102 protein-coding genes, 3 tRNA genes, 1 other RNA gene and 2 pseudogenes (2 of these 108 running past the window's edge) are annotated in these 115343 nt (G+C 69.6%); 35 read left to right on the top strand and 73 right to left on the bottom strand.

What is annotated here, in order from left to right; translation table 11 throughout:
* Positions 1–614, top strand: partial view of a DUF1206 domain-containing protein gene (locus tag CT688_RS06135; protein ID WP_017835590.1) — the 3' portion only. 196 nt of this gene lie to the left of the window's left edge; only the last 614 of its 810 coding nucleotides appear in the window; the start codon falls outside the window, past its left edge; its stop codon occupies positions 612–614.
* Positions 615–626: 12 nt separating this feature from the next.
* On the opposite strand, the gene CT688_RS06130 is transcribed toward CT688_RS06135, so the two are convergent.
* From CT688_RS06130 to glnA, 5 genes are all read right to left on the bottom strand, one after another.
* Positions 627–1154 (bottom strand): DUF732 domain-containing protein, encoded by a 528-nt coding sequence (locus CT688_RS06130; RefSeq protein ID WP_231750523.1) that lies wholly within the window; start codon positions 1152–1154, stop codon positions 627–629.
* Between the two features lie 15 nt (positions 1155–1169).
* On the bottom strand, positions 1170–2132 hold the full coding sequence (locus CT688_RS06125; RefSeq protein WP_231750522.1) for an endonuclease/exonuclease/phosphatase family protein: 963 nt from the start codon (positions 2130–2132) through the stop codon (positions 1170–1172).
* Positions 2129–2488, bottom strand: a complete 360-nt coding sequence (locus CT688_RS06120) for a hypothetical protein (RefSeq protein ID WP_231750521.1) — start codon at positions 2486–2488, stop codon at positions 2129–2131. The genes CT688_RS06125 and CT688_RS06120 overlap by 4 nt, the downstream gene beginning before the upstream one ends.
* Before the next feature lie 69 nt (positions 2489–2557).
* Positions 2558–5635: a bifunctional [glutamine synthetase] adenylyltransferase/[glutamine synthetase]-adenylyl-L-tyrosine phosphorylase gene (locus tag CT688_RS06115; protein WP_107756168.1), complete on the bottom strand. Its 3078-nt coding sequence runs from the start codon at positions 5633–5635 to the stop codon at positions 2558–2560.
* A 37-nt stretch (positions 5636–5672) separates the two neighbouring features.
* Entirely contained in the window at positions 5673–7013 is a 1341-nt protein-coding gene (gene glnA / locus CT688_RS06110; protein ID WP_107756167.1) for a type I glutamate--ammonia ligase, read from the bottom strand.
* A gap of 220 nt (positions 7014–7233) precedes the next feature.
* On the opposite strand from glnA, the gene panB reads away from it, so the two are divergent.
* Positions 7234–8097: a 3-methyl-2-oxobutanoate hydroxymethyltransferase gene (panB, locus tag CT688_RS06105; protein WP_107756166.1), complete on the top strand. Its 864-nt coding sequence runs from the start codon at positions 7234–7236 to the stop codon at positions 8095–8097.
* 17 nt (positions 8098–8114) lie between these two features.
* A complete protein-coding gene (pip, locus tag CT688_RS06100; RefSeq protein ID WP_107756165.1) occupies positions 8115–9110 on the top strand; it encodes a prolyl aminopeptidase in 996 nt (331 codons plus the stop codon).
* Positions 9111–9144: 34 nt separating this feature from the next.
* Here the strand turns inward: pip and CT688_RS06095 are convergent, their stop codons facing one another.
* Together CT688_RS06095 and CT688_RS06090 are read right to left on the bottom strand one after the other, a co-directional pair.
* On the bottom strand, positions 9145–9963 hold the full coding sequence (locus CT688_RS06095) for an SDR family oxidoreductase (RefSeq protein ID WP_107758043.1): 819 nt from the start codon (positions 9961–9963) through the stop codon (positions 9145–9147).
* A gap of 65 nt (positions 9964–10028) precedes the next feature.
* The gene (locus CT688_RS06090; RefSeq protein ID WP_107756164.1) at positions 10029–11537 is read right to left on the bottom strand and encodes an NAD(P)/FAD-dependent oxidoreductase; all 1509 of its coding nucleotides are present in this window, start codon (positions 11535–11537) and stop codon (positions 10029–10031) included.
* A gap of 152 nt (positions 11538–11689) precedes the next feature.
* Between CT688_RS06090 and CT688_RS06085 the strand changes: the two genes are divergently transcribed.
* Positions 11690–13363, top strand: a complete 1674-nt coding sequence (locus tag CT688_RS06085) for a CYTH and CHAD domain-containing protein (RefSeq protein WP_107756163.1) — start codon at positions 11690–11692, stop codon at positions 13361–13363.
* An 11-nt stretch (positions 13364–13374) separates the two neighbouring features.
* On the opposite strand, the gene CT688_RS17310 is transcribed toward CT688_RS06085, so the two are convergent.
* From CT688_RS17310 to cobC, 6 genes and pseudogenes are all read right to left on the bottom strand, one after another.
* Positions 13375–13548, bottom strand: a complete 174-nt coding sequence (locus CT688_RS17310; RefSeq protein WP_156607149.1) for an SPOR domain-containing protein — start codon at positions 13546–13548, stop codon at positions 13375–13377.
* A 204-nt stretch (positions 13549–13752) separates the two neighbouring features.
* An RNA gene (rnpB, locus tag CT688_RS06080) (RNase P RNA component class A) lies at positions 13753–14181 on the bottom strand.
* Between the two features lie 15 nt (positions 14182–14196).
* A pseudogene (locus tag CT688_RS06075) lies at positions 14197–14832 on the bottom strand (histidine phosphatase family protein); the annotation flags it as partial.
* An 8-nt stretch (positions 14833–14840) separates the two neighbouring features.
* On the bottom strand, positions 14841–15572 hold the full coding sequence (locus tag CT688_RS06070; RefSeq protein ID WP_107756161.1) for a zinc ribbon domain-containing protein: 732 nt from the start codon (positions 15570–15572) through the stop codon (positions 14841–14843).
* Between the two features lie 11 nt (positions 15573–15583).
* Positions 15584–16741, bottom strand: coding sequence for a Nif3-like dinuclear metal center hexameric protein (locus tag CT688_RS06065; RefSeq protein ID WP_107756160.1), 1158 nt, complete (start codon positions 16739–16741; stop codon positions 15584–15586).
* Positions 16738–17886 carry an Rv2231c family pyridoxal phosphate-dependent protein CobC gene (gene cobC, locus CT688_RS06060; RefSeq protein WP_231750520.1) on the bottom strand — a complete coding sequence of 383 codons (1149 nt, stop codon included), beginning with the start codon at positions 17884–17886 and terminating at the stop codon, positions 16738–16740. Before cobC ends, CT688_RS06065 begins: the two co-directional genes overlap by 4 nt.
* A gap of 78 nt (positions 17887–17964) precedes the next feature.
* Between cobC and CT688_RS06055 the strand changes: the two genes are divergently transcribed.
* Genes CT688_RS06055 through CT688_RS06045 form a run of 3 tightly spaced genes read left to right on the top strand, consistent with a single transcriptional unit; the run spans position 17965 to position 20072 of the window.
* Positions 17965–18633: an HAD hydrolase-like protein gene (locus tag CT688_RS06055; RefSeq protein WP_107756159.1), complete on the top strand. Its 669-nt coding sequence runs from the start codon at positions 17965–17967 to the stop codon at positions 18631–18633.
* Positions 18623–19099, top strand: a complete 477-nt coding sequence (locus CT688_RS06050) for a low molecular weight protein-tyrosine-phosphatase (protein ID WP_107756158.1) — start codon at positions 18623–18625, stop codon at positions 19097–19099. The genes CT688_RS06055 and CT688_RS06050 overlap by 11 nt, the downstream gene beginning before the upstream one ends.
* Positions 19100–19130: 31 nt before the next feature.
* Entirely contained in the window at positions 19131–20072 is a 942-nt protein-coding gene (locus CT688_RS06045) for an SURF1 family protein (RefSeq protein ID WP_107756157.1), read from the top strand.
* Here CT688_RS06045 and CT688_RS06040 read toward each other — a convergent pair whose 3' ends face one another.
* Positions 20073–21071, bottom strand: coding sequence for a cobalamin biosynthesis protein (locus CT688_RS06040; RefSeq protein WP_107756156.1), 999 nt, complete (start codon positions 21069–21071; stop codon positions 20073–20075).
* 3 nt (positions 21072–21074) lie between these two features.
* Positions 21075–21147: transfer RNA gene (locus CT688_RS06035), tRNA-Val, on the bottom strand.
* A gap of 179 nt (positions 21148–21326) precedes the next feature.
* On the opposite strand from CT688_RS06035, the gene CT688_RS06030 reads away from it, so the two are divergent.
* Both CT688_RS06030 and CT688_RS06025 read left to right on the top strand, forming a co-directional pair.
* Complete coding sequence (locus CT688_RS06030) at positions 21327–22499, top strand: RCC1 repeat domain-containing protein (protein ID WP_159077992.1); 1173 nt, start codon at positions 21327–21329, stop codon at positions 22497–22499.
* Positions 22500–22661: 162 nt separating this feature from the next.
* Entirely contained in the window at positions 22662–23834 is a 1173-nt protein-coding gene (locus CT688_RS06025) for an RCC1 repeat domain-containing protein (RefSeq protein WP_107756154.1), read from the top strand.
* 109 nt (positions 23835–23943) lie between these two features.
* Here CT688_RS06025 and CT688_RS06020 read toward each other — a convergent pair whose 3' ends face one another.
* A complete protein-coding gene (locus tag CT688_RS06020) occupies positions 23944–24378 on the bottom strand; it encodes a DUF3052 domain-containing protein (protein ID WP_107756153.1) in 435 nt (144 codons plus the stop codon).
* Between the two features lie 310 nt (positions 24379–24688).
* Here CT688_RS06020 and aceE point away from each other — a divergent pair, with 310 nt between their 5' ends.
* The 5 genes from aceE to CT688_RS05995 all read left to right on the top strand — a co-directional run bounded on the left by aceE (position 24689) and on the right by CT688_RS05995 (position 31918).
* Positions 24689–27484, top strand: a complete 2796-nt coding sequence (aceE, locus tag CT688_RS06015) for a pyruvate dehydrogenase (acetyl-transferring), homodimeric type (RefSeq protein ID WP_107756152.1) — start codon at positions 24689–24691, stop codon at positions 27482–27484.
* The gene (locus CT688_RS06010; protein WP_107756151.1) at positions 27481–28785 is read left to right on the top strand and encodes a CdaR family transcriptional regulator; all 1305 of its coding nucleotides are present in this window, start codon (positions 27481–27483) and stop codon (positions 28783–28785) included. The genes aceE and CT688_RS06010 overlap by 4 nt, the downstream gene beginning before the upstream one ends.
* Positions 28786–28940: 155 nt before the next feature.
* Positions 28941–29867 (top strand): ACP S-malonyltransferase, encoded by a 927-nt coding sequence (locus CT688_RS06005; protein ID WP_107756150.1) that lies wholly within the window; start codon positions 28941–28943, stop codon positions 29865–29867.
* A gap of 104 nt (positions 29868–29971) precedes the next feature.
* Entirely contained in the window at positions 29972–30223 is a 252-nt protein-coding gene (gene acpM / locus CT688_RS06000) for a meromycolate extension acyl carrier protein AcpM (RefSeq protein ID WP_095719155.1), read from the top strand.
* A 258-nt stretch (positions 30224–30481) separates the two neighbouring features.
* Positions 30482–31918, top strand: coding sequence for an acyl-CoA carboxylase subunit beta (locus tag CT688_RS05995; protein ID WP_107756149.1), 1437 nt, complete (start codon positions 30482–30484; stop codon positions 31916–31918).
* 322 nt (positions 31919–32240) lie between these two features.
* Here CT688_RS05995 and CT688_RS05990 read toward each other — a convergent pair whose 3' ends face one another.
* From CT688_RS05990 to CT688_RS05975, 4 genes are all read right to left on the bottom strand, one after another.
* Positions 32241–32750, bottom strand: a complete 510-nt coding sequence (locus CT688_RS05990; protein WP_107756148.1) for a DUF3145 domain-containing protein — start codon at positions 32748–32750, stop codon at positions 32241–32243.
* Positions 32751–32954: 204 nt separating this feature from the next.
* The gene (locus tag CT688_RS05985; protein WP_107756147.1) at positions 32955–33830 is read right to left on the bottom strand and encodes a serine hydrolase; all 876 of its coding nucleotides are present in this window, start codon (positions 33828–33830) and stop codon (positions 32955–32957) included.
* Positions 33831–33924: 94 nt separating this feature from the next.
* Positions 33925–35505, bottom strand: a complete 1581-nt coding sequence (locus CT688_RS05980) for an ABC transporter permease (protein WP_107756146.1) — start codon at positions 35503–35505, stop codon at positions 33925–33927.
* Positions 35502–36488, bottom strand: coding sequence for an ABC transporter ATP-binding protein (locus tag CT688_RS05975; RefSeq protein ID WP_107758041.1), 987 nt, complete (start codon positions 36486–36488; stop codon positions 35502–35504). The genes CT688_RS05980 and CT688_RS05975 overlap by 4 nt, the downstream gene beginning before the upstream one ends.
* 59 nt (positions 36489–36547) lie before the next feature.
* On the opposite strand from CT688_RS05975, the gene CT688_RS05970 reads away from it, so the two are divergent.
* Complete coding sequence (locus tag CT688_RS05970; RefSeq protein ID WP_107756145.1) at positions 36548–37657, top strand: alpha/beta hydrolase; 1110 nt, start codon at positions 36548–36550, stop codon at positions 37655–37657.
* 23 nt (positions 37658–37680) lie between these two features.
* Here the strand turns inward: CT688_RS05970 and rarD are convergent, their stop codons facing one another.
* The gene (rarD, locus tag CT688_RS05965; RefSeq protein ID WP_231750519.1) at positions 37681–38586 is read right to left on the bottom strand and encodes an EamA family transporter RarD; all 906 of its coding nucleotides are present in this window, start codon (positions 38584–38586) and stop codon (positions 37681–37683) included.
* A 218-nt stretch (positions 38587–38804) separates the two neighbouring features.
* Here rarD and CT688_RS05960 point away from each other — a divergent pair, with 218 nt between their 5' ends.
* From CT688_RS05960 to CT688_RS17305, 4 genes are all read left to right on the top strand, one after another.
* Positions 38805–39143, top strand: a complete 339-nt coding sequence (locus tag CT688_RS05960; RefSeq protein ID WP_231750518.1) for a helix-turn-helix domain-containing protein — start codon at positions 38805–38807, stop codon at positions 39141–39143.
* A gap of 226 nt (positions 39144–39369) precedes the next feature.
* Entirely contained in the window at positions 39370–40347 is a 978-nt protein-coding gene (locus CT688_RS05955; protein ID WP_107756143.1) for an AAA family ATPase, read from the top strand.
* Between the two features lie 65 nt (positions 40348–40412).
* Positions 40413–42860, top strand: a complete 2448-nt coding sequence (locus tag CT688_RS05950; protein WP_231750517.1) for a S8 family peptidase — start codon at positions 40413–40415, stop codon at positions 42858–42860.
* Positions 42861–43681: 821 nt separating this feature from the next.
* Positions 43682–43906 carry a hypothetical protein gene (locus CT688_RS17305; RefSeq protein ID WP_156607147.1) on the top strand — a complete coding sequence of 75 codons (225 nt, stop codon included), beginning with the start codon at positions 43682–43684 and terminating at the stop codon, positions 43904–43906.
* A 117-nt stretch (positions 43907–44023) separates the two neighbouring features.
* Here CT688_RS17305 and CT688_RS05945 read toward each other — a convergent pair whose 3' ends face one another.
* From CT688_RS05945 to CT688_RS05925, 5 genes are all read right to left on the bottom strand, one after another.
* Positions 44024–44692: a hypothetical protein gene (locus tag CT688_RS05945; RefSeq protein WP_107756141.1), complete on the bottom strand. Its 669-nt coding sequence runs from the start codon at positions 44690–44692 to the stop codon at positions 44024–44026.
* A gap of 29 nt (positions 44693–44721) precedes the next feature.
* Entirely contained in the window at positions 44722–45141 is a 420-nt protein-coding gene (locus tag CT688_RS05940; protein WP_159077991.1) for a hypothetical protein, read from the bottom strand.
* Between the two features lie 191 nt (positions 45142–45332).
* Entirely contained in the window at positions 45333–45905 is a 573-nt protein-coding gene (locus CT688_RS05935; RefSeq protein ID WP_107756139.1) for a hypothetical protein, read from the bottom strand.
* Positions 45902–46057: a hypothetical protein gene (locus CT688_RS17300; RefSeq protein ID WP_156607145.1), complete on the bottom strand. Its 156-nt coding sequence runs from the start codon at positions 46055–46057 to the stop codon at positions 45902–45904. Before CT688_RS17300 ends, CT688_RS05935 begins: the two co-directional genes overlap by 4 nt.
* Before the next feature lie 190 nt (positions 46058–46247).
* The gene (locus CT688_RS05925; RefSeq protein WP_159077990.1) at positions 46248–50699 is read right to left on the bottom strand and encodes a tape measure protein; all 4452 of its coding nucleotides are present in this window, start codon (positions 50697–50699) and stop codon (positions 46248–46250) included.
* A gap of 149 nt (positions 50700–50848) precedes the next feature.
* On the opposite strand from CT688_RS05925, the gene CT688_RS05920 reads away from it, so the two are divergent.
* Positions 50849–52162, top strand: a complete 1314-nt coding sequence (locus CT688_RS05920; RefSeq protein WP_107755580.1) for an ISL3 family transposase — start codon at positions 50849–50851, stop codon at positions 52160–52162.
* A gap of 178 nt (positions 52163–52340) precedes the next feature.
* On the opposite strand, the gene CT688_RS05915 is transcribed toward CT688_RS05920, so the two are convergent.
* The gene (locus tag CT688_RS05915) at positions 52341–52544 is read right to left on the bottom strand and encodes a hypothetical protein (RefSeq protein WP_156607143.1); all 204 of its coding nucleotides are present in this window, start codon (positions 52542–52544) and stop codon (positions 52341–52343) included.
* A 94-nt stretch (positions 52545–52638) separates the two neighbouring features.
* On the opposite strand from CT688_RS05915, the gene CT688_RS05910 reads away from it, so the two are divergent.
* Positions 52639–52953 (top strand): hypothetical protein, encoded by a 315-nt coding sequence (locus CT688_RS05910; protein WP_107756135.1) that lies wholly within the window; start codon positions 52639–52641, stop codon positions 52951–52953.
* Between the two features lie 82 nt (positions 52954–53035).
* Here CT688_RS05910 and CT688_RS05905 read toward each other — a convergent pair whose 3' ends face one another.
* From CT688_RS05905 to CT688_RS05900, 3 genes are all read right to left on the bottom strand, one after another.
* Complete coding sequence (locus CT688_RS05905) at positions 53036–54580, bottom strand: helix-turn-helix domain-containing protein (protein ID WP_159077989.1); 1545 nt, start codon at positions 54578–54580, stop codon at positions 53036–53038.
* A 110-nt stretch (positions 54581–54690) separates the two neighbouring features.
* The gene (locus CT688_RS17295; protein ID WP_156607141.1) at positions 54691–54837 is read right to left on the bottom strand and encodes a hypothetical protein; all 147 of its coding nucleotides are present in this window, start codon (positions 54835–54837) and stop codon (positions 54691–54693) included.
* A complete protein-coding gene (locus tag CT688_RS05900; RefSeq protein WP_231750516.1) occupies positions 54834–55088 on the bottom strand; it encodes a DNA-binding protein in 255 nt (84 codons plus the stop codon). Before CT688_RS05900 ends, CT688_RS17295 begins: the two co-directional genes overlap by 4 nt.
* Positions 55089–55381: 293 nt before the next feature.
* On the opposite strand from CT688_RS05900, the gene CT688_RS05895 reads away from it, so the two are divergent.
* Complete coding sequence (locus CT688_RS05895; RefSeq protein ID WP_107756133.1) at positions 55382–55813, top strand: helix-turn-helix domain-containing protein; 432 nt, start codon at positions 55382–55384, stop codon at positions 55811–55813.
* Between the two features lie 8 nt (positions 55814–55821).
* Entirely contained in the window at positions 55822–57129 is a 1308-nt protein-coding gene (locus CT688_RS05890) for a tyrosine-type recombinase/integrase (protein WP_156607139.1), read from the top strand.
* 16 nt (positions 57130–57145) lie between these two features.
* Here CT688_RS05890 and CT688_RS05885 read toward each other — a convergent pair.
* From CT688_RS05885 to dnaG, 8 genes are all read right to left on the bottom strand, one after another.
* Positions 57146–57222 (bottom strand) — tRNA-Ile (locus tag CT688_RS05885).
* Positions 57223–57277: 55 nt separating this feature from the next.
* Entirely contained in the window at positions 57278–58663 is a 1386-nt protein-coding gene (locus CT688_RS05880; protein WP_107756131.1) for a carboxylesterase/lipase family protein, read from the bottom strand.
* Positions 58664–58772: 109 nt separating this feature from the next.
* Positions 58773–58964 carry a helix-turn-helix transcriptional regulator gene (locus CT688_RS05875; RefSeq protein ID WP_197431508.1) on the bottom strand — a complete coding sequence of 64 codons (192 nt, stop codon included), beginning with the start codon at positions 58962–58964 and terminating at the stop codon, positions 58773–58775.
* Positions 58965–59000: 36 nt separating this feature from the next.
* Complete coding sequence (locus CT688_RS05870; protein ID WP_197431477.1) at positions 59001–59867, bottom strand: ABC transporter permease; 867 nt, start codon at positions 59865–59867, stop codon at positions 59001–59003.
* Positions 59864–60757, bottom strand: coding sequence for an ABC transporter ATP-binding protein (locus tag CT688_RS05865; protein WP_231750515.1), 894 nt, complete (start codon positions 60755–60757; stop codon positions 59864–59866). The genes CT688_RS05870 and CT688_RS05865 overlap by 4 nt, the downstream gene beginning before the upstream one ends.
* Positions 60758–61084: 327 nt before the next feature.
* A tRNA-Asn gene (locus CT688_RS05860) sits at positions 61085–61157 on the bottom strand.
* Between the two features lie 100 nt (positions 61158–61257).
* Positions 61258–62286 carry an Ig-like domain-containing protein gene (locus CT688_RS05855; RefSeq protein ID WP_107756129.1) on the bottom strand — a complete coding sequence of 343 codons (1029 nt, stop codon included), beginning with the start codon at positions 62284–62286 and terminating at the stop codon, positions 61258–61260.
* Positions 62287–62447: 161 nt separating this feature from the next.
* Positions 62448–64460: a DNA primase gene (gene dnaG / locus CT688_RS05850; RefSeq protein WP_107756128.1), complete on the bottom strand. Its 2013-nt coding sequence runs from the start codon at positions 64458–64460 to the stop codon at positions 62448–62450.
* A gap of 68 nt (positions 64461–64528) precedes the next feature.
* Between dnaG and CT688_RS17930 the strand changes: the two genes are divergently transcribed.
* Together CT688_RS17930 and CT688_RS05840 are read left to right on the top strand one after the other, a co-directional pair.
* Complete coding sequence (locus CT688_RS17930; RefSeq protein ID WP_107756127.1) at positions 64529–66586, top strand: YgcG family protein; 2058 nt, start codon at positions 64529–64531, stop codon at positions 66584–66586.
* Between the two features lie 5 nt (positions 66587–66591).
* On the top strand, positions 66592–67932 hold the full coding sequence (locus CT688_RS05840) for a serine hydrolase (RefSeq protein WP_107756126.1): 1341 nt from the start codon (positions 66592–66594) through the stop codon (positions 67930–67932).
* 67 nt (positions 67933–67999) lie between these two features.
* Here the strand turns inward: CT688_RS05840 and CT688_RS05835 are convergent, their stop codons facing one another.
* From CT688_RS05835 to CT688_RS05825, 3 genes are read right to left on the bottom strand one after another with little or no spacing between them, the layout of a single operon-like run.
* Entirely contained in the window at positions 68000–69262 is a 1263-nt protein-coding gene (locus CT688_RS05835; protein ID WP_107756125.1) for a deoxyguanosinetriphosphate triphosphohydrolase, read from the bottom strand.
* A 26-nt stretch (positions 69263–69288) separates the two neighbouring features.
* Positions 69289–69915, bottom strand: coding sequence for a YdcF family protein (locus tag CT688_RS05830; protein WP_194305295.1), 627 nt, complete (start codon positions 69913–69915; stop codon positions 69289–69291).
* A gap of 45 nt (positions 69916–69960) precedes the next feature.
* On the bottom strand, positions 69961–71349 hold the full coding sequence (locus tag CT688_RS05825; RefSeq protein WP_107756123.1) for a glycine--tRNA ligase: 1389 nt from the start codon (positions 71347–71349) through the stop codon (positions 69961–69963).
* Between the two features lie 179 nt (positions 71350–71528).
* Between CT688_RS05825 and CT688_RS05820 the strand changes: the two genes are divergently transcribed.
* Both CT688_RS05820 and CT688_RS05815 read left to right on the top strand, forming a co-directional pair.
* The gene (locus CT688_RS05820; RefSeq protein WP_176475081.1) at positions 71529–71900 is read left to right on the top strand and encodes a helix-turn-helix transcriptional regulator; all 372 of its coding nucleotides are present in this window, start codon (positions 71529–71531) and stop codon (positions 71898–71900) included.
* A 4-nt stretch (positions 71901–71904) separates the two neighbouring features.
* Complete coding sequence (locus CT688_RS05815; protein ID WP_107756122.1) at positions 71905–72342, top strand: Fur family transcriptional regulator; 438 nt, start codon at positions 71905–71907, stop codon at positions 72340–72342.
* Positions 72343–72407: 65 nt separating this feature from the next.
* Here the strand turns inward: CT688_RS05815 and CT688_RS05810 are convergent, their stop codons facing one another.
* Both CT688_RS05810 and recO read right to left on the bottom strand, forming a co-directional pair.
* Positions 72408–73175 carry an isoprenyl transferase gene (locus tag CT688_RS05810; RefSeq protein ID WP_107756121.1) on the bottom strand — a complete coding sequence of 256 codons (768 nt, stop codon included), beginning with the start codon at positions 73173–73175 and terminating at the stop codon, positions 72408–72410.
* A 31-nt stretch (positions 73176–73206) separates the two neighbouring features.
* Positions 73207–74085, bottom strand: a complete 879-nt coding sequence (gene recO / locus CT688_RS05805; RefSeq protein ID WP_107756120.1) for a DNA repair protein RecO — start codon at positions 74083–74085, stop codon at positions 73207–73209.
* An 88-nt stretch (positions 74086–74173) separates the two neighbouring features.
* Here recO and CT688_RS05800 point away from each other — a divergent pair, with 88 nt between their 5' ends.
* Positions 74174–75088 (top strand): alpha/beta fold hydrolase, encoded by a 915-nt coding sequence (locus tag CT688_RS05800; protein WP_107756119.1) that lies wholly within the window; start codon positions 74174–74176, stop codon positions 75086–75088.
* Positions 75089–75107: 19 nt separating this feature from the next.
* Here the strand turns inward: CT688_RS05800 and era are convergent, their stop codons facing one another.
* From era to CT688_RS05740, 12 genes and pseudogenes are all read right to left on the bottom strand, one after another.
* Positions 75108–76016 carry a GTPase Era gene (gene era, locus CT688_RS05795; protein WP_107756118.1) on the bottom strand — a complete coding sequence of 303 codons (909 nt, stop codon included), beginning with the start codon at positions 76014–76016 and terminating at the stop codon, positions 75108–75110.
* On the bottom strand, positions 76013–77338 hold the full coding sequence (locus CT688_RS05790) for a hemolysin family protein (RefSeq protein ID WP_107756117.1): 1326 nt from the start codon (positions 77336–77338) through the stop codon (positions 76013–76015). Before CT688_RS05790 ends, era begins: the two co-directional genes overlap by 4 nt.
* A gap of 3 nt (positions 77339–77341) precedes the next feature.
* Positions 77342–77836 (bottom strand): rRNA maturation RNase YbeY, encoded by a 495-nt coding sequence (gene ybeY / locus CT688_RS05785; RefSeq protein WP_107756116.1) that lies wholly within the window; start codon positions 77834–77836, stop codon positions 77342–77344.
* On the bottom strand, positions 77833–78927 hold the full coding sequence (locus CT688_RS05780) for a PhoH family protein (protein ID WP_370446334.1): 1095 nt from the start codon (positions 78925–78927) through the stop codon (positions 77833–77835). The genes ybeY and CT688_RS05780 overlap by 4 nt, the downstream gene beginning before the upstream one ends.
* Positions 78924–79721, bottom strand: coding sequence for a 16S rRNA (uracil(1498)-N(3))-methyltransferase (locus CT688_RS05775; RefSeq protein WP_107756114.1), 798 nt, complete (start codon positions 79719–79721; stop codon positions 78924–78926). The genes CT688_RS05780 and CT688_RS05775 overlap by 4 nt, the downstream gene beginning before the upstream one ends.
* 4 nt (positions 79722–79725) lie before the next feature.
* A complete protein-coding gene (gene dnaJ, locus CT688_RS05770; RefSeq protein ID WP_107756113.1) occupies positions 79726–80889 on the bottom strand; it encodes a molecular chaperone DnaJ in 1164 nt (387 codons plus the stop codon).
* A gap of 63 nt (positions 80890–80952) precedes the next feature.
* The gene (gene hrcA / locus CT688_RS05765; protein WP_107756112.1) at positions 80953–81993 is read right to left on the bottom strand and encodes a heat-inducible transcriptional repressor HrcA; all 1041 of its coding nucleotides are present in this window, start codon (positions 81991–81993) and stop codon (positions 80953–80955) included.
* 48 nt (positions 81994–82041) lie between these two features.
* Positions 82042–83259 (bottom strand): radical SAM family heme chaperone HemW, encoded by a 1218-nt coding sequence (gene hemW, locus CT688_RS05760; protein WP_107756111.1) that lies wholly within the window; start codon positions 83257–83259, stop codon positions 82042–82044.
* A gap of 817 nt (positions 83260–84076) precedes the next feature.
* Positions 84077–85396, bottom strand: a pseudogene (locus tag CT688_RS05755) (wax ester/triacylglycerol synthase family O-acyltransferase); the annotation flags it as partial.
* Positions 85397–85537: 141 nt separating this feature from the next.
* Positions 85538–85747, bottom strand: coding sequence for a hypothetical protein (locus CT688_RS05750; RefSeq protein ID WP_107756110.1), 210 nt, complete (start codon positions 85745–85747; stop codon positions 85538–85540).
* A 9-nt stretch (positions 85748–85756) separates the two neighbouring features.
* Positions 85757–87865, bottom strand: coding sequence for a M3 family metallopeptidase (locus CT688_RS05745; RefSeq protein ID WP_107756109.1), 2109 nt, complete (start codon positions 87863–87865; stop codon positions 85757–85759).
* A 34-nt stretch (positions 87866–87899) separates the two neighbouring features.
* Entirely contained in the window at positions 87900–88721 is an 822-nt protein-coding gene (locus CT688_RS05740) for a TSUP family transporter (protein WP_107756108.1), read from the bottom strand.
* 26 nt (positions 88722–88747) lie between these two features.
* Here CT688_RS05740 and CT688_RS05735 point away from each other — a divergent pair, with 26 nt between their 5' ends.
* A complete protein-coding gene (locus tag CT688_RS05735; protein WP_107756107.1) occupies positions 88748–89260 on the top strand; it encodes a CGNR zinc finger domain-containing protein in 513 nt (170 codons plus the stop codon).
* Positions 89261–89330: 70 nt separating this feature from the next.
* On the opposite strand, the gene lepA is transcribed toward CT688_RS05735, so the two are convergent.
* On the bottom strand, positions 89331–91190 hold the full coding sequence (lepA, locus tag CT688_RS05730; RefSeq protein WP_107756106.1) for a translation elongation factor 4: 1860 nt from the start codon (positions 91188–91190) through the stop codon (positions 89331–89333).
* A 57-nt stretch (positions 91191–91247) separates the two neighbouring features.
* Entirely contained in the window at positions 91248–91988 is a 741-nt protein-coding gene (locus CT688_RS05725) for an EthD domain-containing protein (protein ID WP_107756105.1), read from the bottom strand.
* A gap of 35 nt (positions 91989–92023) precedes the next feature.
* On the opposite strand from CT688_RS05725, the gene CT688_RS05720 reads away from it, so the two are divergent.
* Entirely contained in the window at positions 92024–92572 is a 549-nt protein-coding gene (locus CT688_RS05720) for a type II toxin-antitoxin system PemK/MazF family toxin (protein ID WP_107756104.1), read from the top strand.
* A 167-nt stretch (positions 92573–92739) separates the two neighbouring features.
* Positions 92740–93000 (top strand): 30S ribosomal protein S20, encoded by a 261-nt coding sequence (gene rpsT, locus CT688_RS05715; RefSeq protein WP_107756103.1) that lies wholly within the window; start codon positions 92740–92742, stop codon positions 92998–93000.
* Positions 93001–93129: 129 nt separating this feature from the next.
* Here the strand turns inward: rpsT and holA are convergent, their stop codons facing one another.
* The 12 genes from holA to CT688_RS05655 all read right to left on the bottom strand — a co-directional run bounded on the left by holA (position 93130) and on the right by CT688_RS05655 (position 105132).
* Positions 93130–94107, bottom strand: coding sequence for a DNA polymerase III subunit delta (gene holA, locus CT688_RS05710; protein WP_107756102.1), 978 nt, complete (start codon positions 94105–94107; stop codon positions 93130–93132).
* A 66-nt stretch (positions 94108–94173) separates the two neighbouring features.
* A complete protein-coding gene (locus tag CT688_RS05705) occupies positions 94174–95241 on the bottom strand; it encodes an SDR family oxidoreductase (RefSeq protein ID WP_231750514.1) in 1068 nt (355 codons plus the stop codon).
* On the bottom strand, positions 95238–96674 hold the full coding sequence (locus CT688_RS05700) for a ComEC/Rec2 family competence protein (protein ID WP_231750513.1): 1437 nt from the start codon (positions 96672–96674) through the stop codon (positions 95238–95240). The genes CT688_RS05705 and CT688_RS05700 overlap by 4 nt, the downstream gene beginning before the upstream one ends.
* Before the next feature lie 32 nt (positions 96675–96706).
* Positions 96707–97657 carry a ComEA family DNA-binding protein gene (locus tag CT688_RS05695; protein ID WP_107756100.1) on the bottom strand — a complete coding sequence of 317 codons (951 nt, stop codon included), beginning with the start codon at positions 97655–97657 and terminating at the stop codon, positions 96707–96709.
* A 50-nt stretch (positions 97658–97707) separates the two neighbouring features.
* Entirely contained in the window at positions 97708–98538 is an 831-nt protein-coding gene (locus CT688_RS05690) for a DegV family protein (protein ID WP_107758035.1), read from the bottom strand.
* Positions 98535–99236, bottom strand: coding sequence for a histidine phosphatase family protein (locus tag CT688_RS05685; protein ID WP_107756099.1), 702 nt, complete (start codon positions 99234–99236; stop codon positions 98535–98537). The genes CT688_RS05690 and CT688_RS05685 overlap by 4 nt, the downstream gene beginning before the upstream one ends.
* Positions 99237–99243: 7 nt before the next feature.
* Complete coding sequence (rsfS, locus tag CT688_RS05680; protein ID WP_107756098.1) at positions 99244–99687, bottom strand: ribosome silencing factor; 444 nt, start codon at positions 99685–99687, stop codon at positions 99244–99246.
* A complete protein-coding gene (nadD, locus tag CT688_RS05675; RefSeq protein ID WP_182612433.1) occupies positions 99684–100400 on the bottom strand; it encodes a nicotinate-nucleotide adenylyltransferase in 717 nt (238 codons plus the stop codon). Before nadD ends, rsfS begins: the two co-directional genes overlap by 4 nt.
* 56 nt (positions 100401–100456) lie before the next feature.
* Entirely contained in the window at positions 100457–101887 is a 1431-nt protein-coding gene (locus CT688_RS05670) for a VWA domain-containing protein (RefSeq protein ID WP_107756097.1), read from the bottom strand.
* Positions 101888–101914: 27 nt separating this feature from the next.
* Positions 101915–102796: a MoxR family ATPase gene (locus CT688_RS05665; RefSeq protein WP_107756096.1), complete on the bottom strand. Its 882-nt coding sequence runs from the start codon at positions 102794–102796 to the stop codon at positions 101915–101917.
* 57 nt (positions 102797–102853) lie between these two features.
* The gene (locus CT688_RS05660) at positions 102854–104182 is read right to left on the bottom strand and encodes a glutamate-5-semialdehyde dehydrogenase (RefSeq protein WP_107756095.1); all 1329 of its coding nucleotides are present in this window, start codon (positions 104180–104182) and stop codon (positions 102854–102856) included.
* 44 nt (positions 104183–104226) lie between these two features.
* Positions 104227–105132 carry an SDR family NAD(P)-dependent oxidoreductase gene (locus tag CT688_RS05655; protein ID WP_107756094.1) on the bottom strand — a complete coding sequence of 302 codons (906 nt, stop codon included), beginning with the start codon at positions 105130–105132 and terminating at the stop codon, positions 104227–104229.
* A 172-nt stretch (positions 105133–105304) separates the two neighbouring features.
* Here CT688_RS05655 and CT688_RS05650 point away from each other — a divergent pair, with 172 nt between their 5' ends.
* Positions 105305–106762, top strand: coding sequence for a glutamate decarboxylase (locus tag CT688_RS05650; RefSeq protein ID WP_107756093.1), 1458 nt, complete (start codon positions 105305–105307; stop codon positions 106760–106762).
* A 50-nt stretch (positions 106763–106812) separates the two neighbouring features.
* On the opposite strand, the gene CT688_RS05645 is transcribed toward CT688_RS05650, so the two are convergent.
* A complete protein-coding gene (locus CT688_RS05645; RefSeq protein WP_107758033.1) occupies positions 106813–107424 on the bottom strand; it encodes a class I SAM-dependent methyltransferase in 612 nt (203 codons plus the stop codon).
* A gap of 81 nt (positions 107425–107505) precedes the next feature.
* On the opposite strand from CT688_RS05645, the gene CT688_RS05640 reads away from it, so the two are divergent.
* Both CT688_RS05640 and CT688_RS05635 read left to right on the top strand, forming a co-directional pair.
* Entirely contained in the window at positions 107506–109686 is a 2181-nt protein-coding gene (locus tag CT688_RS05640; RefSeq protein ID WP_107756092.1) for an ATP-dependent DNA helicase RecQ, read from the top strand.
* A gap of 123 nt (positions 109687–109809) precedes the next feature.
* Positions 109810–110979, top strand: coding sequence for a calcium/sodium antiporter (locus tag CT688_RS05635; protein WP_107756091.1), 1170 nt, complete (start codon positions 109810–109812; stop codon positions 110977–110979).
* A 73-nt stretch (positions 110980–111052) separates the two neighbouring features.
* Here the strand turns inward: CT688_RS05635 and CT688_RS05630 are convergent, their stop codons facing one another.
* Both CT688_RS05630 and CT688_RS05625 read right to left on the bottom strand, forming a co-directional pair.
* Positions 111053–111691, bottom strand: a complete 639-nt coding sequence (locus CT688_RS05630; protein WP_107756090.1) for a TrkA family potassium uptake protein — start codon at positions 111689–111691, stop codon at positions 111053–111055.
* 19 nt (positions 111692–111710) lie between these two features.
* Positions 111711–113018 (bottom strand): TrkH family potassium uptake protein, encoded by a 1308-nt coding sequence (locus tag CT688_RS05625; protein ID WP_194305335.1) that lies wholly within the window; start codon positions 113016–113018, stop codon positions 111711–111713.
* 518 nt (positions 113019–113536) lie between these two features.
* Between CT688_RS05625 and CT688_RS05620 the strand changes: the two genes are divergently transcribed.
* Positions 113537–114706, top strand: a complete 1170-nt coding sequence (locus CT688_RS05620; protein ID WP_107756088.1) for an iron-containing alcohol dehydrogenase — start codon at positions 113537–113539, stop codon at positions 114704–114706.
* Positions 114707–114840: 134 nt separating this feature from the next.
* Here CT688_RS05620 and CT688_RS05615 read toward each other — a convergent pair whose 3' ends face one another.
* A protein-coding gene (locus CT688_RS05615; RefSeq protein ID WP_107756087.1) for a TetR/AcrR family transcriptional regulator crosses the window boundary here: on the bottom strand, positions 114841–115343 show its 3' portion. The gene runs 73 nt beyond the window's last position; the window shows 503 of its 576 coding nt (coding positions 74–576); its start codon lies off the right edge, out of view; it ends in the stop codon at positions 114841–114843.

The raw sequence follows: 115343 nt of genomic DNA, 5'->3' as shown, positions 1-115343 counted from the left end.
TCGCGTCCGCCCCGGGTGGCCAGGCGCTGCTCTGGGCCGGCGCGGTCGGCTTCCTCGCCCTGGGCCTGTGGCAGGTCGTCGAGATGATACTGGGGTCCGAGGAGGCCTCGGACAGGGCCAAAGCGGGAGCCAAGGCCGCGGTCTACCTGGCCCTCGGGGTCACGACGGCCCGGTTCGCCTCGGGAGGATCCGATTCGGACTCCGAGACCGCGTCCGGCACCACCGCCGGACTGCTGGGCTCCGGAGCGGGTAAGGTCGCGCTCGTCGTGGCGGGCCTCGTGATCATCGGCGTCGGCGCGCATCACGTCTACACGGGCGTCACCAAGAAGTTCGTCGAGGAGCTCGAACGCACCGGCGGCGGCACCGTGGGGCGGGCCATCGTCGTCTCCGGACAGCTCGGGTACATCGCCAAGGGCGCCGCGCTGGTCATCCTCGGCGGCCTGGTCATCGCGGCGGTCGCGACGGCGGACCCAGAGAAGGCGGGTGGCCTGGATGCCGCCCTGCGGACGGTCGGCGCGCAGCCGTTCGGGCAGATCCTGCTCATCACGACCGGAGTGGGGATCGCTCTCTACGGTGTCTACTCGATCGCGCGGGCCAGGTACTCCCGGATGTGAGACGCCGGGCCGTCAGCCGAGCTTGGGGAAATTCTGGGGGCAGTAGGTCCCCACGGCCGCACCCAGGAAGAAGCCCTGCTGCTCCGGCCCGAGTCGCCCGTGCTCACCCAACCAACCCGATACCTCGTCCATCTGCTGACCCCCGTCGAAGCGGCCGCATGCCTCCGTCGCGGTGGCCACCGGATCGACGCCCTCGGGCAACACCACGCCCTGCCTCTGCAGCAACGCGGCGAAGTCGCCGCCACCGGGGGCGACGGGCGCGGGCTGAGCCGCCGGGGGTTCGTCCGGTCGGGGCTCCGGTTCGGGTTCGCCCGGCAACGGTTCCGGCCGCGGCTCGGGCGGCGGCGGAGGGGTCACCGGCCCGGTGGGCTTCTCCGGTCGCTCCTCGGCGAACGGGGTGCTCGTGGCGGGCGTCGTGGTGGTCTCCGTGGCCACCTCCGGAGCCTCCCCGTCCACCGTCGCCCCGCCACACCCCGCCAGTGACACGGCGAGCACGACGGCACCGAGACCGGACGCTGCTGTCAGGATGCGTGAACTCATGGTGCGCATGGTAGGTCAACGGACCCGGTCCGCGGGCAATCGCACCGTCGCCAGCACGCCCAGGTGATCGGTCGCCCGCACCCGGACGGTGTCGGTCTCCCCCACCGCCTGCACTCCCCGCGCGAGTACGTGGTCGATGCCGATGAGGGGTGGGACACTCCTGTCGGCGGGCCAGGTGGGCACCCAACCGTCGCCGCCGCCGGAGACCGAGTCGGTGTACCCGAGCCCGCGGAGTCCGCGGAACCGGGCGTGGTCCCAGGTGGCGTTGAAATCGCCGCCCACCACAACCGGGGCCGGGCCGGGCAGCCCGCCGAGGAACCAGCGCAGTCGATCCGCCTCCTCGACCGCGGCAGGGCCGTCGAACACCGGCGCGACGGGATGGGCGACCACCACCGTGACAGGACCCCCGGGGCCGGCCATGCCGGCGCGAAGGACCCCCAGACTGAAACCGGGCACCCGCTCGGGTGGCGACAGCGGATACCGGGACCACGCCGCGACCCCGGCTGCCTGCGGCGCGGCGCCGGAGGCCTCGTACGCGAGCACCTCCTCGAGGCCCGCGGCACGGAGCCCCTCGAGCGCCTCCGGCGTGACCTCCACCGCCAGCAGCAGATCGACCCCGCCGTCGCGGACGGCGCGGACCACGTCGACGGGATCCGCTCCTCCGAACTGCAGGTTCTGCACCAGCACCCTGAGGTCGATCCCGTCGTCGTCGTACCCGCGGGCGGGTGACACCAACGGGCCGTACTGGGCCACACCCGCACCGACCAGCGCCACGGCCATCACCGTCAGCACCACCGAACGGGCACGGAGGGCCGCGAGCACAGCGACCAGGGAGAACGCCCACGCCCACAGGGCGAACGTCGCGAGAACCAGGACCGCGGGGATCTCGGAGGTCGAGTGATGCAGAGCGATCCCCGCCACGGCCACGAGCCCGGCCAGCACGGCCGTCGCGCGGGCGACCGGGCGGGGCCGCGTCACCGCAGGAACTTGCGCAGGTCCCCCAGTGCCGCGATCACCCGGTCGAGGTCGTCACCGTTGCGGACCATCGATCGGACGGTCTCCGCCACCGACGCGATCGACGGCGAGGACGACGGCCCGGGATCGGGCGCGACAGGCCCGCCGACGAGCGCGCCCGAGGCCGCGCGGGCCGCCCCCGACCGACGCACATCCGGGCCGAGCTCCACCTCGAAGCGGTCGCCCATGTCGTCGGACCCCAGACAGCGCACGCGCTCGTCAGCGGGGACCCCGGCCGCCCGGACCGCGTCGACGAACTCGTACAGCTCGCCGTAGGTGACCCCGTCGAGGGTGAGGGTGAGGTTCATCTTCACAGCCATGGCCCCAGGGTATCGGCGCGTCACCGGCCGGCGCATCGGTGACAACCCTGGTTCGATCCCTCGGACGACTCAGTTCTCACCCCAGAAGACGCGGTCCACCGCCTTGCGACCGTGGCGGGTGACCCGGCGGTACTGGTTGAGGAACTCCGCGCCGTCGGACGACTCCGAGCAGATGCTGGCGACGGCGGCGAGGACCTTGCCCTGACCGGGGAGTTGGTCCACCGCCTTGCCGCGCGCCAGCACCAGTGCGTTACGGGCACGGGCGGCCATGAGCCACGACTGGACCAGGGCGTCGCGCTCGCTCTCCGAGATCAGCTCCGCGGCGGCGGCGGCCTCCAGCGCCTCCAGGGTCGAGGTGGTGTGCAGGCCGGGCACCCGAGCAGCGTGCTGCATGGTCAGTAGCTGGGCGGACCACTCGACGTCCGCCAGTCCACCGCGTCCCAGCTTGGTGTGGGTGGCCGGGTCGGCGCCCCGAGGCAATCGCTCGGTGTCGATCCGCGCCTTCATCCGCCGGATCTCCTGCACCACCTTCGGCGGCACCCCGTCCGCCGGATAGCGGAACTCGTCGATCATGTGCAGGAAGTCAAGACCCAGGTCGCGGTCCCCGGCCGCGAACGCCGCCCTGAGCAGGGCCTGCAGTTCCCACGTCTCCGCCCACTTGGAGTAGTAGGCGCGATAGGACGCGAGGGTCCGGACCAGTGGCCCGTTGCGGCCCTCCGGGCGCAGGTCGGCGTCGAGGTCGAGTGGGGGATCCGACGACGGCGACGAGAGCAACCGTCCCACCTGCTCGGCCACCTGGACCGCCCACCGGACGGCCTCGTCCTCCGCGACGCCCTCCACCGGGTCGCACACGATCATCACGTCCGCGTCGGACCCGTAGGACAGCTCGTCCCCGCCGAGACGTCCCATCCCGATGTACGCGAGCCGGGCCGGCGGCGCCTGCCCCTCCGGGGACAGGTCCCTGATCACCGACGCCAGGGACGCCTCGAGCACCGCCCGCCACACCGCGGACAGACGCTTGCCCACCTCCGGCACGGAGATCAACCCCAGCACGTCGGCGGCCCCGATCCGGGCCAGCTCCGCTCGGCGCAGCGACCTCGCCGCGGCGATGACCTTCTCGGGGGTGCGGTGGCGGGACGCCGAGGCGGACAGCGCGGAGGCGATGTCGGAGACCTTGGACGCCACGAGCACAGGCCCCTCGGCCCCGTCGGTCAGGTCGGGGATGACCTCGGGGTTCCGCAGCAGGAGCTCGGAGACGAAGACCGAGGTGCCCAGCACCGTCACCAACCGGCGCGCCACGATGCTGTCGTCCCGCAGCACGCGCAGGAACCAGGTGATGTTCTGGTGCTCTTCGCACAGTTTCCGGTAGGCCAGGAGCCCGGCGTCCGGGTCCGGGGTGTCGGCGAGCCATTCCATGAACGCGGGCAGCAGCAGCGCCTGGATCCGGCCACGCCGGTTGTTCTGACCGGCGAGGGCCCGGAGGTGTCCGAGCGCGTGACGGGGTGCGCCGAACCCGAGTGCCGCCAGCTGCCGCTCCATCGCCTCGGAGCTCAGGGACAGTGCTTCCGCGTCGTAGGCGGCGATCGAGTCCAGCAGAGGGCGGTAGAACAGTTTGGAGTGCAGTCTGCGCACCCGGCTCCGGACCTGGCGCAGCTGCTCGAGCAACACCTCCGAGGCATCGTGCCTGCTGCTCGGCCGGATGTGGGCGGCCCTGGCGAGCCAGCGGTAGGCCTCCCGGTCGCCGTCCTCGGGGAGCAGGTGGGTGCGCTTGTAGCGCTGGAGCTGGAGCCGGTGTTCGAGCAGACGCAGGAACTCGTAGGCGGCCACGAGGTTGGAGCCGTCCTCGCGGGCGATGTACCCGCCCGCCCGGAGCGCGCCGAGCGCGTCCACCGTGCTGGTGACCCGGAGTTCCTCGTCGGTTCGACCGTGCACCAGTTGGAGGAGCTGGACGGCGAACTCGACGTCCCGCAGGCCTCCCCGGCCGAGCTTGAGTTCGCGTTCGCGGAGCGCCTCGGGGACGTTCTCCTCGACGCGTCGACGCATGGCCTGGACGTCCTGGACGAAATCGTCCCGTTCGGAGGCCGTCCACACCAGCGGGTGCACGGTCTCGTAGTACTCGGTGGCCAGGGCCAGGTCGCCGGTCATCGGGCGGGCCTTGAGCAGCGCCTGGAACTCCCACGTCTTGGCCCACCGCCTGTAGTAGGCCGCGTGGGACTCCAGGGTCCGCACCAGTTCGCCGGACTTGCCCTCCGGTCGCAGGGCGGCGTCCACCTCGAAGAAGGCCATGGATCCGATGCGCATCATCTCCCCGGCCACTCGCCCGGTCTTGGCGTCCGCTGGTTCGGAGACGAAGATGATGTCGACGTCGGAGATGTAGTTGAGCTCGCGGGCCCCTCCCTTTCCCATGGCCACCACCCCGAGCCGACCGGGCATGGGCGAGTCCGGGTACACCGTGGCGACGGCCACGGCGAGCGCGGCGGTCAACGCCGAGTCCGCGAGATCGGCCAGACGGCGGCCCACCTCGGCGAACGGCAACACCGGCTCGTCCTCGACCGTGGACGCCACGTCGTGGGCGGCCAGCAGCGCCACGTGGTCCCGGTAGGCCGACCGGAGCACGTTCACGGCCGCGCCACCGGTGACCCCGGCCCGGTAGGTACCGACACTGCGGAGGTCCACGGACTGTGACGGCGTCGGGGCGCCGTCGACGGGCTCCTCGGGGACGGCGTCGACCGCTCCCAGCATGTCCGCCAGGACGTCCTCCCGGGACGGCAGTGGCGAACGGAGCAGTGCCCAGCGGGTGGGCTGCGCGACCAGATGGTCCCCCAGTGCGCTGGACGCGCCGAGCAGTCCCAGCAGGCGTCCCCGCAACGGGAGGTCGGACCGCAGCGCCGAGTCCAACCCCGCTACGCCGGTGTCGTCGCCACCGCCCGGAGCCGGTCCCCCGCCCGACGATTCGGCCGCCAGTGCCTCCCGCAGCCGCACCAGCGTCCCCAGGGCGAGATCCGGGTCGGGTGCGCGCGAGAGCGCCCACATCAGCGGTGTGGCGTCCTCGTCGGTCCACCCCAGGTAGTGCAACCAGTCCCCGGCGCGCGCATCGAGCAGTCCCAGCCTGCCCGGGCTGGGCACCCTGGACCGCGAGGAGTCCATACTCACCGGGACCGTCCGATCAGCGCGCTGGGTGATCTCACAGCGCGAGGTAGCTACGGAGCTCGTACGGGGTCACCTCGTTGCGGTACTCCCGCCATTCCCGACGCTTGTTGCGCAGGAAGAACTCGAACACGTGCTCACCGAGTGCCTCGGCGACGAGCTCGGACTCCTCCATCGCGTCGAGGGCCTGCTCGAGGCTCCCCGGGAGGTCGGTGTACCCCATCGCCCGTCGTTCACGCCGGCTCATGGTCCACACGTCGTCCTCGGATTCCGGGGGCAGCTCGTATCCGTCCTGGACGCCCTTGATCCCGGCGGCGATCATCACGGCGTACGCGAGGTACGGGTTGCACGCCGAGTCCGGGCTGCGGACCTCGATCCGACGGGAGGACGCCTTGTTGGGCGTGTACATCGGAACGCGCACGAGCGCCGAGCGGTTGGCACGACCCCAGGTGGCGGCGGTGGGGGCCTCGCCGCCGCCGATGAGCCGCTTGTACGAGTTGACCCACTGGTTGGTGACGGCCGAGAACTCCGGGGCGTGACGCAGGATCCCGGCGACGAACGACTTCGCGGTGGTGGACAGCTGGTACTCGTCGTCCGCGTCGTGGAACGCGTTGGAGTCACCCTCGAACAGGCTCATGTGGGTGTGCATGGCCGACCCCGGGTGGTCACGGAGGGGCTTGGGCATGAACGACGCCCACACCCCGTTGTTCATGGCCACCTCCTTGACGATGTAGCGGAAGGTCATGATGTTGTCCGCCATGCTCAGCGCGTCCGCATACCGCAGGTCGATCTCCTGCTGCCCCGGCGCACCCTCGTGATGGGAGAACTCCACGGAGATGCCCATCGCCTCCAGCGCCTCGATCGCGTGCCGCCGGAAGTGCGGAGCCGAATCGTGCACCGCCTGGTCGAAGTAGCCGCCGTTGTCCGAGGGGACGGGCTCGGCCCCGTTGGTGTCAAGACTCTTGAACAGGAAGAACTCGATCTCGGGATGCACGTAGCAGGAGAAGCCGAGATCGGCCGCCTTGTTGAGCTGCCGGCGCAGGACGTGGCGCGGATCCGCCCAACTGGGGCTGCCGTCGGGGTTGAAGACGTCGCAGAAGATGCGCGCCGAGTGCTGGGCGCCGTCGGCATGCGCCCACGGCAGGACCTGGAACGTCGACGGATCCGGCTTGGCGATGGTGTCCGCCTCCGAGACCCGCGAGAACCCCTCGATGGCGGAGCCGTCGAAGCCGATCCCCTCCCCGAACGCCCCCTCGAGTTCTGCGGGTGCCACGGCCACTGACTTCAAGGTTCCGAGAACGTCGGTGAACCAGAGCCGGACGAACCGGATGTCGCGCTCTTCCAAGGTCCTGAGAACGTACTCCTGCTGGCGGTTCATGGGGTCCAACCTAGTGCCTGTCGTGTTACGGGCGTGTGACATCGGGCCCCCGACACGCCCACCGACCCCTCCCCGCGCCGTGCGGCCCCGGCCCAGGGACCCACGCCCCCGGGGTCGTGGCAGACTCATCGGCGACGGCGACGACCGTCACCGCCCCCTGTCCACCCGGGGACCGGCCCTCCTGCCGGCCTCGAGGTCACTGTAGGAAGGCCACACCGCCATGAGCGACAACCCAGACACCCCGGTCTACGGCTCCGGTGGTGCACCGGACGCGGGACCCCGGGGGCTGACGCGGGTGACCAGGATCCACCACCTCGCCGAAATGAAGACCGCGGGGGAACCCTGGCCCATGCTCACCGCCTACGACTACGTCTCCGCGCGTCTGTTCCAGGAGGCCGGGATCCCGGTCCTGCTGGTCGGGGATTCGGCGGCCAACGTGGTCTACGGGTACGACACCACGGTCCCCGTGACCGAGGACGAGATGATCCCTCTGGTCCGCGCGGTCACCCGGGGAGCCCCGAAGGCGCTCGTCGTGGCCGATCTCGTGTTCGGCAGCTACGAGACCTCCCCGGCTCAGGCGGTGTCCGCCGCCACGCGGATGATGAAGGAGGGCGGCGCCCAGGCCGTCAAACTGGAGGGCGGCGTCCGGATGGCCCCGCAGATCCGGGCGATCGTGGACGCCGGGATCCCCGTGATGGCCCACATCGGCTTCACCCCCCAGTCGGTCAACGGCCTCGGCGGCTTCCGAGTCCAGGGACGCGGGGACGCCGCTGGCGCACTGCGGGCCGACGCCCGCGCCGTGCAGGAGGCAGGAGCCTTCTCCGTCGTCATGGAGATGGTCCCCGCCGACCTCGCCAGGGAGGTCACCACCGAGTTGGACATCGCCACGGTCGGCATCGGCGCCGGGAACGGCTGCGACGCCCAGGTGCTGGTGTGGCAGGACATGGCCGGACACGGCACCGGGCGGACGGCGAAATTCGTCAAGCGTTACGCGCAGCTCGCCGACACGCTGCGCGACGCCGCCCGGGAGTACGGCGAGGAGGTCCGCGCCCGCGCGTTCCCCGGACCCGAGCACTCCTTCTGACGGCGCGGTCAGCCCCGATGACCCCACAGACCACGCTCCGCACCCCGTACCCGCGTATCGCGCCGTACGAGACCGGCATGCTCGACGTGGGCGACGGTCAGGGCCTGTACTGGGAGTGCTCGGGCAATCCCGACGGCGCCCCGGTGCTGTTCGTCCACGGCGGCCCCGGAGGCGGGACCACACCGGAGCATCGCCGGATGTTCGACCCGGAGTCCTACCGGATCATCCTGGTGGACCAGCGGGGCTGCGGACGGAGCACTCCGCACGTCGCGGACGGGGCGGACCTCGCCGTCAACACCACGTGGCATCTCACGGCCGACCTCGAACGCCTGCGTGAGGCGCTGGGGATCGACCGCTGGCTGGTGTTCGGGGGATCGTGGGGGACGACGCTGGCGCTGGCCTACGCCCAGCAGCATCCCGATCGCGTCCGCGGCCTGGTGCTCCGCGGGATCTTCCTGTGCCGACCGTCGGAGATCGACTGGTTCTACCGAGGCGGCGCCGCCCACCTGTTCCCCGACGCCTGGGAGGGCTACCTGGCGCCACTCGTCGCCGCCGAGGGCGCCGAGACGGTCCATCGGGACGGCTTCGACCACGTGGCCGCCTACCACCGCCTCCTACACTGCGGTGATCCGGCAATCGAGATCGCCGCCGCGCACGCGTGGACGACGTGGGAGACCACCACCTCCACCCTGCTCCCCCGGCCTCCCGCCGCGGACGGCGACGAGGCGGACCGGTTCGCCCTGGCCTTCGCCCGCATCGAGAACCACTACTTCGTCAACGATGCGTTCCTCGGCGGGCGGGCCATCCTGGACCGGATGGACCGGGTCGCGCATCTGCCGGCCGTGATCGTCCACGGCCGCTACGACGTGGTCTGCCCGGTCGCCAACGCCTGGGAACTGCATGCGGCCTGGCCGGGATCCGAGTTGCACATCGTCCCCGACGCCGGGCACGCGATGGCCGAGCCCGGCACCACCCATCACCTGCTCGAGGCGACCGACCGCTTCCGGCCCTGAGCCCCACGCCCGGCTCGGCGAGGGCTTTCGGGGATCAGACGACCCCGAAACGGCGCGAGGCGGCGACCGTGGCCTTCTGGTACCCCGACGGGAAGAGTCGGACCATCGCGTCGATCACGTACGCGTCGGGGCCCACCAACACACGGGCTCGGCGCCGCTCGACCGCGTCGAGGATCACCCGCGCGGCTGTCGTCGCCTCCGTCCGTGCGAACTTGGAGTCGAAGATCGCGGCGAAGGTCGCGCTGTCCAGACCCTCGGCCGCGCCGGCGCTCCTGGCGACCGCGGTCTTTATGCCACCGGGGTGGACACAGGTGACGTCCACGGGCTGGCCACCGGCGAGCATCTCCATCCGCAGCGATTCGGTGAACTGCTGCACCGCCGCCTTGGCCGCGTTGTAGGCGTTCTGTGTGGGCACCGAGAGGATCGCGAAGATGCTGGAGATGTTGACGATGTGTCCGTCCCCGGAGGCGATGAGGTGCGGCAGGAACTCCTTGGTGCCGTGGACGACCCCCCAGTAGTCCACGTCCATCACGCGGGCGATGTCCTTGTACCCGGACTGCGCGACCGACCCGGTGAACGCGATCCCGGCGTTGTTGACGACGAGGTGGACCACGCCGAACTGCTCGACCACGCGGCCCGCGTACTCGGCGACGGCGGCCTGCTCGGTGACGTCGAGCCGGTCGGAGTGCACCTCCACCGACGATTCCGCTCCGATCAGCCTCACCGTCTCGGCCAGTCCGTCGACGTCCACGTCGCTCAGGGCCAGCCGGGCCCCCCGCCGCGCCGCCTCCCGCGCGAGCTCACGGCCGATGCCGGAGCCGGCCCCGGTGATGACGACGACCTTGCCGTCCATCTGCCAGCGGGGACGGCGGGAGGTCAGGCCACCCAGGGCGCCGAGCACCCTGGTGATCGGCGCGCTCACCGGAGCGCCTCCTGCCCGGTGGGCACGGCGGCGGTTCGGTCGACCTCGGTCCGGCGGTAGGCGCTCACATCGAACTCCCTCGTCTGGTTGCGGAAGGTGAAGGTGAAATCGGGCCACACGGCCGGGGCGTTGCCCTTGGCGTCCAGGTACCAGCTCTTGCAGCCGGTCAGCCAGACCGTCTTGCCGGTGTTCTCGCGCAGCTCACGGTTGTACGCGTTCTGGACCGCCGCTCGGACGTCGACCGTCTGCAGGCCGCGGTCGCGCATGGCGCGGATCGCGTCCACGAGGTAGTTCAGTTGGGACTCGATCATGTAGATGATCGACGAGTGACCGAGGCCCGTCGCGGGACCCATGAGGACGAACATGTTGGGGTATCCGGCGACGGTGGTGCCCTTATAGGCCTCCATCCCCTCGCTCGCCCAGGTGTCCGCGAGGGTTCGTCCCGCCGAGTCGCGGACGCGCTCGAAGAACGGCGAGTCCGTGACGTGGAACCCGGTGGCCACCACCAGCACGTCCGCCGGGTGCTCCGCGCCGTCGGAGGTGACGATCCCGGTCTCTGTCACCCGGCTGATGGGCGTGGTCACCACGTCGACGTTCCGGCGACCGAGCGCCCGGTACCAGGTGTTGGACAGCAGGATCCGCTTGCACCCGATCTCGAAGTGCGGGGTCAGAGCGGCCCGCAGCTCGGGGTCGCGCACCGACATCGCGAGGTGCGCGCGCCCGAGCGCCTTGATCGGGGCGAGTGCGGCCCGGGTCCGGGTCAGTCCCACGACCTGGAGCTCACGGCTCGCGTACTGCAGGCCCCGGACCGCGCGCTGCAGACCGGGGACCCTGCGGTAGAGGGCGCGCTCGAACCCCGGGTACTTCCGGTCGATGCGGGGCAGCACCCAGGGCGCGGTGCGTTGGTAGACGTCCAGGTGCTCGACGGCCGGGGCGATGGACGGCACCACCTGGATCGCGGAGGCTCCGGTGCCGATCACCGCGACGCGCCGACCCGCCAGGGGGACCGAGTGGTCCCAGCGGGCAGTGTGGAAGACGGGGCCCGCGAAGTCGTCGATACCGTCGATCTCCGGGAGCTTGGGCTCGCACAGCGCACCGACGCCCAGGACCAGCACTCGCGCGTCGTACTCCCCCGCCGTGGTGCTCACCGTCCACCGGCCGCGGTTCTCGTCGTACTGCGCCGAGGTGACGTCGACGCCGAACCTGATCTTGTCCCGGACCCCGTGGTCGTGCGTGACGCGACGGATGTAGTCGTAGATCTCGCCCTGGGGGGAGAACGCCCGCGACCACTCCGGGTTGAGGGCGAAGGAATACGAGTACAGGTGGGATGGCACATCGCACGCCGCCCCCGGATAGGAGTTGTCGCGCCAGGTGCCACCCACGTCCTGGCCCCGCTCGACCACGATGAGGTCGTCTACCCCCTCCTCGGTGAGTCTGATGGCCGCCCCGAGTCCGGAGAATCCGGCCCCCACGACGAGGACGTCGACTCGTGTCGTCTGATCCACTTCTTCTCCCCACGGCGAGCATGTGATCGGAACCACTGCGATCTTACCCGCAAGTAAGTCCGAGCCGGCACGGGACGTCGACAAATGGTGGGTGGCGGCCCGGTCGCGACGCACCGGACCCGATGTTCACCCGGGCCTGATACAACCAGTCCATGACGATCAGCGAGACGGTGGAGATCGAGAGCAAGTTCGAGGTCGACCCCGACACCCCGATCCCCGCCGCGGACGCCTTCGCCCCCCTGCTCGCGGACGACCCCGTCGTGCACGAACTCTCGGCCACGTACTACGACACCGCCGACCTCAGCCTCACCCGCCACAAGGTCACCCTCAGACGCCGTACCGGCGGCGACGATTCCGGCTGGCACCTCAAGCTCCCCTCCGAGGCCGGACGGGTGGAGCTGCGGCTCCCGCTCGACCACGGCGACGACGTTCCGGCCGAACTCGTGGCCGCGGTGGCAGGGCTGGTCCGCCGCCGACCGCTCGCGCCCGTGGCCCGCGTGGACAACAGGAGACATGTGATGCTCCTGCGCGATCCCGACGGAGCCGCCGTCGTGGAGTTCTGCGACGACCGCGTCTCGACGCAGTCGTTCGCCACCGGGAACGCGGACGGGGACTGGCGGGAATGGGAGGTGGAACTGGTCGATCCGTCCCGGCCCGGAGCGAGGGGCCATCTCGACACCGTCGCCACCGCGTGCACCTCCGCCGGGGCCACGACCTCGTCGTCGTCGTCCAAACTCGCCCGCGCCCTCGGCCCCCTCCCCTCGCCGGACGACGCGGGCGTCTCCGCGGTGAGGGACGCCCTGCGGGAGGACCTCGACAAGGTACTCGACCACGATCCCGCCGCCCGGCGCGTCACCATGGTGGGCGTTCACCAGATGCGCGTGGCGGTCCGTGGCCTGCGCAGCACCATCAGCTCGTTCGCCGAGGAGCTCGAGGCGGAGACCGAGGGCACGGAGATCGACCTGGCCGACCTGCTCGACGAGCTCAAGGTTCTCGCCGCGGTCCTGGGTAAGGTCCGCGACATCCAGGTGGTCGACCAGCGGCTCGGAGGGCTGGCCGCCGAGTACCCGGACGACGTCGTGAGCCCGCTGACCAGGCAGCGACTGAGCGACGAGCTCGCTTCCGAGGAGCGACGTGCCGGCGCGCGGGTGACGGAGGCGTTGGGGTCCGACCGCTACCTCGCCCTGCTCGACCGGCTGCACCTGCTCGTCGACGTCGCCGGCACCGGCTCGGGTGGCCGCTCCGGCACCGACTCGGGCTCCGGATCGGGGCCCCGTTCCGGGGACACCGCGCCGACCTCGAAGAAGCGCAGGCGCGAGGCCCAGGACATGGTCCTGCGAGGAGTCGACCGACAGTTCGCCAAGTTCACCAAGGCCCGCACCCGCACCGAGCGCGACCTCGACTCGCTCGAGCTGACCCTGGCCCAACGCGAGGAACTGACCCACGTGGTCCGTAAGCGCGCCAAGGCACTGCGGCGCAACGTCGGCGCCCTCCGGGAGTCGGACGGACTGACCGTCGCGCCGCTGCGCACCGCGTGCCAGCGACTGCACACCGTGCTCGGCGACGTCCAGGACAGCGTGACCGCCCGGATGTGGATCCGGCGGATCGCCAGGCGGGCGGAGTCCGCGGGCGAGCCGACCTTCGGTTTCGGCGTGCTCTTCGAGCACGAGCGCGGCTTCTCCGAGCGCGCGCTGGCCGGGTTCGAGAGCGATGCGGCCACCGTCACCGCCGCCTACCGAGAGCTGTCGGAATCCCGGCGCGCGGCGCGGCGGAGGAAGACGACGAACAAGAAGAAGAAGAAGAAGAAGAAGGGCACCGGCACGTAGCGCCGCCCTTCTCAGTCCTTCTCGTCCTCTGCGTCCCACGCCTCGTTGCGGGCCTTCGCCTTGTCCAGCGCGGCCTCGGCCTCGCCGCGGGTGGCGTAAGGGCCCATGCGGTTGTCCCAGTTGGTCACCTTGCCCTGCAACGCCTGGCCCGTGCCGATGTCGTAGTACCACTGTTCTTCCGACATGACGGGCCTCCTGGGATCGTCCGGTGATCTGCCGACCCGTCCGACTCTACCCGGGGTTGCGACCCGGCTGGCTCCGTCTCACCGACTTGCGCGCCCACTTCGGCTCGCGCGGCGGATTCGCCCGGGGATTCCGGCGATGCGCGTGCGGAATGGACCCGAGACGCCGCGCAAGCCCAGCGAGGCGCGCACACGTCAAGATCGAGGCGAACGAGCCGGCCTGTAAGCCGGATCCTGTGCCCCTCCGCGGACGGAGAGGCGACGACCATCCATCTGGGCACACCGTCGCCGGGTACCTCGAGCGGTCCACCCGCGGACTCGGGCGAGCAGCCCTCTCGTGCATCTCTGCACTCCATCCGCGCAGCCGCACCGCGGGCGGTGCGGCCTTCGACCTTGCTCCGGGTGGGGTTTACCTAGCCGCCCCGGTCACCCGGGGCGCTGGTGCGCTCTTACCGCACCGTTTCACCCTTACCGCGCTCGCGGGCGCGGCGGTCTGTTTTCTGTGGCACTGTCCCGCGGGTCACCCCGGGTTGCTGTTAACAACCACCCTGCTCTGTGGAGTCCGGACTTTCCTCGGACCGGGGCCTGCCACCTGGTGGCGCCGGTTCCCCTGCCCGCGGCCGTCCGGCCGACTCGTTCGCCCTGGCGAGTCTAGTCGAGGTGCGAGGTGTCGTTGACCAGGTGCACCGACGTGGGACCGTCGGGATAGAACCGCACGTCGGACACCGAGGCCAGGTCCAGGTGGAGCCGGAAGAGCAGCTCGTCGCCGGCGTCGAGGGCCGCCCTGATCGCGAGCTTGATGGGCGTGACGTGACTGACCACGGCCACCACGCCGCCCGGGTTTTCGGAGACGATCCGGCGCAGTCCCCGCTCGACCCGGGCGCGGACCACGGCGAAGCTCTCGCCCCCGGGGGGCGGCACGGCGGTGTCAGACATCCAGCGTGAGTGCAGAGCGGGGTCCTGCTCCGCGGCCTCGGAGAAGGTCAGACCCTCCCAGAGTCCGAAATCCGTCTCGATGAGGTCGTCCTCGACAACCAGCGGGACTCCCGTCGCCTCGGCGGCCCGCTCGGCGGTCCCCAGGCACCGGCGCAGCGGGGAGGAGACGACCGCCGAGAGCCCGGGGAGGCGGGCCAACCGCTCTGCGGTGCGCTCGGCCTGGAGCACGCCCAGCTCTGTGAGGTCGGGGTCACCCTGTCCGGAGTACCGGCGGTCCACCGAGAGCGGGGTCTGACCGTGACGGGCCAGCACGATCCGGGTGGGTCTCCCGGCCGCGCCCGTCCAGCCGGGACCCCCGCTCACGAGTTGGCAGTGCGGACGACGATCACGCCGCACTCCGGGCAGGTCAGGACGTCGTCGGCGGGTGCCGTACGGAACGCCGACACGGTGGTGCGGTCGAGATCGATCGCGCAGGCCGAGCACCGGCCGCCGTTGAGGATCGCCGCACCCACGCCGGCCTGCTGTGCACTACGGGTATAGAGGTCGAGTAGGTCCGCGGGGAGGTCCTCCGCCTGGCGGGCCCGCTCGGCGGTCGTGGCGGTGACGGAGTCCTCGAGGTGGGCGAGTGCCGTGTCGCGGACGGTGGTGGCCATTCCGAGGCGGGCGTCCAGGTCGGTGATGATCGCGCCGGAGTGGCGGACGTCGGCGTCCACCGCCTCGTGGCGCTCGGTCAGCTCGGAGAGTTCGGCCTCCAGGTTCTCCTGACGACGGTGGAGCGATGCCAGCTCGTACTCGAGCTCGGTGGCCTGCCTGTCGGACAGGCCGCCGGCGGCCAACGCCGCGGAGTCGCTCTCGCGACGCCTCCGCACGGCGTCGAGGTCCGAGCTCAGCTTGGCGATCGCGCGATCCAGGTCCTCCACGTGTATCCGAGCCCGCGCGGCGGACTCCACGGCAGCCCGGCGCTCGGCCTCCAACGTGTCCACGGTGGCCTGCTCCGGGAGGGAGCGCCGACGGTGGTCGAGGGAGCCCAGGCGCAGGTCGAGCTCGGCGAGGTCGACGAGTCGACGCTGGAGGGTGGGATCGGCCTTCATGAGGGCCAAGACTACCGCCCGTCGCCCGCCGTCCCCGACGCCGCCGTCCAGGGGTCGGTGCGCAGGTCGCAGACGGTCGCCGCGACCCCGACCCCCTCCTCGAGCAACGCCGCGGCCTGCGCACACCACGGGTACTCGAGTGCCCAGTGCGCCGCGTCCACCAGCGCCGGGCCGCCTTCCCGCAGGTGCTCGTCGACGACGTGGTGACGCAGGTCTCCGGTGAGGTACACGTCCGCCCCGGCCGCGCGGGCCGCCCCCAGCAGCGAGTCGCCGGAGCCGCCGCACAGCGCGACCCTCCTGATCTCAGTGTCCGGATCACCGGCGGCCCGGACCCCCCACACGGTCCGGGGCAGTCTGGCGCCGACGAGCGCGGTGAACCCGGCGAGTGTCATGGGCGCGGGCAGGTCGCAGACGCGGCCGAGGCCCGTGTCCTCCGGGCCCGGGCCGGGTCCGGCGTGGTTGACAAGCACGTCCATCGCGGGTACCTCGTACGGGTGTGCGGCCGTCACCGCACGGCGCACCTCGGCCCGCAGTTCGGGGGGCGCCACGAACTCCACCCGCGTCTCGGAGACCTGTTCCGGTTCGCCCACCTGACCCCTGGCGGGGGTGGTCCCGTCGCCGGGCCGGAAGCGACCGGTGCCCCGCACGGAGAACGAACACTCGGTGTACCCGCTCATCCGGCCGGCGCCGGCGGCGAAGACGGCGTGAAGGAGGTCCTCGACGTCGTCGTCGGGCACCGTCACCACCCACCTGTCGACGGTCCCGTCACCGGTCGGGACCAGCGGTCGCCCGGGATCCAGCCCCAGCGTCTCCGCCAGGGCGTCGTTGACGCCGGGCCGCGCGGAGTCGGCGTTGGTGTGCGCGGCGTACAGGGCACAGCCACCCACGACCAGGCGGTGCAGCAGCCGACCCTTGGGGGTGTCGGCGGCGACCGAGTGCACCCCACGCAGCAGGGGCGGGTGATGGACCAGGAGCAGATCGGCGCCCACGGCGAGCGCGTGGTCGACCACCTCGTCGGTGGCGTCGACGGCCACCACGACCGTCCCGACCTGCGCGGCGGGGTCGCCCGCGACCAGCCCGACACGGTCCCAGGACTCGGCCAACCGGGGTGGGTACGCGTGCTCCAGCAGGTCGATCACGTCGGCCAGGGTGGGCCCACCGGTGGTCATCGTCGATCCCCTTCCCGCTCCGCCCGCCAGGCGCGGACGAGTGCGTCCACCATCCTGCCGTCGCGGACGGCCAGGCGCAGGTGGGTGGCGTCGAGTCCGGGGAACGTGTCACCGCGGCGGGTCGCGATCCCCCGGCGCGCCAGGCCCGCGCGGAACGCGGCGGGATCCGCGCGGGCCGGGGTGCGTACCAGGACGAACGGGGCCTCGGGGGGCACCACGACCCTGATCCCTGCGGACTCGAGAGCGGCCACCATCGCCCGACGTTCGGCCATCACCTGCCCGCGCGCGGCCTCCAGCTCGCCCTCCGCCTCCGGACCCAGGCACGCCCGGATCGCCTCGAGCTGCAGCGTTCCGAGGGGCCAGTGGGGCCGGTCCGCGGCGAGGTCGGCCAGCACCCCCAGGTCGCCCACGGCGTAACCAATGCGCAGCCCGGCGAGCGCCCACGTCTTGGTCAGCGACCGCAGCACCACCAGCCCGGGGAGGCGGGCGCCGGCCAGGGTGTGCCCGGCCTCGTCGGACACCATGTCGCAGAACGCCTCGTCCACCACGGTCACCCGGCCCGGGCGGCACAGCGCCGCGACGGTCGCGCTGGCGTGGAGGACCGAGGTGGGGTTGGTGGGATTGCCGACGACGACGAGGTCGGCCTCCTCGGGCACGAGAGCCGGGTCGAGGCCGTACGGCGGCGACAGGATCACCCTGTGGACCTGCACGCCGGCCCGCCGGAGCTCGACCTCGGGCTCGGTGAACGACGGGTGGACCACCGCGGCGCGCAGGCCCCTGCGGGCGGCGTGGTCGGCGAGCAGATGGAACCCCTCCGAGGCGCCACCCAACAACAGGACGGCCTCACGACCCACCCCGTGACGGGCGGCGACCGAGGCGACGGCCGCCTCCACGTCGTCGGGTGTGGGGTACCCGCCCAGGTCGCCGAGTCGGTCGGCCAGCCGGTCCCGCAGCCACGCTGGCGGGCCGTTTCCTCGCACGTTGACGGCGAAATCGACGCCCCCCGGGACCAGTTCGGCATCGCCGTGGTGACGCAGCGCCTCCCAGGACGGGCCCTCCGGCAGATGGCGGGGCTGGGGGCCGGGCTGCGGTACGGGTCCACGTCCGTGCTCGGGTCCGGTCGGGGTTCCGGGCGCGGCGCTCATGCACGGCAGCCTAGGCGGCGGGCCGGCGGCGGCGACGGGGCGGGACGCGTGGCGACCCGGGTCTGGGAGGATGACCACATGCCCGATCGCCCTGTCCTGCTCGTCGATCTCGACGGAACCATCACCGACTCCCTGGACGGTATCGCCAAATCCCTCCGTCACGCGCTCGACACCGTCGGCGCCCGGTGGGACGACTCCCGTGACATCCGGTCCATCGCGGGCCCGCCGATGCCCGACACCCTCGCCTCGCTGGGACTCGAGGGCGCGGATCTGCAGCGGGCGATGGGCGCGTACCGCGAGCGCTACGGCGAGGTGGGGTGGCTCGAGAACGCCGTCTACGAGGGAATGGACGAGTTGCTGAGCAGCCTGGCCGGCCAGGGCTTCCGGATGGCCGTGGCGACGAGCAAGGACCAGCGGGCCGCGCGGCGGATCCTGGAGCACTTCGGACTCGACGACCCCTTCGAGTTCATCGGCGGGGCGGACCTGCGTGTCGGCCGGTCGGCGAAGGCCGACGTGATCGCGCATTCGCTGGCCGCCGTCGGGTTGGACCCGGTCCCCGAGGCCGACGGGGGTACCGAGAGCGTCCTCATGATCGGCGACCGCGAGCACGACGTGGCCGGGGCCGCCCGTTACGGCATCCCCACGGCGATAGTGCGCTGGGGCTACGGCAGCCCCGAGGAGTGGGCCGATGCCCGCTGGTCCCCGGCGGACACGAACGAACTGGAGGGGATCATCCATGCCTGGTGAGCGGCCCGTCCACGTGGTCTTCGTCTGTACCGGCAACATCTGCCGCTCCCCCATGGCCGAGGTCATGGCCCGCCACGCGTTCGCCGGGGCCGGGTTGGGCGATAGGGTCACCGTCTCGAGCGTGGGCACCGGCGGGTGGCACGTGGGGGACCCGATGGACCCGCGGGCGGCGGCCGAACTGCGGTCCCACGGGTACGACGACACGCACGTGGCCGCGCAACTGGCCCCGGCCGACCACACCGCCGACCTGGTGGTGGCACTCGACCGCGGCCACCGCGACCACCTCCTCGACGCCGGGGTCGAGGATCACCGCATCCGCCTCCTGCGGGGTTTCGACCCCGCGGCGGACGGTCACGACGTAGCCGACCCCTACTACGGGGACGACGACGGCTTCACCCGGACCCGTCTCCAGATCACCGGGGCGCTCCCCGGGTTGGTGGCCGAGGTGCGTGCCCTCCTGGCGTAGCGGGTCCGGACCCAGCGGATACCCTGGTGCCATGCGGAGTCTGCGGCGCTTTCTGAGTCCCGGCTGGCTGATCGGTCTGCTCGCCGTGTCGCTGTTCGCCTGGGCGTGCTTCGCGTTGCTGGCCCCGTGGCAACTGGGCAAGAGCGAGGATCTCGACGCCCGCAACGCCCGCCTGGCGGAGTCCATCGAGGCCGCCCCGGCACCGTTCGGGCAGGTGGTCGACGGCCCCGAGGCGTTCGCGGAGCGCGAATGGCGGCTGGTGACGCTGGACGGTCGGTGGCAACCCGACTCCGAGGCCCTGCTGCGTCTGCGCGCGGTCGACGGCGAACCGGTCTACCAGGTGCTGACGGTGTTCGAGCCGGTTGACGGGCCGGCGATCCTGATCAACCGTGGCTATGTTCCCGTCGGCGAGAACAACACGGTGCCCGACTACGCCGCCGCGCCGGGTGGGCCCGTCGAGATCACCGCGCGACTCAGGGCCGCGGAGAGCGGTCAGGTCGAGCCGGTCCTCGTCGACGGGCTCCCTGCCGTCCGCGTCCTGGACCCCGCGGTCCTGGGCGACGCCCTCGACCACACACTCATCCCCGACGGGTATCTCCAGCTCACAGGGGACCAGCCCGGATCACTGACCCCGGTGCCCATCCCCGGAATCGAGAACGGCCCGTATCTGTCCTACGGGCTGCAGTGGCTCGCCTTCGGTGTCCTGGCGCCTCTCGCCCTGGCCTACTTCGCCTGGGCTGAGATCCGGGCGCGTCGTCGCGAAACCGAGGCGGCCGAGGCGGACGAGACGTCCACGGCACCGCCGCCCGGAGGCTCGGGCGACGGCCCGGGCGACGGCCCGCCCAACGGCCCAGTCAACGCCGACGAGGCGGCGCTCGATGCCCGCGAACGCGCCCTCAGAGCCCGCTACGGACACCGGGACGACGCCGAGCTCCGGCGCGCCCACCGTCGGGCGGACCGTCTCCGGACCTGATCACGGCCGCGCAGCGGCTGCACCGGTCACGACCGCACCGAGAACGGCTTGGGCCGCGACAGCGCAGACGGCGGCCGCCACCTGGGTGGCCCGCATGAGCCGGATCGCCCTGCGGACGTCTTCCGGCCGCGGCGCGCGCCCGCCACCCAGATGCGGGCGCATCTCGACACCGTGGGGGTACGGCGTCCTGCCGCCCAGCCGGACCCCGAGCGCTCCGGCGCACGCTGATTCGATCACCCCCGCATTCGGGCTCGGGTGCGCCCGGGCGTCCCGCCGCCACGTGCTCAGGACGGCGCGCGGCGAGCCCCCGACCACAGGAGCGAGTGCCGCGGTGAGCAGGGCCGCCAGGCGCGCGGCCGGCCAGCCGAGGGCGTCGTCGAGTCGCGCCGAGGACCGACCGAAGTCCAGGTACCTGGTCGAGCGGTGTCCGACCATCGCGTCGAGGGTGTTGGCGGCCCGGTGCGCGGCGGCACCCGCGGGGCCGGCCACCGCCGCCCAGAACATGGTCGCCACGGCGGCGTCGGAGGTGTTCTCCGCGACCGACTCCACGACGGCCCGGGCCAGGTCGTCGGCGTCGAGCAGGTCCGGATCGCGTCCGCAGAGCCACGGCAGGAGCAAGCGGCTCGCGGGAACATCGCCCCGCTCCAGCAGGTCCGCGTGCCGCTCGGCCACCCGGAGCAGCGAGGTACCGCCGAGGCAGGACCACACCGTGATCGCCGTGACGCCCACCCGCACGACCGGCCGGCCGGCGGCGAGAGCCTCGGCGGCTCCCACGACGGTCGCGGTCCCGCCCACGAGCACAACCGTGTAGGCCAACCCCCGGGCATAGGTGCCCGTCCTGGTGTCATCGCGGCCGGTGTCCGGGTGGAGCACCTGCTCCAGTGCCGAGGCGCACCGTCCGAAGCCCGCCACGGGATGCCACCGGACCGGGTCCGCGATCGCGGCGTCGGCGGCGAACCCCAACGCGGTCCCCAGGGCCCGGAGCAGATGAGTGTTCATGAGTGCGCGCGGAGGGAATCGAACCCCCGACCGCTGGTGTGTAAGACCAGAGCTCTAACCGCTGAGCTACGCGCGCGAGAACCCCGCCGCGATGGTTCGGGACGGTGTGCGACAGATTATCCCACCCCCGAGGGCGACGGCCCCCGGGGTGACCGGTCAGGAGACCCCGGCCCGTCCGGGTGACCGCGGAGCCGTCCCGGTACTGCACGGATGCAGACCCTGGACAACCGTCCGTCTCCACCGCAGAATCCGGTCATGGGGAATCTCCGTAAGACTGTCCGGTCGGCGGTCGCGCTCTCGCTGGCGCTCGCCGGTGTCGCCGGGTGCAGCGCGGCCGACCGCGCGGTCATTTCCGCGCCACCGTGCCCCGACTCGTCGGCGACACCCACCCCTGACAAGCGGGCCCCGGGACAGGCGGTACTCCTCGGCGGTCTCGCCGGGAGCACGGTCCCCCCCGGCCCGATCGCGGGATGGGAGGAGGTCGTCTCGGTCGCCGATGCCGGCCCCGCCCTCGCCGCGGTCCACCCGGATGGAACCGTCTCGGTGGTCGGGGAGGATCACCGGGGTCTCCTGGCCGGCACGGTGGCCGGGGGCATGCGGACCCAGCAGCCCCGCACGGTGCCCGGCATCCAGGACGCGACATCCGTCGCCGCCGTGGGCGGGGCGTTCCTGGCGACCCGTTCCGACGGATCCGTCATCGCGTGGGGCGACTCGTTCATCGCGAGCGGGGGCCGCCGCGGCGACGAGCGGAACCAGCCCACCCCGAGCCTGGTCCCCAAGGTCGAGAACGTGATCGAGGTGGCCTCCGGGCAACTCAACGCGCTCGCGCTGCGGTCCGACGGGAAACTCCAGGGGTGGGGCATCAATCTCACCCAGGTCATCGGTGAGCAGGACGGGCCGCTGGTGCGCACGATTCGGGACGTCCCCGGGGCCGTCAGCGTCGCCAACTCTAGCGGGGCTGCGATCATCGCCACCAGCACCGGAGAGGTCTGCGCGTGGGGTAACAACGTCCACGGACTTCTGGGCGTCGAGCCGCGGGGCGGCCAGAGTCCGCGGGCCGTCAAGGTCGACGGGCTGACCGACATCGTGCAGGTGGCCGCCGGGAGCGACTACGCGCTCGCCCGGGATACCGCCGGGCGCGTCTGGGCCTGGGGCCGGGTCGTCTCCGGGGTCTTGGGTGACGGCAGCACCGAGGACACCTCGACCGCGGAGCCCCTCCAGGTGCAGGGTGTACCCCCGATGCGGTGGATCGGCGCCGATAGCACCTCGTCCTTCGGGATCGACCAGAACGGTGAACTGTGGGCCTGGGGCGGCGGCCACCGCGTCGAGCCGTACGCCGGCCAGGATCGTCGCCCGTACCAGGTACCGCTGCCGGGACCCGCACAGGAAGTGTCAGGCGAGGTCGTCCTGCTCGAACCGGCGGGCTGACGGCCGGCGTTCGACGAGCGAACACCGGCACCCCCGAGGACGACGGCCCCCGGGGTGACCGGTCAGGAGACCCCCGGACCGTCGGGGTGACCGCGGCGCCGTCCCGGTACTGCGCGGATGAAGCCCCTGGACAACCGTCCGTCTCCACCGCAGAATCCGGTCATGGCGAACCTCCTCAGGACCGTCCGTTCGGCCGTCGCGCTCTCGTTGGCGCTCGCCGGTGTCACCGGGTGCAGCGCGGCCGATCGCGCGGTCATGACCGCGCCGCCGTGCCCGGACTCCTCGGCCTCACCCAGCCCTGAGACCCGGGCCCCGGGGCAGGCGGTACTGATGGGCAGCGTCGTCCGCGGCTCGCTCCCGCCCGGTCCGATCGAGGGATGGGAGGAGGTGATCTCGGTGGCGGACGCCCGCAACGCGATCGCCGCGGTCCACCCGGACGGGACCGTCTCGGTGGTCGGGGTGGACCATCTCGGAGTCCTGGGCGGCGTCGGGGCCGGAGCGCCGGAGGTACTCCGGCCGCAGAAGGTCCCCGGCGTCAACGATGTGACGTCCGTGGAAGCCGTGGGCTCGACGTTCCTGGCGACCCGTTCCGACGGGTCGGTGGTCGCCTGGGGTGATGGGTTCATCGCGTCCGGAGGAGAGAAGGGAGGCAGCCGAGCGCAGCCCACCCCGGCCCTTGTCCCCCGTGTGGAGAAGGTGATCGGGGTCGCCTACGGACAGCTCAACGCCCTGGCCCTCCGCTCCGACGGCAAGATCCAGGCCTGGGGAACCAACCTCACCCGGATTCTCGGAGAGCCGGACGGGACGGAGGTCCGCACCATCCGCGGTCTACCCGGTGCCGTCAGCGTGGCCAACCCCGGCGGTGCCGGGATCATCGCCACCGGCAGCGGCGACGTGTGCGCCTGGGGCAACAACGTCCACGGACTTCTCGGGGTCGAGCCACGCGGCGGACAGACCACCCGGGCCGTCAAGGTCGACGGGTTGACCGACATCGTCCAGGTGGCGGCCGGGAGCAGATACGCGCTCGCACGGGATACCGAGGGACGCGTCTGGGCCTGGGGCCGGAGCGTCTACGGGATCCTGGGCGACGGCAACACCGAGGACTTCTCCATCTCCACACCCCGCCAGGTGGTGGGTGTGCCCCCGATGCGGTGGATCGGCGCGAGCAGCGCGTCGTCCTACGGGATCGACCAGACCGGTGGTCTGTGGGCCTGGGGCAGTAACCGCCGCGTCGAGCCATATGCCAGCCAGGATCGTCTCCCGTACCGGATACCGCTGCCGGGACCCGCGCAGGAGGTGTCCGGCGAGGTTGTCCTGCTCGAACCCACGGGCTGAGGGCCGCCGCTCGACTGTCGACCTCCGGTGCCGCCGCCCGCGTTGGTCACGGCGTGGCACCCCCCGGGGGGCACCGCGCTGAACGGTGACGCCACCCCCCGGGGGGACATCACTTCCGCGGGATGCTGTTCTTCCGCAACGCCAGACGGCTTCCCGCCCAGTCCCCGAGGGCCGCGGTACGCGTCTGGAGCATCCCAGCCGTCTGGGCCGACTCGGCGATGACCGCGGGTTCCACGTGACCGGCATTCCCCGTCTTGGGGGTGAGGACCCACACCGAGCCCTCTTCTGCGAGCGGGGTCACGACGTCCATCAGCCTGTCCACCAGGTCGCCGTCCCCGTCGCGCCACCAGAGCAGCACGGCGTCGACGATCTCGTCTGTGTCCTCCTCCAACAGCTCCGACCCGACGGCGTCCTCGACGGCCTCACTGATCGACTCGTCGCAGTCGGAATCCCATCCGACCTCCTGAACGAGCATGTCCTTCGTCAGTTCGAGCTGACCAGCAATCTGATCCGCCCCGCCCTGTTGGTTCGCCGCGGCGACCACCGTGGTGTTCCTCCCTCGAATCCGAGTGTGTTCGTCTTGGTCTTTCGCTGACCAGGAACACTACCCGGGCACCCTCCCAGGGGAAACGACAACCGCCCATTTCGTCGCCGGGACCGCAGGCTCGTGTCCCGCATCACGCTTTGGGGCACAATCAGGGGGAGACATGGGCCGACGACGGCCCGTGTCCGGCCGACCACGCGATCCAACCCACACCCGCGGTACGCGCGGTCGACCGGAGACTGCACCCCGACATGTGTGGTGCCCCCACCGGGTCGCCGCTGTACGTATCGCAGAAGTGAGGACGAGACGCATGACCGAGACCGTAGGCACGAGAGATGGTTCCGCACCCACCAATGTGCCGGTCCTCCGCGAGGGGGTCGCGTCCTACCTCGCGGACTCGGACCCCGAGGAGACCCAGGAGTGGATGGACTCACTCGACGGCATGCTCGCGGAGGCAGGCCCCGAGCGGGCCCGCTACCTCATGCTGCGGCTCCTCGAGCGCGCGTCCAAGCAGCGCGTACCCCTGCCCGCCCTGACCTCGACGGACTACGTCAACACGATCCCCACCAGTCTCGAACCCGAGTTCCCGGGCGACGAGTCCGTGGAGCGCACCTACCGGCGCTGGATCCGGTGGAACGCCGCGATCATGGTGCACCGGGCCCAGCGTCCCGGCATCGGCGTGGGCGGCCACATCTCCACCTACGCGGGGGCGGCACCGCTCTACGAGGTGGGGTACAACCACTTCTTCCGCGGCAAGGACCACCCCGGCGGTGGGGACCACATCTTCTTCCAGGGGCACGCCTCGCCCGGCATGTACGCACGCGCCTACCTCGAGGGGCGCCTCCGGGAACACGACCTGGACGGTTTCCGACAGGAGAAGAGCCACCCGGGCCGGTCCCTCCCCTCCTACCCCCACCCACGCTCCCTTCCCGAGTTCTGGGAGTTCCCCACCGTGTCCATGGGCCTCGGACCCTTGAACGCCATCTATCAGGCGCGGTTCAACCGTTACCTCGCCAACAGGGGGATCAAGGACACCTCGCAACAGCACGTCTGGGCGTTCCTCGGCGACGGGGAGATGGACGAGGTCGAGTCGCGCGGAGCCCTGCAGGTGGCCGCGAACGACGCACTGGACAACCTCACCTTCGTGATCAACTGCAACCTCCAGCGCCTCGACGGCCCGGTCCGCGGAAACGGGCAGATCATCCAGGAGCTGGAATCGTATTTCAGCGGTGCCGGGTGGAACGTCATCAAGGTGGTGTGGGGACGCGAGTGGGACGCCCTGTTCGAGAAGGACACCGAGGGCGCCCTCGTCTCCCTGATGAACTCCGTCTCCGACGGCGACTACCAGACGTTCCGGGCCAACGACGGCGCCTGGATCCGCGAGCACTTCTTCGGCCGCGACCCGCGTACGGCCAAGTTGGTGGAGGACCTGTCCGACGAGGACATCTGGGCGCTGCGCCGCGGTGGCCACGACTACCGGAAGATCCACGCCGCGTACAAGGCGGCGCTCGAGCACACCGGTCGACCCACGGTGATCCTCGCGCACACCATCAAGGGGTTCGGACTCGGCCAGAACTTCGAGGGTCGCAACGCCACGCACCAGATGAAGAAGCTGACGCTGGACGACCTCAAGCAGTTCCGGGACAAGCAGCTCATCCCGATCACGGACGAAGAGCTCGAAGCCGACCCGACGTTGCCGCCCTACTACAACCCCGGGCCCAACTCCCCGGAGATCCGTTACATGCTGGAGCGGCGGATCGCGCTGGGCGGTCACGTGCCGGAGCGGCGCCAGAGCTTTACCCCGCTCTCCGTGCCGAAGATCGAGTCCTTCGCCTCGTTGCGCAAGGGGTCGGGCAAACAACCGGTGGCCACCACGATGGCCCTGGTCCGTACCTGCAAGGAGCTCCTGCGGGACGAGTCCCTGCGGGACCGGATCGTCCCCATCATCCCGGACGAGGCCCGGACCTTCGGCATGGACTCGTGGTTCCCGACCCTGAAGATCTACAACCCGCACGGGCAGAACTACACCTCGGTCGACCACGACCTGATGCTCAGTTACAAGGAGTCCACCAGCGGCCAGATCATGCACGAGGGCATCAGTGAGGCGGGGTCGGTCGCCGAGTTCACGGCGGCGGGGACCGCGTACGCGACCCACGGCGAGCCGATGATCCCGCTGTACATCTTCTATTCGATGTTCGGCTTCCAGCGCACCGGTGACAGCATCTGGGCCGCCTCGGATCAGCTCGCGCGCGGGTTCCTGCTCGGCGCGACCGCCGGCCGCACGACCCTCACCGGGGAGGGCCTGCAGCACATGGACGGCCATTCGCCGTTGCTCGCCGCGACCAACCCGGGCATCCTCTCGTACGATCCGGCGTGGGCATTCGAACTCGTCCACATCATGCGAGCGGGCATCGAGCGGATGTACGGTCCGGGCGCGGCGCACGAGACAGAGACCGATGGTGTCGACCACAACGTCTCGTACTACATCACCCTGTACAACGAGCCCGTCCCCCAGCCGCCCGAGCCCGAGAACCTGGACATCGAGGCACTGCTCCGTGGTCTCTACTGCTTCCGTAAGGCGGAGAAGGGAACGCACGAGGCGTCGATCCTCGCCTCGGGTGTCGCGATGTACGCCGCGGCCGAGGCCCAGAAAGAGCTGGCGGAGAAATGGGACGTCGCGGCGGACCTCTGGTCGGCCACATCGTGGAACGAGCTGGCCCGGGACGGTTTCGAGTGTGAGCGCCACGAACTCCGTCACCCCGACCAGCAGCCCCGCATCCCGTTCGTCACCGCCTCACTCGACTCCAGCAAGGGGCCGAAGGTGGCGGTGAGCGACTTCCAGAAGGCGGTGCCGGACCAGATCCGTGGGTGGGTCCCCGGGGACTACACCGTCCTGGGCACCGACGGATTCGGGTTCTCCGACACCCGACCGGCCGCGCGTCGATTCTTCAACACCGATGCCGAATCGATCATCGTCGCGGTTCTCGCCGGTCTGGTCCGCGAAGGCAGCATCGACAAGCGCACCCTTCTGGAGGCCGCTCGTCTCTACCGGATCGACGATGTCATGGCGGCGCCCGAGCCCACGACGGATCCCGGCGTGGCGTGACCGAGGCGACCGACGCCGCGACCGGGGGGGCCACGGAGGCGGCCACCCCGGGGGCCGAGGCAGGGGCCGGGGGCGGGGCAACGGCCGCGCCTCCGGCCCGGCGCCGGACTTCCCGGGCTCCGGATCAGCGACCGGTCTCGGATGCGCTCCTCAAGCGCATCACCCGGTACTCCGGGACGCTCTCGACGGAAGCGGTACGGTCCCTGGAGGAGGACCTGCCGTTCTTCGCGGGACTCTCGGCGGACCAGCGGGCGGAGATCCAGCTCATCATCCAGAGCGCCGTGCGTGACTTCGTCACCTGGATGCGCAACCCCGAGGCCCCGCACACCGACACGATCGCCGGGTTCAAACTGTTGCCCAAGGGCCTCGGTCAGGGCCTGTCGTTGCAGGAGACCGTGCAACTCGTCCGTTCCACCTGTGAATATTTCGAGCTGGTGATGCCGCGGATCACCCACAACGAGCGGCAACGAGGACTGATGATCGCCGCGGTGCTGAAGTTCGGGCGCGAGCTCGGCTTCACGGCCGCCTCGGTCTACGCGGCCGCCGCGGAGAACCGGGGCGCCTGGGACACCCGCATGGAGGCGATGCTGGTGGACGCCGTGGTCCGTGGGGACCGCCACGCCGATCTCGCCTCCGGGGCCTCGGCGCTCAACTGGGACCCGACCACCGCGGCGACCGTGATCGTGGGTCGACCCAGAGCAGACCTGGGGCTGGCGTCGGTGCCCGTCATGCACAAGGCCGCCGTCGCGGCGGGCCGGCACGCGCTGGCCGTGGTCCAGGGGGCACGCCTCGTCGTCATCCTCTCCGGGGAGCTGGAGTCCGCGTCCGCCGTCCCCGCCTCGGTCCTCGACGCCTTCTCCCCTGACGCACCCGTGGTCGTAGGCCACACCGTCGGTTCACTCGCCGAAGCCCCGGACAGCGCCGCCGAGGCGATCGCCGGCGCCGCGGCCGCGACCGGGTGGCCCGGTGCCCCTCGCCCGGTGGCGGCGATCGACCTGTTGCCGGAACGGGTCCTCGGCGGGGACCGCGGGGCCGCGGGCATGCTCGTGGAGCGGATCGTGTCCCCGCTGAGGGGTGCGGACCCCTCGCTGGAGGAGACCCTCCGGGCCTATCTGGACTCGGGCGGTCATGTCGAGGCGTGCGCCCGTGAGTTGTATGTCCATCCCAACACCGTGAGGTATCGGCTCAAACGAGTGAGCCAGATCACTGAGTTCGACCCGTTGGACGCGAGAGAGGCATTTGTCCTCCGTATCGCCCTCGTGCTCGGCAAGTTCTCCGAACGAAGCCCTCAGGAGAGCTAATCATTCACTCCCGTCACACCGTGTAACGAAACCGTCGCTGCGACAGATGGCGGCGCCCTCAACACGAATTTTGTGGGAACCCCACAAAATCCCGCCGTGGTTTCTGGCTGCGAGAACATCATCCGACGGAGGGCATCCCGTGTTGTCTGATACTCGTGCTTTGCCTCACCGCCCCAGGACAAGGGTCCCAGAAAGCCGGAATGCTCGCGCCGTGGCTCGAGCTCCCCGGTTCGTCGGACCGTCTCGATGAGTGGTCCGCCTCGAGTGGACTCGATCTCGAGCGCCTCGGCACCACGGCGACCCTGCAGGAGATCACCGACACCGCGGTCACCCAACCGTTGGTGGTTGCCTCCGCGCTGCTCGGCGCCGCGGAGCTCCGTCGGCGGGGCCGGGTCCCTGCGGACACCATCGTCTCCGGACACTCCATCGGCGAGGTCGCGGCGCTCGCGATCGCTGGGGTGGTCTCCGAGGCCGACGCACTCCGCCTGGCTTCGGTCCGCGGCGCCGCGATGTCGAAGGCGTGCGCCGACCGCCCCACGGGGATGATCGCCGTGCTCGGTGGGGTGGAGGCCGACGTCCTGCTGGCCCTCGAGAACGCCGGTCTGGAACCGGCGAACAGGAACGGCGCCGGGCAGATCGTCGCCGCCGGCCCTCTCGAAGCGTGCGATGCTCTCGAACAGAACCCCCCGATCCGCGCCCGCCTGCGGCGCCTCGACGTCGCCGGGGCGTTCCACACCGGTCACATGGGGTCGGCCGTGGAGGAGTTCCGCGCCCTGGCGGACACGATCGAGGTCCGCGACCCGGAGTTCACTCTGCTCTCCAACTCCGACGGCATGGTCGTCACCTCGGGCCGGGACGCCCTGAACCGCGTGATCTCCCAGATCACCCATCCCGTCCGGTGGGACCTGTGCACGCAGACCATGCTCAAGCTCGGCGTCGACGCCTTTATCGAGCTCCCGCCCTCCGGTGCGCTCGTCGGCCTGGCCAAGCGAATGATGCGCGAAGTGCCCCGCCACGGCGTGACCACGCCCGAGGACCTCGAGGACGCGCTCGACGCCGTCCCGGCTCTCAGCGGCGCCTAGACCACCCCCACGAACCCGCGGTCACCGGCCTGGTCCGGTGGCCGTGTCACGACGACCACGTCGCACCCGGCCGGGTGCGACGACACCACCAGAAAGGACACCACATGGCACGCACCGAGGCCGAGATCATCTCCGGACTTGCGGAGATCGTCGAGGAGGTCACCGGGATCGAGCCCTCCGAGGTGACGCCGGAGAAGTCCTTCGTGGACGATCTGGACATCGATTCCCTGTCCATGGTGGAGATCGCCGTGCAGACGGAGGACCGCTACGGGGTGGAGATCCCGGACGAGGATCTCGCCAAGTTGCGTACTGTGCAGGATGCGGTCGACTACATCCAGAAGATCGACCAGAGCTGACACCACGTCCCGGAGCACGGGGCGGGGGCGCGTTCAGGGCTGAAGGTGCGGTCGGTGCACCAGACGAGCCCGCGTCCCCTCCCCATATCCGGGACCCGACACACCAGAACACTCCGCGTCATGCGGGGTGACGGGCGGACGGCGCGATCAGGGACGGGGGTCCCCGATCGTTCGCCTCCCCCACACCAGCCAGTCCGGGGGTCCATCAGGAGCGCACCCTCCCACCCGGGAGGTGCGCCGCGGAAAGGACTGCATTCGATGACCATCACCAGCGCCGTGGACCAGACCACACAGATCGACCCGCGCGACCCCGTCGCACGGCTCGAGACTCTCTTCGATCCTGCATCGCTGGAGTTCCTCACGGAGCCAGACGCCTCGGGCGCACTCGCCGCCCGGGGACTGATAGACGGCGAAGCCACGATCGCCTACGCCACCGATGCCACCGTCATGGGTGGGGCGATGGGTCTGGACGGCTGCCGCCACATCGTCCACGCGATCGACACCGCCATCGACGAGCACCTGCCCGTCGTGGGTGTGTGGCACTCGGGAGGAGCGCGTCTCGCCGAGGGCGTCGAGGCGCTCCACGCGGTCGGCCTCGTCTTCGAGGCCATGGTGCGCGCGTCGGGTCACGTGCCGCAGATCTCGGTCGTGCTCGGCCCCGCCGCGGGCGGTGCCGCGTACGGCCCCGCCCTCACGGACGTCGTGATCATGGCGCCGGCGGGCAAGATCTTCGTCACCGGCCCCGACGTGGTCCGCTCCGTCACCGGGGAACAGGTCGACATGGAGGGACTCGGCGGCCAGGACGTCCACCACCGCAAGTCCGGTGTGTGCCACATCGCCGCCACCGACGAGAAGGACGCGCTGCACCGAGCACGGCGCCTGGTCACCCTGCTCGCCGCCCAGGGAGAATTCGACCTGCGCGCACTCGAGGGCGACCACACCGACCTCGCGGGACTTCTCCCGGACTCACCCAAGCGGGCCTACGACGTCCGTCCCCTCGTCCACGGCATCCTCGACTCGTCCGAGCTGGACGGGAGCTCGACCTTCGAGGAGCTCCAGGCAAAGTGGGCGCCCAGCATCGTGGTGGGCTTCGGCAGGATGTCAGGCCGCACGGTCGGGGTGATCGCCAACAACCCGCTCCGCCTGGGTGGCTGCCTTAACTCCGAGTCCGCCGAGAAGGCCTCCCGGTTCGTCCGCCTGTGCAACGCGTTCGGCGTCCCCCTGCTCGTCGTCGTCGATGTCCCGGGTTATCTGCCAGGGGTGTCACAGGAATGGGACGGCGTCGTGCGCCGTGGGGCCAAACTGCTGCACGCCTTCGCGGAGGCGTCCGTCGCCCGGGTCACGCTGGTCACCCGCAAGATCTACGGCGGCGCCTACATCGCCATGAACTCGCGCGCCCTCGGTGCCTCCGCAGTGTTCGCGTGGCCCGATGCCGAGGTCGCGGTCATGGGCGCCAAGGCAGCGGTGGGCATCCTCCACAAGCGCACGCTCGCCGCGGCGCCCGAGGACGAGCGTGAGGCCCTGCACGAGCGACTGGCCGACGAGCACGCCGCGATCGCGGGCGGCGTGGGCCGGGCGGTCTCCATCGGCGTGGTCGACGAGGTCATCGAACCCACCGACACCCGTCGCCGCCTCGCCGAGGCACTCGACTCCGCCTCTCACGTGCGGGGCCGGCACAAGAACATTCCGCTGTGACCTAGGGGTCCTCCCGCCAGCACGGCCGGGGGGCCGCGTGGCGAGCATTCCGAGGCCTGCCGCCCCTCGGGATGCTCGCGCGCCTGCGCATCGGTGCGGGCGCGCGTCCCAGGCGAAGCGCGGGCGTCAATCGCACGAGCGGATGCTCCCAGCCCGGCCCCACGCTCGAGGTGCCTGGGTCACCAGGTGTGAGGCTTTCGGCACGAGGCACGAGGCACGAGGCACGAGGCACGAGGCACGAGGCACGAAAACGCCCGCACCCCGAGAGGGTGCGGGCGTTCGTGGTACGGGCGGGAGTCAGCGCGCGAGCCGGGAGCGGCGGTCAGCCCACCCGGGAGAGCCAGGTGACCTCGGCCGCGGCGGGGTGCCCACGGAGTGGCTCGAGGGCGCGGTCCCACGCCGTCCCGAGTTCGGCGTCCACCGCGGAATGGAAGGCGGCGGGACCGGCGGCCATGAGGTGCCGGAGCCGGTTCTCGCCGATCACCACGTCACCGCTCGCGCCGGTCTGGCCGCGCCACATCCCGAGTTCGGGGGTGTGGGAGAAGCGTTCGCCGTCGACGAGGTCGCTCGGGTCCTCGGTGACCTCGAAGGCCAGCATCGACCACTTGGCCAGCGACTCGGCCAGGCGCGCACCGGTGCCGACCGGACCGATCCAGTCGACGATCGCCTTGCGGGCGCCCGGCTGGGCCGGCTGGTCCTCCCACCGCATAGCTGAGGACGCGTCGAGCGTGCTCGCGAGAGCCCACTCGACGTGAGGGCACAACGCGGTGGGCGCGGCATGGATGAACACCACACCTGTCGTCGTATCCGCGAAATGGTTCAGATCAGACATCGCTTCACTCCCGACTCACTGAGGGACGTCTTCCCCAACGACCTCGCGAAATCGTGTGAACGATGATTCGTATGTGGTTGTAGTAGACAACTGTGCCTCAAGTGATGGAATTACACCAGCGACACTTCTGCATTCTCAGCAAAGTTACAGCACCGTAATCCCGCCGGTGTGAGTCCCGGGCGGCGTGTCGGGGACACTGGGCGATCAGCCTCCGAGTGAATCCTCCGGACGACTGCGCCGGGTGGCGGCATCCACCACGCGGTCCGACAGCTCCGGCCACAGCGGCTTGGCCCAGTCCCCGAAGTCACGGTCGGTGAGCACGACCAGGGCCGTCTCGATCTCGGGCTGCACCCACAGCAGCGTGCCGGACTGCCCGAAGTGCCCGAAGGTCCCGGGAGAATTGTGCTGGCCCGTCCAATGAGGGTGCTTGGCGTCACGGAGTTCGAACCCCAGGCCCCACGGGCACGGCTTGTGCATGCCGTACCCGGGCACGACGCCGTCGAGGCCGCGGAACTGCTCGGTCACCGCCTCCTCGAGGGTCTCGGGCGCGAGGAGCGTCGGGGCGACGAGTTCGGTCGCGAAGGAGATCAGGTCGGCGAGGCTGGCCGACGCTCCGTGCCCGGCCGATCCCTCGAGAGCCGTCGACCCCATCCCGAGCGGCTGGCACACGGCCTCGGTGAGGTAGTCGGGGAACGCGATCCCGGTGGCCTCCGCGATGTGGTCGGCGAGGACCTCGAAGCCCGCGGAGGAATAGATGCGCCGCTCCCCCGGCCCGGCGCGGACCTTGTCGCGATCACTGAAGTCCAGGCCCGAGGCGTGGGCCAACAGGTGGCGTACTGTCGACCCCTCGGGCCCGGCGGCCTCGTCGAGGGAGATCGCCTCCTCCTCGACCGCGAGCAGTGCCGCGACGGCCACGATCGGCTTGGTCACCGAGGCGAGCCGATAGACGCGGGTGTCCTCGCCGCGCACGGCCAGGGCCCCCTCCGCACCGACGACCGCCGCCGAGACGTTGTCCACCGGCCAGTCCTCGACCACCGCCAACGCCGCATGCAACCGGTCTCGATCGAACTCGTCCGACATGTGATCCTCCCGGGTGATGGCAGATCGGGCCGCCGCCGGCCGGATCGTCTACAGGTGCGGGGTCAGTGTGTCAGTTCCGCCGCCCCGTCCGGGGTCACGTCCGCGGCACGTCGCGCCGACGGAACCCGACCACCCCCGCGCCCACGAGGGCCACCGCCAGAACCAGCAGCACCATCACCCCCACCGTGTCGACCGGTCCGACGGGTGCCCGACCCACCGCACCGAACGGCGACAGGCGCATCTGAGACTCGGTGAGCCGGAGGGTGGGTCCCATGAACGTGACGACGGCCGAGACGGCGAACACCGCCCAGGCCAGCGCCTGAGCGCGCGGCACCAGTCCGAACAGGGCGACCGACAGGCCGACGAACACCATCGCGGCGGGCACCTGCCAGGATCCGGCCCCGACGATCCGACCCACCGAATCCGGGTCGTCGAGGGCGACGGCAGTGGCCAGGCCGAACGCCGCGGACCCCGCCGCGACGACAACTGCGGCTCCCACGGCCACGACCGCGGTGTGCAGCGCGAGCGCCGACCACCTGGAGCGGCCGGCCGCGAGTTCGAGCTCCAGCCGCCCCGAGGTCTCCTCACCCCGCAATCCGCCGAGGGTCTGCAGGGCGAATCCGGCGCCGAGGATACCGACGAACACCACGAGCATCTGCACGAGTGAGTCGACGAGTGCCGGGGACTCGACGAGGAAGCCCGCGAGGGCGGGGTTGGACACGATCGCCTCGACGACGACGTTCATCAGGGCGCCGTACATGGTCATGAGCGCCACGACCCCGAGGGTCCACCCGATGAGTGCGCCGAGGTGCTGGTGGACCGCCACGCCGAGCTCGGATGACCGCCACCTCGAGGCCGCGGCAGGTCCCGTGCGGGCGGGGACCAACCCCTCCCCGAGATCGCGGCGTCCGGAGAGCCACAGAGCGGTGCCGGACAGCGCCACGGCCGCCACCACGGCCACGACCAGCGGGAGGGCAGAGGGATCACCGAACGGACGCACCAGACCGAGCCACCCCAGTGGTGATGTCCACCTCACCCAGTTCTCGTTGGTGTCCCCGATGCCTCGCAGGACCAACGTGAGGCCGGCCAGGGTCAGGCCGGCCGCCCAGACGGTGCGGTTGTGGGCCACCACCTGCGCGAGCACCGCCGTGGCCGCGGCGTACACCCACCCGGTGGCGACGATAGAGGCCGCATAGAACGCGGCACCGGCCCGGTCGACCGGGATGGCCAGGGTCGACGCCCAGATCCCGGCGCCGAGGAGCAGGAAGACACCGGCGACGACGACGAGAGTTGCCGTGACCGGGGCGAGCCGACCCGTCCTGGCGGACAGCAGGAGTTCCGTCCTGCCGGTCTCCTCCTCCCGGCGGGTGGACCGGGCGGTCAGGGCGATCGCCATGATCGGGATGGCGAACGAGGCGATGGACGCGTACTCGTTCATCATCACCCCGCCCAGGGTGTCGAGTCCGGCCACGCGGCCGTTGAGCATCACCATCGCCTCGCCGAGGGAGGCCGAGTAGGTGGCGAGTTTCTCCGGGGTGTCGTAAAGCGCGGCGACCGAGACGCCGGTGACCAGGTACAGCGCGACCAACCCGACGACCCACGCGGCCGCGGACCGCCACCCCGTCCGCAGGTCGATCCGCACCAGCAGGCCGGTGCCGGCCAGCGCGGAGCTCACTGTGGACCGCCAGCGGTCGTGCCCGCATCCGCGGGTCCCGTTGCGGGTCCGGCTGTGGATCCCTCACCGGCCCCCGCGCCCGAGTAGGCGCTGAGGAAGAGGTCGTCCAGGCTGGGCGGGGTGGCGGTGAGCGTGTGTATCCCGGCCGCGTGCAGGATCCCCGTCACCTCGCCGAGCCGCTGGGCGGGCACGTGGCAACGGACGTCGAAGCGCCCGTCCCCGGCTGACTCGAACCGCAGACCGTCGACCCCGTCGACGGCCTCCAGTGCGCGGGGGTCGGTGTCGGTGACGGCGTGGACCTCGGTGGTGGTGTGGCGACGCAGGTCGCCCAGGGTGCCCGAGCTGATCGTGCGGCCGTCGCGAATGATGCTCACCCGATCGGCCAGCGCTTCGACCTCGCCCATGATGTGGCTGGAGAGCAACACGGTGGAACCGCCGTCGACTGCTTCCCGGACACAGTCCTGGAACACCTGCTCCATCAGCGGGTCGAGCCCGGAGGTGGGCTCGTCGAGGACCAGCAACTCGGCTCCGGACGCCAGCGCGGCGACGAGCGAGACCTTCTGCCGATTGCCCTTGGAGTAGTCGCGGGTGCGTTTGGTCGGGTCCAGGCGGAAGCGGTCGATCAACTCCGCGCGGCGTGCCGGGTCCAGTCCCCCCAGCGCCCGACCCAGGATGTCGATGCACTGGCCCCCGGTCAGCCGCGGCCACAGCGTCACCTCCCCCGGGACGTACGCCAACCTGGAGTGAAGGTCGACCGCGTCCCTCCACGGGTCGCGCCCGAACAGCGTCGCGCGTCCGGAATCTGACCGCATGAGGCCCAGCAGGATCCTGATGGTGGTGGACTTGCCGGACCCGTTGGGTCCCAGGAAACCGTGTACCTCGCCGCGGCGCACCTGAAGATCCAGGCCGTCGAGCGCCCGCGTGGCCCCGAAGGTCTTGACCAGGCCCTCGACGTGCACCACCGGGTCCGAATCTGAACGCATGACCATTCCCTTCGTCGAATCCTCCCGACCATCCTCTCCATCCTCGGCACAATGTGGCAATGCTCTCTCCGATGTCCGGACACAGGACCTTCCGCCCTTCGATCACCGACCGCCTCACCAAGGCCGTCATGACCGCCTCGGGCTCGCTGCCCGGTCCGGTGATCCAGCTGGCCGGCGGCGCACCCCGACGAATCGATGGTCAGGTGCTGGACCCGCACTTCCAGGCCGGGGTCCGCGTGATGTCCCTGCTGTCCGAGGGCGAGTACGAGGACATGCCGCTCGAGCAGGCGCGCGAGACCGTCGAGCGGTCGGCGTACACCGTCTCGGGGAACCGGATCGAGCTCGCCGTCGTCAAGGACCTCGTCCTGCCGCTCGCCGGCACCGGCCGTCCAGGCGACGACACCGCCCGGGTCGACCTCCCGGCCCGGTTGTATTCCCCCGTCCACGGCGATGATGCTCTGCCGATGCTCGTGTACTTCCACGGTGGCGGTTGGGTGCTCGGGAGCATCGACTCCCACGATGCGACCTGCCGGTACATCGCCCGCATGGGTGGCCTCAAGGTGCTCAGCGTGGACTATCGATTGGCCCCCGAGTTCCTCTTCCCCACTGCAGCCGAGGACGCCGTGGCCTCGTTCCGCTATGTGCGGGACAACGCCGAGTCCCTCGGGGTGGACCCCACGCGAATCGCCGTGGGCGGGGACAGCGCCGGCGGCAACCTGGCGGCGGTGGTGTGTCAGCAGACCCGCGATGCGGGTGAGAAGACCCCCGACTTCCAGCTGCTGTTCGTCCCCGCGACCAACATGTCGGCGCGGACCCGCTCGTTCGAGTTGTTCGGCGAGGGGTTCTTCCTCACGGGGAAGAACATGGACTTCTACGAGAACACCTACCTGCGGTCGGACGCCGACCGTCTCGACCCCCGCGCCTCCCCCCTGCTGGCCGAGGACTTCTCCGGCTTGCCCCCGGCGCACGTCGCCACCGGCGGCTTCGATCCGCTACGCGACGAGGGCGAGGCGTATGCGCGGAAGATGGCCGACGCCGGGGTCAAGGTCTCGCTCCGGCGGCACTCCACGATGGTCCACCCGTTCGTCAACGCCGTCGGCGCGACCCCACTCGCCCGCGCCGCGCTGTCGGAGGCGGTGGGCGCGCTGCGGATGGGTCTGGCGTACTGAACCCTCGCCGAGAGTCGCCCCGGTCACGGTGATATGCCGCTCGACCGGCGGCGTCGGTCCGCACGGTAGCCCTCTGCCGCGAGCAGGGCCAGGGCGAGCCCGAGCAGGACGAAGGTGACGGTGTCGACCCCCCGGATCGTCTCCCCGAGCGCGAACGCCACGGCGACCAGCAGCACCGGTTCCAGGTACCCGAGGAGCCCGAACAGGGGAAGCGGGAGCAACCTCGACGCGGCGAGGTACGCCGCCATCGCCGCCGCCCCGGCGAGGCCGACCGAGAGAAGCGCGACGGTCCCCGCCATCGACGACGGATGCTGGGTACCGGACCAGATCAACCATCCGCTAACAGGGGTGAGCGCGGCGACCTCCCACCCGAACGCCATCGGCGTGTCCATGCCGACACGGCGGCGAACGACGAAGTAGACCGGGTACCCCGTACAGATCACGAGCGTCACCCAGGACACGCTCGGTGTCACCGCGATGTTGACGACGACGGCGACGGCGGCGATCCCCACAGCCACCCACTGCCAGGCGGACACGCGCGACCTGAGAACGACCCGGCTGCCGATCACCAGGGCCAGCGGCAGGAGCAGGAACCCGATCGACGCATCCAGGGCGTGGCCGTGCAGCGGCGCCCAGGAGAACAGCCAGAGCTGTACCCCGACCAGGGCGCAGAGCAGCCCGAACACCAGCGGAGACCACCACACTCGCGTGAGGGCCGCCCACGAGTCACGGGCCATCGCGCGCCCCGAGGGGAAGATCAACACGAGGCTGTAGCAGGCGAAGGTCACCACGATCCGCCACCCGAAGACCACCTCGGCCGAGGCGTCGATCACCCCGGAGAGGTAGAAGATCAGGCCGAACAGGCTCGACGCCACGACGACGGCACCGACCCCGCGCGCGGTATCGCCATGTGTCCCCGTCGGATTCATGGGGAAAAACATATAGTCGCGCCGCGCGTTGCGGGTGGAGGGCCATTCGGCCTCCGCTGCTGACCAGGGGGTGGGCGATCCTTCCCGTGGGCCTCCGTATGTGCTTGTCAAACCAGAGCAAGCCGCTCGGAACGCTGATTCCCCGTGTTCTCCCGGACTCGCGACCTCGTGGGCGGCGTCCCGAGCGGGTTCAGCGAGTGGACCAGTGTGGTCCGGTCGTGGAGGAAACGCGTCAGTCTCAAACCCGTTTGAGTGGCTCGAATCGGAGCGCACTGCTTGCTGCCTACGCCGCCGGGGTACCTGTTCAGGAGCTGACGGCGAGGATCGGTGTACGTCGCGGGACGGCGTGGGAGATGGCGCGCGGGACGGGCCTGGATACCCGCATACCGGTCCTGTTCGAGCAGACTCGCCAGGAAGCGTCACGTCTGTATGGGGACGTGATGACCTTGGTGCCGATCGCTGAGCGTCTCGGCATCAGCGATGAAGAGGGACGTGCCGCGGTGGTCGCGTGCTGCGGGACGATCCGTCCCCGCGGTCGCCGCTTCATCAGCGTTTGACGGTTGGGCGACATCATCACGGGCGTTGGCTAGGAGTGTCGGATACCTCCGTTATCGTTACCGGACGTGATCCAACGCCTCTGCATAGTGACACTCCGGCAGAGCAAACGGGTTGTGATGACGACGAACTGCCTTTCCGACGGCGCGGCACACGGATGGTCACCCATGGGTGCTCCGTACGATGGATCAAAGATGTCGACTGAACGAACGCAGAGGAGAGTGAGGCATGGCACGTGGAGACCTGCTCTTGGCTCTCGTGCAGTCCGGTGCCGGTGGCGATGACCTCGCCTTCCGGCGTGCGGCCGAGGCTCTCATCGCCGAGGAAGAGAACAAGAAGCACAATGTGCTCGCCTCGCAGCTGACTGACGCTCTACGCACACGTCGGTCCACCCCGACTGCCAACGTCACCTCACTCGCGCGGAATGACGCTGTTCGCGGGCTGTTCCACGAGCAGGAACCCGAGCGGCGAGTGTCGGAATTGGTTCTTCCCGTCGAGGCCCGACAAGCAGTCAGTCAGCTCATCGAAGAGCATCACCGCCGTGATCTTCTGCGCAGTCACGGTGTCGAGCCTCGTCATCGCCTCCTGTTCGTCGGGCCGCCCGGCGGCGGCAAGACCTCACTGGCTGAGGCGGTCGCGACCGAGTTGGCCGTTCCATTATTGAGCGTTCGCTACGAGGGCCTCATCGGCAGTTTTCTCGGTGAGACCGCGTCCCGTATGGAGGCGTTGTTCGACGCAGTGAGGGTCAGGCCGTGCGTGCTCTTCTTCGATGAGTTCGACGTTGTCGCTAAAGAACGTGGCGATACTCACGAGACCGGCGAGATCAAGCGGGTAGTGAGCTCATTGCTGCTGCAAGTGGACGGTCTTCCGAGTCACGTCATCGTCATCGCTGCCACCAATCATGCCGAGCTTCTGGATCGCGCGGTCTGGCGGCGCATGCAACTTCGACTCGAACTGCCGAACCCCACTCGGGCCGGAAAGGTCGAGTGGCTGCAAGCTTGGTCGGCTCGGAGCGGGGTCAGCCTGGGACTCTCTCCGCGGACGATTGCCGACCGTCTCGGCCGGGTCAGCTTCGCTGAGCTCGAAGAGTTTGCCTTGGACATGCAGCGGCGCTCCATCCTCTCCGGGCCGGAGCCTGACTCGACTGCGGTCGCGCAGCAGCTACTAAAGCAATGGTCCAGTCGCGCCCACGTTAGCGAGGAGTAATGCCCCCGGAGGATCGGGCCTCAACCGAGCGGCCCGTCATTCTGGGGCGAGTTACCTCACCGCGCATGATCCCAGGGCCGCGCGGCGGCAGTGGACGTGCCCGGTTCACCGATCCGGAGAAGCGCTCGCAGCGGATCGACGCACGTTTCGATGAGGCGATAGCCGCGATCGGCGATCAGGTCCAGATTTCGGATTCGATCCATGCTGCTGACCCTCAACTCGTGCTCGTGTTCGAAGCACTCGATGAGCAGATCGATTTGTCTGCAGTGGCCACCAACCTTGGCATCGAAGTCCTCATCGAGGCTGAGAGCACGATCACGCCCAACGATGAGTTCCAATTGATCAAGGAGAACGCAAAACCGTACATCGCCTCGTGCCTGCATGCGGTGTGCGCGAACCAGACGGCGTTCGACAATCTGTTTTCACTGTGGCGCACGTGGAGAGCCACGGACGACCTTCCGTACGGGTATTCGAAGCTTCGGGACCTCTTCGCCCACTTGAAAGACCTCCGACCCTGGGCGCCGCAGGATCGGCTGCGGGCCATCGACTGGGACGAGTACTTCGCCGGGCGCATCGATGACCGCCCACAAAGTATCGAGATCGAGTTGTGGTATCGCCGGAGTGATCAGAAGCGGCGACAAAGCCAGCAGGAGGTGACCGCCCTGGTCGAACAGGCCGGTGGTCAGGTCACTGCATCCGCGATCATTGACCAGATCGGCTATCACGGGCTCAAGTGCACCGTGCCGAATCAGTTGCTGCGCGATCTGGCGTCCGGGAACCACGATGCGGTTCGTGTCGTCCGTTCCGCGAACGTCATGTATCTGCGCGTCTCGGGGCAAGCCCTGCCTGTCGTCGGCCCGCCCACCGAAGCACAAGGACAGATAGATGGGGGCCTGCCGACGGGCGATCCGGTTCTCTGCCTTCTTGATGGAGCCCCTGCGGCGAACCACCCGCTGTTACGTGGCCGCGTGGAGGTTTACGATCCCGACGACCTGCTCCAGAAGGCGACCGTCGATGAACTGCGCCACGGCACGTGGATGTCGTCGGTGGCCGTCTGGGGAGACCGCGGCCTCGGCGAGGCGCCCGCGGTGCGACCGGTACTCGTGCGCCCGATCCTGACCCCGGCCGACGATACCGAGAACAGGATCGAGGAGCTTCCTACCGAGGAGCTCGTCCCGGATCTGATGTGGCGGGTGTTCCGGGAATTGTTCGACGGAACAGGCTCGCAGCCAGCAGCGGGCGAGACGATCGCGATCGTCAACATCTCGGTTGGCGACCCGGCCGCACCATTCGATACCATTCTGTCGTCGTGGGCACGCATTATTGACTGGCTCAGCTACCAGTACGGCGTGCTCATCATCGTGTCAGCAGGCAATCACCAGAATCTCGTTCTCAGCCCGGCATCCTCCGGCGAGATCGCTGGCCTCCAAGGCGATGACCGACGACGCGCGATCCTCGATGCGATCGCCCGTCAGCAGAACAAGCGTCGCCTCCTTGCTCCCGCCGAATCGGTGAACGCGATCAGCGTCGGCGCGATTCATGGCGACGCATCGATAGTCGATCCGCAGGGATACGCCGTCGATCCCACCGATGGACTTCCGGCCATCAGCCCTATATCCCCGACCGGCAGCGGATACCGTCGGAGCGTCAAACCAGACCTCGCAGCCAACGGTGGACGCGTGTTCTTTCGGGACGGCATCACCGCTCCGGACACGATCTCGTTCGCTGGTCTCTCGTCGCTCGGACCAGGCATCCGCGTCGCGACCCCGAGCCAGTTTCGAGAGACACACATCTCCGGCACGAGCCCGGCTGCGGCACTCGTCGCCAGAAGAGCAGCGCGCCTCCACGACGTGGTCTCCGAAATGACCGCCGAGGTGTCCATCAGCACACGACAACGAGCGTCCGCGATCAAAGCACTGCTGGCGCACGGAGCAGCATCCCCCGACCATTCGGAACATGACCCGATCCCTGGTGAGAACGCTTTTGGGAACGGCGCCGCGACACGCGACTACGCGGACGGCTGCGCCAAAAATGAAGCCGTAGTGCTCTTCATCGGATCGATCGGCGCAAACGAGGAGCAAGAACTGCTCTTCCCGCTGCCCGACGGTCTTAACGTACGCGAGGCCAAACGCATCGAAGCGACCCTCGCGTGGCTCACCCCCGTCAACTGGCGGCATCGGCAGTACCGAAAGGCGAAAATGTCCTTCGTCAAGCCGGAGGGTGCCATCCCGAAGCTCGGAACACCGACAGGACTCAGTTCAGACGCCACGACGCGCGGAGCGACAACCCTGCAACGCCAGTCGTGGGAGTTGCAGAGCACGTTCGCATCCGGGCAGGGATCGAACATGAAGGTGCGAGTCAAGTGCTATGAGCAGGCTGGCGGACTGCACGGCGAGCGGGTTGATTTCGCCGTCGCGCTCTCCCTCTGGGTTGCGCCGGCTCTCAACATCGACGTGTACAGCCAGGTGCGGGCTCAGGTTCGTGCTAGAGTCACAATCGAGCCCCAGGGGTAGGCTTGGCTGCTTCGGCCTTCACTTTGCGCGGAGCCTTACTAGGTATCAGGCGTCGATTCCGTCCGTTTTGGTCTGGCTCGCGGACGCGGATGTGGCGCTTCCTGATCGTAGCGAGGGGCTGGATCGTCCCTCTGGGACAATCCATCACAAGGGATGCCGCCCCGCCCATGCTTGATTTACCCACTAACACCCTGCGGAACGGTATCTGACTCATTCGATTCCTCTGCTTCCTCAATGCGACGCATAGCTCGCAGCTTCACCAAGTAGTCATCGCCCGCCGGAGTGAGTTTCCAATAGATCGACTTGTCGGAACCCCCGCCGGTGAAGACGGCCTCCACGTCCACCCTGGACCACCGTTCGACGTGTTCCCCAACTCGGACATCCACTCCCCCCTCCGCCGCGAACAAGTCCTGGCGGAAGGTAGGACTCAAACCGAGGACTTTGAGTGTTTGAACAACGACCTTCTGGTGGGGCCAGCGGGGCTCGAACCCGCGACCAGCGGATTATGAGAACGCTCCCAGTCGTGCCGCCTGCTCCGCACGGTTCCGCCTAGTTCGTTTTCGCAGGTGGCGGGGTGGTGGTGATTCCGCGCCGCCTCTGCCCGTTCCGTCGTTTACGGGTGCTTGGTGACCACGACGTGACCACGAACCCGTCGACTTGCCGGTGGTCAAAGGGCTTGATTCGCCCTACGGGCTGCGCTACGGTCTACTCACCGGCTGCCACCGGTACAGGAAAGGAACCCATCTCGATCCCTGATGGGTTAGGGATCGCGGCCCTCACCGAGAGTCGCTTGTAAGTTCCTCCTACCGAAAGGCAGCACGATGGCAACTCCCGTAATCCCCCAGGTTCGCAGTGTCGATCACCCCGATTGCCCTGTCGAGGCGTGGTACGAGCCCTCCACCCCGGACTATCCCGACGCTCCGCTCCCTGCGATGGTGGCGTTGCACGTGGGGTACCCCGGCAAGGACCACGACGATCCCGTCTTTATCCCCGCTTCGATCGCTCGTGAGGTTGCGCAGGCGATCCTCGACTCACTGCCTGAGTAGCCCCTGGACGCAACGAACCCCCACCGCCGCGAAGGCCGTGGGGGTTCGTCGTGTGCGGCGGTACCAATGCCGCGCCGCTGGCCGGGCCACCACACTCAGCCAGCGGAGACTATGGGGTCAGGCTGCCAGGCCTGCGACGTCCTCGCCGGCAGCGGTCACCGAGACGGTAGCCACTCCACCGGGCGTCGGATCGGAAGCATCGGGGTTGGTCACCGCCTCGCGGACGAACTTGAGCTTCTCGGCGATGACATGGCGAGTGGACTCGGCGCGGCCTGCGGTAGACGCAGCGGCGGCGTAGTCCGGGTTCCGCTCCTTGAGTGCGTGGTCGAGCATCGCCATTCCGGCCTTACCTGCCTCGCCTCCCTTGACCGTGTAGTGGTCGACGGCGCGCTCGTACAGAAGGGGAAGGTCAGCCGGGTCAGCGTTGGCGATGAGGTCGACTAGGTCGCCAGCTCCGGCGTCGAGTGCTGCGGACACGCGCTGCGACCGCCGCTGGTAGCGCATCTCTGCGAGCAACTGCTCCTCCACAGTGCCAGCCGGGGTGACCATCGCGGCCTTCAGCTCGTCACGCTGTCGGGAGGCATTGTCGATTGCGGCGGACGCGGCTGCTGCCAACTCCTCCACATTGGCGGACCAGTTGCCGTGCTTCTCGTAGCGCGTGAACGTCTCAGTGACGCCTTGCGGGGTGTAGTCGCCGCCCGACTTCAGCCGGGTCGCGGTGGCGCGGGCCTCGGTGCGGATCGCGTCCAGCTCGGTCTCGATATCGTGCAGTGTCTTCTTGGCCATGGTGCAACTCCTAGGTGGTGGTGTGGTGGTTAGGGCTTGTCGGTGTGCACCCAGATCAGCGTGGGCGGGTCTGAGGGGTGCCTGCGTCCGTCGCGGTAGTAGATCGGCCCGTCCGGCAGAGGCTTCAACTCGGTGTCTGGCGAGAGGCGTTGGTACCGCTTCCCGTTCCACTTGAAGGAAGCCTTACGGGTAGCTGTGACGGCGTACATGAACCTGCCACTGTGCTCGGGTAGGCGGCGCTTCCCGTGAGGCGACGACCAACCGGTCCACGACATGAGCTGGACGACGTTGTCGAAGAGCCTGTTCCGTACGATCACCGGCATCTCGGGGTCCGTGTCCTGTAGGTCAATCTCGCGAACGGCCTCGGCGATGAACGGGTACGAGAAGTTGCGCAGTTGCGCTCGCCCGTACGCCTCCAGGAACTCGTCATCGTCCATGCTGAAAATCAACCGGGGTTCCGCTCCTCGATGACGTGGTCGGGGTCTCGAAGACTTATTTTTCCTGCCCCGATAGGGTCCGAGTTCGCGCCGAGATCGCTCCCGAATGTCCGGACCGACAGTGACCACGCCGTGACCACATAGCAATTGACCTGCGAAGACGCGCACATTACCGGATTCGTAATCCCTTGATCGGCGTCCGATCAATCGGCGTCCCACGGCTCGATGCCGTCGGTAGCAACATGTTCGTCCCCCCACTCCTCGATGGCACCGGCGTCGGGGTGAGTTCGGTGGTATTCCTCGAAGATCCCGTAGGTGAAGTTCTCCATGAACGCGTGCGCTGATTCAAAGTCATCCTGCGGGGCCGGCAACTGTTCAGCGATTACCGCAAGCTTGTCGATAGCAATCCCCGTCGCGATGCTCACAGCCTTGAGTACGGACGGGTCGATCACGTCGGCTTGAATCTCGACCAGCATCCTGCGCGCCCCCAATTCGGCGACTTCCGAGAGCGTCGAGGCGAGGTTGAAGCGAGCAGATTCGACACGTGACGCGGTGGCCTGGGCGGTCTGGGTACCGTCAAACTTGAGCCCGAGCCGGACTGCTGCACGAGAGACGGTTCCCCCACCGACTCCGAGTGCTTCGGCGATCTGGTTGCGCCCGTACCCGGCCTCGTAGGCGCGTTTGACCGCGTCGTCGAGGGTGTTCCGACTGTGCTGCGCAGGCAGCTTTTGGGGGGTGGACCGAGACGGTTCGCCGTCGTCGGCGATGTCGATCATCCTGCTCGTCTCCGGGGGTCGTGGTCTGCGACTGCGTCTTGGAGGGCTGCGATGGCGGGGACGATTGCTTCGGGGTACTTGCGGAAGATGGCGGCGATGTCGGCCTTGAGGGCGTCGAAGCGGTCGGTGTCGGGTGTGGGGATGCGGTTCATGTGTGGTGTCCTCGTGCGTTGCGGTGGAGGGTGAGTAGGCGGGGGCAGGTGTCGTCGTGGTGGACGAGGATCAGGCACTGTCCATCGCGGAAGTAGTGGATGTCGGCGCTTGCGGTGCAGTCTTGGCAGGGCGGTTCGTCCGGGACGAGGGGCGAGTCGCCGGGCATCTGAGTGTCGATGTACTGGGTCGTCATATCATCGCCCTCGCGTAGTTCTGGCGTAGTTGCCGCTGCTGGTCGTCGGTGGCTCGCATGGCCTTGTCGACGCCTTGCTGCGCGTCGACGAGGAACCGGGTTGCCGCTGCCGCGATCTCCGCTCCGAGCCGTTCGGCGTCGGCGTTGATGGACGGTTGAACGGCGTCCTTGAATGCCCCGGTGTCGATGCCGAGGTCTCCCAGTCCGGGTCCTCCCCAGCCCGTGTCCAGTCCGTTGCCGGTGAGGACGGAGCCGGCGAGGTTGACGCCAGCTCCGAGGGAGTAGCCGAACCGTCGGGCGGTCTCTGCGAGGATCGCGGTGGACCGTGCCCGCTTGTGTGAAGCCAAGGGGATGTAGGCCTCGCCCCCGGTCTCGGGTTCGCCGAAGATCCGCATGGACCCCTGTGGCGCGATGTGGGCGCTGTGGTTTTCGAGTCCGTGGAAGCCACCGTCGGCGAATTTCTCCACCTTGACGAGGTCGCCTCGGCCCATCGCGTTGGCGATCATCCCTGCGGGTGATGCGCCTTCGATGAAGCCGTTGCCTGCGGTGTCGCCTGTGATGCTGGCTTTGATGTCCCCGCCCCCAGTTGACGCTCCCCCGGGCCAGTTGGTGACGAAGACGGGCGTGCCCGAGCCTGTGGCCGCGCCCGAGACTGTGAGGTCGATACCGGAGGCGGACGGGCTGCCGGGGTCGTTGGGCATGGACGGGTTGCCGGTGCCGAGGCGTGCCCCGATAGCCGACATGGCGTCGCCGGTGACGGCTGCGTCAATGTCCGCGAACCTGCTCATGGGGAAGTACGCGTGGTCTGTGTATTGGCTCCAGTCGGCTCCGACGGCTTGCCCGCCGTACTGGCCATTGCCCCTGGCCCCGCCCATCTCGAAGTTGACGCCGTTGGGCAGTGTGGCGCTGGTGTGCCCTCCGTAGGGGCCTCCGTTGTACCAACCGATGCGCAGGTCGCCGGGGCCTCCGCGCCCGTTGATGAACCCCCGCTCGCGGAGCGCCTGTCGTTGGTTGCCCGTGGCGAAGCGGGACCCGAATGGGGCTCGACCACTGACGTAGTTGGCCAAGCTGGATACTGCTCCGGAGCAGTCGCCGTACTGCACGCCGCCCCAAACGTAGGGTTTGCCCTCTACGCCTTTAGCGAGGTCGATTAGCCCGGACGCCATGATGCCGCCGTCGCTGAACGCTGCCAGTTTGTAGCCGAACTTGTCGGCGACCTGGGAGAGGATGCGCTCGGAGCGGCCACGTTTCGCCGGGGCGAGCGGGATGAACGCCTCACCGCCGGTCTCGGGTTCGGCCCATTGGACGATGCCGCGTGGACCCTTCGGGGATGCGATCGTGGCCTGGTCGGGGAGGCTGCCCCGGATACCGCCGTCGGCGTAATGCTGTCCGACCGTGATGCCCGCCGTAGAGGCGTCGTTGCCGCCACGGTTGACAGTGCCGATGATTACCGTGTGGCGGGACTCCGTGCGGATGTTGTTCAGGTCCGTGACGCGCTGCCTCGCCCTGTCGACGTCGGCATCGTTGATGATGACCCGGCCCGACTTGTCCTTGCGGGTTTCAATGCCGAGTGCTTCCAGGCGTGCCATGTTCTCGTCGGTGGTGTCGGTGATTTCGACGTGCCCGTCGGGGAGCTGGTCGACGGCGTCTTTCGTCAGCCCGAGGGCGATGGTGACGAAGTCTGCGTTCGAGTCGACGTTGACGTTCGGGTCCGCCGCGGCAAGGTTCGCGGCCATCGTGATTGTGCCCTGCAACTGGGCCTGCGCCTCGGACGTCTGCGCGGTAACCCGGATGTTCGGAGTGCCGGGGATGCGCTCGGCCGCCCAGCCGACCTCCTGGAGGTACAGGAGCGCTTCGTCGGTGACGTTCTTGACCTCGACTTCCGCGCCCTGCTCGACGTCCTTGAGGGACTGGGACACGATGGCGAGTTCACCCGCGACAGCTCCGGCCCCGTCGACTGACACCACGGTTTCGATGACGTCGGGGATGAACCCCATACGCTCGCCGAGTTCCCACAGTTGTTGCGTCGTCAGCCCTGTCTCAGTGGCGAGAGCCTGCATCCGCTTCTCGTTCTCGGCCATGACCTCGGACATCGGCGCGCCCGTATCCCGAACTGTGGCGATGGCATCCCGCATCTCCAGCAGCGTGGCGTGGAGGTTCCTGCCCTTGTCCGAGGTCATGTCGAAGGCAAGCCCGCCGCCTTCGAGTTCGCGGGTGAACCCCCCTGTCCCGTCGGACAACTTGTCAATCTGCCCGTCGAGCTTCGACAGGGTCTCGTAGAACTGGCCCGTGGCCTGATCGGCGGTGAGAGTGTCCCCCGCCAGCGCGTCCAGAGCAGCCTTGAGGGCGTTCGTCTTCTCCTCCGCAGTGGAGGACTCGTCGGCCATCACGCGGAAGGCATCCGACAGAAGCGTCGACGCGATCTCGGCTTCGGTCGCGGCGTTGACGATCCCCTCGATTGCCACCTGTCCGGTCTCGAGTTTTCCGGTCATCGCCTCGCCAGCGGAGCCTGTGTTGGCGAGGGCACCGCGCAGCATGTCCCAGCGTGCCCCGCCATCGGCGACGATGGAGTTCACATCTTCGAGAGTGAATCCCGTTTCCGATAGAGCGTCTTCGAGTGCCTGATATTCGAGCCGCGACATGTTCGCCGCGATAAGCCCTTGGTTGGCGGTGTCCGCGTAGTTGTCGACCGCCCCGGCAAGCGCGTCGTAGTTGTTGCGCATCCGGTGCATCGGGCCGTCAACAATGCTGAACGCCCCGGTGGCGGACTCAGCAGCCTTACGGGTGCCCTCAACAATCGTGTCGATCAGCTTCTCGGACGCGGCAACCGCTTGCTCGTCCATCAGACCGTTGGAACGCAGGAGTGCGTCACCGAGTTCGGTCTGTGCCGCCGCACCTGCGGATGCTGCATCGGCGAGGGCCTGGTTTGCCTCGCGAGCCCGGTTCGCGGAGTCGACCATCGCGCCGATAGTCACGCCCGCGGCTGCGATGCCTATCATCCAGGGCCCGCCGAGCATGTCCACCACAGACGACAGGCCGCTTCGCGCTGCCGCGCCCGCGCCCTTTATGCCGTGCAGCGAGGTAGCGAACAGGCCGTTTCGCCGGACCCCCTCCCCCGCGTACGAGGCGGACAACGCGACGGTGTCCCCGAAGCTCCTGAGTGCCCCCACGGCGGTCGACGCGGCCCCAGCCATGCGAGGGCCTAGCCCGGTCTGTTGCAGGGCGAACAGGGCCGCTGTGGCCCCGGTAATGGGTGCCGGGATGGCCCCTACAACAGAGGCAACGGCACTTAGCCCGGTGGCTGCGACAGAGGCGGCGGGGCCGACTACCGACGAAAGGGTGCCTGCGAACTTCTGTGCCCCTTCTGCTGCCGACATGATGTCTTCGCGGAAGGGGTCGATGGCGGATGCGCCGAGCCTGCCGAACGCGGCTCCCACGTTGGCGAGAGAACCCGTCAGGGTGCCGCCGAGTTCCTGCGCCGCGCCACCGATGTTGTTCTGGATCGCGGAGAACAGCATCTCGGATGAAATCTGGCCCGTCGAGGCGAGTTTCTTCACCTCAGACGCAGCGATACCCGCCTCATCGGCAATCCATTGGTAGATGGGGATGCCGCGGTCTGCGAGCTGCGAAAGGTCCCCCGCGTAGGCGGACTGCCCGGTCTGGACCTGGTTGAGAATGCGGCCCATCTCGCCCAGCGACACCCCGGCGATAGCGGAGGCGTCCGCCGTCATCGTTAGATATTTCGTGAGGTCTTTACCTGGCTGGATGCCTGCCGCCACGGCGTTGGCTGCGATCGTCGCCGCATCGCCGAGCCCGTACGAAGTGCCCGTCACCGAGTCAAGGGCGGAGTCCATGATGGTGGACACGCCCTGCGCCTCATGCCCCAGCCCGCGGAGCTTGCCCTGCGCGGTGTCGATCGCCGTGATCCGGTCCCAGCCCTTTGTCAGGACCGCACCGAGACCAGCAGCGCCACCAGCAGTAGCTGCCAGACCTTTCATCGTGATACCCAGGCCCTTGAACTTCGAGTCGACCTGGTCGGCCACCGATGCCGTCTCAGCAAGTTTCTGCTTCGGCTGATCCGAGACGTTGAGCGACTTGCCCGACTCCGACGCGGACTTCAGCGATACGCCGTAGTCACGGGTCGTGCTGTTCAGTTTGATCAGCTTCGACTCGGCAGTGTTAGACACGTCGAGCTTCTTGCCGGCGTCCGTGGCTTTCTTGACGCTGTCCCCGAGATTGGACGCGCTCTTCGAGGCGTCGTCCATCTTCGATTTCGGAGCGGTCGGAAAGTCGAACTTCGCGCCCTTTCCCAAGTTCGAGAGTTTCGCGTCGAGATCCGAAGCCGCGCGGGCAGCCTGTTCCATACCGGAGCGGGCTTTCGCGAGCTTTTCTTCGAAAGTTCCTTCAAGATCTATTCGGGCAACGAGGCGACCGACTTCAAGTGCCATCGAGTGGCCTCCTACTAAAGGGGCTCTTCCGGATCCGGAGTGCGTAGCGGGGATGCTGCGGTGATGCGGTGAGGCACAAGATGTAGGGGTCCTGGGGCGTGTGAAGATGCAAGTTCCTACACCAGCACTTCGCATCCCCAGGACCCGCTTTGAACGCTACCGCCAGCCTGCTCGCCGACACCATCTGCCGCACCGTCGAGCTCGGGGTGACCATCACCGACGCCGCTGTGGCTGACGAGCTCACGCACCTGTTCTGCGCCCCGGTCACACTCGACCCGATCTGCGCCGAGTGCGGGATGGCGGGCCGTTTGCGGGACCACGTCCAGCGGAAGGTCACGGATCTACCGATCGTCGGGCATCCCACCAGACTGCACGTGCGGGTACCGCGCTTCACCTGCGACAACACCGAGTGCGCTACGAGGATCTTCCAGCAGCGGATGCCGGCGTTGGCCGAGCCGCGGGCCAAGACCACCCGCCGCTGCAGCCGCTGGATCCTGCAGCGTCTGGCGATCGACCGCACCAGCGTGTCCGCCGTGGCCAAGGCCCTCGGGCTGGGGTGGGACCTGGTCAATGACCTGGCGGTCTCGGAGGTTCGCACGATGGTCTACGAGCAGCCCGGACACTTCGACGGAGTCCGCGTTCTCGGTGTCGATGAGCACAAATGGAAGCACGTGCGCGGCGACGGCAGCAGTGCGTTCGTCACCGTCCTGGTCGACCTGACCCCGGTCGTGGACGGCACCGGCCCGTCTCGCCTGTTGGACATGGTCCCGGGCCGTTCGGCGAAGGTCCTCACCGAGTGGCTGGACGCCCGTGACCAGGTGTTTCGAGACCGGGTCAAGGTTGTCACGATGGACGGGTTCGCCGGCTACCACACCGCCGCCGCCAGCGCGGTGCCCGCTGCCCGGACGGTGATGGACCCGTTCCACGTCGTGCACCTGGCCGCCGACAAGCTCACCGTGTGCCGCCAACGCATCCAGCAGGCCACCACCGGGCACCGGGGCCGCACGGGCGACCCGCTGTACGGCATCCGCCGCACCCTGCGAACCCGCGCTGAACTGCTGACCGACAAGCAGAAGATGCGCCTGTTCCAAGCGTTCACCGCCCATGACGCGCACGCGGCGGTGGAGGTCACCTACGGCGTCTACCAGCGACTCATCACTGCTTACGAAGCCTCGGGCAAGCGGGAGGGCAAGATCGCTATGTACAAGCTCCTCAAGTCGATCCGGGCCGGTGTACCCGCCGAACTCCCCGAGCTCGCGCAGCTCGGCCGTTCGCTGTGGAAGCGGCATCGGGAGATCCTGGCCTACTTCGACGTGGGCGCTTCCAACGGCCCCGTCGAAGCCATCAACGGACGCCTCGAGCACCTCCGCGGAATCGCCCTGGGCTTCCGGAACCTCAAGCACTACATCTTGCGGTCACTGATCCACTCCGGACAGCTTCAGGACCGGATCAATGCACTCTAAAACCGGAAGGGCCACTAAAGGGTGGTGGTGCTTTCCTGCGGGCTGTCGTTGTGCTTTTCCGGGGTCTTGCGGGCCTCGCTGATGGCCTCGCTTAATGCCTCTTTGCACGCGCGGCGGACGTCAGCGCCGGTGCGGGTGGTCAACTTGTCGAGAACCCGCGAATACGGAGACCGCGTGGTCACAACTCGACCAGGCGGTTAGACGAGAAAAGAGCCTCGACCTCATCAAGGTCTAAGAGGACTCGACGCTCGTCCTGAGGGGTCTTGTATAGGCGCAGCAGCCCGGCCTCGGCTCGACGGCGAAGGGTGCGGGGAGTGACGCCAGCGAGCGTGGCAGCCTCGTCGTAGGTCCCCAGCCGCACGTCAACTTGTGTCTTTGACATGCATGAATTGTCCGGTGACGCCGCGGGTCCGAGTCGCAGTCGACGCCTGCTCAATCGTTAGCCACGAGCCGCAATCCGGGCTAACATTCCGCTTATGTTGACGCGTATCGCCGCCGCTGCCCTATCCGCCACTGCAATTGCTTCGCTCACCGCTTGTGGCAGTGACCAAGAAGACGTTGCCCGCGAGCTGTGCCACGAGCGGGTCGCAGCTAATTCGGTTTACCCGGATGGTGCCGAGTTCGTTGAGACCGAGGCGCTCGACCCGGTCGAGAGCACCTACTTCTTTCACGGAATGGTCGAGTTTCCGATGTTGGGCGAGATGGTGCCGCACGCATACCGGTGCACAGTGAACCCCGAGATCGAAGGGTCGATCTTCAACGAGACCGTCGTCGAGCGAATCAACAGCTAAGCCACTGTGGAGCGATCAGCGGATTTGGTATCCAAAAACTGCAGCATCGTTGCTGTTCATCCGCGTTGTGGTCACGGCATGGTCACGCGACGTTTCGCGCTTTGCCGTAGCGGCGTGTGAGCACTTCGAGGTGCATGTCCCGGTGCTCCCGGAACCAGCGGTCCTTGTCCGACTCGCGGAACGCGTCCACCTCCGCCTTCGTCCAACCTTCAGCCTCGGCGGGCCACTCCGGCAGGAACGTGTCACCCGTCGCGTACCTCAGCGCCGTCTTGACATCGCGGTGCTCGGTGACCAGGTCTAGCCACTTCTCTACGTTCATTCCGACGTACGGCTCGAACTCGTGCGGGAGGTGTTTGTCGAAGCTGTCGTCCTTGAACCAGTCCGACAGCTTCTTGGCGTAGTTGGGGTCCTTGCCCTCATCCTCGAAGGATTCCGTGTAACGCTGCGCGGCCTTCAATACCCGATCTTCCCCATGCGCTTTTGCTGCCGCCTGCCACGCCTTGTGCGCCCCGTACCGCTGCGCGGGAGGGGTCGGCTTGGGGTAGGCGTCCAGAAACGCTGTAAAGGCGTCTGGGGCGCCATTGTCTTTGACGACGGTAAGCGCCGGAGCCGAAACATTGTCACTGACAGAATCGGGGGTGCGTGCCTCGATAGACAAGGGCTCGACCTCGACCACCTCGGCGTCGATGTAATCCTGATCGCGCGGCGCGTTGATGATGGGGAGGCCAAACGCATCGACCGAGGGAGACTCCTCTAGCCAGTCGGCCGGCGCGTAGCCCTTCCCTTCACGAACGTTTCGCAAGAGGTCCAGGCTCTTCTCTGTCGATGACTTCTTCTTTGGCCTTGAGGGAATCAGTTCGTCGTTCCAGCACTCCCCCGCCAGCCACGTCTTCGGGTCCTTGGTCAGGTCCCGGTTCGGGTCATCCGCGTAACGCTGAGCCCCAGCCACGATGGCGTCGAGGCTCGCCCTTGTCCTTGCCTCGACGAAGAATGGGTACGCCCGCTTCCGGTCGCGCCGATTCGGGTATACATCCCAGAACTTTTGAAACTCTTCATCGTCCATGTGTGGCGCGCCGGCAGGTGCGCTTGCCCCAGCCGCGCCCTGCGCTTCCACGCCGGAATGCGCAAAAGAATCTGTTCCATGAACTGTTGAGTGATTTGTTAAGTGATCTCTTTGGAGGGTCGTGAGGCCCTGGGGGTCAGGGTCGCTAGGCCCCGGGGGGGAGGGTCGTGAGGCCCTGGGGGTCAGGGTCGTAGGACCCCCCCTGTTCGAGAGGCCCCCACTGGCACTGCCGCCCTCGGGTTCGGACTCGGCTACCGATGCAGACGGGAAAGTGAGCCGCCAGGAGTTCGGGGTGTTCTTGCCCTCGAACACCCCGCCCTTGGCGACCAAAGTGATCCAGCCACTTTCTCGGAGTGTCTCGATTGCCTTCGTGACAGTGCGCTTGTCGATGCCGAGATCCTTCGCGATCGTGGAGGGGCCCGGTCGGACGTTGTATCCGCGCTCATTCGCGTAGTTGAACAGCTCGGTGCCGACGTTCTTCGTGGTCGGCTTCAAATTCCGGCCTGAACGGTTGAGCGCCTTGAGCCAATCGAACTGGTTGAACTCGGGGGAATTGCTGGTCACGTTTGATTCCCAATCCAGCCACGGCGGGGTACGCTCGTGGCAATCGTTCCGATCCCGCCCTCGGCCTGCCAGCCATTAGGGGGCGGGATTCTTTTTGCGCTATTGCGGAGTCAGACCGCCTCCGCGGCGTGCTCGTCTGCCGTCTGGCAATCGGGGCAGAGATACCCGGTGACGTCGCCGTCGCTGTAGACGATGCTCCAGCCGGTCATACGGTGGCAGCGCTTGCGGCACTCGGAGCACTTGACCACGGCGCTCATGCGGCACTGTCCAGGGACGGGGCCTCGTCGATGTCCAGCACGTCGAGCAGGCCGCGGACGGGGACGATGATGCGGTTGCCGAGGCGGAGGGTCTTGACGGGGAACTGCTCCTCGCGGACGAGCTGGTAGCCGAGCGAGTAGCTGATGCCGAGGACGCTGCACGCGGTCTTGATGTCGGTGCGCGCTCCTAGATCACGGATCGCCTCGGGTGTCCACTTCATGTTTCTCGGGCTGCGGTCGGCGGTAGCCATTGGCTTTCTCCTTCTGGTGCCGGCGGTGTGCCCAAAGCGTATGTGGGGCTAATCGGCCCGAGTCGTGACGTTGTGTGCACCCTGTACGTTTCGGCGCAGGTCATCGCCCAACCTTCGACCGACCGACACTATGCAAAGTGCGACCGATGCGCGCAACGTAGCACTCTTTGTACCCAGCCCTAGGACCGCGTGTACCGAATCGCGCACGCCGTCGTCGGTTGAGCCGGGCACAAAACCTGTCGCATTCTGTGCATCCGTTTGACCTACCTGCCGCCCTTTGGCACGCTCAACGCATGACGTTCATCGGTTACACCGTCTACGAAGCCATCGGGCTACGCGTCCGAGCCGAGCGCGAACGACTCGGCATGACCACCACCGACCTCGCCAGCCGCCTCGTGGAACTGACGGGAGATGGCTCCTGGGACCGCGCAAAAGTGTCTCGCCGCGAAACCGCGGAACGAAAGCTCCAGATCGACGAACTCGTCCTTATCTCGCGGGCCATGGGGGTCAGCGTCGACCACCTACTCATGCCAACAGGGAAGCCCACAGTGAGTGTCGACGGCGTCCCCGTCGACATGCAGACGGTCCTCTCCCGCCCCACTAGGGCCGTCGAGCGCGCATCCGGCGAAGTCGACGTGGCCCTCAGGCACCTGGCCGACACGTACGACGAGCAGAAGCGTCTCCTGGTCAATATCCAACGTTCAATGAAGGGCGGCATGTCGTGAAGGGCTCAGTGAAGAAGTACACGGTGAAGGGCGAGAAGGCGGGCGTCGAACTCGTTCGGTGGATGTACGTTGTCGACCTCGGCAAGAACCCCGTTACTGGCAAGCGTTTGCAAGAACGCCGCCGCGGCTTCACAACACAGAGAGAGGCGAACAAAGCTCTCTCGAAGCGGATCGGCGAAGTGTCCGAGAAGCGCGTCGACCTCACCGGCCGCAACCTCACCGTCGGCGAATGGCTCGACACATGGCTTGAACAGAAGGTTGCGAATGGTCTACGCCCCGGCACCGCCTCCTCCTACCAGGGCCACATCGAGCGCTACCTGAAACCTCTGCTCGGTTCGAAGAAGCTGGTGGATCTCTCCCCCGCCGATGTCGAGTGGATGCTCGTGGAGATCCGCAAGCCACGCCCCGCGCCCGTCAAGCGCACCAGGGGCCAGCACGTGAACCCAAAGCCGATGGGGCCGGCCACCGCCCGCCGCGTCCACGCCACCCTGCGGTCGGCGTTGTCGACTGCAAAGATGCGGCGCTACGTAACGTTCAACGCCGCCGCTGACATCGAGTTGCCGAAGGTCGCACGGCACCGTGTGAAGCCGTGGTCACGTGACGAACTGACCACGTTTCTCGACCACGCCAGCACCGAGGCTGACGGGCCGTTATTCGAGCTGTACGCCACTACCGGCCTGCGTCGGGGCGAGCTGCTGGGGCTGCGCTGGTCTGACATCGACCTCGACACCCGGGTCCTCACCGTGCGCCAACAGCTCACCGAGAACCCGCATAACACCACCGGGCCGAACTGCATGATCTGCGGCCAGCATCACGGGTCGGTGGCTTTCGGGGAGCCGAAGACCGAGAACGGGCACTACAGGCGCGTTCCCCTGCTCGAAGGGGTCGTGGGTGCCCTCATGGTTCACAGGCTCACACAAGGCGATCTGAGGGCCTGTCACGCCGACATCTGGGTCGATCACGACCTCGTGTTCTGTCGCGACGATGGAACGCCCTTGTTGCCGTCTACTGTGTCGGCCCGCTTCCACGAACTGTCGGACGCGGCCGGCCTACGCCGGGTGCGGCTGCACGACCTGCGGCACGGCTACGTGTCTCTGTTGCTCGAATCAGGTGTCGACATCGCGGCCATCTCGAAGATCGTCGGCCACTCGTCGATTCAGATCACGGCTGACATCTACGGGCACCTCGCCGACACTGCTGCGCAGTCCGTCGTGGACGCCGCCTTGAACGGCCTCAGCAGCGTTCGTGACCACGGCGTGACCACCGGGCCTGTTTCCGATGTTGTTACCGCGGCCAGCGAGGGTGAAACACCCTGACTAGCAGGCGTTTCGATGGTGGGGCCAGCGGGGCTCGAACCCGCGACCAGCGGATTATGAGTCCGCGGCTCTAACCAACTGAGCTATAGCCCCCCGCACGCGCCGGGAACGTCCACCGGCACGTGCGGCGCAATCGTAGCAAGATCTCTCACCGGGCCTCCGGCCACCAGACTGCGCGCACGGCCGAAAGACCGTCAGGGACCTGCGCGGGCGGATCGTTCCACGCCATCACCACACGATCGGGCGAGTCGTAGGCGTGGTGGCCCGGGTCGCCGGAGGTGACGAAGGAGACCCAGGAGTCGTGCATCGCCTCGACCAGGCTCGGCGGCGCCGGCGCACCGAGATAGCGTTCCACGTTCTCGCCGTTCGGGACGGCCCAGAAGAAGGGCAGGTCGGCGCAGTGTCTAGGTCCGTTTCCCCCGGTCCAGCAGAAGTCGTACACCCAGGTCGGGTCCCCGGCGGCGAGTCTCGTCTCGGCGGCCCGGGCGACCGTGGAGTGGATGGCGGCCGCGTCGATGACCGCGCCCACGCTACGTCGCAGCGACCGTCCGTTGGACTGCCGGGCCAACGCCCTGAGCCCCTGCCTCGGGAGTTGCTGCGACAGCGCCATGAACGCGGCCCCCGGCACCAGCGCCGGGCCCGGGAGCTTGTCCGAGACGGCCTCGAACTCCGTCGCGGTGGAGCCGATGAGCAACGGCACTCCCGTGGTGGGCCCTGCCGCGACGGCTTCCAGCGGAGGGACGGGGACCGTCTCGCCTCCGACCACGGGCCGGAACGGCAGCGTGAACTGGTTCTCCCGCCGCAGGCGCCGATGGAACTCGTCGACGGCGCCGCGCCCCCCGGCGGCGAGCCCTTCCGCAGTGACCCCCTTGGGCGGGCGGGTCGCCGGGGCCCGCAGCACTGCCGGTGACGCCGCGATCGCCCCGTGGAACAACCCCGCCGCCGGCGGAGATCCCAGCAGGCACAGCACCGCTCCCCCGCCGGCCGACTGACCGGAGACCGTCACCCGGCCGGGGTCTCCGCCGAACGCGGCGATCTCGTCCCGGACCCATTCGAGCGCGGCGATCCAGTCGAGCAGCCCCCGGTTGTCCGGGGCGTCGGGAAACGGGGTGAAGCCCTCCACGCCGAGGCGGTAGCCGACCGAGACCACCACGATTCCCCGGCGCGCGAAGGTCGACCCGTCGAACCAGGGCTGGTGGGATGACCCCGATTCCCAGCCGCCGCCGTGGATCCACACCAGCACGGGGTGTGGCCCGCCTTCCGCCGGTGCCCACACGTCCACGTGCAGGATGTCGCTCCCCGCGACGATCGGCTCGGGGATCGCCGGGTCGGGGTCGAACCTCAGCCGCTGGGCGGTGGCCGCAGGCCTGGTCGCGTCTCGGACCCCCGCCCACGGCTCCCGGCGGGCCGGGGCGGCGAAACGCAGGTCGCCGACCGGGTCCTCGGCGTAGGGGATCCCGTAGAAGCGGACGACGTCACCGAGGCCGGCACCGCGGACGCGGCCGGTCGACAGAGTGACCTCGGTGCGTGTCATGGGCGCCAGCGTAGCGGTGTCACGCGGCCGCCCGGAGGCGCCGGCGGCACGACGCCCGCATCAGATCGACCGGCGTCGACCAGTTGATTACCGGCGTCGACCAGTTGATTCAGGCCAGCCTCGGGAAGGGCTCCGTCGAGAACACCACCTCCATGGGCACCTGGAAATAGGACGCGATCCTGAGCGCGAGATACAGGCTCGGGCTGTACTCTCCCCGCTCGATGTACCCGATGGTCTGGTAGTGCACACCGAGCCCGTCAGCGAGCTCTCGGCGGGACACGTGTCGCTCGGCTCGCAACATGGCGATGCGATTGTGAACGATCTCAGCCACGAATACCTACACTCCCCACTGCTGCTGCAGTTCCTTCCGTCTCGCGGCCACGACCGAACCCGACTCGCGGCGCGCCATGCGGCTGAGCAGCTTCGGTGCCATCACCATGCTGGCCACAGCCCAGACGATCAACACCACGAAGACCCACTCGATCCGCCAAGTCTCCCCCACCTCGACGCCGGCCATCGACTCGGGCAACAGCGAAGCTCGCATCCCCAGACCGAACCAGTACAGCGGGAACACCTGGGCAATCCACTGCAGCCACACGGGCAGCGCGATCAGCGGATAGAAGATCCCGGAGATACTGATCAGCCCCATGACGGGAAGCATGACCAGACCCATGTTCTTCGGACTGTCGATCAACGCGCCCACCACGGCGCCGAGGGCCAGGGTGGCGACGAGCCCCACCAACAGCACCGCCGTGAAGAGGAGCCATCGTCCGGGACTATCGAACTCGAGGCCGTCGAAGAGGATCAGTCCCACCACCAACAGCACGAGAGTCGAGACCACGGTCACGATCGCGTTGGCGACGATCTCCCCGACCAGGTACCCCGTGGTGCCACCAGGCACGGACTTGGACCTCAGGAGAGTTCCGTTGGTCCTGTCCATCACCAGCACCCCGGCGATGCCCATGACCGCGCTGAACAGCACCCCCATTGCGAGGAGTCCGGGCAGGCTCATCGTGGCGAGCGAGACAGCGGATCCCTCGACCTCGACCCTTCGCAGGAAAATGAGGACCCCGACGAAGACAGCCAGCGGGAGCACGGTTCCGAGGACGTCAGCAGGTGTGGTGAGCATGATCCGGGACGAGACGAGCCCACGGCGCAGCCCTGCTCGATAGGCGTTCAGCGTGGGATTGATGCGTGCGGTCATCGGGCGGCCTCCGTGAAGTGTGCGGCCTCGATGGCCTGTCCGGACTCGAATTTCTCGACGATCGACAGGTAGGCGTCCTCGAGGGTGGCGCGCTGGACCGTCAGGCCGGTGATCTCCTCCCCAGCCGCACCCGCGAGGAGATGGCGGACGAAGTCTGTGGCGTTCTCGCTGGCGTGGACGTGCAGCTGCCCGTTCTGAATCCACCTCACCTCCGCGGTGCTGCCGACCTCTCGCATGAGGGCCGGTGGCGATCCGTCAGCGATGATGCGGCCGCCGGCGAGTATCACGATGCGGTCGGCCAACTTCTCCGCCTCAGCGAGATCGTGGGTCGTCAGGATGATCGTGGTTCCCTCCAGGTCCCCCAGACGGTGGACGAGGTCGTGGAACTCGCGCTTCGCCCGAGGGTCGAACCCGGTCGTCGGCTCGTCGAGGAACAGCAGGGACGGCCGTCCGATGATGCCCAGGGCCACATCGAGCCGACGCCGCTGTCCCCCGGAGAGCGTGTGGATCTTCTGCTTTGCCTGCGAGGTCAGCCCCACGAGTTCGAGCAGTTCGGCGATCGGCCAGGGGTCTACGTAGGGCCGGTAGAAGTCGGCGAGATAACTCAGCAGCTGCAGCGGTCGCCACTTACCGTGGTCAGACGAGTTCTGCAGGACCACCCCGATCTGCGACCGCCACGCGTCGTCGCCACGCGCCGGGTCCACCCCCAACACGGACACCTGACCACCTGATGGGGCGCGAAAGCCCTCGAGAATCTCGATGGTCGTGCTCTTCCCGGCACCGTTCGGACCGAGAACCGCTACGACCTCCTCCGCCTTCACCTCGAGGTCGATCCCGTCGAGGACCTGCGTGTCGCTATACCGCATCCTCAGGTCAGAAACCGAGATCACCGGCTCACCCCTCTCCGGCCCACCCCGTACCGCTCCACCGTCTGGTTGCGACATTCCCACGAACTCCATCCAATATGTGTGTTGATATGTAGCACAGATGCTACATATGAGCCCAGGAGTTGTATACGGCGTTTCTCACGCTGTGTTAGCCGATCGGCCGCGATGGGGAGACTGACCGCGCCCCGGAGAGGGAGAACCGCTCTGCCCGGGCCACGAGAGGCGACGGTGCCCCGACCCCGACACGGGGGCCGTCGTACCCGAGACCGACGGCAGGGGAGTCCCACAACGACGCCAGGCCGGGGCAGATGCCCCGGCCTGGCGTGGATGCTCCCCCATCTGGACTCGAACCAGAAACCCTTCGATTAACAGTCGAATGCTCTGCCAATTGAGCTATGGGGGATTGCTCTCGGCGGCCGACGCTCACGCCGGACACCGAGAACTCACCTTAGTGCGCGCGCGGTCGCCGAACCAAATCGCCAGCTCAACGACCTGACCATCGGTCAGCCCGCGGATCTCGGCGCTCCACAGATCGAGCCGGCCGAACTGGACGCACCGGACGACCCGGACGACCCGCGGCCCAGAGAACCCTCGCCGTCACCGTCGCACAGGACACGGACCGAATCCGGGCTCAGCGATCCGGCGCCCGGGTGCTCGTCACGGACGGAGATCGTCACCGGAGCGGCCGTGGACCCCGCGTACGGGGTGTCGAAGGTGTCGTCCTCCACGGCCTGCGGGGTGAAGGTCGCTGTGAGGACGGGGTCGCCGACCACGGTGAAGACGTACGAAAGGGTCGCGGACCCGCCGGTCACGTCCACCGGAGCACCGATCGGTTCCCCGTCGGCGAAGAACTGGACCGTGCCGGCGGCCTCGACGGGCGTCACGTGCACGGCGAGCTCGACCGGGACCCCCGGGACAGCACTCGGCGGGGCGGTGAGCGTGGTGACGGTTTCCGTCTGGCACCCGGACACGTCGGTCTCGAACAGAGCGAACTGCCCGGTGGCGGGGTCGAAACCCTTGTCCGCGGACTGGGGGCCGAGGACCACCTGGTAAGTGATGGTGTGCGTGTCGGAGGCCCGGTTGGGCAGACGGGGCTGGTCGAGCAGGTCCACCGTTCTGGTGGTGGTGATGGGGTCCCGGTTGGTCACGTAGGGGGCGGTCCCCGGCGTGAAAACCGGTGCCGCGGGAGCCGAGTTCTGCACTCCCTGACGTCCGACCACCCGGGTGATGTCGTACGGCACGCTGTTGAGGGTGAACCTGGCCCTGACGGGCGCCCCCGTCTGGCTCCACACGCCCGGGACGCCGACCAGCGACGTCGGATCCTCCCCGTCCACCGAATAGTCGACGACGTAGTAGGCGTTCGTCTCGTTGATGATCGTGAACTGGACCCGGCACTCGTCGTCCCCTGACGCGCTGAACCGGACCGGACCCCGATCCCACCCCTCAGCGGATGCGACCGGCAGAACTGTGAGGCCGATGCCGCAGGCGGTGAGAGCTGCGGGCAGGAGGAGTCGGCGGGAAGGCGTGGGCATGAGCTACCAATCTGGCGTCGTCGGGCTTCCGCGCCCGGCCGGCTCCACCAGTCGACCGCGGATCGGGAGCGACGGTACCAAACAGATAAGCATTTTGTCACAATGTGCATCCGACGGAAACGCCTGCGTACAGACCTGTTCTCGGCCGTTCTCCCTACGGCTCAGGCGATGTCGGGCGTGGCGCCCACAGCCTGGTCGAGCAGTCCTCGCCGGTACTCCTCCAGCGCGACGAGGTCACCGAACAGTGCCGAGTAGCCCTCCGGGTCCGCCGCCGGACTCATCCGCTGCACCTTCGACTTGAGGTCGGCGATCTGACCGGACACCCACACCTCCTGCAGTCGGGCGAGCACGCCGGAGACGTACCGGGGCAGCGCGTCCTCCGCCACCCGGAGCGTCTCGACCGCCATCAGGCCCACCAGCCGCCGCAGCCCGTCGTCCTCGAGCCCCCGGGACACCTCGGACACCCAGTTCGCGCCGCTCTTGCCCGAGGCACACCCCCCGGCGGCGGACACCGCGGCGGCGAGCCTGGAGTAGGCGGGATGGGTGTAGCACTCCGACGGGAGCGAGTCGAAGAGCGGCCCTGCCAGACCCGGGTACTGCAGGGCAGCCTTGAGCGCCTCGCGCTGCGGCCACAGCACCGGGTCCGCCGGTGAGGGCAGGGGTACGCCCGTCGGTTCCACGGGAGCTCGTCGTTCGTCCCGGGAAACAGCCTCGTGGTCGTCTCTCCCCCCGCCTCTTTCGGCGCGGTCCCGCAGCGGGCGCGGCCCACCCCCGGACCCTCCCGAGCCGCGACGGCCTGGCCCACGGGTGCCGGAGGCGGCCGCCCGGGCCCGACCCCTCTTGCGCGCCTCCTCCCGGACGCGGCGCAGCACCGTCGCGGGGTCGTCCCACCCCACCCACCCGGCCAACTGGCGGGCGTACTCGTCCCGCAGGGCCGAGTCGCGGATGTCGGCGACCACCGGAACCGTCCGGCGCAGCGCCTCGACCCGGCCCTCCGCGTGGTCGAGGTCGTACTCCCCGAGCATCGAGCGGATGGCGAACTCGAACATCGGCACCCGGGTGGAGATGAGGTCCCGCACTGCCGCGTCACCCTTGTTCTGCCTCAGGTCACACGGGTCCTGGCCGGCGGGCGCCACCGCGACGAAGGTGCGACCGGAGAACTGCTGGTCACCGGAGAACGCCCGCATCGCGGCCTTCTTGCCGGCCTCGTCCCCGTCGAAGGTGTAGATGATCTCGCCGCGGAAATAGTTGTCGTCCAGCATCAACCGCCGGAGCGTGGACAGGTGGTCCTCGCCGAACGCGGTGCCACACGCGGCGACGGCGGTGGTCACGCCCGCCGCGTGCATCGCCATGACATCCGTATATCCCTCCACCACCACCGCGCGGCGCTGGGAGGCGATGTCCCGCTTGGCCAGGTCCAGGCCGAACAACACCTGGGACTTCTTGTAGAGCATCGTCTCCGGAGTGTTCATGTACTTGCCCAGCGTGTCGTCCTCGAAGAGCTTGCGCGCGCCGAAGCCGATCACCTCCCCCGCGAGATTGCGGATCGGCCACAACAGGCGACGGTGGAAGCGGTCGATGAGCGTCCCCCGCGAACTGGTCTTGGACAGGCCCGCCGATTCCAGCTCCTTGGGCTCGAACCCCTGCCGCATCAGATGCTTGCTCATCGTGTCCCAGCCCGCCGGCGCGTACCCACACCCGAACGTCTCGGCGTGGGAGAGGTCGAAGCCGCGGTCGAGCAGGAACGCCCGGGCGGTCTCGGCCTCCGCGTCCTCGCGGAGACGCTCGGCGTAGAACTGCTGCGCAGCGGCGTTGGCCTGGACCAACCTCGACCGGGTCCCGCGGTCACGCTGGATCACCTGTCCGCCGCCCTCGTACGAGATGCGGTACCCGATCCTGTCCGCGAGCTGCTCCACGGCCTCGACGAAGCTGATGTGCTCCATCTTCATGAGGAAGGCGAACACGTCGCCGCCCTCACCGGTCGAGAAGCAGTGGAAGTAGCCGTGCTGGGGCCGGACGTGGAACGAGGGCGTCTTCTCGTCCTTGAACGGGGACAGTCCCTTCATGGAGTCCGCCCCGCCTGGTTTGAGCGCGACGTATTCGCCGACGATCTCCTCGATGCGAGTGCGTTCGCGGATCGCGGCGATGTCCTGCTCCGGAATCCGCCCTGCCATGCCGCCCAGAGTAACCGTCCGGACGGGAGACCGGCGTGGCCCCCGCGACAGGCCGATACGCTGGCCGCATGATCGCACCCCTGCCCCGCGCCCACGCCATACGGAACCCAGGGTCCCGCACGGTGGCGGCCTTCGCGTTCCTGGTGGCCCTCCTCGTCGGTCTCGTCGGGTGGGCGACGCCGTCGGCCTCGGCCGAACCGCCGTCCCGGCTGCAGCAGCAGGTCACGGATTCCGCAGGAGTGCTGGGCGCGCAGACGACCGCCGTGGAGGACCGTCTCGCGGAGCTCCGGTCGACCGACAACCTCCAACTCTGGGTGGTCTACGTCGACAGCTTCGACGGGGTGCCCGCGCAGTTGTGGGCACAGGAGACGGCCCGGCTGTCCGACCTGGGGGCCTCCGACGTGCTGCTCGCGGTGGCGGTCGGTGACCGCGGATACTGGTTCGAGTCCACCGACCCGCGTGCGGATCAGCGGATCGCCGACAGGGACATCGAGCCGCGACTCGCGGAGGACGACTGGGCCGGTGCGGCGATCGGTGCCGCCGACGGGCTCGAACGCCAGGGATCGGGCTCCGGGCTCTCCGGCGCCGCTCTGCTCGGACTCATCGCGCTGATCGTCATCGTGGTGGCCGCGGTACTGCTGGTCAGCCGGCGGCGCCGGGCGACCCGAACGGCCCGTCAGGCCGAGTCCGCCCGCGAGATACCCGGAGATGACACCGCCCGGATGTCCGCGCTGCCGGTGGACGTCCTCGACTCCCGCGCCCGCGCCGGCCTGGTCGAGGCCGACCAGGCCGTGGACACCTCCACGACGGCGCTCGCGACCGCCGCCGGGGAGTTCGGTGAGCTCCGGACCCGCCCGTTCCGGGCAGCCCTCGACTCCGCCCGGAGCGAGGTCGCGGCCGCGCACTCCCTGATCCAGCGGCTCGACGACGACATCCCCGAGAGCCCCGACCAGCGCCGGGCGATGCTCCTCGAGGTGGCCGCCCGGGCCGAACGCGCCGAGCGCGAACTCGAAGGCCAGGCGACGGCGTTCGCCGAGATGCGTGACGTGCTGATCAACGGCGCCGCCTCGGTCGACTCCCTCACCCGGCGCGCGGTGACCCTGCGCGCCCGCATCCCCGAGGCGGAGAAGTCGATGGAGGACCTGCGGTCCCGGTTCCCCGCCGCCGTGCTCGCCTCGATCGACGACAACCTGACGATCGCGCAGGAGCTGCTCGACGCCGCCGAGGCCGAGACCTCACGCGCCCGCACGGCCCTGGCCCGACCCGTGGGCGAACAGGCCGAGGCCGTCGACGCCATCGGCTCCGCCGAGGAGGAGCTCGCGCGCGCCGAGAAACTCCTCGACGGCGTGGATCACGCGGCCGACGACATCGCTGCCGCCCGCCGCGACCTCGGCGCTCTGATCGACGAGGTCGACGAGGAACTGGGGCAGGCCGCCCGGCTCCTGCGGTCCCCGGACCTGGGCCGGAGCGGTCAGAACCTGACGAATGCAGCTTCCGCCGCCCGCGACGCCCTCGAGCGGGCCCGCCGCGACGGGGAGACCGATCCACTGGGCGTCTTCTCCGAACTGGTCGACGTGGACCGCGCCCTCGACGAGGCGCTGGCCGCCGCCGGCCACGAGGCCGAGACGGCGCACCGCGCCCGGGCCGCACGCCAGGCCGCCCTCACGCGGGCGCGCGGCGCGGTGCGGGAGGCGGACGACTTCATCGGCAGCCGGTCCTACGTGGTCGGACAGGCCGCGCGGACGCGGCTGTCGGCCGCCAAGGAGTCACTGTCGACGGCCGAGGGCACCGCCGGCCCGGCGGCGTTCCCCGCCGCGGACCGCGCCCTAAAACTCGCCCGTGAGGCCCTCCGGCACGCGCAGGACGACGTCGCGCGGCAGCAGTACACCGGGGGTTACGGGGGCCGGGGCGGGTACGGCGGTCGGGGCCGCGGTGGGTCCAACACCGGTGCGATGGTCGGCGGGATGGTCGCCGGCGCCTTGATCCAGGGCATGCTCCGCGGTGGCAGCTCGGGCTTCGGCGGCTCCCGCGGGTTCGGGGGCGGCGGGTTCGGCGGCGGGGGTGGCTTCGGCGGCGGGTTCGGCGGTGGTGGCTTCGGCGGCGGCGGCGCCGGCGGGCGGTTCTGAGGGCCATGAGTCGCGGGCGGAAGGTCCTCATCGCGCTGGTCGCGGTTCTCGTACTGCTCATCGCGGCGGTGGTCGCGGCGGGCACCTGGTATCGGCCGATGCTGATGACCGGTACCGGATACGCCGCGCACAACGCCTGCGCGATCCACTTCCTCACCGATCGGGACGACCCGGAGTCCGACCTACCGCCCAACCCGCTGGTGCCGCTGCTGCGAACCAAGATCGACGACTCCAACGGCTGGGCGCACTCCTCCGTCCTGGGCGTGGGCTTTCGCCAGTACGCCTGGGCCTCCGAGTACGGCTGCGCGGTGGGCGATGGCCGCGCCGAGGGTTCCGCGTACAGCTCTCTCGTCCGACCGGCGGAGGACCGCCCGGAGGGCATCGACCTACCGCAGGCCACCGAGGTCCCGGCCGCGGTCGGTGCCGCGCTCGACCGGGCCGCCGACGTCGAGGGCACGCGCGCACTCGTGGCGCTCCACCGCGGCGAGATCCTGGACGAGTGGTACGCGGACGGCTTCGGACCGGACACCCGGCAGCTCGGGTGGTCCATGGCCAAGAGCGTGGCCGCCACCCTGGTCGGGCGGGCGCAGCAGGAGTTCCCCGACGCCGACCTCGACCCGGCGGGCACCGGCCTGCGCTCCGAGTGGACCGACGGGAGGGCGCAGATCTCGCTCGACGACCTGCTGCGCATGACCTCCGGGCTGGAGTGGGACGAGGACTACGACCTCGGCACCCCCATCACCGAGATGCTTTTCGCGGAGCCCGACATGGCGTCCTTCGCCGCCGCCCAGCCGCTCGCCCACGACCCCGGGACGTTCCGCCAGTACTCCTCGGGCACCACCAACATCGTGTGCGACCTGCTCCACGAGCGCACCGGCCTCGGGCCCGAGATGGCCGACGAGTTGCTGTTCGGGCCACTCGGGATGACCAGTGCCGTGCTCGAGGCGGACGCCTCCGGCCGGTCGGTGTGCAGTTCGTATCTGTGGGCCACGCCGCGGGACTGGGCGCGCTTCGGCCAGTTCGCGCTGGATGACGGCGTGGTCGACGGTCGCCGCCTGCTCCCCGCGGGATGGATGGACTACGCGACGACCGTCGTCCCGGCCGGCGGGGAGCCCGAACCCTACGGCGCGCAGTGGTGGGTCAACGACGCCGGTGACGGCTCCCCGCTCCGCCTGCCCGGGATTCCCGCCGACGCCTATTGGGCCGCGGGCCACGACGGTCAGTACACCGTGGTGGTCCCCTCCGCCGACCTGGTGGTGGTGCGGACCGGCTTCACCCCCGGAGGGACGATCTACGGGCTCGGCATCGAGGAGCTGGTCGGCGACCTCACCAGGGCTGTGGGCTGACGCGCACGTCCGAGACGAGGCTTCGACGTGGGCCGGCCGTTCGGGCCATGCGAGCCGGGCGGGTTGCTCAGCCCCAGGCCGCCTGGATCCCCGCGCTCGCCCGGTCGATCCGCTCGAGCCGGCTCTCTGTGTAGAGGGCCACCTGGTCCACGATCACGCGCATCCGCGCCGCATCATCCGGAGCCTGGTCCCACAACGGACGCAGGACCGCGTCGAGACCGGCGGGAGCCGAGTGGGCCAGGAACTCGGCCACCCGGTGGATCCTGTCCCGTTGACGGTCCTGACGGGCCCGGTGCCCCGGGTCACTTATCACGTATCGCACGGCCATGGTCTTGAGCATCACCACCTCGGCCTCCACATGCAGGGGCACCTCGAGGTCGGCGCTGTACCGTCCGTGCGGCACCTCGCCGTGTACCTGACGAGTGGTGTGGATGGCGGGCATGACGAACCGCCCGACCAGTTCGCTGGTCAACGCCTTGAGGGCGACGGCACCGGCGAACGTCTCCTCGAACGGCTGGACGGCGCGGACCGCCTCGAGCGCACCGAGACGCGTGGCCGCCTCGCGGAGCTGGTCGGCGTCGGGCCCCCGGAACTCGCGCGCGCCCAGCTCGGCCAACGCCGAGACCTCCGACGGATCGGTCAACGACCTCAGGTCCAGCCTGCCGGCCACGATCGCATCCTCCACGTCGTGGACCGAGTAGGCCACGTCGTCGGAGAAGTCCATGATCTGCGCTTCGAGACACCGGGTGTCCCCGGGTGCGCCGCGGCGGATCCAGGCGAGAGTCTCCGCGTCGTCGGGATAGGCGCCGAACTTCCTCGTGCCCTCTCGCGGCAGCCACGGGTACTTGGTGGCCGCGTCCAGCGCGGCGCGGGTGAGGTCCAGGCCGACGCCCCGCCCGTCGGCGTCGACCACCTTGGGCTCCAACCGCGTGAGGATCCGCACCGTCTGGGCGTTGCCCTCGTATCCCCCGAACCCTTTCGCGACCTCGTCGAGAGCGCGCTCGCCGTTGTGGCCGTAGGGCGGGTGCCCGATGTCGTGACTCAACCCCGCCAGATCGGCGAGATCGGGGTCGCAGCCGAGGCCGGCGGCGATACTGCGGGCGATCTGCGCGACCTCGAGCGAGTGGGTGAGTCGGGTCCGTGGTGTGTCCCCGTCCCCGGGCCCGACCACCTGCGTCTTGTCTGCGAGCCGCCGGAGAGCCGCGGAGTGCAGGACCCGTGCGCGATCCCTCTCGAACGGGCTGCGCTCGCTCGCCGTCTCCCGGGGCCGGGCGGGCCCCCCGCCCACCCGGCGCTCGGCGTCTGCGGCCGTGTACGCGTACCGCGTCATGCGCGTCCCCTCCTTGTGTCCGCCACTCAGCCGGGGAAATCCACGTCGGTGCCGACGATCCGGTGGTACTGGTACCAGAGCACCGCGCCGGTCTCGCGGATGATGCTCAGGATCTGGTTCTCCCGGGTCCAGACCGCGGGACCCTGTCGGGTCGGCGAGGTCCACGCGTCCAGGCCCGCGTCCCTGGCCATCATCCGCGCCCGGTACGAATGCGTGGGATCGCTCACCAACACCACGGAACCACCGCCCTGGTCACGCACGGTCAACGCGACGGCGTCCAGGCTGCCGACCGTGTTGGAGCCCGTCTCGACCGCCAGGATCGCCGTGGGCGGCACGCCCAGGGTGGCCAGGTAGGAGCGGCCCGCACCGGCCTCGGTGAACCGGTCCCCCGGCTGGTTCCCGCCGACGGTGATGATCTGCGGGGCGACGCCCTGCTCGTACAGGCTGGCGGCGTGATCGAGCCGGGACTGGAACACCGGGGTGGGCACGCCGTCGTACTGGGCCGCGCCCAGGACGACGATCGCGTCGGCCGTCGTGCGGTCGTCCTCGCGCGCGACCTGCCACACCCGGAACGCGATGAATCCGGGCACGGCGAGACACAACAACAACGCGAGGACCACGAGCCACCCGATGGCCCTGGACACCGCTCTCATCGGGGACCGGGATCTGTTCACCCGACCAGTGTGCCAGCGCCGGTGTCAGCAGCCGATGAGCCGCTGCGCGAGGAACCCCTCGACCTGGTCGATCGCCACGCGCTCCTGCTCCATGGTGTCCCGCTCACGGATGGTCACGGCCTGGTCTTCGAGGGTGTCGAAGTCCACGGTGATGCAGAACGGGGTGCCGATCTCGTCGTGGCGGCGGTAGCGTCGGCCGATCGCCTGCGCGTCGTCGAAGTCCACGTTCCAGCTCTTGCGCAGCTGTGCGGCCAGATCCCGGGCCTTCGGCGACAGGTCCGCGTTACGGGACAGTGGCAGGACAGCCGCCTTGAACGGTGACAGGCGACGATCCAGCTTCAGGACCGTGCGCGTGTCGACACCGCCCTTGGAGTTGGGCGCCTCGTCCTCGGTGTAGGCGTCGATGAGGAACGCCATGAGTGACCGGGTCAGGCCGAAGCTCGGTTCGATGACGTACGGCACGTACTTCTCACCGGAGGCCTGGTCGCGGTACTGCAGGTCCTCACCCGAGTGGGTCTGGTGCTGGGTGAGGTCGTAATCCGTGCGGTTCGCCACACCCATCAGCTCGCCCCACGGGTTACCGGAGAATCCGAACTTGTACTCGAAGTCGATGGTGCCCGCCGAGTAGTGGGCGCGCTCGTCGTCCGGGACGTCGAAACGCCGCATGTTCTCCGGGTCGATCCCCAGGTCGACGAACCAGTCCCAGCAGTCCTCGACCCACCGCTTGAACCACTCGTCGGCCTCCTCGGGCTTGGTGAAGAACTCGATCTCCATCTGCTCGAACTCGCGGGTCCGGAAGATGAAGTTGCCCGGGGTGATCTCGTTGCGGAACGCCTTGCCGATCTGTCCGATACCGAACGGCGGCTTACGCCGTGCGGTGGTCATGACGTTCTTGTAGTTGATGAAGATGCCCTGGGCGGTCTCGGGCCGCAGATAGTGCAGGCCCTCCTTGTCGTCGACCGGACCGAGGTAGGTCTTCATCAACCCGGAGAACAGCTGCGGCTCCGTCCAGGCCCCGGGCTGGCCCGTGACCGGATCGTTGATGTCGGCCAGCCCGTTGGCCGGCTCGCGCCCGTGCTTGGCGACATAGGCCTCGATGAGGTGGTCGGCGCGATAGCGCTTGTGGGTGTGCAGAGACTCCACCAGCGGGTCGGTGAAGGTCTCGACGTGACCGGAGGCCTCCCACACCGCGCGGGGAAGGATGATCGACGAATCCAGTCCCACCACATCCTCGCGGCCGGTGACGAAGGTCCGCCACCACTGCTTCTTGATGTTGTCCTTGAGCTCCACGCCCAACGGACCGTAATCCCATGCCGAACGGGTCCCGCCGTAGATCTCACCACACTGGTACACCAGTCCCCGGCGCTTGCAGAGGTTGACGACTGAGTCGATGACGGACGCTGAGGATGCCACGTCGGGGGTTCTCCCTTTGGTGAGTCGGTGGACGGAGGCGTCGGGTGGACGACCTCGGCGCGGGCCGGCGCCCGCGGCACTTCTCACCAGGGTATCCGGTCCACCCCGGCGGTCTGGGATACTGGGGTCCCCCCACCCGACACGGCGCCGGTCCCCACCGCGCCCGGAAGGTTGCGCCAATGGCATCCGGACCCGAGTCCCCGGCAGACGCCGGGCCTGCCGCGGAGATCCACGACCCCGGCTCCCGCGCGGCCCCCGTTCCGCTCCCGCCTCAGCACGTGGTCTCCGCCGCGGGCGATCTGCTCCGTGCGCTGTCGGCTCCGCTGCGTATCGCGATCGTGCTGCAGCTCCGCGAGGGGCCGAGGTGTGTCCACGAGTTGGTGGACGCCCTCGACGTCGCGCAGCCGCTGGTGAGCCAGCACCTGCGGGTGCTCAAGTCGTCCCACGTCGTCTCCGCGCACCGCCGGGGGCGGGAGATCCGCTACGAGTTGCTCGACGACCACCTGCTGCACATCGTCGAGGCGGCCGTCGGGCACGCCGGGGAGGAGTAGAGCAGTGGACGGGGCCCAGAAGCCGATCGGCGTCCGCTCGACCCGCCAACGCAGTGCCATCTCCGCGCTGCTCGACGAGTCCAAGGGGTTCCGGTCCGCGCAGGACCTTCACTCGGAGCTCCGCGAACGCGGTGACGCGATCGGACTGACCACCGTCTACCGGACGCTGCAGTCGATGTCCGACGCCGGCGCGGTGGACGTGCTGCGCACCGATTCCGGGGAGCTGATCTTCCGCAAGTGCTCCGATTCCCACCATCACCACCTGGTGTGTCGGGAATGCGGCTTCACGGTGGAGGTCGAGGAACCCGGGGTCGAGACGTGGGCGCACCGTGCCGGTGGCGCTCACGGATTCACCGAGGTGACCCACACCGTCGAGCTGTTCGGCCTCTGCGCGGCCTGCGCCGGCTCCAGGCGGGACGAGCCGCCGGGTCCGGTGGACTGACCCGGGGCCGCCCCGGTGGATCGGCCTCGCGGTCCCCTGGCGACCCGCGCCTCCCGGAATCGGGGTCAGGCTCCGGGCACCCCGCCGAACCGCCGGTCCCGCTCGGCGTACTCCAGGCACGCCGCCCACAGATCGCGTCGGTCGAAGTCGGGGAACAGCGTGTGTTGAAAGACGAACTCGGCGTAGGCGCTCTGCCACAGCAGGAAGTTGGACGTCCGCAGTTCACCGGACGGACGCAGGAAGAGGTCCACGTCCGGCATGTCCGGCTCGTCGAGGAAACGGGCGAAGTTCTCCTCCGTCAGGTCGTCGGCCGCCAACTCCCCGGCGGCGACCCGACGCGCGAAATCCCTTGCGGCGTCCACGATCTCCGCTCGCCCGCCGTAGTTGACGCACATCGCCAAGGTCATCACCGTGTTGTCCCGCGTGAGTTCCTCGGCCTCCTCGAGCTCGGAGATGACCGACTTCCACAGCTTGGGGCGGCGGCCGGCCCAGCGCACCCGCACTCCCAGCTCGTGCATCTCGTCCCGGCGGCGACGCAGCACGTCCCTGTTGAATCCCATGAGAAAGCGCACCTCCTCCGGACTGCGCTTCCAGTTCTCCGTGGAGAACGCGTACGCGGACAGGTACGGGACGCCGATCTCGATGCACCCCTGGACCACGTCCATGAGTACCGCCTCTCCCTGCTTGTGCCCCTCGGTGCGGGGCAGGCCCCGCTCCTGGGCCCAGCGTCCGTTGCCATCCATCACCAGCGCGACGTGGCGCGGCACGAACTCCGCCGGGATCGCGGGCGGTCGCTCGCCCGACGGGTGCGGGGTGGGCGGCCGGACGGTCACCGGCGCGGCGCCGTCCCTCGACGCGGTGCGTTTACGGAATCTGGGTAGTCCGGGCACGAGGCTCCTCAACAGGTTCGGGGGACAGGGGTCCGGCAGGCGGGGGTTCGGCGGTCAGGGGCACGGCAGCGCCCGGGCCGGGGACAGAGCGGTCCGTTCCACCACGATCGATCCCGTCGCGGTCGACCAGCGGCAGACTGCGCAGGTCCCGCTCGAGATGCCACTGCAGATGATCGGCGGCGATCCCGGAGGCCTGGCGGATGACCGCCGAGGACGAGACCGCCACGCCATCCCACCGTCCGGCTAACAGTGCCGACAGGTGCTCGGCGACACCCGGGGAGAGCATGGCACACCCCTGCGGCCTGCAGTGCACGCAGACGGTTCCACCGGATGCCACGTGGAACGCCCTGTGCGGCCCCACCACGCCGCAGAGCACGCAGCGGTCCAGGACCGGCTCCCAGCCGGACGCCGCCATGGCGCGAAGGAGGAACGCGTCGGCGACCAGGCCCGGCGGCCGCCGGTGTTCGGCCAGGGAGCGCAGCGCCCCGACGGCGAGGCCGAGCAGTCTCGGTGTGGGTGCGCCCTCCTCACCCGCCAACCGCTCCGCGGTCTCCAGGACGACGCAGGCCGAGGTGTACGCCGGATAGTCCGCCACGAGGGGGCGGGCCAGCGACTCACGGCTCGACGCCTGCCTGACGGAACCCAGTCCGCTGCGGCCCCGACCCGGGGCGATCTGCACCTCCACCACGGCGAACGGCTCCAGGCTGGCGCCCATCCGCGACCGGGTGCGGCGCACCGCGCGGGCGACGGCCCTGACCAACCCGTGGTGCTGGGTGAGGAGTGTGACGATCCGGTCCGCCTCACCCAGGTCGTAGGTGCGCACGACGAGACCGGTGTCGGTGAACGGGTGCATCCGGGCCTCCTCGCCTGCGGGGCGTAGACGACCATTGTCCCACTCCCGGATGAGCACCGGGTCCCCCGGCGAGGGCTAGTGTCTCGTTGTGCCCAGTCTCGCCTCCCACCTCATCCCTCTGCTCATCCGCGCCACCCGGCGGCAGCGCCTGTTCGCCGAGCCACAGCGTGCCCGTGACTTCCTCGACGAGGCCGCGGTGCGTCCGGCGTCGTACGCCCCGCCGCGATTGCGTGACGATGTCCGGCTCACCCGTGCCGACCGGAACGGGTGGCCGGTCTACGTACTGGAACCCGCCGAGGCACCCGCGAGCGGCACCGTGGTCTACGTCCACGGTGGAGGCTGGGCCAAGGAGATCGTCGCGCCGCACTGGCGACTGTGCGCCCAGATGGCCGCCGAGGCCCACACCCGCGTCCTGGTGCCGGTCTACCCCCTGGCCGGACCGGTGACGGCATCGAACCGTGGAACGGCGGCGAGCGTGGTGTCCGGGGTGGCCGACCTGGTGCGGGACGAGCTCGCCGAGCACGACCCGGTGTGTCTCGCCGGTGACAGCGCGGGGGGACAGATCGCGCTGTCCGCGGTCATGGAGCTGCGGGATCGGGGTGTCCCCCCGCTTCCCGCGACGATCCTGATCTCCCCCGCACTCGACCTGGCGATGGACAACCCGGACATCGACCGGGTCCAGCCCCGTGACCCGTGGCTCGCCCGTGAGGGTCTGCGGGTGTTCATCGACGCCTGGCGGGTCGACCTGCCCCTGGACGACCCGCGGGTGAGCCCGCTGTGCGGGGACTTCACCGGTCTGGGTCCCCTGACGGTCTTCGCCGCCACCCGCGACATCGTCCTGCCGGACGTGCGCCTCGGGGTGGAGCGGGCTCGCGCCGCCGGCGTCGACGTCACCTATGTCGAGGAGAAGGACCTACTGCACGTGCACCCGCTGCAACCCACCCCCGAGGGCCGGGCCGCGCGGGAGACGATCGTGGGGATCGTGCGTTCGGCCGTGGGTTAGGAGCGATCGCGCCAGCGGTCTAGAAGCCGAGTCTCCCGAGCATCTTGGGGTCGCGCTGCCACTCCTTGAGGACCTTGACATGCAGGTCCAGGTACACCCTGGTCCCGAGCAGCTCCTCGATCCCCGCCCTGGCCCGGGTGCCCACCTCACGCATGCGCGAGCCACCCTTGCCCAGGACGATCGCCTTCTGGCTCTGCCGCTCGACGTAGACGGTCGCGTGGACGTCCACCATGTCATCACGTCCCTCTCGCGGCAGCACCTCCTCGATCGACACGGCGATCGAGTGGGGCAGTTCGTCGCGGACGCCCTCGAGTGCGGCCTCGCGGATGAGCTCGGACATCCTGGTCTCGTCGGACTCCTCGGTGATCACGTCCTCGGGGTAGAACCGCGGTCCCTCGGGGAGCAGGGAGGCGATCACGTCCGCCACCACGTCCACCTGCTCACCGGACGCGGCGGAGACCGGGACGACCTCGGCCTCCGGCCCGAGGAGCGTGGACACCGCGACCAACTGCTCCATGACCTTCTGCTTGGAGACGGTGTCGATCTTCGTGACCAGACCCAGGATCGGGGTCGTGGGACAGAGCTTGCGTACCTGCTCGAGGATCCAGCGGTCCCCGGGGCCGATCCGCTCCCCCGCCGGGATGCACAGCCCGATGAGGTCGACGTCGGAGTAGGTGTCCTCCACCAGGGCGTTCAGCCGCTCGCCCAACAGGGTGCGCGGTCTGTGCAGCCCCGGTGTGTCCACCAGGATGATCTGGGCGTCGGGCCGGTGGACCAGCCCACGGATCGCGTGGCGCGTGGTCTGGGGGCGGGAGGAGGTGATCGCGATCTTCTCGCCCACCAACGCGTTGGTGAGGGTGGACTTGCCGGTGTTCGGCCGACCGACGAAGCTGACGAATCCGCTCCGGAAGCCCTCTGGGGTGGTCATCGGTTCTCCTCGTCGTCGTTCTCGTCTGCGTCGTCACCGGCGGCCGGGTCGAGCTTCTCGGCCACCACGGTGATCACCCTGACCCGGCCGCGACGGTCGTGACCGCCCTCGGCGCGCAGGTCCAGGCCGACGGAGACCACGTGCGCTCCCGGCAGGGGGACGCGGCCGAGCTCGAGCGCCATCAGGCCCCCGATGGTCTCGACCTCCTCGGTCACCTCGTCCGCGAACTCCACGTCGAACAGCTCGGCGACCTCGTCCAGACCGAGCCGGGCCGACAGCCGGTACCGACCGCCCTCCAACTCCTCGACGGGGGGCACCTCGGTGGTGTCGTACTCGTCCACGATCTCACCGACGATCTCCTCGAGGATGTCCTCGATCGACACCAGTCCGGCGGTCCCGCCGTACTCGTCGACCAGGATCGCCAGGTGGTTGTGGTCCCGCTGCATCTCCGACAGGAGGTCATCGATCCTCTTGGCGTCCGGAACGAACACCGCGGGACGCATCACCTCCGAGACCGGAGCCGCGCGGCCGTCGGGGTCGTCGAGTCGCGCCACGATGTCGCGGAGGTAGATCACCCCCACCACGTCGTCGGAGTTGTCACCGTCCACCACGGGGATCCGGGAGTACCCCGACTTGACGGCGAGCCGGGCGGCCTGACCGACCGTCTTGGACGATTCGATCCACACCATCTCCGTCCGCGGGGTCATGACCTCGCGCGCGGTGGTGTCCCCGAGCTCGAACACCGACTGGATCATGCGCGATTCGTCGTCGGCCACGACGCCGCGCTCTCGGGCCATGTCCACGATCTCGAGCAGTTCGATCTCGGTGGCGAACGGCCCGTTGCGGAATCCCCGGCCCGGGGTGACGGCGTTGCCGACACCCACCAGAAGGCTGGCGACGGGGCCCAGGACCATTCCGAGCACCCACATCGGGGTCGAGGCCCCCAGGGCGAGCGAGTACGCGTGCTGGCGTCCCAGCGTGCGGGGGCCGACGCCGGCCACGACATACGCCGCGATGGTCATCACCGCGATCACACCGACCAGCGCCCAGGCCGTGGACTCGATGAGTTCGGCGGACACGACGGTGAGGAGCACGACGCCGGAGATCAGGCTCAACAGATGCAGCAGCACCGTGACATTGATGTAGCGCGGACGGGTGAGCAGCATCCGGGAGAGCCTCGCGGCCCCGTAGCGGGACTCCTTGGCCATCTCCTCGACCCGGGCCACCGACACGGTGCTCAGCGCCGCGTCGAGGGCGGCGAAGACGCCGGCGAGCAGGATGAGCAGTGCAGCCGCGACAGCGGTGAGGATGATCTGGTCCACGGGTCAGGCGTCCGCGCGCGGGGCGTCGTCCTGCGAGGCGTCCCGGTGGTCGTACCACTCGCCCAACAGCTCGTTCTGCAGGCCGAACATCTCCCGCTCCTCGGCCGGCTCGGCGTGGTCGTACCCGAGCAGGTGCAGGCACCCGTGCACGGTCAGCAGCGCGAGCTCGTGCGCGAGCGGATGCCCGGAGCTGGCGGCCTGGTCGGCGGCGAACGCCGGACACAACACGATGTCCCCGAGCATCGCCGGCCCGGGGTCGGGCAGGTCGGGGCGCCCGCCCGGGGAGAGCTCGTCCATGGGGAAGCTCATGACGTCGGTGGGACCCGGGAGGTTCATCCACGTCACGTGGAGATCGGCCATGGTGTCCTTGTCCACGAGCGTGACCGACAGTTCGGCGGCCGGGTGCACGTCCATCCGGGCGATCACGAACGCGGCGACGTCGATGAGCTCTGCCTCGTCGACCTCCACCCCCGACTCGTTGGCGACCTCGATGCTCATCTGCGGCGGTGCTCCCTGTTCCTGTGTCCGGTCGTGGGGTCCTCGCCCCGTTCGAGGCGCTCCTCGTGCTTGGCGTAGGCGTCGACGATCCGGGCCACCAGCGCGTGCCGCACGACGTCGGCGGAGGTGAGCTCGGAGAAGTGGATGTCGGGGACCCCCTTGAGGATGTCGCGCACCACCTTGAGGCCGGAACGCCGCCCGCCCGGGAGGTCGATCTGGGTGATGTCCCCCGTCACCACGATCTTCGAGCCGAACCCGAGGCGCGTGAGGAACATCTTCATCTGCTCGGGGGTGGTGTTCTGCGCCTCGTCGAGGATGATGAACGCGTCGTTGAGGGTGCGCCCGCGCATGTAGGCCAGCGGTGCCACCTCGATCACCCCCGCGGCCATGAGCTTGGGGATCGCCTCGGGGTCCATCATGTCGTGGAGCGAGTCGTACAGCGGCCGGAGGTACGGGTCGATCTTCTCGTGCAGCGTGCCGGGCAGATAGCCGAGCCGCTCACCGGCCTCGACCGCCGGGCGGGTGAGGATGATGCGGCTGACGTCCTTGGCCCGCAGCGCGGCGACCGCTTTGGCCATGGCGAGGTAGGTCTTGCCCGTCCCCGCCGGTCCGAGCCCGAACACCACGGTGTGGTCGTCGATTGCGTCGACGTACCGCTTCTGCCCCACCGTCTTGGGGCGGATCATCCCCCCGCGACGGGACAGCACGTCGGTGCCCAACACCTCCTCGGGGGTCAACGGACCCGAATCGGCGAGGATCTCCACCGAGCGCCGCACCGACGCCGGGGTGATCTCGACCCCCCTCCCGGCCTGCCGCAGCAGGTCCGAGACCACGCGGGAGGCCTGGTCGACGGCGCCGGGCTCACCCGACAGGGTCATGGTGCCGCCGCGCACGTGGAGGTCCGCGTCGAGCAGCTCCTCGAGCGCCCGGAGGTTGGCGTCCGCGGCGCCCAGCACCGCCATCGCCAGATCGGGGTCGAGCTGAACAGCCGTGCGCGCGGGCGGGCCGCCGGGGCCTGTCCGGTCGTCACGGTGCGTTCGCTCGACCGACTCTGTCACTGCGTCGTTCTCTCGGGTACCTACGTGGATCACTTCCTGGGTGGTGGTGCGGTCGGGTCGAGTGTAGTACCAGCGCGGGCCCATCTCCGCGTGAGAACTCCGAGTGCACCCAGCGCGACCGCGGCGGCGCTGGAGGTGCGCAGCACCTCGGGCCCCAGGACGACGGCGCGGGCCCCGGCGTGGGTGAGCGCGTCGATCTCGGCGTCGGAGACGCCGCCCTCGGGTCCGACGACGAGGACGATCCGCTCGACCGGCCCCGCCGCGGTCACGGCATCCGCGACACGGGCGGCACCGCCCTCGTGCAACACCAGTGCGAGCGCACCGGCCGCGACCTCCTCGGCCACGAACGCGGTGAGGCCGGCGGAGTCGAGGACGTCGCCGATCTCCGGCTCCCATTCCCGCCTGGACTGCTTGGCGGCGGCGCGGGCCGCGTTGGCCCACTTGGCCCGGCCCTTGTCGAGCTTGGGCCCCGCCCAGCGGCTCACGCACCGGTCCGCCTGCCACGGCACGATCCGGTCGGCCCCGGCCTCGGTGGCCAGTTCCACGGCGAGCTCGCTCCGCTCGGACTTGGGCAGCGCCTGCACCACCGTCACCAGGGGGGTCGGTCGGTCGACCGTGGTGACGGCCAGGACCTCGGCCTCGACCCGGCCGGGCCCCGACGTCAGGACCGAGCAGTCCGCCACCCGGCCGCGGCCGTCACCGACGCGGAGCAGCTCCCCGGGCCGCACCCGCAGGGCCGAGCCGGCGTGTCGCCCCTCGGCCCCGTCCAGTACGGCGGTCTCGCCGACGGCGGGCACCGCGTCGAGCCGGAACAGAGGCGGGGTCACCGGGTCAGTGACCCGCGACCGCGTCGCGCAGCCGTGAGAACAACCCGCCCCGGCGGGCGGTGTCCTCGTTGACGATCTCGGCCGAGTCGCCACCGAGTCGGCGCAGCTGCTCCACGAGGTCCCGCCGCTTGCGGTCCAGCTTGTCCGGGATCACGACCTCCATGTGGACCGTGAGGTCACCGGCACCGCCGCCCCGGACACGTGGCATCCCGCGGCCGGACAGGGTGACCGTGTGCCCGGGCTGGGTGCCGGCCGGGATGTCGATCTCCAGGTCGTCTCCGACGACGGTCTCCAGATCCACCCGGCCGCCGAGGATGGCGTCCACGACCGGGACGCGGACCGTGCAGTGCAGGTCCTCGCCGTCGCGGACGAACACCGGGTGGGTGCGCTCGTTGACCTCGATGTAGAGGTCCCCGGCGGGGCCCCCTCCGGGGCCGACCTCACCCTGACCGGACAGCCGGATCCGCATCCCGCCGCCGACACCCGCCGGGATCTTGGCCGACACGGTGCGGCGCTTGCGGACGCGGCCCTGGCCGGTGCAGTCGCCGCACGGATCGGTGATGATCTCACCGGTCCCCGCGCAGGTGGGGCACGGTCGGCTGGTCATGATGTTGCCCAACAGGGAGCGCTGGACGGACTGGATCTCACCCTGGCCCTGGCACATCCCGCACCTGGCGGGCGGCGCGTCGGTCGCGGAGCCCTTGCCGTGGCAGGTCTCGCAGAGGACGGCCGTGTCGACCTGGATCTCCTTGGTGACGCCGGTCGCGCACTCCGCCAGGGACAGGTTCACACGGATCAGCGCGTCCGACCCCGGCTGCACACGGCTCCTGGGGCCACGTCCGCCGCCACCGCCGCCGCCGCCGAAGAACGCCTCGAACACGTCGCCGAGCCCCCCGCCGGCGCCGAAACCCCCGCCACCGAAGCCGCCACCGAATCCGCCACCGGGAGACGAGTCCAGAGGATCGCCGCCCATGTCCACGACGCGGCGCTTCTCGGGATCGGTGAGCACCTCGTAGATCGCCGTGATCTCGCTGAACCGCTCACGCGCCTCGTCCGACGGGTTGACATCGGGGTGCAACTCGCGGGCGAGCTTGCGGTAGGCGCGCTTGATCTCGGACTCCGAGGCACCTCGATCGACCCCGAGGGTCCCGTAGTAGTCGCGTGACACGTGTCGCCTTTCGTCATGTGGATCAGGTCGGTGGGACGCCGGTCCCGGGTGAGGCTACGGGCGTCAGCGCCCGGACAGGATCTCGCCCACGTAGTGGGCAACAGCGGCGACCGAGGCGATTGTTCCCGGGTAGTCCATCCTGGTGGGCCCGAGCACCCCCATCCCGCCCAGCATCTGGCGCCCGGAACCGTACACGGAGGACACCACGGACGCCCCGCGGATCTCCGCCGACCGGGTCTCCTCGCCGATCTGGACGGTGACCCCGCCGGGGCCCCCCATCCCCACGGACTGCGCCGCCGAGAGCAACCGGAGGATCACGACCTGCTCCTCCAACGCCTCGAGGACGGATCTCAGGGAACCGTCGAAATCGGCCGCGCTGCGGGTGAGGTTGGCGGTACCGCCCAGGACGATGCGGTCGTCGGGCTGCTCCACCAGGGTCTCCACCAGCACCGTCACGCACCTCTCCGCGGCGTCGCGGTACTCCGGCCGCGCGCGCTCGGGGGTGGCCGCCAGCGCCTCGGAGGCGTCGCTGAGCCTCTTGTCCGCCACCGCCTCCGAGAGGAGCGCCCGGAGTTCGGCCAGGTGATCGTCCGTCAGCTCCGCGGCGAGGTCGACGGTCCGCTGGTCCACCCTGCCGGTGTCGGTGATCAGCACCAACAGCAGGCGGGTGGGTGCCAGGCTCACCACCTCGAGATGACGCACGGTGGAGCGTCCCAGCACCGGGTACTGGACGACGGCGACCTGGCGGGTGAGCTGCGACAGCAGCCGCACGGCCCGCCGGAGGACGTCGTCGAGGTCGACGGCACCCTCGAGGAACGCCTGGATGGCCTTACGCTGCGCCCGCGAGAGCGGCGTGATCTCCTCGATCGAGTCGACGAAATGTCGGTAGCCCTTCTCCGTGGGGATCCGTCCGGAACTCGTGTGGGGTTGGACGATGAAGCCCTCCGCCTCGAGCACGGCCATATCGTTGCGGATCGTCGCGCTCGAGACCCCCAGGGAATGGCGGTCGACCAGGGACTTGGAGCCGACGGGCTCGTGCGAGGCGATGTAGTCGGAGACGATCGCGCGCAGGACCTCGGTCCTACGATCGGCCGTACTCGACATCGGTTCCCCTTCTCACTGGCTGCGTACGGACGATTCTAATCCAGCGCGTCAGAGGAGGACGTCGCGCACGACACCGTCCGCCAGCAGCCTGCCCGAGTCGGTCAACGCGTACCCGCCGTCGTCGGCCCCGACCGACGGACGGCGACGCAGCAGGCCCGCCGATACCTGGAGGTCCGCCCGCGCCCGCTCCTGCGCGGTGAAAGCGGCGTCCGGGAGCCCTTCGGCCAGCCGGAGGCCGGTCATGATCCGCTCGAGGTGCCGGTCGGCGTCGGTCAGCCGCTCCCCGCCCTCGACCGGCAGGTCACCGGCGTCGCAGGCGGCCGCGTACCGGGCCGGGTGACGCAGGTTCCACCAGCGGGCACCGGCGACGTGGCTGTGCGCCCCGGGACCGATCCCCCACCAGTCGCCGCCGCGCCAGTACCCCATGTTGTGGCGACAGTATCCCGACTCGTCGGCCGCGAAGTTGGAGACCTCGTACCAGTGGAACCCCGCCCTCGCGAGCCGTCGCGCCACCTGCTCGTAGCGGTCGGCGAGCACGTCGTCGACGGTTCCGGGCAGCTCTCCCCGCCGGATCCTCCGCGCCAACGCGGTGCCGTCCTCGACGATGAGCGAATAGGCGGACACGTGGTCCACGCCGGACTCCACGACGGCGTCGAGGGTGCGGGCGAGGTCGTCGTCGGTCTCCCCGGGGGTCCCGTAGATCACGTCCAGGTTGATGTGGTCGAACCCGGCGCGACCCGCCTCGGCGACGGCCTCCTGCGGGCGCCCCGGGGTGTGCGCCCTGTCCAGGACCCTCAGGACGTGCGCCGCCGTGGACTGCATACCGAGCGAGATCCGGGTGAACCCGCCCTCGCGCAGGCGCCCGAAGAACTCGGGGGAGGTGGACTCGGGGTTGCTCTCGGTGGTCACCTCTGCGCCGGGTGCCAGTCCGAACGTGGACCGGATGCGCCCCAGCATCCCCACCAGGACGTCCGCACCCACCAGCGACGGCGTCCCCCCGCCGACGAAGACGGTGTCCACCAGCGGCGGGGTGCCGGACCCGGCCAGGACGGTCGCCGCCCGCTCGATCTCCAGCGCGGCGGCGCGCTCCCAGTCGGCGGGCGACGTGGCCGACCCGAGTTCCCCGGCGGTGTAGGTGTTGAAATCGCAGTAGCCGCACCGGGACGCGCAGAACGGGACGTGGAGATAGATCCCGAAGGGTGCCCGCGCGTCGCGCGGCGGCGGTGAGAGCGCGAGACCCGCGGGATCGGTGACCCCGGTCGTCACGCCCGACCGGTCGCTCTGTCGTCCCCGGTCTCACCGCCCCCTGAGGAGGACGCAGCCGGGCCGCCGGCCTTGACGGTGGCGGCCGGGGCGGTCGAGGTCGTGGGGGTCGAGGAGCCCGGGGCCGGGGTCGGCCGCTGGGGTGTCGTCTGGTCTGGGCACGGAGCCCACAGTGCCGGATGCCGATCCCGCGGGGCCGCGCGCGGGGGTGGCGGGCTTGGATCCCGTGGGCTTGCCGGCCGAGTTCCGGGTCGGGGCCTTCTTCGTGGCGCGCGCGGTGTCCGTGGGTGTGGTGGCGGAGTCCTCGGTGGACGTGGCCTTCTTCCGGGAGGCGGTCTTCTTGGCGGTCGGCTTCGCCGCACCCGACTTCGTCGCCGAGCCTTCTTCGCCGGAGCCTTCTGGTCCGGTGCCTTTCGCCGGTGCCTTCTTGCCGGTGCCTTCTTCGCCGGTGCCTTCTTCGCCGGTGCCTTCTTCGTCGGTGTCTTCTTCGTCGGTGCTTCTTCGCCGGCGCCTTCTCCGGCTCCGCCGATGTGCTGGCTGCCGCCGTCGCTGCGGTCGGCTTCTTCGATGAGGGCTTCCGGGTCGTCGCCGTGGACGTCGGGTTCTTCCTCCCGGAGGCGCTCGAGCCGGAGGCGCTCGAGCCGGCCTGATCCTTGGCCGGTGACTGACGCCCGGCCTTCTTCGACTGCTTGCGCACCTGCGCCAACTCGGCGGCCGACTTCCGCTCCGCGGTGGGGGTGCCGTTCGCCTCCCGCTCGTCGGCGGCGGCGACCAGTTCGGCCACGGCCGCATCCACCGCGCGGGCCATGGGCCACGGATCGGGAACGAGGTCCTTGCACGCGATGAACCCGAAGTGCAGTTCACCATCGAGCGACATCACCGTGCAGTTGAGACCGGCTCCGTGGAACACCGGCCCCATCGGCAGCATCTTGGTCACCCTGGCCCCGAGGAAGTAGAGCGGATGTTGGGGCCGGGCACGTTGGAGATGATGAGGTTGTGCACCACCGGGTGCCGCTCCGAGAGCCTCAGTCGCGAGTACATCCGGACCGCGGACCCCGAACACCGACGGAGCCGCGAACTGCGCCCAGTCGGTGAGGAGATTGGCGTCGAGCGCGTCGGTGTGGTCCTTGGCGACGGTGTTGGCGTCCCGGATGGACTCCAGCCGCTCGACCGGGTCGTCGATGTCCGTGGCCAACGACATGAACATGCCTGACACCCGGTTGGTGCCGGGGCGCGACTCCGCGGCGTGCACCGACATCGGGACCATCGCGATGAGGGGCTTCGACGGCAACGTGTCCAGGTCGTCGAGGTAGGTCCGGAGCGCCGTGGAGCAGATCGCCAACACGACGTCGTTGACGGTGGTGTTGAAGACGTTCTTGATGCGCTTGATCTGGTCGAGGCCCACACTGGCGTACGAGATGGACCGGTGCCCGGTGATCGTGCGGTTGAACGGGGTGCGGGGCGCGGTGAACGGCGCCGGCATGGCCAGTCCCTTGCGCGCCCTGTTGATCCACGACGGCACGACCCCCAGCGTCCCCGGGAGCAACGAGGCCAGGCGCCACGGGGTGGCCAGCCGGGACAACGCCCCACCGACGGCCAGTTCGAGAGCCCCGGACCCGCCGGCGGTCTCCTCCACCAGTTCCTGGTCGAGAGTCGGGTCGTCCGGGGTGAGCGAACACAGCTGGGACATCATGTTGGCACCCGTGACGCCATCGACGGTCGAGTGATGCATCTTGGCGAAGACCGCGAACCGGTTGTCGGGAAGCCCCTCTATGACATACATCTGCCACAGGGGCATCGAGCGGTCTATCGGCTGGCTGGCCAGGTGCCCACACAGTTCGGCGAGCACCTCGTCCCCACCCGGCTCCGGCAGACCCACCCGGTGGAGGTGATGGTCGATGTTGAAGTCCTCGGCCTCGACCCAGACCGGGTGATCGATGTTGAGCAACGAGTCGTGCAGCTTGCGGCGAAAGCCGGGCATGGCCGTGACCCGGCGGGCGAGCTCGGCCCGCAGCGCGTCGAACGAGTAGCCACCGTTCATCTCTGATCCGTCGAGGACGATCAACCCGCACACGTGCAGGAGTTGGGCCCTGGTCTCGAAGTAGAGAAAGCTGGCGTCAAGTCCACTCAGGCGCTGCATGCACGAAGTGTACGTCCGCAGTCAGTCTCACAGCGCCCGTTCGACCGACGGCCTGTCCTCAGTAAACGTCGAGGATGAGCCACGCCATCACGACGAGCGCGATCAGCAGGATCAGGGCGAGAGTCACACGCGACCGGGGCATCAGATGACCTCCTTCCCGGTCTCGGCGTCGCCGGAGGCGACGAGCCCCCGGAACCGGTGCACGAGCACATCCGCCACCCGTTCGACGACCACCGCGGCCAGGTAGAACAGCGGGACGCCCACCGCGAGCATGATGAAGACCTGAAGTGGGAAGGGCAGCGTGGCGAGCCAGAGTTCGACCGTGTCCCAGAACTCGAGGAAAGCCGTCACGACGCGATCCTACGGCCGACCGACGGCGGCGGCCTCGCGGCCACCCACCACCGACGAGTCCAGGCCGCGGCGACGCAGCAGCGCCGAGGGGCTCGGGTCCGCTCCGCGCATCGCCCGATAGGCGTCGAGGAAGTCGATCGCCCCGCCCCGGGACAGCACCTCGCGGCGCATCGCCTCGCCCGTCGCCCTCTGCAGTCCCCCGCGGTCGGAGAACCACTCGGCGGCGTCCGCGTCGAGGACCTCCGCCCAGAAGTACGAGTAGTAGGCGGCCGAGTACCCGCCGGCGAAGATGTGTTGGAAGTACCGCGACCGGTACCGGGGTTCCACGCCGGGGACGTCCAGGCCCGCGTCGGCCAGCACCCGCGCCTCGAACTCGTCCACGTCCGTGACCGCCTCGGCCTCGGCGGGGGTGAGCGAATGCCAGGCCAGGTCGAGCAGGGCGGCGGCGAGGTACTCGACGGTGGCCTGGCCTTCCCCGAAGCGCTCGGCCTCCCGCATCCGGTCGACCAGATCCGGGTCGATCGGCTCCCCCGTCTCCACGTGGCGCGCGTACCGTGCGAGCAGCTCCGGGCGGCGGGCCCACATCTCGTTGACCTGGGAGGGGAACTCGACGAAGTCGCGCGGCACCGAGGTCCCGGAGAACACGGGGTACTCCACGTCCGACAGCAGGCCGTGCAGCGCGTGGCCGAACTCGTGGAACATGGTGGTGACCTCGTCCATCGTGAGCAGCGTCGGCTCGCCCGCCGCGGGGCGGGCCAGATTCATGACGTTGACGACGACGGGCCGCGAGTCCAGGAGCCGGGACTGATCGCGGAAGGAGCTCATCCAGGCACCGCCCCGCTTGGTCGGACGCGCGTAGTAGTCGAGCAGCAAGAGCCCCACTCCGGCGTCGGGCTCGGTGCGCTCGTCGTCGAACACCTCGATCACCCGGACGTCCGGAAGGTACCCGCGAAGGTCCGTCCGCTCGGCGAAGCGCAGGCCGTAGAGCTCGGACGCCGAGTGCATGACCGCGTCGCGGAGCACCCTCTCGAGCTCGAAGTAGGGCCGGACGCGGGCGTCGTCCACCTGGAATCGCTCGGCGCGCAGTCGCTCGGACTCCCAGGCCCAGTCGGCCGGGTGCAGCTCGCGGTCCTCGCCCCCGAGCAGGTCCTTGGCCTCGTTGCGGGCGTTGGTGACGGCGGCGTCGACCACGTCGAGCAGCAGGCCCCGTGCCGCGTCCGGCGAGCCGGCGGTCTCCACGGCCAGGACGTGCTCGGCGTGGCTGCCCAGGCCCAGCAGCTGCGCCCGCTCGGCGCGGAGCCGGACGATCTCCAGGACGACCGGGGAGTTGTCGTGACCGGGCGTGGACCCCCGCCGCAGCGAGGCCTCCATGACGCGCCGCCGCAGCCCCTGGTGGTCCAGCCACGCCGAGATCGGCTGCACGGTCGGCAGCCCCAGCGGGATGAGCCAGCCCTCCCGGCCCGCCTCCCGGGCCGCGGCGGCGAGCGACGCGCGCATGGACGGGGGCAGCCCCTCGAGCTCGGCCTCGTCGGTCACCGGGACGGCGAGCTCGGCGGTCGAGGCGAGCAGGTTCTCCCCGAACGCCGTGGTGAGTTCCGCGAGCCGGGTGTCGATCGCGGTCAGTCGGGCGCGGCCCGCCTCGTCGAGCCCCGCACCGGCCCGCAGGAGGTCACGGTGGTGCCGCCGGATCAGCCGGCCGGTCTCGTCGTCGACCTCCAGTTCCCCCGCCTCCGACGCCGAGTGGATCGCGTCGACCCGCGCGAGGAGGCCCGGGTCGGTCATGACGGCCGACCAGTGCGCGGCCAACAGCGGAGAGACGACCCTGTCGACGTCGAGGCGGGCGGGTGTCGCATCAGGGCCGAGGAGTCCGTAGAACACCGACAGGACCCGCTGGAGCGCCTGACCCGACCGCTCGAGTGCGATGACCGTGTTCTCCACGCTCGGGGGGTCCGGGTTGGCCACGATCGCCGCGATCTCGGCGGCGTGGTCGTCGATCGCCGTCCGGATGGCCGGCTCAAGTTCCGCCTCGTCGACGGCCGCGAAGTCCGGGAGGCCGTACGGCAGCGGGGACTCGTCGAGGAGCGGGTGGCGGCCGGGCTCGGGATTCGGGAGGCTCATGGGCGCGAGTCTACGTCGGCTCCCCGGGGGCGCCTCATGTCCACAGGGCCACCGTGTCCCACGCCAGCTTGACCGCCAGGATGCCGATGACCACCAGGAACACCACCCGGATGAACTCGTTGCCGTGACGCATCGCCATCCTGGCACCGATGAACCCGCCGGTGAGGTTGGCCACCGCCATGCAGCCACCGATGACCCACAACACCTCGCCGTGGACACCGAAGACCAGGATCGAGGCGATGTTGGTGGTGAGGTTGGCGAGTTTTGCCGCCACCGTCCCCTGCAGGAACCCGAAACCCAGGAACGCGACGATCGCGATCACGAAGAACGAGCCGGTCCCCGGCCCCAGGACCCCGTCATAGAACCCGATCACCAGCCCGATCAGCGCGGAACGCCAGATGCGCGCCCACCCGGTGTACCGGTTCTCGTGGGTACGACCCATGGTGGGCCGGAACCACGTGTAGGCACCCACCACGATCACGGCCGCCAGCACCACGGGGGTGAGCAGGTCCCTCGGGATGAACCGGGCGACCGAGGACCCCGCGGCCGAGCCGGCGAACGCGGCGACCACCAGTGGGAGGACCATCCCGATCGGCACACGGATCCGACGCAGATAGGTGGCGGAGGCGACCAGTGTCCCGGCGACCGAGGAGAGCTTGTTGGTGCCGAGGATCTCCGGGGTCGAGGCGTCCGCGGGGAGGCCGACGACCAACGCCGGGAGCTGGATGAGCCCTCCCCCGCCGACGACCGAGTCGACCCAACCGGCGACGAAGGCGGCCAGCACCAGCGCGGCCAGGACCCACGCGGAGACCCCCGCGGCCGGGGACGCGGCCAGACCCGCGAATGACTGAGGCATACGGGGTACTGTGCTGTAATTGGTCTGTGTACATCAACCCTTACGGGGCGGATCCGGTGACCCTCGCCGCCGACCTGGCGAACCGCCGCCCCCGCACCACCCGCGAACTGGTGGACCGCTGCCGCGAATCGGGGGTGACCATCGACCGCGGAGCCTCCGACACGGACCTCACGGAGACGCTGGCGTTCCTCGACGACTGGCTCGTCGTCGTCGACACCACCGAGCCCCGCGGTCGGGCCGACGCTCTCAACGCCCTGCTCGCCGACCACTCCGCACCGCCGAGGCTCACCGACCACGACGGCCACTGGCACGTCCACTACCGGGCGGATGACGTCTCGTTCGCCCGACTCCTCACCGCGATGTTCTCGGTGGGCACCGCACTGCACCTGACCTCGCGCGGCATCGACAGACTGGCCAGGTGTGCGGCCGAGGACTGCGAGGACGTCTTCGCCGACACCACCCGCAACGGCCGCAAACAGTACTGCTCGACACGCTGCACCAACCGGTCCGCCGTACGGCGCCACCGAGCGCGACACTGAGTGGACAGGGGCCGGGGCGGATGCGGGTCGGGTCAGACCAGGGTCGGAGCGGACGTGGGTCGGGCGGCCCCTACTTCTTGTCGGAGCTCGACTCCGCGGACAGGGCCGCCACGAAGGCCTCCTGGGGCACGTCCACGCGTCCGATCGACTTCATGCGCTTCTTGCCCTCCTTCTGTTTCTCCAGGAGCTTGCGCTTGCGGCTGATGTCGCCGCCGTAGCACTTGGACAGCACGTCCTTGCGGATCGCGCGGATGTTCTCGCGGGCGATGATCTTGGACCCGATCGCGGCCTGGACCGGGACCTCGTACTGCTGCCGCGGGATGAGCTCCTTGAGCTTGACGGTCATCTTGTTGCCGTAGGCCTGCGCGTAGTCACGGTGCACGATCGCGGAGAACGCGTCCACGGCCTCGCCCTGCAGCAGGATGTCGACCTTGACCAGATCCGCGACCTGCTCCCCGGCCTCCTCGTAGTCCATCGACGCGTACCCCTTGGTACGAGACTTGAGGGAGTCGAAGAAGTCGAAGATGATCTCGCCCATCGGCATGACGTAGCGCAGCTCGACCCGGGTCTCGGACAGGTAGTCCATGCCCTTCATCTCGCCACGCTTGGACTGGCACAGCTCCATGGTGGTCCCCACGAACTCGCTCGGCACGATGATCGTGCACTTGACGATCGGCTCGTAGACCTCGCGGTTCTTGCCCTCCGGCCAGTACGACGGGTTGGTGACCTGGTGCTCGCTGCCGTCCTCGGCGACGACCCGGTAGACCACGTTCGGTGCGGTGGAGATGAGATCGAGGTTGAACTCGCGCTCCAACCGGTCCCGGGTGATCTCCATGTGCAGCAGACCGAGGAACCCGCAGCGGAAGCCGAAACCCAACGCCACCGACGTCTCCGGCTCGTAGTCCAGCGAGGCGTCGTTGAGTCGCAGCTTGTCCAACGCGTCGCGCAGGACCGGGTAGTCGGACCCGTCGATCGGGTAGAGACCCGAGAAGACCATGGGGTTGGGTTCGGCGTATCCCGCCAGTGGCTCCTCCGCGCCGCCCCGGGCACTGGTCACCGTGTCACCGACCTTGGACTGACGCACGTCCTTGACGCCGGTGATGAGGTAGCCGACCTCTCCCGGCCCGAGGCCCGTGGAGGCCTTGGGCTCGGGCGAGATGATCCCCACCTCGAGGGCCTCGTACGTGGTGCCGGTCGACATCATCCGGACCTTCTCGCGGGGTCGGAGCGATCCGTCGACCACGCGCACGTAGGTGACGACGCCCCGGTAGGTGTCGTAGACCGAGTCGAAGATCATGGCGCGGGCGGGGGCGTCGGGGTCGCCCTCGGGCGCCGGGATCACGTCACACACCCTGTCCAGCAGTTCCTCGACCCCCGCGCCCGTCTTGCCGGAGACACGGAGGACGTCGTCCGGCTCGCACCCGACGATGTGGGAGATCTCCTCGGCGAACCGCTCGGGGTCCGCCGCCGGGAGGTCGATCTTGTTGAGGACCGGGATGATCTCGAGGTCGTTCTCCATCGCCAGGTACAGGTTGGCCAGCGTCTGCGCCTCGATCCCCTGCGCGGCGTCCACCAGCAGGATCGCCCCCTCGCACGCCTCGAGAGCGCGGGAGACCTCGTAGGTGAAGTCCACGTGGCCCGGGGTGTCGATCATGTGCAGCACGATCTCCTCGCCCGCGTGGTCACCGGAACGCGGCACCCACGGCAGGCGGACGTTCTGCGCCTTGATGGTGATGCCGCGTTCGCGTTCGATGTCCATGCGGTCGAGGTACTGGGCCCGCATGAGCCGCTCCTCGACGACACCGGTGATCTGCAGCATGCGGTCGGCCAGCGTCGACTTGCCGTGGTCGATGTGCGCGATGATGCAGAAGTTCCTGATCCTGGCGGGATCGGTGAACGTCGTCTCTGCGAAGTTGGGAATCTCGATCACTCCTCGGGCGGGCCCGGGCGTGGCGGGGTGCGGTCCGACCGGGCGATCACCCCATTGTCACACGCGCGGACTCCGGACACCCATCACGTACCGCCCCGTGGGGATCGCGTCGACCGCTCCGTCGTCGAGGAAACGGGCCGTCGAGGCGGTCATGGCCTGGATGTGGGCGCTCATCCGCTCGTCACTGCCCTGCGAATCGAAGAACACCCCGAGGTCACGGGCCGCCTCGATCGGGAAGACCTCCTCGACGATCCCGGCGATCTCCGGCGCCCCCTCGGTCAGTGCGCGGACCACCACGTGCTGGGTGTAGCCGGTGGTGGACTGCGTCTCGATCGCCACCGGAGTGTGTTCGTCGAGCCAGATGCGCAGCCACTCGTCGCGGTGCAGACGCTCCGGCCGCCGCAGGAAGGCCAGGTTCGCCATCCCGGGGCACCTCCCGTCCCCTCCGGGCCCGGGTACGGGGAGCGGCTCCGACGCGGTGACCGACCACGCGGAGACCGGGCCCAGCCCACGCAGTGCGTCGAGGAGGTCGGCACACGCGGAGGCCGAGGCCACCGGAACCCGCGCGCGGACCGCCGCCAGCACCGGTCGCGGGGTCACCTGCACGTCGATCATCGCGCCGGCGACCGCCTCGTCCCGGACGTTCACCACGTACTCGCCCACCCCGAGCTCGGCGAGCGGGCCGTCCACCTCCCGGGCGATCTCCGTCCGCAGGCCCGAGCCGTCGGGAACGGGCCCGACCGTGTCGTCCGACCACACCGTGTCGTCCGACCACACCACCGCGAAGATCACGTCCATGAAACGGGATCCTAGATGCGGTTACCCTGGCGGACATGGCGATCGACTGGGCCCGGATGGGTCGCACCGCGGCTCGGATGGGCCGAAAGTACGGACCGACGGTGGCCCTCGAGGTGCGACGGCGTCTCGAGGATCGCGGGATCACCGCTCCCGCGACGGCCGGGGCCGTCGGGGCGGGACGGCCCGCCACGACCGGGGCCGTGCCCACCGCGAGTCGCGCGCGAACGCTGTCCTACGCACCGGACCTCGACGGTCGGGCGGACCCCGGGGAGATCGTGTGGACCTGGGTGGAGTTCGAGGAGGCCGACGGACGCGGGAAGGACCGCCCGGTGCTGGTGGTGGGCCGCGACGGCGATCGTCTGCTCGGACTGATGCTCTCCTCGCAGGCCAGGCGGGACGACGACAAGAGTTGGCAGTCCCTCGGCACCGGGCCGTGGGACGTGGAGGACCGACCGAGCTGGGTCCGCCTGGATCGGGTGCTGGACGTCCCCGAGCAGGGCATCCGGCGAGAGGGCGCGGTCTGCCCCCGCCGCACGTTCGAGCGGGTCGCGGACCGGCTGCGCTCGGATTACGGGTGGCGCTGACGCGGCGAGGGCCGGCCGCCGCGTTTTGGCCGGTGAGGCCGCCGCTGGTAAAGTCGGTCGTCGGTGTCCACCGGATCGCGTAGCGCGCGTTCGAGCGGACGAGAGACATGACATCCGATCGACCGGATCCCCGCGGGGCCGTCGAGACACGACCGAAGGTGTGACCAGTGGCCAACATCAAGTCCCAGAAGAAGCGGAACCTCACCAACGAGCGCAACCGCCTGCGCAACCAGTCGATCAAGTCGGCGCTGCGTTCGGCCATCCGCAACCTGCGTGAGGCCACCGAGGCCGGCGACAAGGCCAAGGCCGGCGCCCTCCTCGTCGCGACCTCGCGTCAGCTCGACAAGGCCGCCACCAAGGGTGTCATCCACAAGAACCAGGCCGCCAACAAGAAGTCGTCGCTCGCCAAGGCCGTCAACTCACTCTGAGGCGACCCGCTCCCCCCCACCGCGGGGAGCACAGCCCCGCGGAGAATGCCGCGTCGAGGCTCCGAGGGCCCACCCCGCACCGATCGAGGTCGCGTGGTGGGCCCTCGTCGCGGTCCAACCGGTCGTGTTCTACGCCGCACCCGCCAGCGACCCCACCGCACGGACCGCTCGTTCCAGTGCGTAAGAGGTGTCCTCCGCCTGACCCTTGACCTCCCCGTTGAGGCGGGCGACCACCTGGAGGGCCCGGCCGAGGGTATCGATGGACCAGTACCGGGTCTGCGCGGTGACCTTCTTGACCTTCCACGGGGGCAACCCCTGTCGCGCCAGCTCTGCGGGCGGGGTGCCCCGTTGCGTGCCCACCATGGCGATGGAGTTCACGGCGTCCGCGAGGGCGTCTGCCAGCACGACGTGCGGGACCCCGGTGTGCATGGCCCATTCCAGCGCCTCGATCGCCCCGGCCACGTCCCCCGTGACCGCCCGCTCGGCCACGGTGAAACCACTGACGCCCACGACACCGGAGTGATAGCGGCGCACCGCCTCGACATCGACCTTCCCCCCGGTGTCGGCCACCAGCTGGCCGCATGCCGACGCCAGCTGCCTCAGGTCGGTGCCCACCGCCTCGACGAGGGCCTCACACGCCTCCGGGGCCACCCGGACGTCGAGGCCACGAAACTCCGAGCGCACGAATCCCACCACGTCCGTGTGACGTGAGATTTTTCCGGCCGCGTGCTCCTGAGCGCCGGCCTTCCGCAGGTCCGGCACGAGCGACTTCGCCCGTCCGCCACCGGTGTGCTGGACCACCATGACGGTCCGGTCCGGAAGGTCGACGGCCGCGCCCATCACCGCCGCCTGGGCGTCCTTGCCCAGCTCCGCGGCCCCGGTGATCACCACGATGCGGGCTTCGCCGAACAACGACGGCGAGAGCAGTTCGAACAACTGCGACGCACCGACCTCCGGCCCGCCCAGCCGAGAGACGACGGGGGGGTCCTCCCCCGCGGGTGCCGCCGCCCGAGCGGTCGCCACGACACCGGCCGTGGCGCGCTCGGTGAGGAACTCGTCCTCACCCAGGACAAGATGCAGAGCGGCGGGTGCAGAGTCTGGTGACATGTGTGCTCCTCGTCGTCGACAGATGACATGGTGCCACGCACGTCCGTCAGTCCCGCACCACCGCCCTCACGAACCGGGGTCGGCATCCTCCTCGACCATCCGCGCCCGGGTGTCTCCGTGAACAGCGGTGCCGACGGACACCGGTTCGTGGATGGCGCCGGCGGTGTCCGGTACGCGCGCACCGTTACCGATCTCGGCCCGGGAGAGCGTTCCCGAGAACCGCTCGGTCAGCTCGCGGAACACCCGGTGCGAAGTGTGGGCGGCACGCCCCTTCGGCCCGACGGGGCGTTCCTGGTCCGGGTTCGTACAGGCGTCGACGATCGCGTCCACGATCAGGTCGGGGTCGTCCATCGCCGTCAGCCGCGGCGCGTGGCCGGTGTAGTTGCCGACGTGATCCCACCACGGGGTGTCGGCCGCCCAGGGCAGGATCGTGCCGACCTTCACCGTCTCGTCCAACCCGGCCAGTCGCAGTTCCTCGGTGAGGGAACGACCGAGGCTCGTGATGCCCGCCTTGACCGCGGAGTAGGTGGACTGATAGGCCAGCGGAACCTCTCCGGCGACCGATCCCACGTTGACCAGCACCCCCTCGCCACGGGCCGTGAAACGCCGCAGTGCCACGTGGGCACCGAAGATCATTCCCTTGAGATCCACGTCGACGAGTCGGGCGTGATCTGCAAGCGGCACCTCCCAGAACAGGCCCATCACACCGACCGCGGCGTTGTTGATCCACACGTCGATGGGGCCGAAGTGTTCCTCCGCGGCCGCTGCCAGGTTCTCGACGGCCTCGGAATCGCTGACGTCCGTGGGCACCGCCACGGCAGAACCACCGGACGCGGCGATCTGGGCGGCCACCTCCTCGAGCACCTCACCGCGCCGGGCGGCCAGGACGACGTGAGCCCCGCGTGCGCCCAGGGCGATCGCGGCGCCACGCCCGAAGCCGCTGGAGGCTCCCGTGACGACGATGGTCTTTCCGTTCAGGTCGTCATTCCTTCTCATCAGTCCCACTCGTCCCGTCTCCTCGTCATGGTCTCGGAGCTGTGCTGTGCGGGCCATGATGCGCGGCGGGGACACCGGACGCATCCGGTAGCACGAGGACCACTCCGCGAGCGACTCCGGATCCGTGCCCGGGGTCACCCGGTTGTCAGATCCGGCGACCCGGGCAGGGCCACGGCGATCCGGGCGACCGTCTCGAGCCACCACAGTGCCGGAGCGCACGCCGCCGCGAGCAACACCGCCCCGTCCTGCCATACGGGTCCCAGTGCCGCGGCGGCGGTCCCGAGCACGGTGACCAGCGGCACCACCGGAGCCACCGCGATGTTGGCCGGCAGCGCCCACGGACCGGTCTCCAGGCCCGTGGCCACCAGCACCGGGAGGGTCGCCAGATGGGCCACCACGCAGACCGCCAGCAGGTCCGCGACCGTAGCCGGCATCCACGGACGGTGCAGACGCATCGCCACGGGCCGCGCCGCCACCACGAGCGCGGCGGTCGCCGTGACGGACAGGACGAACCCGGCGCCGGTGGCCGTGGCGGGATCGAGCATCGCCACCAGCAACACCACGCCGGCCAGCGCCGCCAACGGGCGGCCTGTCCGGTGGGAACTGAGCGCGGCCAGGCCGATCGCCCCGGTCCCGGCCGCCCGCAACACCGCGGGTTCCGGGCCCACCACCGCGACGAAGCCCGCGAGCGCCACCCCCGCGGCGAGAACGCGGACGCGCCGTCCGGCCCCCAGCGCGGCGGCGGCCAGGAGCACCGACCCCACCACATAGGTGGTGTTGGCCCCGGACACCGCCGCGAGATGAGCCAGCCCCGAGGCCCGGAACCCGTCGCGGGTCTCCGCGGACACCCCGCCCTCGTCACCGAGCACGAAGGACGGGAGCAACCCCGCCGCCTCGCCCTCGAGTGCGCGCCCGGAGACCACTCTCAACCGTTCGCGCACCGCCGCCGGTGCCCGGCCGGTCGGCCCCGGCTCCCCGGTCACCCGCGGAGGTGCCAGGGCGCGCAGGCCCGGTGGGTTCCCGGGAGAGCGTGGCTCCAGCACCATGACCGAGGCCCGCACCCGCGTCCCCGGTGCCAGATCCCGCCACCCCTCCCTGGCCAGGACCGCCACGTCGAGGCGGGCCACTCGCGCCGACTGTCCTGATCCGGTGACCTCCACTCGCAGCGGGACCATCACCCCGCCTCGACGCAGCGGGCGATCGAACCCCGTCACCACGCCCTCGACACCCGTGCGGGTGTCGACGAGCGAGACCAACGGATGCGCGGCGAGCGCGTGCGACCGCGCCGCCTGGACGCCGGCGCCGATCGCCCCCAGTGCACATGCGACCGCGAGTACCCACAGTGCCGTGTGGTCCGGGCGCTCCCCCGCTCCCACGGACACCGACCAGGCCACAGCGATCACCGCCGCGGCGAGCAGTACCACCGCGAGTGCGCAGGCCGCCGCCGGCCGCATCCCCAGGGTGACCGCGGTGGTGACGAACAGCGCGAGCGTCGGGACGACCAATCGGAGGTCACGCGCGGCGGGTGCCGGGGCCGGCGGCACGGCGGATGCCCGCGGGGGCGGCGGCACGGCGGGAGGCTCGGGTGGCGGCGCTCCGGTGCTCACACCGAGACCAGCGGCCGGAGCCGGGCGAGCGTCACCGGGCCGATGCCGTCGACCTCGGCCAGCTGATCGATGCTCGCGAACGACCCGTTGGCCGCCCGCCAGGCCAGGATCGAGGAGGCGGTCACCGGCCCCACCCCGGGCAGGGTCTCGAGGGTCGTGGCATCCGCCGTGTTGAGGTCGACCAGTCCCCCACCCGACGGTGGCGCGCCGGGCGAGGGCCCCGCCGCCGGCGCCGGCCCGCCGTCCACGGGCGGGTCGCCGGCCCCGACGATCCCGCTCCGCGGCCCGCGGGGGCCGTCGGGGCCCGGCGCCAGTCCCACCAGGATCTGCTCGCCGTCGGCCACCTTCCGTGCCAGGTTGAGGCCGTCGCGGTCGCCGCCGTCCAGAATCCCTCCGGCGCTGTCGAGGGCGTCCGCCACCCGGGCGCCCGGGGCAAGTGTGACCAACCCGCTGCGCCCGACCAGACCCACGACGGAGACGACGACGGGCCCCGCGGACCCGTCGTCCACCGGCCCGGCCGCCCCGGCCGAGTCCGCCTCGGCCTCGGCTGGCGCCAGGGGCGAACCCGGTGCCGACGCGCCGTCCGCCGGGACGGTCACCCCCGGGGTGGCCAACGGGAGTTCCGGCACCGGCGCGCCCTCGGGCACCGCGGACAGGAGACGGTGAACGGAGAATCCACCGAGGCCCAACACCACCACGACCAGAGCAACGCCCGCGATCCTGTCCGGGGCCCACCGGACCCGGCTCCACCACGGGGGGTCGGCCCAGTCCGCCGGGTCCGGACGCTCGGGTGGCACCCGTTCAGGCCGCCTCCCGTCCGCCTCCGCGTCCGCCCAGGGCACGGACGCCCGCTCCGCCAGGGCCGTCACACTCGCGAGCCTGCGCAGCGCGGCCTCGCGGGCGGGGTCGTCGGAGTCCGCGGGACGAGTCCGGGTGTCGGGGAACATGGGCCGAAACTAGACCGGCGCGCTCCCCGGCCGGGCCCCGGAGAGGTCCCTCAGGTGCCGTCCTGTGGAGCGACTGCGGGGATGGGGAATGCGGTGTCGACGAGGTCCGTCACCGAGACGCCCACGGTCCCGGGCCCCAGGTGCCAGGCCAGGACCTCATCGAACTCGACGACGAGGACCCGCTCGGGGAACGGGGTCTCCTTGCGGATCTCGGTGGCCATCTCCCGGGCCCGATCCGGCGCCTCGTGATGGTGGACCACCACCACGACGTCGCCTCGACTGATCTCGTCGCGAAGCAGCGCGCGCAACTTCTCGTGGGCCTTGGTCGTGGTCCTGGCCTTGGCGGCGAGGTCGACAGAACCACCACGCAACACGATGATCGGGCGCATCGCCAGCGCGCTGCCGAAGATCGCCGCGAGGGCACTGATGCGGCCACCCCGGCGCAGGCTCTCCAAAGATTCCAGGGCGGCGAAGGTGGACGCTCCCCGGCAGAGACGTTCGGCGAGCTCATAGGTTCCGGACAGTCCCAGACCGTTGTTCGCCGCCCAGGCACACTGGGCGACCGCGGCACCGAACGCCATCCCCGCACACCGGGAGTCCGAGACCAGGACCCGGCCACCGAACCTCGTGGCGGCATCGGCGGCGGACTCCCACGTGCGAGAGAGTTCACGCGACAGATGGACGGAGACGATGCCCGTGCAGTCCGGCTCGTCCAAGAGTTCCTGGTAGATCGCGGTCAGCTCGTCCGGGGTGACCGCGGCCGTCGAGACCGCCCTGTCGCCCTCCTCGACCACGTGAAGGCCCACGACGGTGATGCCGAACTCGCGGACCCACTCCTCGGGGATGTCCGCGCTCGAGTCGGTGACCAGCCGGACGCTCATGTCGTCGCCACCGGGGGCGTGAGACCGGCGTTCCACTGGTCGAGGCGCCAGAGCACCTCGCGCGCGCCGTCGGTCGTGGGCCCGATCTCCGGCTCCGCGGTCTGTCCACTCCAGGAGGGCCCGGGGCGCGGATGCGCCGAGAGCTGCACCCAGCAGGTGTTCCCGAGACCGTTGAAGATCGGGTACTGCTCGACCGGCAACTCGATGAGGGCGGCGGTGAGGGCGGCGATCGCGCCCCCGTGGGCCACGAGCACCGCCGGGTGCTCGTTCCACCCGGGCGAGGCGTCCACGAGCTCGTCGACCACCTCTCGGGTGCGGCGGGCCACGTCGAGGCGGCTCTCCCCCTCGGGCGGGGACCACCGCGGTGTGCTGCGCCACCGCATCCGGGCCTCGGGCCACTGCTCGTCGACCTCCGAATGGCTCATCCCCTGCCACGTGCCCAGATGGGTCTCCCGCAGGCGCGGGTCGGTCCGGACCTCGAGTCCGACCTCCGATGCCAGTGCCAGCGCCGTCTCGTGCGCCCGCTGCAGATCCGAGGACAGGATCGTCCACGGCCGACGGTGCGCCAACGCGCGGCCCACTGCGTGGGCCTGTTGGACTCCGAGTTCACTGAGTTCGGTGTCCAACTGGCCCTGCATGCGCAACGAGGCGTTGTAGTGCGTCTGACCGTGACGCAGCAGGATGAGACGACGGGTCACGAGGGTGTCAGAGCCCCTGATCCCGCTGCGGCTCCTCCGGCGCGAGCGAGTCGTCGGCGCCACTGGTGGCGGACTCGGGCCGGCCGGAGGTCTCCACTCCCTCGATCTCCACGACCGGGCAGTCCTTCCAGAGCCGGTCGAGCGAGTAGTAGTCGCGTTCGTCGACGTGCTGGACGTGCACGACCACTTCGTTGTAGTCGAGCAGCGCCCAGCGCCCCTCCCGCGTGCCCTCCCGACGCAGCGGCTTGTGCCCCGCCTCTCGGAGCTTGTCCTCGATCTCGTCGACCACCGCGTTGACCTGGCGTTCGGTGTCGGCCGAGGCCAGGACGAAGCAGTCGGTGATGATGAGCTGACCGGAGACGTCGAGCACGACGACGTCCGTGGCCAGCTTCTCGTCTGCGGCGCGGGCGGCGATGCCCGCCATCTCCAGGGCCTCGGGGCTAGCGGTCACTGGTGGTTCTCCTCGGTGTGGTTGTCGGTGCGGACGAGCTCGCGGTGCGCCGGAGCCGTCGCGGCGGGGGTCCCGTCGAGCCTGGTGGAGCCCTCGGGACGGTACAGGTTGCGTTTGGCGATGTACTGGACGACACCGTCCGGCACGAGGTACCAGACCGGTGCGTCCTCGGCCGCGCGCCTGCGGCACTCGGTCGAGGAGATGGCCAGCGCGGGGATCTCGAGCAGGTGCACGCGCCCGTCACCGATCTCCGTCAGATGGGTGTCGGACAACTCGAAACCGGGGCGTGAGACCCCGACGAACGTGGCCAGCTCGAACATCTCCTCCCAGCCGCGCCAGGTCAGGATCTTCTCCAGTGCGTCCGCACCGGTGATGAAGAAGATCTCGACCCCGGGGTTCTGCCGCAGGAGGTCCCTGAGGGTGTCGACGGTGAACGTGGGACCCCGGCGGTCGATGTCCACGCGACTCACGGAGAACCGGGGATTGGAGGCCGTGGCGATGACGGTCATGAGATACCGGTCCTCGGCGGGTGAGACGGAACGCCCCCGCTTCTGCCACGGCTCTCCGGTGGGGACGAAGACCACGTCGTCGAGGCCGAAGCGGTGGGCGACCTCGCTGGCCGCCACCAGGTGACCGTGATGGATCGGATCGAAGGTCCCGCCCATCACTCCGATGCGGCGTCCGACGCCCGCGGCGGCCCCCGTCGTGGTCATGGTCGCCGAGTCTATCGGTCCGGCACCACGTTCCGCTCCCTCGCGTGCCCGCGCGGTCACACGGGCAGCAGACCCGCGACGACCGCCGTGAGTTGCTCGACGTTGCGACACTCGTGCATGGGCACGTACTGGGAGTACAGGCGGGCGGCCGAGTCGCCCGTGCCCCACTGCTTCCTGGGCTCGGGGTTGAGCCAGTGGGTGTGTCCGACCCGCTCGCTGACGAACTCGAGAGCGTCCACGGAGGGGTCGCGGTAGTTGTTGCGCCCGTCGCCCAGGATGAGCAGCGAACCCGTACGGGTCAGGGTGTGGGCGTAGCGGTCGGCGAACCCCTCGAGCGCGTGACCGTAGTCGGAGTGCCCGTCGTAGGTGATGATCCGGGCCTCGCGCACCATGCGGCTCATCGCCGATCCCAGGTCCGATCCGGTCTCGAAGAACGAGGTGACCTCGTCGGTGGTGTCGACGAAGGCGAAGACCCGCACGCGGGAGAACTGCTCGCGCAGCGAGTGCACCAGTTGGAGCGTGAAATGACTGAACCCGGCCACCGAACCGGACACGTCGCACAACACCACCAGCTCCGGCCTCGCCGGCCGGGGCTTGCGCAGGACCAGTTCCACCGGCACCCCGCCGGTGGACATGGACCGGCGCATCGTCTTGCGCATGTCGATCGCACCCTGGCGGTGACGACGACGACGGGCGGCCAGGCGACTGCCGAGCTGCCGGGCGAGAGGTCCCACGCGTCGCCGCAGGACCTGCAGGTCCTGGTCGTTGGCCCGCAGGAAGTCCACCTGTTCCGCCGCGGGGCCCACCGCGTAGTCGGCCACCCGGTCGCGCCCCACCGTCTCCGCGGTGCGGCGCCGGGTCTCGTCGGCGACCTCGCGGAGGAAACCCCGCACCATGTCCGCCGCCGAACTGGCGGCCGCGGACTTCTCGGCGTGCCGCTTGGAACCGTCCGGGTCGAACGGGTCCGCCCCCATCAGACCGTCGAGGATCTTCTGCATGATCGCGCCGGTGTCGAGGGGACTGAGAGCCTGGTAGGCGGAGTAGCGCGGACCATTGACCGAATCGTAGGAGCCGAGCTGCTCCACCAGGAGTTCGGCCAACGCGCGGGCCTTGGCGCGCGACTCCTCGGTGTTCTCGAGCAGCAGCGAGGCAATGAGCTCGTTCAGAGCGTCGGGGTCCACCGTGCCGTCGTCGTCCGTCGGGATCTCCACCTCGACCGCCACGCCGTCCGCCGGGGAGTGCGCGCCGATCGCGGCGGGGAACCACAGGTCGAAGATCTGGTCGAACACACCGCGGTGGGTGGGCTTGTGCAGGATCGTCGCCGCGAGCGCCTCCCTGAGCGCTGCACGGTCGAGCAGGTCGATGTGGACCATCGCCGCCGCGGCGTCGACCGCCTCACTAGGTCCCACGGGGATCCCTTTGCGGCGCAGGGCGTCGACGAAGTCGACCAGGTGGCCGGACAACCCGCCGGGAGAACGCGTGGTCACCGTGCCTCGCCTCCTTGTCCTCGCACGCTAGTTGAGCCGCAACTCGGCGGCTGCGCGGAGTTGGTCGGACTGGTGCTTGAGCACGACTCCGAGGGTCTGCAGGACGGTCTCGTCGTCGATCGTGTCCAGGCCCAGCGCGACCAGGGTGCGGCCCCAGTCGATGGTCTCGGACACGCTCGGCACCTTCTTGAGCGCCATGGCGCGCAGTACCCCGACCACCCGGACCAGTTGCTCGGCCAGTCGATCGTCGAGCTCCGGCACCCGCGAGGCGAGGATCTTGCGCTCGAGCTCGGGGGTCGGGAAATCCAGGTGCAGGTAGAGGCAACGACGTTTGAGCGCCTCGGAGAGCTCGCGGGCGGCATTGGAGGTCAGCACCACGAACGGCCTGCGGACCGCCTCGATCGTCCCGAGCTCCGGGATCGTCACCGCGTAGTCGCTCAGCACCTCGAGCAGCAGCCCCTCGATCTCGATGTCGGCCTTGTCCACCTCGTCGACGAGCAGCACGGTGGGATCGCTACGACGGATGGCGGTGAGCAGCGGCCGGGACAGCAGGAACTCCTCGGAGAACACGTCGTCCCGCGTGGAGTCCCACCCCTCGCCCTGGCCGGCCTGGATGCGCAGGATCTGCTTGGCGTGGTTCCACTCGTACAGGGCCCGGGCCTCATCGACGCCCTCGTAGCACTGGAGACGGATGAGCTCGGCCTCCGTGGCCGCGGCGACGGCCTTGGCCAGCTCGGTCTTGCCCACTCCGGCGGGTCCCTCGATGAGCAGGGGCTTACCCAGACGATCGGCCAGGTAGACCACCGTCGCGGTCGAGCGGTCGGCCAGGTAACCCTGCGCGCCGAGGCACTCGATCACGTGGTCGATACTCTGGAAGGCCGGTCGTTGCGCGGTCCGGGCTCGGTCCATGGGGGATCCTTTCGGTGGGAATCGCGGGTGATGGGGCGTCGACCCGGGTCGCGCGCGTCAGGGACGCACGTGCCCCTTGCCGTGCGCGATCCACTTGGTACTGGTGAGCTCCTCGAGGCCCATGGGTCCGCGGGCGTGCAACTTCTGGGTGGAGATGCCGATCTCGGCACCGAAGCCGAACATCTCGCCGTCCGTCCACGCGGTGGAGGCGTTGACCATCACAGCGGCGGCGTCGACCCGGGCGCAGAACGTGTCGGCCACCTCGATGCTCCGGGTGGCCACCGCCTCGGTGTGTCCCGAGGACCAGCGTGCGATGTGCTCGATGGCGGCGTCCACTCCGTCGACCACCTTGAGGGCGATGTCCATACTCAGGTACTCCTCGCCCCAGTCCACGTCGTCGGCGGGGACGAGGCCCTCGCGGTCCCCGTGCACGGTCACCCCGGCGGACTGCAACGCCCCCACCACGCGGTCCACCGCAGCGTCGCCGAGGGCCTCGTCGAGGAGCACCGTCTCGGTGGCGTTGCACACGCTGCACCGGCGGGTCTTGCCGTTGAGGAGCAGCCGGATCGCCTCGTCCAGGTCGGCGTCTCCGTGGATGTAGAGGTGACAGTTCCCGGTACCGGTCTCGATGGCCGGTACCTTCGCGTTCTCCACCACCGCCTGGATGAGTCCGGCACCACCGCGGGGGATCACCACGTCGACCAGTCCGCGTGCCTGGATGAGGTGGGTGACCGACGACCGGTCGGCCGACGGCAGCAACTGGACCGCCTCCACCGGTAGTTCGTGGCGCGCCAGCACGTCACGGAGGACCGTCACGAGCGCCTCGTTCGAGTGCCGGGCCGAGCGCGACCCGCGGAGCAACGCCGCGTTGCCCGACTTGAACGCCAGGCCGAAGGCGTCGACGGTGACGTTGGGCCGGCCCTCATAGATCATGCCGATCACGCCCAACGGCACCCGGACCTGACGCAGCTGCAGACCGTTGGGGCGGGTCGATCCACGGGTGACGGTGCCGATCGGATCGGCCAGTCCCGCTACCTGGCGGAGCCCGCCGGCGATCCCCTCGATCCGCTCGGCGGTCAGACGGAGGCGATCCAGCATGGCCTCCCCGGTGCCCTCCGCCGACTGCTCCTCGATGTCGCGGGCGTTGGCCTCGAGGACCTGAGCCTGTGCCGCCACCAGGGCGTCGGCCGCGCCGAACAGAAGCGCGTTCTTGCGTTCCGCGGTGAGCAGGGCCAGTTCCCGCGACGCGCCCCGGGCGCGGAGGGCCGCATCGTGGACGGCTTCACGCGTCGAGTCATGGACGATCTCGCTCGTCGGGTCGTGAGCGGGCCGATCGGCGCCGGACTGGTCGGTGAGGTCGGGGGCGTCGAGGTGGCTGGTGGTCATGTCCACCAGCTTACCGATGCGTCCGGGGAGGACGACGCGACCAGTCAGACGACCGGATCGACTCCGGTCTCGCGCACGGCGAACTCCCGGAAGCGGCGGGCGAGGTCCGGATCCCCGGCGGCGGCGGAGCGCTCGCACGGACCCGGCGACCCGGCGATCTGACGGCATCCCGACGGTCCGATGTACGACGCCGGTGGGAGCGACTCCGTGGCGGCGTACAGCAGCGGTCGCGCCCCGTCGGCCGCGGTGGGGATGATCCCTCGACCGATGCGGTTGAGAACTCTGTTGACCGGCGGGAACGGCGTCGGATCGAGGATCGAGGTGGCGGCGAAACCGGGGTGCGCGAGTTGAACGTCCACCGGCGACCCGGCGGCGCGGAGCCGGTTCTGCAGGTCGAGGCCCCAGAGCATGCATCCGAGTTTGGACTGGGCGTACGCCGCCGCCATGGAGTATCGGCGCCGACGGAAGTGGGGGTCGGTGAAGTCGATGCGACCGGCGGCGTGGGCCATCGAGGACGTGATCACGACCCGCTCCCTGATCTGAGGCAACAGCAGTTCGGTGAGCAGGAACGGCCCGAGGACGTTGACCCCCAGATGGAGCTCGAAGCCGTCGGTGGTCTCTTCGCGGGTCCGGCTCATGAGTCCGGCGTTGTCCAGCAGGACGTCGATCGGGCCCGTGTAGTCCGCCGCGAATGCGCGCACGGCGTCGAGGCGGCTCAGGTCGAGCTCGTGGACCTCCGTCGACCCGCCGATCTCCGCCGCTGCCGATTCCCCCTCGGCGCGGGTGATGGAGGGGAGCACCACGTGAGCGCCGCGACGCGCGACCTCGCGCGCTGCCTCCTTGCCGATCCCGCTCGTGGCGCCGGTCACCATGATGATCTTTCCGGTCAGGTCGGGAAGGCGGCCCACGGTCCATTTCCGGGTGCTGGCCGACCTCTTCTGAATGCTCATGGACACAGTGTGCTGGGACGGCGGGCCCAGCGGTGTCGCTCTGGGTCCACCCGTGGTGCCACGGGTGGTCAGGGGCGAGCCTCGAGAAGTCGACGACGGTCGCCCTCGATCGGTGGCACACTCTGACACCCGAGGGGACGCCACGGGACGAGTCCCGATCCGAGGAGAGACAGTGGCCGAGAATTCGCACGTCACAGCCCGTCACACGACTGCACGCCACGCTGCCGCACGTCACACACCGGCGCGTCACACCACCGACGAGGGCGGCGAGTCACTGACCCTCGATTCGGTCTTCGTGCGTCCCGGCGAGGCCACGGAGCTGCCCCGCTTCACGCTGCCGGGGGACCCCTCGCTTCCCGAGACGGCCTATCAGATCGTCCACGACGAGGCGATGCTCGACGGCAACGCGAGACTCAACCTCGCGACGTTCGTCTCCACGTGGATGGACGACGAGGCCCGGCGCCTGTACGCCGAGACCGTCGACAAGAACATGATCGACAAGGACGAGTACCCCCAGACCGCCGCGATCGAGGAGCGCTGCTGGAGGATGATCGCCGATCTCTGGAACGTGCCCGACGTCCGGGAGTCCATCGGCACCTCCACGATCGGCTCGTCCGAGGCCTGCATGCTGGGTGGGCTCGCGCTCAAGCGACGCTGGCAGTCCGCGCGGCGGGCGGCCGGTCGGTCCACCGAGAGCCCCAACATCGTCCTGTCGACCGCCGTGCAGGTCTGCTGGGAGAAGTTCTGCAACTACTTCGAGGTCGAGCCCCGCTGGGTGCCCATCTCGGCGGAGCACCCGATGCTCGACGGACACGATCTGGAGGAGTACGTCGACGAGAACACCATCGGGGTGGTGGCCATCATGGGCGTCACCTACACCGGTGCCTACGAGCCGGTCGCGGAGATCGCCCGGAAGCTCGACCAGATCCAGGAGACCACCGGTCTCGACGTCCGCATCCACGTCGACGGCGCGTCAGGCGGCATGGTCGCGCCGTTCTGCCAACCCGATCTCGAGTGGGATTTCCGTGTCGGGCGCGTCGCGTCCATCAACACCTCCGGCCACAAGTACGGGCTCGTCTACCCGGGCGTGGGCTGGATCGTGTGGCGCGACAGGGAGTCACTCCCGGAGAGCATGATCTTCCACTGCAGCTACCTCGGTGGCGACATGCCCACCCTGGCGCTGAACTTCTCGCGACCCGGGGCGCAGGTCCTCCTGCAGTACTACATGTTCCTCCGGCTCGGGCGGGAAGGTTACCGCCGTGTCCAGCAGGCGTCTCTGGACGTCGCCCAGTTCCTGGCCTCGGAGATCGGAGCGCTCGCCCCCTTCGAGTTGGTGAGCCGTGGCGACACGATTCCGGTGATCGCCTGGCGGCTCAAGGAGGGGTACACGGAGACGTGGACCCTGTACGACCTGTCGGATCGACTCAGGATGAAGGGCTGGCTCGTGCCCGCCTATCCGCTGGCCGACGATCTGGCGCACCTGACCGTGCTGCGCATCGTGGTCCGGGTCGGCCTGGGACGCGACCTGGCCGCCGCGCTGATCAAGGACCTCGCCGGCGAGGTGATGTTCCTCGACCAGCTCGACTCACCGATGCCGCGCAAGGGCCCCGGGTCGCACTTCCACCACTGAAGGGCCGGTGAGACGGGCCGGGGCGAAGGTGCGGAGGCGCCCCCCGGGGGCTATCGGCGCACGAGCACGGCGACCATGAACCCACTGCCCTCCGTGAACGGCCGGAGGTCCCAGGTGGACCAGCGCTGCTCCAGCTCGAGTCCCGCCCTGCGTGCGTCGTCGTCGAACTCCTCGCGCGTCCACCCGCGGTCGAGCCCGAACCCCACCACCAGCCGCCCGGGTCGACCCCCGACGTCGTCTGACGGTGTCACCAGTCGCGCCGCGAGGTTGGCCAGGACCGCTCCACGGTCGGCGGGGTCGACGAACGCCAGGACGTTGCCTGCGGAGACCGCCAGGTCGAACGGGCCGGTCGCCCAGTCATCCCCTGCCAGGTCCGCGACCTCCCAGGTGGCGCCGGGGCACAGCTCCCGCGCCCGTCCGACCAGGTGCGGATCGAGGTCCACCCCGGTGACCCGATGACCGCGCTCGTGAAGGTAGGCGCCGGTCCGCCCCTGTCCGCACCCCGCGTCGAGGATCCGCGCACCGCGCGGGGCCATGGCGTCGATCAGCCGTGCCTCGCCGTCGATGTCCACGCCCTCGGCCACCATGTCGTCCCACCGCTTGGCATAGCGATGCGAGTGCCCGGGATCGGCGTCCACGATCTTCTTCCACGTCTGCGTCATGGCACCCAGTATGGCCGCGCCCGGCCCGCGCCCGCTCCCGACGTCGGCCACGCCGTCCGGGTGTCGGACCGGTGGTGCACGATGGGCGACATGACCTCAGCTCCCGGCGCCGTCTCCACCACAGGACCCGACCGTCAGGCGCTCCGCTCGCGGGCCGACGAACTGCTGCGCGCCCTCGCCGGTCCGCACGCGAGCCTCCGGGAGGACCAGTGGACCGCGATCGACTCGCTCGTGGCCGACCGGCGGCGCGCACTCGTGGTGCAGCGCACCGGCTGGGGCAAGTCGGCGGTGTACTTCATCGCCGCCCGACTGCTCCGCGAGCTGGGCTCGGGGCCCACGGTGATCGTCTCGCCGCTGTTGGCCCTCATGCGCAACCAGGTCGAGGCCGCCGCGCGGGCGGGCGTACGCGCGGCCACGATCAACTCGGCCAACATGACGGAATGGGACGACGTGCGCGCCTCGGTCCGCGCCGGCGAGGTGGACGTGCTCCTGGTCAGCCCGGAACGGCTCAACAACCCCGACTTCCGCGACACCGTGCTGCCCGCCCTGGCCGCGGACGCCGGCCTGGTGGTGGTCGACGAGGCCCACTGCGTCTCGGACTGGGGGCACGACTTCCGGCCCGATTACCGCCGGATACGCACGCTTCTGGCGGACCTGCCCGAGGGCGTGCCGGTCCTGGCCACCACCGCCACGGCCAACGACCGGGTGGTGCGCGACGTGGCACAGCAGCTCGGTGTGGGCGAACGACCGGGTGGGTCCGGGGGCCCTGACGGGGACGCGGGCGACGCGGCGTCCGACACCCTCGTTCTGCGCGGAGGGTTGGACCGGGAATCGCTGCGCTTGTCGGTCGTGGCGATCGACGACTCGGAGCGCCGCGCGGCGTGGCTGGCGGAGAACCTGGAATCCCTGCCGGGCAGCGGGATCATCTACAGCCTCACCGTGGCGGCGGCCGAGGACATGGCCGGATTGCTCACCTCCGCCGGGCACCGTGTGGGCGCCTACACCGGCCGCACCGACGCCGGCGAGCGCGAGGAACTGGAGCGCTCGTTGCTGGACAACGAGGTCAAGGCGCTGGTCGCCACGTCCGCGCTGGGCATGGGATTCGACAAACCCGACCTGGGCTTCGTGGTCCACCTGGGGGCCCCTCCGTCGCCCATCTCCTACTACCAGCAGATCGGTCGCGCGGGTCGCGCGGCCGAGCGCGCCGAGGTGGTGCTCCTGCCCGGGCCCGAGGACCGGGCCATCTGGAACCACTTCGCCTCCCTGGCCTTCCCCCCCGAGGACGTGGTCCGCCGGGTCCTCGACGCCCTGGAACCGGACCGGCCGCAGTCGACCCAGGCCCTCGAGCCCGCGGTCGATCTGGGCAGGACCCGGCTGGAGATGGTGCTCAAGGTCCTCGACGTGGACGGTGCGGTCCAGCGGGTGCGAGGAGGGTGGATCGCCACCGGGCGACAGTGGCACTACGACGCCGAGCGTTACGCCGGGCTGGCCCGGGCCAGGCGGTCGGAGCAGGAGGCGATGATCGCCTACGAGCAGACCGGCTCGTGTCGGATGGAGTTCCTGCGTCGGCAGCTCGACGACCCCACGCTCGACCCGGCCTCCGGCGGGTGCGGTCGATGCGACAACTGCACGGGTGACCGGAGGGCGGCGTCCGTCGACGAGGGTGCCCTGACCCGGGCACGCGAGGCGCTGGAGCGCCCGGGGGTGGTCCTGCCCCCGCGCCGACAGTGGCCCACCGGTCTCGCGCGGCTCGACGTCCCGTTGAAGGGAAAGATCGCCGACGGGCCCGCCGAGGGACGCGCCCTTGCCCGCCTCACCGACCTGGGGCTGGGCCAGAAGCTCCGCGGACTACTCTCCGGGGCCGACCAGGAGGCTCCCGACTGGGTGGTCCGTGCGTGCGTCCCGGTTCTGCGCGACTGGGGGTGGGAGGAACGGCCCACCGGGGTGGTGGCCCTGCTCACCGGCGAGCGGCCGGTACTCGTGGGGAGCCTGGCCCGCGCGCTCGCGCAGATGGGCCGGATGGACCACCTCGGGGAGCTCACCAGAGATCCCGACCTGCCCCCGGTCACCGCCCAGAACTCCGCCTACCGGGTCGCCCAGCTCTGGGGCACGCTGTCCGGACCGGAATCCACCCCCACCGGGCCGGCCCTTCTGGTCACCGATCTGCACGAAACGGGATGGACGGCAACGGAGGCCGCTCGGCACCTGCGAGTTGCCGGAGCCCGGGCCGTCCTGCCCCTAGCGGTGGCCGCCGCCGGGTGATCCTGGACGAGCCCTGCAGCGGTCGGAGCGCGAGCACGGAATAATCACGACCATGGACTTCTCAGCGTCTCGACCACCGCGTCCCGGGCCCGGGTCCGCCACCCCCGTGCAGCGTGATCTGTCGTGAGTGCCCTGACTCTGGGCGCGCTCGCTGTCGGCTTCGTCCTGCTCGTCGCGGGCGGGGAGTCCCTCGTGCGGGGAGCGAGCAGATTGGCCGTCACCATTGGGATGTCGCCGCTGGTGGTGGGGTTGACCGTCGTCGCGTTCGCCACCTCCACCCCGGAGCTCGCGGTGAGCGTCGACGCCGCCCTGAGTGGTCACCCCGGGCTGGCGGTCGGCAACGTGGTGGGCAGCAACATCGCGAACATCCTGCTCATCCTGGGGCTCACCGCGTTGGTCGCCCCACTACTCGCGAAGTCCCGCATCGTCCGTGTCGACATTCCCATCATGGTGGGGTTCTCCATCGTGCTGTTGGTGGTGGCTCTGGACGGGGTGATCAGTGCGCTGAACGGCATGCTGCTGCTCGCCGGGTTGGTGGCGTACGTGGTGGTGACGGTGGTCATCTCCCGCAAGCGCACCGCCGACACGGTGGAGACGACGCACGACGGGTCGACGGCCGAGAGCACGGCCGGCGCGGAGTCAGACGCGGACGCTGAAGCGGACGAGGACGGGGGGGCACACAAGGGGGCGCACTCGATCCTCATGAGCTGCGCGATGGTCGCCCTGGGCGTACTCCTGCTGGTCGTCGGCGCTCGACTGCTGGTCACCGCGGCGAGCGATCTCGCGGCGGCCTGGGGTATGAGCGATCTGGTCATCGGCCTCACCGTGGTGGCGATAGGCACCTCACTCCCCGAGCTCGCGACCAGCCTGGTGGCCGCGTTCCGGGGTGAGCGCGACATGGCGGTGGGGAACATCGTCGGCAGCAACATGTTCAACATCGGCGCGGTTCTGGGCGTCACGTCCCTGATCACTCCGATCGAGGTCGCAGCGGGGGCGATCCGATTCGACCTCCCGATCATGGTGGCCGTCGCACTGGCCCTGTTGCCCATCGCGTTCACCGGTATGGCGATCAAGCGCTGGGAGGGGTTCCTCTTCGCCGGTTTCTACGCGGCCTACATCGCGTACGTGGTGCTCCAGGCTTCGGGGCACGACGCCTTGGAGCCGTTCAGCACTGCCATGCTCTGGTTCGTGATCCCCTTCACCGCGGTGTGGCTGGTCGTGCTGGCCACCTACGAACTCGGCGTGATCCGGGGGCGGAAGCTGGCACGACGACAGCTCGCCGCGCGGGAGTAGCGCGGTGCCGTCGGAGGAACCGCTCTGTCAGGAGCCACGCGACAACCCGGTGCGGTCCAGGGTCATGATCGGTTCATGAGAGCTCGGCAAAGCGTTCGGTGTCTCGGACCCGACCCGAGACGATGATGGTGTCGCCCTCGGTCAGGACCGTCTCGGCCGTGGCGTAGGTGAACCCCTCCCCCGGACGCTTGATGGCCACCACGGTGACCCCGAAGTCGGTGCGGATGCTGCTCTGCCCGAGCGGCTGGCCGAGTGCGAAGGTCGGCGCGGACGTCTTGACCATGGCGAAGCCGTCGTCGAACTCGATGTAGTCGATCATCCTTCCCCGCACCAGGTGGGCGACACGTTTGCCCATGTCGTGCTCGGGTCGTACGACGTGGTGGACGCCGATCTGGGTGAGGATCTTGGCGTGGGAGTTGCTGGTGGCTTTGGCCCAGATGTTGGGTACCTCCAGGTTGATGAGCACCGACGCGGTGAGCAGGCTCGCCTCGAGATCGGACCCCATCCCCACGACAGCGCGGTCGAACTGGTGGACCGACAGCTGGCGCAGTGACTCCTCGTCGGTGGTATCGGCCACCACCGCGTGGGTCAGACGGTGTGCGACCTTCTGCACCACGGCATCGCTGGAGTCCACGCCCAGGACCTCGGCGCCCTGCGCCATCAACTCCAGGGCCAGGGACTTGCCGAACCGGCCCAGTCCCAGAACCACCACAGCGTCGGGAGCTCGTCGTCTAGCCAATGAGGGGCCTTTCTGCGGGAAGGTCGTACCGTCGGCCACGCTGTCGCGCGGCCAGTGCACTGACCATGGTGATCGGGCCGATGCGGCCGAGGTACATGAGCAGTATCAGTATCCACTGCCCCCAGTGGGGCAGTTCGGCGGTGATCCCCGTGGACAATCCCACCGTGGCGAACGCGGAGGTCACCTCGAAGAGCAACTCGTTGAGGCCGAACGGCGTGCCGGCGAGCAGCACGATCGTCGAGGTCGTGACGAGCCCGATCCCGATCAGCGCCACCGCGAGTGCCTGTCGCTGCACCCGGGTGTCGACGCGACGGTCGAGAATGGTCACCGACCGCTCGCCGCGGACCTCGGCGATGATGATGAACAGCAGCAGGGCGAAGGTGGTCACCTTGATCCCGCCGGCGGTGCCGCCGCTGCCCCCGCCGATGAACATCAGCACATCGGTGACGAGCAACGTCGCGTCGTCCAGGTCGGCGTAGTCGACACTGTTGAACCCGGCGGTCCGGGGCATCACGCCCTGGAACGCCGCCACCAGGACCTTCTCCGCCGCGTTGTACCCCTGGAGGGTGCGGGCCCACTCCAACGCCAGGACAGCTCCGAACCCGAGGGCCAGCAGCACCGCCGTCACCGAGACGGTCAGGCGCGTGTGCAGCGTCCACCCCGCCCGCGACCGGCTGCGGGGAGGCCTGCGCCGGAGCCGCCGGCCGATCTCGAACAGGACCGGGAACCCCAGGCCACCCAGGATCACCGCGACCATCAGGGGGACACAGATCCACGGGTCGGTGGCGAACCCGATCATGTTGTCGCTGTAGAGCGCGAACCCGGCGTTGTTGAACGACGAGATGGAGTGGAACACCCCGAGCCAGAGGGCCCGCAGCACGGGCTCGTCGTAGCCCAGGGCGAAGCGGAGTGCCAGCGCGGCGGCGGTGACGAGTTCGATCCCGATGCTCAGCCGGATCACGCCGATGACGACGTCGCGGACGTCGCCGAGTTCGGAGGCACGGGCCTCTGCCGCGGTGTTCATCCGGGCCTTGAGCCCGATCTGATCGGCCAGCACCAGCCCGACCATCGAGGCCATGGTCATGATCCCCAGGCCGCCGACCTGGATCAGGGCGAGGATGACCACCTGACCGAACCCCGACCAGTGCACCGGGGTGTCCACGACGATCAGCCCCGTCAGACACATCGCCGACGTCGAGGTGAACAGCGCCTCGGTGAACCCGGTACTGCTCCCGGGCTCGACGGCTCCGGGCAGGAGCAACAGCGCCGTGCCCACCACGATCGCAGCGGCGAAGCTCATCGCCACGACCCGGACCGGGCTCAGCACCACCCAGCCGGACCACCGCCGAAGCCCGGACGGCCAGACCCGTCTGTCACCATCAGTCACGAAGTGAGACTGTAGACCCACGTGCCGGCACCGCGGACTCATGTCCCGGCATCGACCCCCATCGAAGCGATCCACCGTTAGCCCCTCCAGATGTGAGCGCCGTCACCGGGCAGGTGGGTGTGCGGACGCGAGCCGAGACGCAATCCGGTCCGGACCAATACTGACGGCGACCTTAAGTTCCTGCACAGAACACCTTGTGGGAATCCCCAGCCCCTCCCGAAGCGCTGCGCATCGCCACCGCAAAAAGACTGTGGCCTGGGCCACAATTCTCCTGTAGGGTAACGACTGTTAGCCTTGGGCGGCACGAAAAACGCGCTACGCCCGACCCCAGCTCGGCCCCCGCGTCATCGTCGGAGTGACACCGTGCTCCCTCGGACACAGTGTTCTGGCGGACACGGGGGTCGAGGACAACAACGAAGGACGGTGCCGCCGTGCAGTCATCACTCATCTCTCTGACCCCCATGGAGAGAGTCCATATCGGGACCCCGGTCGCGGAGGCCGCGGCGCAGGAAGCGGAGCTCCTCGGCGCGAGCCGGGTCTTCGTGGTCTGCAGTGGGACCCTGAACTCCCAGACCGACGAGATCCGACGGGTGATCGAGGCCCTGGGTGATCGGTTCGTCGGCCTGTTCGACGCGGTCCGGCCCCACGTGCCCCGCCAGGACGTCATCGCGGCGACCCTGGTCGCGGCCGAGGCGGATCCGGACATGCTGCTGTGTGTCGGCGGCGGCTCGGCGACGGACCTGACGAAGATCCTCGCGGTGACCCTGGAGCACGGGATCCGCACAACCTCCGAGGTGGACGCCTACCACCTGCAGGTCAACCCCGACACCTCGGTGACCGCCCCGAGTTTCTCGGCCCCGAGCATCCCCGTGGTGGTGGCCCCCACGACGCTGGCCGGAGGCGAGTTCAACGCGCTGGCGGGATCAACGGACGAGGAGAGCAATGTCAAGGAGGGGTACGTCCATCCGGCGATGACCCCGCGGGCCGTCATCCTCGATCCCGCGCTCACCCGGCACACCCCGGAATGGCTCTGGCTCTCGACCGGGGTGCGCGCTCTCGATCACGCCTTCGAGACCCTGGGGTCACTCGAGTCGAACGGGTACTACGACGGGATGGCGATGAACGCCATCCGCCTGCTCTCCGAGGGCCTCGTCCGGGTGAAGGAGGACGGCGATGACCTGGAGGCCAGGCGGATGTGCCAGGTCGGAGCCTGGTCGTCGATGGTCGCGATCGTCGCCGGCCTGGACATGGGTATCAGCCACGCGGTCGGGCATGCGCTCGGAGGGTCGTTCAAGGTCCCGCACGGACACACCTCCTGCGTGATGGCGCCGTTCGCCCTGGAGTACAACCGGGAGGTCAACGAACATCGCCAGGCGCTGATCAGCGTGGCGTTCGGCGAGCCGCAGACACCTGCGCACGAGCTCGCCGACGCGCTCATCAGGCGGCTGGGCATGCCGCGGTCGCTCACCGAGGTCGGACTGTCCGAGGACGACCTGTCCAGCCTAGCCGCGTACACCTTCAAGGACATCTGGTGCGGGACCAACCCGAACCCGATCGCGGACGCCGACGCGCTGGTCCCCCTGCTGCGTCGCGCGCTCTGAGAGAAGACACAGACCCGCAACGCCACGTGATCCGGCCCCCTTCTCGCCAGCGGCGACAAGGGGGCCGGTTCTCGTAGGGTGCGCGGGGGCGACGGCGCCACCGGGGCCACCTCATCCGCGCCACCGCGGACCCCTCACCTGCGCCGGAGGATCCCGTCGACGATGTAGTCCACGTAGGTGGAGACCAGGGAGTCGATGTCGTAGTCGTCCCGCAGCCACCAGCTCACGCCGTTCATGAGGTCCAGGATCGCGACGGCCGCACGCATCGGGTCGTCGACGCCGAACTCCCCGGCGCGGATGCCCGCGGCGATCACGTCGCGCACCCGTCGCTGGTAGTACTTGCGGTACCCGACCACGCGGTCACGGTGTTCCTCCGTGAGCGCGGAGAGCTCCCGTAGGCTCACCAGATGCTCCACACGGTTCACCGCGAGGTGGCGGAGGTGGACGTCGATCAGGGCGGTGAGCCGCTCGGTCGGTGTCCCGGTCTCGTCGAGGACGAGCAGGTTCTCCTCCACGGGCACACGGGTCATCTTCAGTGCGATCGCGTAGAGGATCTCCTCTTTGGAACCGAAGTGGTTGTACAGGCTGGCGCCCTTGATCCCCACCGAATCGGCGATGCCGCGCATCCCCGCCGAGT

Origin of the sequence: Dietzia sp. JS16-p6b (assembly GCF_003052165.1) — a bacterium.
Lineage (GTDB): Bacteria > Actinomycetota > Actinomycetes > Mycobacteriales > Mycobacteriaceae > Dietzia.
This window is presented reverse-complemented; position numbering and strand designations above follow the sequence as displayed.

Bases quoted from the DNA above. Each gene is read 5' to 3' on its own strand.
- CT688_RS06130 (WP_231750523.1), bottom strand. From the start codon at position 1,154: ATGAGTTCACGCATCCTGACAGCAGCGTCCGGTCTCGGTGCCGTCGTG.
- CT688_RS06120 (WP_231750521.1), bottom strand. From the start codon at position 2,488: ATGGCTGTGAAGATGAACCTCACCCTCACCCTCGACGGGGTCACCTAC.
- CT688_RS06115 (WP_107756168.1), bottom strand. From the start codon at position 5,635: ATGGACTCCTCGCGGTCCAGGGTGCCCAGCCCGGGCAGGCTGGGACTG.
- glnA (WP_107756167.1), bottom strand. From the start codon at position 7,013: ATGAACCGCCAGCAGGAGTACGTTCTCAGGACCTTGGAAGAGCGCGAC.
- panB (WP_107756166.1), top strand. From the start codon at position 7,234: ATGAGCGACAACCCAGACACCCCGGTCTACGGCTCCGGTGGTGCACCG.
- pip (WP_107756165.1), top strand. From the start codon at position 8,115: ATGACCCCACAGACCACGCTCCGCACCCCGTACCCGCGTATCGCGCCG.
- CT688_RS06095 (WP_107758043.1), bottom strand. From the start codon at position 9,963: ATGGACGGCAAGGTCGTCGTCATCACCGGGGCCGGCTCCGGCATCGGC.
- CT688_RS06085 (WP_107756163.1), top strand. From the start codon at position 11,690: ATGACGATCAGCGAGACGGTGGAGATCGAGAGCAAGTTCGAGGTCGAC.
- CT688_RS17310 (WP_156607149.1), bottom strand. From the start codon at position 13,548: ATGTCGGAAGAACAGTGGTACTACGACATCGGCACGGGCCAGGCGTTG.
- CT688_RS06070 (WP_107756161.1), bottom strand. From the start codon at position 15,572: ATGAAGGCCGATCCCACCCTCCAGCGTCGACTCGTCGACCTCGCCGAG.
- CT688_RS06065 (WP_107756160.1), bottom strand. From the start codon at position 16,741: ATGACCACCGGTGGGCCCACCCTGGCCGACGTGATCGACCTGCTGGAG.
- cobC (WP_231750520.1), bottom strand. From the start codon at position 17,886: ATGAGCGCCGCGCCCGGAACCCCGACCGGACCCGAGCACGGACGTGGA.
- CT688_RS06055 (WP_107756159.1), top strand. From the start codon at position 17,965: ATGCCCGATCGCCCTGTCCTGCTCGTCGATCTCGACGGAACCATCACC.
- CT688_RS06050 (WP_107756158.1), top strand. From the start codon at position 18,623: ATGCCTGGTGAGCGGCCCGTCCACGTGGTCTTCGTCTGTACCGGCAAC.
- CT688_RS06045 (WP_107756157.1), top strand. From the start codon at position 19,131: ATGCGGAGTCTGCGGCGCTTTCTGAGTCCCGGCTGGCTGATCGGTCTG.
- CT688_RS06040 (WP_107756156.1), bottom strand. From the start codon at position 21,071: ATGAACACTCATCTGCTCCGGGCCCTGGGGACCGCGTTGGGGTTCGCC.
- CT688_RS06030 (WP_159077992.1), top strand. From the start codon at position 21,327: ATGGGGAATCTCCGTAAGACTGTCCGGTCGGCGGTCGCGCTCTCGCTG.
- CT688_RS06025 (WP_107756154.1), top strand. From the start codon at position 22,662: ATGGCGAACCTCCTCAGGACCGTCCGTTCGGCCGTCGCGCTCTCGTTG.
- aceE (WP_107756152.1), top strand. From the start codon at position 24,689: ATGACCGAGACCGTAGGCACGAGAGATGGTTCCGCACCCACCAATGTG.
- acpM (WP_095719155.1), top strand. From the start codon at position 29,972: ATGGCACGCACCGAGGCCGAGATCATCTCCGGACTTGCGGAGATCGTC.
- CT688_RS05995 (WP_107756149.1), top strand. From the start codon at position 30,482: ATGACCATCACCAGCGCCGTGGACCAGACCACACAGATCGACCCGCGC.
- CT688_RS05990 (WP_107756148.1), bottom strand. From the start codon at position 32,750: ATGTCTGATCTGAACCATTTCGCGGATACGACGACAGGTGTGGTGTTC.
- CT688_RS05985 (WP_107756147.1), bottom strand. From the start codon at position 33,830: ATGTCGGACGAGTTCGATCGAGACCGGTTGCATGCGGCGTTGGCGGTG.
- CT688_RS05975 (WP_107758041.1), bottom strand. From the start codon at position 36,488: ATGCGTTCAGATTCGGACCCGGTGGTGCACGTCGAGGGCCTGGTCAAG.
- CT688_RS05970 (WP_107756145.1), top strand. From the start codon at position 36,548: ATGCTCTCTCCGATGTCCGGACACAGGACCTTCCGCCCTTCGATCACC.
- rarD (WP_231750519.1), bottom strand. From the start codon at position 38,586: ATGAATCCGACGGGGACACATGGCGATACCGCGCGCGGGGTCGGTGCC.
- CT688_RS05955 (WP_107756143.1), top strand. From the start codon at position 39,370: ATGGCACGTGGAGACCTGCTCTTGGCTCTCGTGCAGTCCGGTGCCGGT.
- CT688_RS05950 (WP_231750517.1), top strand. From the start codon at position 40,413: ATGATCCCAGGGCCGCGCGGCGGCAGTGGACGTGCCCGGTTCACCGAT.
- CT688_RS17305 (WP_156607147.1), top strand. From the start codon at position 43,682: ATGGCAACTCCCGTAATCCCCCAGGTTCGCAGTGTCGATCACCCCGAT.
- CT688_RS05945 (WP_107756141.1), bottom strand. From the start codon at position 44,692: ATGGCCAAGAAGACACTGCACGATATCGAGACCGAGCTGGACGCGATC.
- CT688_RS05935 (WP_107756139.1), bottom strand. From the start codon at position 45,905: ATGATCGACATCGCCGACGACGGCGAACCGTCTCGGTCCACCCCCCAA.
- CT688_RS17300 (WP_156607145.1), bottom strand. From the start codon at position 46,057: ATGAACCGCATCCCCACACCCGACACCGACCGCTTCGACGCCCTCAAG.
- CT688_RS05925 (WP_159077990.1), bottom strand. From the start codon at position 50,699: ATGGCACTTGAAGTCGGTCGCCTCGTTGCCCGAATAGATCTTGAAGGA.
- CT688_RS05915 (WP_156607143.1), bottom strand. From the start codon at position 52,544: ATGTCAAAGACACAAGTTGACGTGCGGCTGGGGACCTACGACGAGGCT.
- CT688_RS05910 (WP_107756135.1), top strand. From the start codon at position 52,639: ATGTTGACGCGTATCGCCGCCGCTGCCCTATCCGCCACTGCAATTGCT.
- CT688_RS17295 (WP_156607141.1), bottom strand. From the start codon at position 54,837: ATGAGCGCCGTGGTCAAGTGCTCCGAGTGCCGCAAGCGCTGCCACCGT.
- CT688_RS05900 (WP_231750516.1), bottom strand. From the start codon at position 55,088: ATGGCTACCGCCGACCGCAGCCCGAGAAACATGAAGTGGACACCCGAG.
- CT688_RS05895 (WP_107756133.1), top strand. From the start codon at position 55,382: ATGACGTTCATCGGTTACACCGTCTACGAAGCCATCGGGCTACGCGTC.
- CT688_RS05880 (WP_107756131.1), bottom strand. From the start codon at position 58,663: ATGACACGCACCGAGGTCACTCTGTCGACCGGCCGCGTCCGCGGTGCC.
- CT688_RS05875 (WP_197431508.1), bottom strand. From the start codon at position 58,964: ATGTTGCGAGCCGAGCGACACGTGTCCCGCCGAGAGCTCGCTGACGGG.
- CT688_RS05870 (WP_197431477.1), bottom strand. From the start codon at position 59,867: ATGACCGCACGCATCAATCCCACGCTGAACGCCTATCGAGCAGGGCTG.
- CT688_RS05855 (WP_107756129.1), bottom strand. From the start codon at position 62,286: ATGCCCACGCCTTCCCGCCGACTCCTCCTGCCCGCAGCTCTCACCGCC.
- dnaG (WP_107756128.1), bottom strand. From the start codon at position 64,460: ATGGCAGGGCGGATTCCGGAGCAGGACATCGCCGCGATCCGCGAACGC.
- CT688_RS17930 (WP_107756127.1), top strand. From the start codon at position 64,529: ATGATCGCACCCCTGCCCCGCGCCCACGCCATACGGAACCCAGGGTCC.
- CT688_RS05840 (WP_107756126.1), top strand. From the start codon at position 66,592: ATGAGTCGCGGGCGGAAGGTCCTCATCGCGCTGGTCGCGGTTCTCGTA.
- CT688_RS05835 (WP_107756125.1), bottom strand. From the start codon at position 69,262: ATGACGCGGTACGCGTACACGGCCGCAGACGCCGAGCGCCGGGTGGGC.
- CT688_RS05830 (WP_194305295.1), bottom strand. From the start codon at position 69,915: ATGAGAGCGGTGTCCAGGGCCATCGGGTGGCTCGTGGTCCTCGCGTTG.
- CT688_RS05820 (WP_176475081.1), top strand. From the start codon at position 71,529: ATGGCATCCGGACCCGAGTCCCCGGCAGACGCCGGGCCTGCCGCGGAG.
- recO (WP_107756120.1), bottom strand. From the start codon at position 74,085: ATGCACCCGTTCACCGACACCGGTCTCGTCGTGCGCACCTACGACCTG.
- era (WP_107756118.1), bottom strand. From the start codon at position 76,016: ATGACCACCCCAGAGGGCTTCCGGAGCGGATTCGTCAGCTTCGTCGGT.
- ybeY (WP_107756116.1), bottom strand. From the start codon at position 77,836: ATGAGCATCGAGGTCGCCAACGAGTCGGGGGTGGAGGTCGACGAGGCA.
- hrcA (WP_107756112.1), bottom strand. From the start codon at position 81,993: ATGTCGAGTACGGCCGATCGTAGGACCGAGGTCCTGCGCGCGATCGTC.
- CT688_RS05745 (WP_107756109.1), bottom strand. From the start codon at position 87,865: ATGAGCCTCCCGAATCCCGAGCCCGGCCGCCACCCGCTCCTCGACGAG.
- CT688_RS05740 (WP_107756108.1), bottom strand. From the start codon at position 88,721: ATGCCTCAGTCATTCGCGGGTCTGGCCGCGTCCCCGGCCGCGGGGGTC.
- CT688_RS05725 (WP_107756105.1), bottom strand. From the start codon at position 91,988: ATGGACGTGATCTTCGCGGTGGTGTGGTCGGACGACACGGTGTGGTCG.
- CT688_RS05720 (WP_107756104.1), top strand. From the start codon at position 92,024: ATGGCGATCGACTGGGCCCGGATGGGTCGCACCGCGGCTCGGATGGGC.
- holA (WP_107756102.1), bottom strand. From the start codon at position 94,107: ATGTCACCAGACTCTGCACCCGCCGCTCTGCATCTTGTCCTGGGTGAG.
- CT688_RS05695 (WP_107756100.1), bottom strand. From the start codon at position 97,657: ATGTTCCCCGACACCCGGACTCGTCCCGCGGACTCCGACGACCCCGCC.
- CT688_RS05690 (WP_107758035.1), bottom strand. From the start codon at position 98,538: ATGAGCGTCCGGCTGGTCACCGACTCGAGCGCGGACATCCCCGAGGAG.
- nadD (WP_182612433.1), bottom strand. From the start codon at position 100,400: ATGACCACGACGGGGGCCGCCGCGGGCGTCGGACGCCGCATCGGAGTG.
- CT688_RS05665 (WP_107756096.1), bottom strand. From the start codon at position 102,796: ATGGACCGAGCCCGGACCGCGCAACGACCGGCCTTCCAGAGTATCGAC.
- CT688_RS05660 (WP_107756095.1), bottom strand. From the start codon at position 104,182: ATGACCACCAGCCACCTCGACGCCCCCGACCTCACCGACCAGTCCGGC.
- CT688_RS05655 (WP_107756094.1), bottom strand. From the start codon at position 105,132: ATGAGCATTCAGAAGAGGTCGGCCAGCACCCGGAAATGGACCGTGGGC.
- CT688_RS05645 (WP_107758033.1), bottom strand. From the start codon at position 107,424: ATGACGCAGACGTGGAAGAAGATCGTGGACGCCGATCCCGGGCACTCG.
- CT688_RS05640 (WP_107756092.1), top strand. From the start codon at position 107,506: ATGGGCGACATGACCTCAGCTCCCGGCGCCGTCTCCACCACAGGACCC.
- CT688_RS05625 (WP_194305335.1), bottom strand. From the start codon at position 113,018: ATGAGCTTCGCCGCTGCGATCGTGGTGGGCACGGCGCTGTTGCTCCTG.